At 66.1% G+C, this 112,972-nt stretch carries 101 protein-coding genes, 1 tRNA gene, 1 pseudogene and 1 other annotated feature (2 of these 104 only partly in view); of the genes and pseudogenes, 62 read left to right on the top strand and 41 right to left on the bottom strand.

Going from position 1 to position 112,972, the window contains the following annotated elements:
- The 11 genes from WDB66_RS09510 to glnA form a co-directional block, all read left to right on the top strand.
- Positions 1 to 1,234: the 3' portion of a phospholipase D-like domain-containing protein gene (locus WDB66_RS09510; RefSeq protein WP_339398318.1), read on the top strand. Its footprint begins 719 nt before the window's first position; only the last 1,234 of its 1,953 coding nucleotides appear in the window; its start codon lies beyond the left edge, outside the window; its stop codon occupies positions 1,232 to 1,234.
- A 172-nt stretch (positions 1,235 to 1,406) separates the two neighbouring features.
- On the top strand, positions 1,407 to 2,021 hold the full coding sequence (locus WDB66_RS09505) for a YkvA family protein (protein ID WP_339398317.1): 615 nt from the start codon (positions 1,407 to 1,409) through the stop codon (positions 2,019 to 2,021).
- 2 nt (positions 2,022 to 2,023) lie between these two features.
- Positions 2,024 to 2,455 (top strand): hotdog fold thioesterase, encoded by a 432-nt coding sequence (locus WDB66_RS09500; RefSeq protein ID WP_339398316.1) that lies wholly within the window; start codon positions 2,024 to 2,026, stop codon positions 2,453 to 2,455.
- A gap of 135 nt (positions 2,456 to 2,590) precedes the next feature.
- Complete coding sequence (locus WDB66_RS09495; RefSeq protein WP_339398315.1) at positions 2,591 to 3,376, top strand: lysophospholipid acyltransferase family protein; 786 nt, start codon at positions 2,591 to 2,593, stop codon at positions 3,374 to 3,376.
- Positions 3,373 to 4,374, top strand: a complete 1,002-nt coding sequence (locus WDB66_RS09490; RefSeq protein WP_339398314.1) for a YheT family hydrolase — start codon at positions 3,373 to 3,375, stop codon at positions 4,372 to 4,374. Before WDB66_RS09495 ends, WDB66_RS09490 begins: the two co-directional genes overlap by 4 nt.
- A gap of 97 nt (positions 4,375 to 4,471) precedes the next feature.
- Entirely contained in the window at positions 4,472 to 5,098 is a 627-nt protein-coding gene (locus tag WDB66_RS09485) for a YbhB/YbcL family Raf kinase inhibitor-like protein (RefSeq protein ID WP_339398313.1), read from the top strand.
- Positions 5,099 to 5,359: a hypothetical protein gene (locus tag WDB66_RS09480; RefSeq protein WP_339398312.1), complete on the top strand. Its 261-nt coding sequence runs from the start codon at positions 5,099 to 5,101 to the stop codon at positions 5,357 to 5,359.
- A 6-nt stretch (positions 5,360 to 5,365) separates the two neighbouring features.
- The gene (locus WDB66_RS09475) at positions 5,366 to 6,208 is read left to right on the top strand and encodes an undecaprenyl-diphosphate phosphatase (protein WP_339398311.1); all 843 of its coding nucleotides are present in this window, start codon (positions 5,366 to 5,368) and stop codon (positions 6,206 to 6,208) included.
- Positions 6,209 to 6,418: 210 nt separating this feature from the next.
- Entirely contained in the window at positions 6,419 to 6,865 is a 447-nt protein-coding gene (locus WDB66_RS09470) for a PA2169 family four-helix-bundle protein (protein WP_339398310.1), read from the top strand.
- 150 nt (positions 6,866 to 7,015) lie between these two features.
- A complete protein-coding gene (locus WDB66_RS09465; protein WP_339398309.1) occupies positions 7,016 to 8,965 on the top strand; it encodes a diguanylate cyclase domain-containing protein in 1,950 nt (649 codons plus the stop codon).
- A gap of 231 nt (positions 8,966 to 9,196) precedes the next feature.
- Positions 9,197 to 10,606: a type I glutamate--ammonia ligase gene (gene glnA, locus WDB66_RS09460; protein WP_339398308.1), complete on the top strand. Its 1,410-nt coding sequence runs from the start codon at positions 9,197 to 9,199 to the stop codon at positions 10,604 to 10,606.
- Positions 10,607 to 10,633: 27 nt separating this feature from the next.
- On the opposite strand, the gene WDB66_RS09455 is transcribed toward glnA, so the two are convergent.
- On the bottom strand, positions 10,634 to 11,554 hold the full coding sequence (locus tag WDB66_RS09455; protein WP_339398307.1) for a DMT family transporter: 921 nt from the start codon (positions 11,552 to 11,554) through the stop codon (positions 10,634 to 10,636).
- 287 nt (positions 11,555 to 11,841) lie between these two features.
- Between WDB66_RS09455 and WDB66_RS09450 the strand changes: the two genes are divergently transcribed.
- The gene (locus tag WDB66_RS09450) at positions 11,842 to 12,783 is read left to right on the top strand and encodes a DMT family transporter (protein WP_339398306.1); all 942 of its coding nucleotides are present in this window, start codon (positions 11,842 to 11,844) and stop codon (positions 12,781 to 12,783) included.
- A 32-nt stretch (positions 12,784 to 12,815) separates the two neighbouring features.
- Here WDB66_RS09450 and WDB66_RS09445 read toward each other — a convergent pair whose 3' ends face one another.
- From WDB66_RS09445 to arfB, 3 genes are all read right to left on the bottom strand, one after another.
- Positions 12,816 to 13,418, bottom strand: a complete 603-nt coding sequence (locus WDB66_RS09445) for a hypothetical protein (RefSeq protein ID WP_339398305.1) — start codon at positions 13,416 to 13,418, stop codon at positions 12,816 to 12,818.
- A gap of 71 nt (positions 13,419 to 13,489) precedes the next feature.
- Positions 13,490 to 14,038: a 1-acyl-sn-glycerol-3-phosphate acyltransferase gene (locus WDB66_RS09440; RefSeq protein ID WP_339398304.1), complete on the bottom strand. Its 549-nt coding sequence runs from the start codon at positions 14,036 to 14,038 to the stop codon at positions 13,490 to 13,492.
- 38 nt (positions 14,039 to 14,076) lie between these two features.
- Complete coding sequence (gene arfB, locus WDB66_RS09435; RefSeq protein ID WP_339398303.1) at positions 14,077 to 14,502, bottom strand: alternative ribosome rescue aminoacyl-tRNA hydrolase ArfB; 426 nt, start codon at positions 14,500 to 14,502, stop codon at positions 14,077 to 14,079.
- A gap of 120 nt (positions 14,503 to 14,622) precedes the next feature.
- Between arfB and WDB66_RS09430 the strand changes: the two genes are divergently transcribed.
- The gene (locus WDB66_RS09430; RefSeq protein ID WP_339398302.1) at positions 14,623 to 15,648 is read left to right on the top strand and encodes a two-component system sensor histidine kinase NtrB; all 1,026 of its coding nucleotides are present in this window, start codon (positions 14,623 to 14,625) and stop codon (positions 15,646 to 15,648) included.
- 22 nt (positions 15,649 to 15,670) lie between these two features.
- On the opposite strand, the gene WDB66_RS09425 is transcribed toward WDB66_RS09430, so the two are convergent.
- The 4 genes from WDB66_RS09425 to WDB66_RS09410 all read right to left on the bottom strand — a co-directional run bounded on the left by WDB66_RS09425 (position 15,671) and on the right by WDB66_RS09410 (position 22,263).
- Positions 15,671 to 16,558 (bottom strand): alpha/beta fold hydrolase, encoded by an 888-nt coding sequence (locus WDB66_RS09425; protein WP_339398301.1) that lies wholly within the window; start codon positions 16,556 to 16,558, stop codon positions 15,671 to 15,673.
- 100 nt (positions 16,559 to 16,658) lie between these two features.
- Positions 16,659 to 17,786 carry a polyphosphate kinase 2 gene (gene ppk2, locus WDB66_RS09420; protein ID WP_339398300.1) on the bottom strand — a complete coding sequence of 376 codons (1,128 nt, stop codon included), beginning with the start codon at positions 17,784 to 17,786 and terminating at the stop codon, positions 16,659 to 16,661.
- 513 nt (positions 17,787 to 18,299) lie between these two features.
- Positions 18,300 to 20,315, bottom strand: coding sequence for a serine/threonine-protein kinase (locus WDB66_RS09415; protein ID WP_339398299.1), 2,016 nt, complete (start codon positions 20,313 to 20,315; stop codon positions 18,300 to 18,302).
- A gap of 172 nt (positions 20,316 to 20,487) precedes the next feature.
- Positions 20,488 to 22,263: a patatin-like phospholipase family protein gene (locus WDB66_RS09410; protein WP_339398298.1), complete on the bottom strand. Its 1,776-nt coding sequence runs from the start codon at positions 22,261 to 22,263 to the stop codon at positions 20,488 to 20,490.
- 84 nt (positions 22,264 to 22,347) lie between these two features.
- On the opposite strand from WDB66_RS09410, the gene WDB66_RS09405 reads away from it, so the two are divergent.
- Together WDB66_RS09405 and WDB66_RS09400 are read left to right on the top strand one after the other, a co-directional pair.
- A complete protein-coding gene (locus WDB66_RS09405) occupies positions 22,348 to 24,393 on the top strand; it encodes a M3 family metallopeptidase (protein ID WP_339398297.1) in 2,046 nt (681 codons plus the stop codon).
- 40 nt (positions 24,394 to 24,433) lie between these two features.
- Complete coding sequence (locus tag WDB66_RS09400) at positions 24,434 to 25,888, top strand: DHA2 family efflux MFS transporter permease subunit (protein WP_339398296.1); 1,455 nt, start codon at positions 24,434 to 24,436, stop codon at positions 25,886 to 25,888.
- A 295-nt stretch (positions 25,889 to 26,183) separates the two neighbouring features.
- Here WDB66_RS09400 and WDB66_RS09395 read toward each other — a convergent pair whose 3' ends face one another.
- Positions 26,184 to 26,786 (bottom strand): acyl carrier protein phosphodiesterase, encoded by a 603-nt coding sequence (locus WDB66_RS09395; protein WP_339398295.1) that lies wholly within the window; start codon positions 26,784 to 26,786, stop codon positions 26,184 to 26,186.
- A 241-nt stretch (positions 26,787 to 27,027) separates the two neighbouring features.
- Positions 27,028 to 28,950: pseudogene (gene acs / locus WDB66_RS09390) on the bottom strand (acetate--CoA ligase); the annotation flags it as partial.
- Between the two features lie 639 nt (positions 28,951 to 29,589).
- On the opposite strand from acs, the gene WDB66_RS09385 reads away from it, so the two are divergent.
- Positions 29,590 to 30,942, top strand: coding sequence for a DcaP family trimeric outer membrane transporter (locus WDB66_RS09385; protein ID WP_489670847.1), 1,353 nt, complete (start codon positions 29,590 to 29,592; stop codon positions 30,940 to 30,942).
- Between the two features lie 265 nt (positions 30,943 to 31,207).
- On the opposite strand, the gene WDB66_RS09380 is transcribed toward WDB66_RS09385, so the two are convergent.
- From WDB66_RS09380 to WDB66_RS09355, 6 genes are all read right to left on the bottom strand, one after another.
- Positions 31,208 to 31,573 (bottom strand): MarR family winged helix-turn-helix transcriptional regulator, encoded by a 366-nt coding sequence (locus tag WDB66_RS09380; protein WP_339398293.1) that lies wholly within the window; start codon positions 31,571 to 31,573, stop codon positions 31,208 to 31,210.
- A 173-nt stretch (positions 31,574 to 31,746) separates the two neighbouring features.
- Positions 31,747 to 32,190: a universal stress protein gene (locus WDB66_RS09375; protein ID WP_339398292.1), complete on the bottom strand. Its 444-nt coding sequence runs from the start codon at positions 32,188 to 32,190 to the stop codon at positions 31,747 to 31,749.
- A gap of 67 nt (positions 32,191 to 32,257) precedes the next feature.
- Positions 32,258 to 33,928, bottom strand: a complete 1,671-nt coding sequence (actP, locus tag WDB66_RS09370) for a cation/acetate symporter ActP (protein ID WP_339398291.1) — start codon at positions 33,926 to 33,928, stop codon at positions 32,258 to 32,260.
- The gene (locus tag WDB66_RS09365) at positions 33,925 to 34,242 is read right to left on the bottom strand and encodes a DUF485 domain-containing protein (protein ID WP_339398290.1); all 318 of its coding nucleotides are present in this window, start codon (positions 34,240 to 34,242) and stop codon (positions 33,925 to 33,927) included. The genes actP and WDB66_RS09365 overlap by 4 nt, the downstream gene beginning before the upstream one ends.
- A 340-nt stretch (positions 34,243 to 34,582) precedes the next feature.
- Positions 34,583 to 35,701, bottom strand: a complete 1,119-nt coding sequence (locus tag WDB66_RS09360) for a PLP-dependent cysteine synthase family protein (RefSeq protein ID WP_339398289.1) — start codon at positions 35,699 to 35,701, stop codon at positions 34,583 to 34,585.
- A gap of 62 nt (positions 35,702 to 35,763) precedes the next feature.
- Positions 35,764 to 37,383, bottom strand: coding sequence for a diguanylate cyclase domain-containing protein (locus WDB66_RS09355; RefSeq protein WP_339398288.1), 1,620 nt, complete (start codon positions 37,381 to 37,383; stop codon positions 35,764 to 35,766).
- Positions 37,384 to 37,618: 235 nt separating this feature from the next.
- Between WDB66_RS09355 and WDB66_RS09350 the strand changes: the two genes are divergently transcribed.
- Entirely contained in the window at positions 37,619 to 37,807 is a 189-nt protein-coding gene (locus tag WDB66_RS09350) for a hypothetical protein (protein ID WP_339398287.1), read from the top strand.
- Positions 37,808 to 37,870: 63 nt separating this feature from the next.
- Positions 37,871 to 38,569 carry a DUF4197 domain-containing protein gene (locus WDB66_RS09345; RefSeq protein ID WP_339398286.1) on the top strand — a complete coding sequence of 233 codons (699 nt, stop codon included), beginning with the start codon at positions 37,871 to 37,873 and terminating at the stop codon, positions 38,567 to 38,569.
- A gap of 91 nt (positions 38,570 to 38,660) precedes the next feature.
- Here the strand turns inward: WDB66_RS09345 and WDB66_RS09340 are convergent, their stop codons facing one another.
- Positions 38,661 to 39,947 carry an acetyl-CoA C-acetyltransferase gene (locus WDB66_RS09340; protein ID WP_339398285.1) on the bottom strand — a complete coding sequence of 429 codons (1,287 nt, stop codon included), beginning with the start codon at positions 39,945 to 39,947 and terminating at the stop codon, positions 38,661 to 38,663.
- Between the two features lie 101 nt (positions 39,948 to 40,048).
- A complete protein-coding gene (locus tag WDB66_RS09335; RefSeq protein ID WP_339398284.1) occupies positions 40,049 to 40,966 on the bottom strand; it encodes a hypothetical protein in 918 nt (305 codons plus the stop codon).
- A 72-nt stretch (positions 40,967 to 41,038) separates the two neighbouring features.
- Between WDB66_RS09335 and WDB66_RS09330 the strand changes: the two genes are divergently transcribed.
- From WDB66_RS09330 to WDB66_RS09285, 10 genes are all read left to right on the top strand, one after another.
- Entirely contained in the window at positions 41,039 to 41,905 is an 867-nt protein-coding gene (locus WDB66_RS09330) for a hypothetical protein (protein WP_339398283.1), read from the top strand.
- Between the two features lie 33 nt (positions 41,906 to 41,938).
- On the top strand, positions 41,939 to 43,138 hold the full coding sequence (gene iadA / locus WDB66_RS09325) for a beta-aspartyl-peptidase (protein ID WP_339398282.1): 1,200 nt from the start codon (positions 41,939 to 41,941) through the stop codon (positions 43,136 to 43,138).
- Positions 43,139 to 43,253: 115 nt separating this feature from the next.
- Positions 43,254 to 44,090 (top strand): cyanophycinase, encoded by an 837-nt coding sequence (locus WDB66_RS09320; protein WP_339398281.1) that lies wholly within the window; start codon positions 43,254 to 43,256, stop codon positions 44,088 to 44,090.
- A gap of 98 nt (positions 44,091 to 44,188) precedes the next feature.
- Positions 44,189 to 46,996, top strand: a complete 2,808-nt coding sequence (gene cphA, locus WDB66_RS09315) for a cyanophycin synthetase (protein ID WP_339398280.1) — start codon at positions 44,189 to 44,191, stop codon at positions 46,994 to 46,996.
- 256 nt (positions 46,997 to 47,252) lie between these two features.
- On the top strand, positions 47,253 to 49,001 hold the full coding sequence (locus WDB66_RS09310; protein WP_339398279.1) for a Mur ligase family protein: 1,749 nt from the start codon (positions 47,253 to 47,255) through the stop codon (positions 48,999 to 49,001).
- A 333-nt stretch (positions 49,002 to 49,334) separates the two neighbouring features.
- On the top strand, positions 49,335 to 51,116 hold the full coding sequence (argS, locus tag WDB66_RS09305) for an arginine--tRNA ligase (RefSeq protein WP_339398278.1): 1,782 nt from the start codon (positions 49,335 to 49,337) through the stop codon (positions 51,114 to 51,116).
- Positions 51,116 to 51,718 (top strand): SPOR domain-containing protein, encoded by a 603-nt coding sequence (locus tag WDB66_RS09300; RefSeq protein ID WP_339398277.1) that lies wholly within the window; start codon positions 51,116 to 51,118, stop codon positions 51,716 to 51,718. Before argS ends, WDB66_RS09300 begins: the two co-directional genes overlap by 1 nt.
- 183 nt (positions 51,719 to 51,901) lie before the next feature.
- Positions 51,902 to 51,978 (top strand) — tRNA-Met (locus tag WDB66_RS09295).
- Positions 51,979 to 52,306: 328 nt separating this feature from the next.
- A protein-coding gene (locus tag WDB66_RS09290; RefSeq protein ID WP_339398276.1) for an IS3 family transposase occupies positions 52,307 to 53,532 on the top strand; the annotation gives its coding sequence in 2 pieces (ribosomal slippage) (positions 52,307 to 52,595 and positions 52,595 to 53,532; 1,227 coding nt in all).
- Positions 52,588 to 52,704, top strand: a sequence feature (AL1L pseudoknot). (Overlaps the previous gene by 117 nt.)
- Positions 53,533 to 53,573: 41 nt before the next feature.
- On the top strand, positions 53,574 to 53,813 hold the full coding sequence (locus tag WDB66_RS09285; RefSeq protein WP_339398275.1) for a hypothetical protein: 240 nt from the start codon (positions 53,574 to 53,576) through the stop codon (positions 53,811 to 53,813).
- A gap of 71 nt (positions 53,814 to 53,884) precedes the next feature.
- Here the strand turns inward: WDB66_RS09285 and WDB66_RS09280 are convergent, their stop codons facing one another.
- The 5 genes from WDB66_RS09280 to WDB66_RS09260 form a co-directional block, all read right to left on the bottom strand.
- Positions 53,885 to 57,007, bottom strand: a complete 3,123-nt coding sequence (locus WDB66_RS09280; protein WP_339398274.1) for an error-prone DNA polymerase — start codon at positions 57,005 to 57,007, stop codon at positions 53,885 to 53,887.
- Complete coding sequence (locus WDB66_RS09275; protein ID WP_339398273.1) at positions 57,004 to 58,419, bottom strand: Y-family DNA polymerase; 1,416 nt, start codon at positions 58,417 to 58,419, stop codon at positions 57,004 to 57,006. The genes WDB66_RS09280 and WDB66_RS09275 overlap by 4 nt, the downstream gene beginning before the upstream one ends.
- Before the next feature lie 9 nt (positions 58,420 to 58,428).
- Positions 58,429 to 59,106, bottom strand: coding sequence for a translesion DNA synthesis-associated protein ImuA (gene imuA / locus WDB66_RS09270; protein ID WP_339398272.1), 678 nt, complete (start codon positions 59,104 to 59,106; stop codon positions 58,429 to 58,431).
- 1 nt (position 59,107) lies between these two features.
- Complete coding sequence (gene lexA, locus WDB66_RS09265; protein WP_339398271.1) at positions 59,108 to 59,716, bottom strand: transcriptional repressor LexA; 609 nt, start codon at positions 59,714 to 59,716, stop codon at positions 59,108 to 59,110.
- A gap of 151 nt (positions 59,717 to 59,867) precedes the next feature.
- Positions 59,868 to 64,262: an EAL domain-containing protein gene (locus tag WDB66_RS09260; protein ID WP_339398270.1), complete on the bottom strand. Its 4,395-nt coding sequence runs from the start codon at positions 64,260 to 64,262 to the stop codon at positions 59,868 to 59,870.
- Positions 64,263 to 64,653: 391 nt separating this feature from the next.
- On the opposite strand from WDB66_RS09260, the gene WDB66_RS09255 reads away from it, so the two are divergent.
- Together WDB66_RS09255 and WDB66_RS09250 are read left to right on the top strand one after the other, a co-directional pair.
- Positions 64,654 to 65,928, top strand: a complete 1,275-nt coding sequence (locus WDB66_RS09255) for an ATP-binding protein (RefSeq protein ID WP_339398269.1) — start codon at positions 64,654 to 64,656, stop codon at positions 65,926 to 65,928.
- 1 nt (position 65,929) lies between these two features.
- Positions 65,930 to 66,463 carry a response regulator gene (locus WDB66_RS09250; RefSeq protein ID WP_339398268.1) on the top strand — a complete coding sequence of 178 codons (534 nt, stop codon included), beginning with the start codon at positions 65,930 to 65,932 and terminating at the stop codon, positions 66,461 to 66,463.
- A 66-nt stretch (positions 66,464 to 66,529) separates the two neighbouring features.
- Here the strand turns inward: WDB66_RS09250 and WDB66_RS09245 are convergent, their stop codons facing one another.
- Together WDB66_RS09245 and WDB66_RS09240 are read right to left on the bottom strand one after the other, a co-directional pair.
- The gene (locus WDB66_RS09245) at positions 66,530 to 67,423 is read right to left on the bottom strand and encodes a pirin family protein (protein WP_339398267.1); all 894 of its coding nucleotides are present in this window, start codon (positions 67,421 to 67,423) and stop codon (positions 66,530 to 66,532) included.
- A gap of 271 nt (positions 67,424 to 67,694) precedes the next feature.
- Complete coding sequence (locus WDB66_RS09240; protein WP_339398266.1) at positions 67,695 to 68,264, bottom strand: hypothetical protein; 570 nt, start codon at positions 68,262 to 68,264, stop codon at positions 67,695 to 67,697.
- Positions 68,265 to 68,590: 326 nt separating this feature from the next.
- Between WDB66_RS09240 and WDB66_RS09235 the strand changes: the two genes are divergently transcribed.
- From WDB66_RS09235 to WDB66_RS09225, 3 genes are all read left to right on the top strand, one after another.
- The gene (locus WDB66_RS09235; protein ID WP_339398265.1) at positions 68,591 to 69,163 is read left to right on the top strand and encodes an NADPH-dependent FMN reductase; all 573 of its coding nucleotides are present in this window, start codon (positions 68,591 to 68,593) and stop codon (positions 69,161 to 69,163) included.
- Positions 69,164 to 69,283: 120 nt separating this feature from the next.
- Positions 69,284 to 69,505, top strand: coding sequence for an AbrB/MazE/SpoVT family DNA-binding domain-containing protein (locus WDB66_RS09230; RefSeq protein ID WP_339398264.1), 222 nt, complete (start codon positions 69,284 to 69,286; stop codon positions 69,503 to 69,505).
- 9 nt (positions 69,506 to 69,514) lie between these two features.
- Positions 69,515 to 69,934: a type II toxin-antitoxin system death-on-curing family toxin gene (locus WDB66_RS09225; protein ID WP_339398263.1), complete on the top strand. Its 420-nt coding sequence runs from the start codon at positions 69,515 to 69,517 to the stop codon at positions 69,932 to 69,934.
- An 86-nt stretch (positions 69,935 to 70,020) separates the two neighbouring features.
- Here WDB66_RS09225 and uvrD read toward each other — a convergent pair whose 3' ends face one another.
- On the bottom strand, positions 70,021 to 72,186 hold the full coding sequence (gene uvrD / locus WDB66_RS09220; protein WP_339398262.1) for a DNA helicase II: 2,166 nt from the start codon (positions 72,184 to 72,186) through the stop codon (positions 70,021 to 70,023).
- Between the two features lie 127 nt (positions 72,187 to 72,313).
- Complete coding sequence (locus tag WDB66_RS09215) at positions 72,314 to 72,616, bottom strand: hypothetical protein (protein ID WP_339398261.1); 303 nt, start codon at positions 72,614 to 72,616, stop codon at positions 72,314 to 72,316.
- A gap of 278 nt (positions 72,617 to 72,894) precedes the next feature.
- On the opposite strand from WDB66_RS09215, the gene aceF reads away from it, so the two are divergent.
- The 4 genes from aceF (at position 72,895) to WDB66_RS15235 (ending at position 76,903) form a co-directional block, all read left to right on the top strand.
- On the top strand, positions 72,895 to 74,229 hold the full coding sequence (aceF, locus tag WDB66_RS09210) for a dihydrolipoyllysine-residue acetyltransferase (RefSeq protein ID WP_489670846.1): 1,335 nt from the start codon (positions 72,895 to 72,897) through the stop codon (positions 74,227 to 74,229).
- Positions 74,230 to 74,299: 70 nt separating this feature from the next.
- The gene (gene lpdA / locus WDB66_RS09205; protein WP_339398260.1) at positions 74,300 to 76,105 is read left to right on the top strand and encodes a dihydrolipoyl dehydrogenase; all 1,806 of its coding nucleotides are present in this window, start codon (positions 74,300 to 74,302) and stop codon (positions 76,103 to 76,105) included.
- 29 nt (positions 76,106 to 76,134) lie between these two features.
- A complete protein-coding gene (locus tag WDB66_RS09200; RefSeq protein WP_339398258.1) occupies positions 76,135 to 76,740 on the top strand; it encodes a hypothetical protein in 606 nt (201 codons plus the stop codon).
- The gene (locus WDB66_RS15235) at positions 76,625 to 76,903 is read left to right on the top strand and encodes a GFA family protein (protein ID WP_489670845.1); all 279 of its coding nucleotides are present in this window, start codon (positions 76,625 to 76,627) and stop codon (positions 76,901 to 76,903) included. Before WDB66_RS09200 ends, WDB66_RS15235 begins: the two co-directional genes overlap by 116 nt.
- A 233-nt stretch (positions 76,904 to 77,136) precedes the next feature.
- On the opposite strand, the gene WDB66_RS09195 is transcribed toward WDB66_RS15235, so the two are convergent.
- The 5 genes from WDB66_RS09195 to WDB66_RS09175 all read right to left on the bottom strand — a co-directional run bounded on the left by WDB66_RS09195 (position 77,137) and on the right by WDB66_RS09175 (position 80,056).
- Positions 77,137 to 77,343 carry a DUF2061 domain-containing protein gene (locus tag WDB66_RS09195; protein WP_339398257.1) on the bottom strand — a complete coding sequence of 69 codons (207 nt, stop codon included), beginning with the start codon at positions 77,341 to 77,343 and terminating at the stop codon, positions 77,137 to 77,139.
- Positions 77,344 to 77,600: 257 nt separating this feature from the next.
- Positions 77,601 to 78,140: a pseudouridine synthase gene (locus WDB66_RS09190; protein ID WP_339398256.1), complete on the bottom strand. Its 540-nt coding sequence runs from the start codon at positions 78,138 to 78,140 to the stop codon at positions 77,601 to 77,603.
- 14 nt (positions 78,141 to 78,154) lie between these two features.
- A complete protein-coding gene (locus tag WDB66_RS09185; protein ID WP_339398255.1) occupies positions 78,155 to 78,775 on the bottom strand; it encodes an ECF-type sigma factor in 621 nt (206 codons plus the stop codon).
- Between the two features lie 82 nt (positions 78,776 to 78,857).
- Positions 78,858 to 79,571 (bottom strand): pseudouridine synthase, encoded by a 714-nt coding sequence (locus WDB66_RS09180; protein WP_339398254.1) that lies wholly within the window; start codon positions 79,569 to 79,571, stop codon positions 78,858 to 78,860.
- Positions 79,568 to 80,056 carry an Lrp/AsnC family transcriptional regulator gene (locus WDB66_RS09175; protein ID WP_339398253.1) on the bottom strand — a complete coding sequence of 163 codons (489 nt, stop codon included), beginning with the start codon at positions 80,054 to 80,056 and terminating at the stop codon, positions 79,568 to 79,570. Before WDB66_RS09175 ends, WDB66_RS09180 begins: the two co-directional genes overlap by 4 nt.
- Positions 80,057 to 80,182: 126 nt before the next feature.
- On the opposite strand from WDB66_RS09175, the gene phhA reads away from it, so the two are divergent.
- From phhA to WDB66_RS09135, 8 genes are all read left to right on the top strand, one after another.
- Positions 80,183 to 81,067, top strand: coding sequence for a phenylalanine 4-monooxygenase (gene phhA, locus WDB66_RS09170; protein WP_339398252.1), 885 nt, complete (start codon positions 80,183 to 80,185; stop codon positions 81,065 to 81,067).
- Positions 81,068 to 81,168: 101 nt separating this feature from the next.
- A complete protein-coding gene (locus tag WDB66_RS09165) occupies positions 81,169 to 81,507 on the top strand; it encodes a YegP family protein (RefSeq protein ID WP_339398251.1) in 339 nt (112 codons plus the stop codon).
- Between the two features lie 151 nt (positions 81,508 to 81,658).
- The gene (locus tag WDB66_RS09160; protein ID WP_339398250.1) at positions 81,659 to 82,780 is read left to right on the top strand and encodes an OprO/OprP family phosphate-selective porin; all 1,122 of its coding nucleotides are present in this window, start codon (positions 81,659 to 81,661) and stop codon (positions 82,778 to 82,780) included.
- 117 nt (positions 82,781 to 82,897) lie between these two features.
- The gene (locus WDB66_RS09155; protein WP_339398249.1) at positions 82,898 to 84,310 is read left to right on the top strand and encodes an FAD/NAD(P)-binding protein; all 1,413 of its coding nucleotides are present in this window, start codon (positions 82,898 to 82,900) and stop codon (positions 84,308 to 84,310) included.
- Between the two features lie 48 nt (positions 84,311 to 84,358).
- Positions 84,359 to 84,778 carry a hypothetical protein gene (locus WDB66_RS09150; protein WP_339398248.1) on the top strand — a complete coding sequence of 140 codons (420 nt, stop codon included), beginning with the start codon at positions 84,359 to 84,361 and terminating at the stop codon, positions 84,776 to 84,778.
- Positions 84,687 to 85,691, top strand: a complete 1,005-nt coding sequence (mltB, locus tag WDB66_RS09145; RefSeq protein WP_339398247.1) for a lytic murein transglycosylase B — start codon at positions 84,687 to 84,689, stop codon at positions 85,689 to 85,691. Before WDB66_RS09150 ends, mltB begins: the two co-directional genes overlap by 92 nt.
- The gene (locus WDB66_RS09140; RefSeq protein ID WP_339398246.1) at positions 85,688 to 86,767 is read left to right on the top strand and encodes a septal ring lytic transglycosylase RlpA family protein; all 1,080 of its coding nucleotides are present in this window, start codon (positions 85,688 to 85,690) and stop codon (positions 86,765 to 86,767) included. The genes mltB and WDB66_RS09140 overlap by 4 nt, the downstream gene beginning before the upstream one ends.
- 125 nt (positions 86,768 to 86,892) lie before the next feature.
- Entirely contained in the window at positions 86,893 to 88,104 is a 1,212-nt protein-coding gene (locus WDB66_RS09135) for a D-alanyl-D-alanine carboxypeptidase family protein (protein ID WP_339398245.1), read from the top strand.
- Positions 88,105 to 88,227: 123 nt separating this feature from the next.
- Here the strand turns inward: WDB66_RS09135 and bioD are convergent, their stop codons facing one another.
- The gene (gene bioD, locus WDB66_RS09130) at positions 88,228 to 88,923 is read right to left on the bottom strand and encodes a dethiobiotin synthase (protein WP_339398244.1); all 696 of its coding nucleotides are present in this window, start codon (positions 88,921 to 88,923) and stop codon (positions 88,228 to 88,230) included.
- Positions 88,924 to 89,039: 116 nt separating this feature from the next.
- Between bioD and WDB66_RS09125 the strand changes: the two genes are divergently transcribed.
- Together WDB66_RS09125 and WDB66_RS09120 are read left to right on the top strand one after the other, a co-directional pair.
- Positions 89,040 to 89,522 (top strand): GAF domain-containing protein, encoded by a 483-nt coding sequence (locus WDB66_RS09125; protein WP_339398243.1) that lies wholly within the window; start codon positions 89,040 to 89,042, stop codon positions 89,520 to 89,522.
- Positions 89,519 to 89,905, top strand: coding sequence for a TfoX/Sxy family protein (locus WDB66_RS09120; RefSeq protein WP_339398242.1), 387 nt, complete (start codon positions 89,519 to 89,521; stop codon positions 89,903 to 89,905). Before WDB66_RS09125 ends, WDB66_RS09120 begins: the two co-directional genes overlap by 4 nt.
- A 37-nt stretch (positions 89,906 to 89,942) precedes the next feature.
- Here the strand turns inward: WDB66_RS09120 and WDB66_RS09115 are convergent, their stop codons facing one another.
- Complete coding sequence (locus WDB66_RS09115) at positions 89,943 to 90,530, bottom strand: LOG family protein (protein ID WP_339398241.1); 588 nt, start codon at positions 90,528 to 90,530, stop codon at positions 89,943 to 89,945.
- 170 nt (positions 90,531 to 90,700) lie between these two features.
- Between WDB66_RS09115 and WDB66_RS09110 the strand changes: the two genes are divergently transcribed.
- Positions 90,701 to 91,714: an NAD-dependent epimerase/dehydratase family protein gene (locus WDB66_RS09110; protein WP_339398240.1), complete on the top strand. Its 1,014-nt coding sequence runs from the start codon at positions 90,701 to 90,703 to the stop codon at positions 91,712 to 91,714.
- Between the two features lie 72 nt (positions 91,715 to 91,786).
- Positions 91,787 to 92,422 carry a ubiquinone biosynthesis accessory factor UbiJ gene (locus WDB66_RS09105; RefSeq protein ID WP_339398239.1) on the top strand — a complete coding sequence of 212 codons (636 nt, stop codon included), beginning with the start codon at positions 91,787 to 91,789 and terminating at the stop codon, positions 92,420 to 92,422.
- A 108-nt stretch (positions 92,423 to 92,530) separates the two neighbouring features.
- Here the strand turns inward: WDB66_RS09105 and WDB66_RS09100 are convergent, their stop codons facing one another.
- The 3 genes from WDB66_RS09100 to WDB66_RS09090 all read right to left on the bottom strand — a co-directional run bounded on the left by WDB66_RS09100 (position 92,531) and on the right by WDB66_RS09090 (position 96,417).
- A complete protein-coding gene (locus WDB66_RS09100) occupies positions 92,531 to 92,977 on the bottom strand; it encodes a hypothetical protein (RefSeq protein ID WP_339398238.1) in 447 nt (148 codons plus the stop codon).
- Positions 92,978 to 93,227: 250 nt separating this feature from the next.
- A complete protein-coding gene (locus tag WDB66_RS09095) occupies positions 93,228 to 95,060 on the bottom strand; it encodes a sensor histidine kinase (protein WP_339398237.1) in 1,833 nt (610 codons plus the stop codon).
- Positions 95,050 to 96,417 carry a sigma-54-dependent transcriptional regulator gene (locus WDB66_RS09090; protein ID WP_339398236.1) on the bottom strand — a complete coding sequence of 456 codons (1,368 nt, stop codon included), beginning with the start codon at positions 96,415 to 96,417 and terminating at the stop codon, positions 95,050 to 95,052. The genes WDB66_RS09095 and WDB66_RS09090 overlap by 11 nt, the downstream gene beginning before the upstream one ends.
- A gap of 220 nt (positions 96,418 to 96,637) precedes the next feature.
- Here WDB66_RS09090 and WDB66_RS09085 point away from each other — a divergent pair, with 220 nt between their 5' ends.
- Positions 96,638 to 96,802, top strand: a complete 165-nt coding sequence (locus WDB66_RS09085) for a DUF1328 family protein (RefSeq protein ID WP_339398235.1) — start codon at positions 96,638 to 96,640, stop codon at positions 96,800 to 96,802.
- Between the two features lie 52 nt (positions 96,803 to 96,854).
- Positions 96,855 to 96,998: an entericidin A/B family lipoprotein gene (locus WDB66_RS09080; RefSeq protein WP_487930867.1), complete on the top strand. Its 144-nt coding sequence runs from the start codon at positions 96,855 to 96,857 to the stop codon at positions 96,996 to 96,998.
- 100 nt (positions 96,999 to 97,098) lie between these two features.
- Here WDB66_RS09080 and WDB66_RS09075 read toward each other — a convergent pair whose 3' ends face one another.
- The 3 genes from WDB66_RS09075 to cls form a co-directional block, all read right to left on the bottom strand.
- A complete protein-coding gene (locus tag WDB66_RS09075) occupies positions 97,099 to 97,353 on the bottom strand; it encodes a GlsB/YeaQ/YmgE family stress response membrane protein (RefSeq protein ID WP_339398234.1) in 255 nt (84 codons plus the stop codon).
- Positions 97,354 to 97,364: 11 nt separating this feature from the next.
- Complete coding sequence (locus WDB66_RS09070; protein WP_339398233.1) at positions 97,365 to 97,808, bottom strand: hypothetical protein; 444 nt, start codon at positions 97,806 to 97,808, stop codon at positions 97,365 to 97,367.
- 120 nt (positions 97,809 to 97,928) lie between these two features.
- Complete coding sequence (gene cls / locus WDB66_RS09065; RefSeq protein ID WP_339398232.1) at positions 97,929 to 99,356, bottom strand: cardiolipin synthase; 1,428 nt, start codon at positions 99,354 to 99,356, stop codon at positions 97,929 to 97,931.
- A 327-nt stretch (positions 99,357 to 99,683) separates the two neighbouring features.
- On the opposite strand from cls, the gene WDB66_RS09060 reads away from it, so the two are divergent.
- From WDB66_RS09060 to WDB66_RS09010, 11 genes are all read left to right on the top strand, one after another.
- Positions 99,684 to 100,382, top strand: coding sequence for a TetR/AcrR family transcriptional regulator (locus WDB66_RS09060; RefSeq protein ID WP_339398231.1), 699 nt, complete (start codon positions 99,684 to 99,686; stop codon positions 100,380 to 100,382).
- A 607-nt stretch (positions 100,383 to 100,989) separates the two neighbouring features.
- Positions 100,990 to 103,260, top strand: coding sequence for a TonB-dependent receptor (locus tag WDB66_RS09055; protein WP_339398230.1), 2,271 nt, complete (start codon positions 100,990 to 100,992; stop codon positions 103,258 to 103,260).
- 41 nt (positions 103,261 to 103,301) lie between these two features.
- A complete protein-coding gene (locus WDB66_RS09050; protein WP_339398229.1) occupies positions 103,302 to 104,192 on the top strand; it encodes an enoyl-CoA hydratase/isomerase family protein in 891 nt (296 codons plus the stop codon).
- A gap of 3 nt (positions 104,193 to 104,195) precedes the next feature.
- A complete protein-coding gene (locus tag WDB66_RS09045; RefSeq protein WP_339398228.1) occupies positions 104,196 to 104,636 on the top strand; it encodes a hypothetical protein in 441 nt (146 codons plus the stop codon).
- A complete protein-coding gene (locus WDB66_RS09040; RefSeq protein WP_339398227.1) occupies positions 104,549 to 105,178 on the top strand; it encodes an FAS1-like dehydratase domain-containing protein in 630 nt (209 codons plus the stop codon). The genes WDB66_RS09045 and WDB66_RS09040 overlap by 88 nt, the downstream gene beginning before the upstream one ends.
- A complete protein-coding gene (locus WDB66_RS09035) occupies positions 105,171 to 105,620 on the top strand; it encodes a MaoC family dehydratase (RefSeq protein ID WP_339398226.1) in 450 nt (149 codons plus the stop codon). The genes WDB66_RS09040 and WDB66_RS09035 overlap by 8 nt, the downstream gene beginning before the upstream one ends.
- Positions 105,617 to 106,762: an acyl-CoA dehydrogenase family protein gene (locus WDB66_RS09030; RefSeq protein WP_339398225.1), complete on the top strand. Its 1,146-nt coding sequence runs from the start codon at positions 105,617 to 105,619 to the stop codon at positions 106,760 to 106,762. The genes WDB66_RS09035 and WDB66_RS09030 overlap by 4 nt, the downstream gene beginning before the upstream one ends.
- Positions 106,763 to 106,793: 31 nt before the next feature.
- Complete coding sequence (locus tag WDB66_RS09025) at positions 106,794 to 107,987, top strand: thiolase family protein (RefSeq protein WP_339398224.1); 1,194 nt, start codon at positions 106,794 to 106,796, stop codon at positions 107,985 to 107,987.
- Positions 107,984 to 108,388: a Zn-ribbon domain-containing OB-fold protein gene (locus WDB66_RS09020; RefSeq protein ID WP_339398223.1), complete on the top strand. Its 405-nt coding sequence runs from the start codon at positions 107,984 to 107,986 to the stop codon at positions 108,386 to 108,388. The genes WDB66_RS09025 and WDB66_RS09020 overlap by 4 nt, the downstream gene beginning before the upstream one ends.
- A gap of 7 nt (positions 108,389 to 108,395) precedes the next feature.
- Positions 108,396 to 110,204, top strand: coding sequence for an AMP-dependent synthetase/ligase (locus tag WDB66_RS09015; protein ID WP_339398222.1), 1,809 nt, complete (start codon positions 108,396 to 108,398; stop codon positions 110,202 to 110,204).
- A 52-nt stretch (positions 110,205 to 110,256) separates the two neighbouring features.
- Positions 110,257 to 112,266 (top strand): acetoacetate--CoA ligase, encoded by a 2,010-nt coding sequence (locus WDB66_RS09010; protein ID WP_339398221.1) that lies wholly within the window; start codon positions 110,257 to 110,259, stop codon positions 112,264 to 112,266.
- Between the two features lie 120 nt (positions 112,267 to 112,386).
- Here WDB66_RS09010 and WDB66_RS09005 read toward each other — a convergent pair whose 3' ends face one another.
- Positions 112,387 to 112,972: the 3' portion of a hypothetical protein gene (locus WDB66_RS09005; protein ID WP_339398220.1), read on the bottom strand. The gene runs 5 nt beyond the window's last position; the window shows 586 of its 591 coding nt (coding positions 6-591); the start codon falls outside the window, past its right edge; its stop codon occupies positions 112,387 to 112,389.

The following is a 112,972-nucleotide window of genomic DNA, read 5'->3' as shown; positions in this document are numbered from 1 at the left end:
CTGGGACCCGGCCTTCAACTACCGCGACCGCGACATCGTCGTAGCCGGCCCGGCGGCGGCGCAGATGCAGGAGTCGTTCAACATCTTCTGGCGCCACAAGCGCGCGGTGCCGGTGGGGGCGCTGCGTGATGTACGGCGCCGTCTGGCCAGCAGTGAGGGCGGCACGGCGCTGCCGGATACCGCGCAGCTGGACAATGCCGCGCGTGTCGCATTTGCCTCGGAACAGGCCGACGATCCGCAGGCGGTGGCCGAGCGGCTGGTGCAGCGCGCGCATGTCGTGGGGCCGGTGGATTTTGTTTCGGACCGGCCGAACAAGGCGCTGGAACCGAACCATCCGAGCGAGCCGGACCTTTCCGGCCAGCTGCTCGGGCTGTTCAACAGCGCGCGCGAGCGCATCCTGCTGCAGACCCCGTACCTGGTGTTCTCGCGTACCGCGCAACGCAATTTCCGCGAATTGCAGGAGCGCGAGCATCCACCGCGCATCATCGTCTCGACCAACAGCCTGGCCGCGACCGATGCCTTCCCGGTGTACGCGCTTTCGCACAAGTACAAGCGCCGCTACCTGCGCGATTTCGGCCTGCACATCTACGAGTACAAACCATTCCCGGCGAGCGCACCGATCGATCCGGATCTGGCGCAGGGAATGGTGCCCGGCGGCCCGGCGCCGACCCTGGGCGAACATGCGACCGAATCGCGCCGCGCCTTCGGATCGTCCGGTTCGGCGGCGCGCGGCAGCGGGCTGAGTGGGCGCGTGCCGCTGGCGCGGACCGGCATCCGCATGGGCATGCACGCCAAATCAATCGTCATCGACGATCGCATCGCGCTGGTGGGCACGCACAATTTCGATCCGCGCTCGGACCGGCTCAATACCGAAAGCGCGGTGATCGTCTACGACCCGGATTTCGCCCGCGCACTGGCCAGCGAGATCCTCGCCGACGCCACGCCAGACAACGCCTGGGTGATCGCGCCACGGCCCAAACCGCCGGTGCTGTCCGGGCTCAACTACAGCTTCGGCAAACTGTTCGAAGCGCTGCCGCTGTTCGACATCTGGCCGGTACGCTACGCCACCAGCTGGCAGATGAAACCCGGCTGCGCCCCGGTGCCGCGCGATGACCCGAAGTTCCTCGACTGCTACGAACCGGTCGGCGACTTCCCGGAAGTGGATGTCCCGCTGAAGACCATCTACACCCGCGTCCTGACCGCCTTCGGCGCCGGTCTGGCGCCGATACTTTGAGCGTGGGATTCGGGATTCGGGATTCGGGATTGGCAAGAGCGACACGCTCGCCACCGCCCGCTTCTACGAATCCCCATTCCCGATTCCCCAATCCCCGCCCCTCCGACATTGACGCTCTCGCGCCCGCTTCGCTAGGCTGGCGGCTTCCTCCCGTCGTAAGCAGGACTTCCCCATGCCCTTGAGCATTTCGTTCGAGCTGAGCGATCAGGATCTCGAGCATTTCGTCGCCGCCCAGCGCGGTGCCACCGAGGCCGCCGCCAACAAGAGCCAGGAGGAGATCATCCGGGCTGGCGAAGAGCTGCTGAAGCAGGCCCAGGCCACGCCGGTGCCGGACTTCATTTCCCAGCGCCTGACCAAGCTCGACAACCTGATCGCGATGGTGCGCGATGAGGGCTGGTCGCTGAGCGAGGAAGACCGCAAGCGCGTGCTCGCGGCGCTGGTGTACTTCGCCGATCCGGCCGATGTGATCCCCGATTCGGTGCCGGTGCTGGGCTATCTGGACGACGCGATCATGATCGAGTTGTGCGTGCGCGACCTCAAGCACGAGATCGATGCGTACGACGATTTCTGCGATTTCCGCGAGTCCGAAGCGCGTCGCCTTGGTCTGGATCCGGCCACCGTGGGTTCTGCCGACTGGCTGGAGTCGCGCCGCGTGGAGCTGCAGAACCGCATGCATCAGCGCCGCGAGCGTGATTTCGGCGCCGGTTACGGCGCGTCCAGCGGCTATGCCAGCCGCCGCAACTACGCCGCATCGAGCTGGCGCCCCAGCATCTTCCGGGTGCGCTGACCATGGCGGGTCCGTTCCTGCGGCAGCCATCGCTGGAGGAACTCAACGCCAGCAGCGCCGATTCGCTGGTGAGCCATCTGGGCATCCGTATCACCGCGCAGGGCGAGGACTGGCTGCGCGGCACGATGCCGGTGGATGCGCGCACCCGCCAGCCGTTCGGCCTGCTGCATGGCGGCGCCTCGGTGGCGCTGGCCGAAACCCTGGGCAGCGTGGCCGGCAACCTGTGCCTTGATCCGGAAGTGTCGATGGCGGTCGGGCTGGAGATTTCCGCCAACCACATCCGCGCCGTGACCGAAGGTAGCGTCACCGGCACCGCGCGTGCACTGCACGTGGGGCGCAATACCCAGGTGTGGGATATCCGGATAGAGGACGAGGCCGGGCGCCTGACCTGCGTGTCGCGCCTGACCTTGGCAGTGGTGCCGCGCCGGCGCTGATACCGGACTGATGGCCCCGCTTGCGGCATGCCGCAAGCGCCGGCTGAACCGATCAGCGCTGCCGACAGCGGCGATTGGATGGAATGCTCCAAACCAGCCGGTATCGTATTGCGGTCCTGTCTCTGGTCCACGTTCATGATCGAGGTGCCTGTACCGATGCAACGCGATCCGCTGCGGCCCTTGCGCTACGTCCTGCGCGTGCCGTTGCTGCTGCTGCACATCGTGCTCGGGCTGCCGCCGACGCTGCTGCTGATCAACCGCTTCACCGCGCGCTGGACGCTGGACGGTGAACGGGTCGATCACCGGGTCATCCGGGCCTGGTCCGGTGGCTTGATGCGCATCTTCGGTTTCCGCGTGCGCCGCATCGGCGAGCCGCTGCGCGGCGCGCATCTGCTGGTCGCCAACCATGTCTCGTGGATCGACATCGAACTGGTGCACAGCCAGCGCGTGGTCGGCTTCGTGGCCAAGGCCGAGATTGACCGCTGGCCGCTGATCGGTTGGCTGGCCAGCCGCGCCGGCACCATCTATCACACCCGCGGCAGCAATGCCTCGCTCAACGGGGTGCTGGAAATGATGGTCGGGCGGCTGGATTCGGGCCAGGCGGTGGGCGTGTTCCCGGAAGGCGGCACCACCGGCGGCGATGAGGTCCGCACTTTCCATGCGCGCATCTTCCAGTGCGCGTTCGAGGCCCAGGTGCCGGTGCAGCCGGTGGCGCTGCGCTATGGCGAGGGCGGCAATGCCCAGACCACCGTGGCGTTCGCGCGCGGCGAGAATTTCCTGCAGAACTTCCTGCGCCTGCTGGGCGAGCCCGGGCGCGTGGCCGAAGTGCATTTCCTGCCGCCGGTGATGCCGGGTGAAGAAGGCCGCCGCCGGCTGGCCGAACAGGCGCGCGAACGCATCATCGGGGCGATGGCTTCATGAGCGCGCTGCCCGCCGCGTTCCAGCCGCCGGCCTTGCTGCGCAACCGGCATCTGCAATCGGTGCTGGCCTCCAGCCGCTTGCGCAAATTCGCCGCGCGCCGGGCTGCGCAGCGGCTGGAAGCGCAGGCGCGCGAGCTGATCCTGGATGGCGGCAACGGCGTGCGTTTGCAGGGGTTTCTGACTACGCAGGAGCAGGCCGGCAGCGCACGCGGGTTGGTGGTGCTGCTGCACGGCTGGGAAGGCCGGGTCGATTCGAACTATGTGCTGCACACCGGTGCGCGCCTGCTGGACGCTGGTTTCGATGTGTTTCGGCTGCACTTCCGCGATCACGGCGATACCCATGGTCTGAATCCGGGCCTGTTCCATTCCTGCCTGATCGACGAGGTGGTCGGCGCGATCGGCGATCTGGCGCAGCGCGTGCCGCAGCGGGCGCTGCTGCTGGCCGGCTATTCGCTCGGGGGCAATTTCGCGTTGCGGGTCGCGCTGCAGGCGCCACAGGCCGGGCTGCCACTGCTGCATGCGGCGGCGGTGTGCCCGGTGATCAGCCCGCGTGCCGGGATGCTGGCGATCGAGTCGGCGCCGTGGTTCTACCAGCAGTATTTCATGCTCAAGTGGACCCGCTCGCTACGCCGCAAGCAGGCGCTGTATCCGGACGCCTTCCAGTTTGCGCGCGAGGATTTCCGCGGCGGGGTGCGCGGCCTGACCCGCACCCTGGTCGAGCGCCATACCGATTTCGGCACGGTCGAGAACTATCTGGACGGCTATTCGATCGAAGGCGAGCGGCTGGCGGCGTTGTCGGTGCCGGTCAGCATCCTGACCGCGGCCGATGATCCGATCATTCCGGTTGAGGATTTCCACCGCCTGCGGCTGCCCGCGCATGCGCATCTGGAGATCGCCGGCTGCGGCGGCCACTGCGGTTTCATCCAGAACTACCGGCTGCATGGTTTTGCCGAGGACTGGATCGCCACGCGCCTGATGCAGGCTGTCGACGCGCATTGAGCAGTCATCCGGCGTTGCCGATAGGCTATGCGGCTGCGCCGCCGGGCGGTGCCGAACTTTTCCTGAGACCGATGCCTGCAACAAGGAGATCCGGGCGATGAAAATCCACAGCAACAGTTTCCCCGCGCGCGGCCCGATTCCGGCCGAATTCGCCTTCGGTCGGCCTGGCGATGGCGGCGAGCCGATCGTGCTTTCCGACAACCGCAATCCGCATCTGGCCTGGGATGACGTGCCCGCAGGCACGGCCTCGTTCGTGCTGTTGTGTGTGGATCCAGATGCACCCTCGCGCGCCGATGACGTCAATCAGGCCGGGCGCACGGTGCCGGCCGATCTGCCACGGGTGGAGTTCGTGCACTGGGTGCTGGTCGATGTGCCGGCGGAGGTGCGGCAGATCGAGGCCGGTGCGTATTCGCAGGGCGTGACCGCGCGCGGCAAGCCGGGCGCGGCGGCAGGCGGTGTGCGGCAGGGGCTGAACGATTACACCGGCTGGTTCGCCGGTGATCCGGACATGGAAGGCCGCTATCACGGCTACGACGGCCCGTGCCCGCCGTTCAACGATGCCATCGTGCACCGTTATTTCTTCCGCCTGTTCGCGCTGGATGTGGCGCGTCTGGAGCTGCCGCAGTCCTTCACCGCCGGTCAGGTGATGGCGGCGATGCACGGGCATGTGCTGGGCGAGGCGGTGCTGTACGGCACCTACAGCCTGAACCCGGCGGTGGCCTGAGTGGGCGCGCAAGGCGCGGGCCGTTACCGTTCCGGGCGCTTCATCGCGGCGTTGTTCAGCGTTGTCGGCTGGCTCGGCCTGTGCGTGTCGCTGCCGCTGGCGGTCTGGGCGATGGCGACGTTGAAGCCGGGCGGGGTGCAGGGCCTGTTTCTCGTCGCACTGGCGCTGCTGGCGGTGCTGCTGGGCCAGATCGGGCGGGCGATGTTCGACATCGCCGAACGTGGTGCCGGCGCTGCCGGCGCTGCCGGCCAGCGGGACTGATTCCGCATGGATTTCGTCCACATCCTGATCCTGGCGCTGTTGCAGGCGCTGACCGAGTTCCTGCCGATTTCCAGTTCCGGCCATCTGGTGCTGGCCAGCGAGCTGTTCGGCTGGGAATACCAGGGCCTGAGCTTCGATCTGGCACTGCATTTCGGCACCCTTCTGGCGGTGATGCTGTATTTCCGCCGCGATGTCTGGGAGCTGGTGCGCGAGACTTTGGCCTGGCGGCCGGGCCAGCGCCTGAGCCCGACCCAGCGTCTGGCCTTCGGCATCGCGCTGGCGACGATTCCGGCCGGGCTGGTCGGGCTGGCGCTGGGCGATGCAGGTGCGATGCTGCTGCGGCATCCTGTGACGATCGCGCTGAACCTGATCGTGTTCGGTGTGTTGTTGTGGCTGGCGGACCGCTATTCGCGCCGCCATCCGCCCGCCACGCAGGCGCAGCTGGAAGGGCCGGCCGGCGAACTGTTCACCGGGCTTTCGATGCGGCGCGCGGTGCTGATCGGTTGCGCCCAGGCGCTGGCGCTGATGCCGGGCGTGTCGCGTTCAGGCGCGACGATGACCGCCGGCATGTTCCTCGGGCTGGATCGGGCGCGGGCGGCGCGTTATTCGTTCCTGCTGTCGATTCCGGTCATGGTGCTGGCCACCGCGCACGCGGTCTGGCAGACGCGGCATGCGCTGGATGATGGCATCGGCGACATGCTGCTGGGCGCGGCGATCGCGGCGTTGGCTGGCCTTTTCGTGATCCATTTCTTCCTTGGCGTGATCCGCCGCATCGGCACCGCGCCGTTCGCGATTTACCGCGTGTTGCTGGGTGTCGCGGTGTTGGCCTGGTATTTCCTGCTGCGCTGATGGCTGCGCCGCAACGGCGCGGTGCAGGATGCAGGATGGCGCACTGGTGTGCCCTGCAAGTTGCGCGATCCGGTAAGGGGACAGGTGCAGGAGAAGCGGGCGAAAGCCGCGCTGCACGTGGCTTTCGCACGCTGGCACGGGTCCTGCTGTGGGACAGGGGAGTTTCCGGCACGGCCGGTCTCGCTTCGTCCCATATCCAAGGAGAACGCCATGACCCGCACCACCACCAACCTCAACGAACTGATCGAAGTGCTGAACGACGGTATCGCCTTCTACGATGATGCCGCCAAGAACACCGACAACGCCGGCTACCGGGCGCTGTTCATGCGCATGGCGGCGAGCAAGCGCGCGATCGTCACCGACCTGGGACAGCACGTCGCCCGTCTGGGTGAGACGCCGACCGAAGGCGGAACCGTGATGGGTACGCTGCGCAAGGGCTATGCCGACCTGCGCGCCAGCATGAGTCGCGACCCGGACGCCCGCTACATCGCACAGCTGGAAGAATCCGAGGACCGCATCCTCGAAGCCTTCCGCGATGCACTGGCGGTATCCGAGGATGCGGCACTGCGCGCCATCGCCCAGCAGCACCTGCCGCAGGTGCGCGCGATGCACGACCAGATGCGTGCGCTCAAGCGCGAAGTCGAACGCGCCGCCTGACACGCCTGCGGCCACCGGGATGCCGTTCCGGTGGCCGCTGCGCCCTATCGGCATCAGGATGTGAGCCGGATCACTGTGCCGGCAAGCCGCCTGCGATCACGCGATGAACCCCTTACCATGGTTGGATTGACGGTTTCGGGAGGATGTCGCGTGGCACGCCGCCGTGGACCAGGTATGGCGCTGGTGCTGGCCCTGCTGTGGCTGCCGGCCGCTGCAGTGCACGCTTCCAGCACCGATCCCCGGGTCGGCGAGGCTTGGGCGCAACTGTGGAACGGTGATGCCGCTGCCGCCGGCCGGATCTGGCGTGAGTTGCTGCATGAGGCCGACCAGCGGCAAGACGCTGCCGCCATCGATCAGGCCCGTTCAGCGCTGGCGGCTTTGGCCTTCCAGGAAGGCCGCTACGACACTTTCGAAAGCCTGCAACGCCAGCGCCTGGCCGATGCCGCGCGCGATATGGATCTGCGCATCGCCTCGGATGCGCGGATGGAGCTGGCCCTGCTGGATCGCCGCCGTGGCCTGCTGCCCGAAGCGCAAGAGGGGCTGCAGGAAGCGATCGAAGGGTTCCGCGTGCTGCGCGATCACGATGGCGAAGGCACCGCGCTGACCCATCTGGGCCTGGTGCTGCTCAATCGCGGCCAGTTCGCCCAGGCGATGGGCGCGCTGGACGAGGCCCTGGCATTGCAGCGTGGCGGCGCCGATGTGCCGACCGACCGCACCTATCACTATCTCGGCCTGCTGTATCACCGGATGAACGATCTGCCCGAAGCGCGCGAGCATCTGGAACGCGGTCTGGACAAGGCCCTGACCCTGCCTGATCCGATGCGCGCCGCCGCGCTGCTGGGCAGCCTGGCGCGCGTGGCCAATGACGACGACCGGCACCAGGACGCATTGGATTACACCGCACGTTCGTATGCGCTGGCGGTGCAGAGCGGCAGCGTGCCGGGACTGGCCTACAGCGCACTGGAACGCGGCCGGGCGCTGCTGGGGCTGGAGCGTCTGGACGAAGCACGGCAGATGCTGGAAGAAGCTCATCATCTGAGCCGTTCAATCACCCAGGACCGCACCGCCGCCGACGCGATGTTCTCGCTTGGCCGGGTCGCGCTGCAGCAAGGCGATACCGACGTGGCGCTGGAACGCTTCGCCCAGGCCCTGCCCAATTACGAAGCGGCCAACGATGCACCGCAGATGCTCGATGCCTACCGTCTGGTGATCCCGCTGCTGCGCGAAAGCGGTGATCAGGCCGGCGCGCTGCGTCTGGCCGAAACCGCGCTGGAATTGCAGGACCAGCTCAGCGGGCGCGACATGAACCGGCGCGTGGCCCTGATCGAATACCGCCATCAGGCCGCCGACAACGCGCGCCAGATCGAACTGCTGACGCACGAAAACGAGATCCAGCAGCTGCGGCTGGCGCGCCAGGCCCAGCAGCGCCGTTTCGGATTTGCGCTGAGTTTCGGGCTGGCCTTGGCCACGCTGTTGCTGGCCTGGGGTTTTGGCCGCAGCCGCCGGATCAGCCGCGAACTTGCGATCAGCAACCGCGAACTGAAACGCAACCGGCTGGCGCTGACCCAGGCGCACGAGGCCTTGCAGGCGCGCGTCGATACGCTCGCCGTGGCAGCCAATACCGACACCCTGACCGGGCTGGCCAACCGCCGCCAGGTGCTGGCGATGCTGGCCGGCGAGATCGTCGCGCGCAGGGCGCTGGCGGTGCTGCTGCTGGATGTGGACCGCTTCAAATCGGTCAACGACCAGCACGGCCACGCCACCGGCGACCGCGTGCTGCAACAGGTGGCGCAGGTGCTGGTCACGCAGGTGCCCGAGGGCGGTCTGCTGGCGCGTTACGGCGGCGAGGAATTCCTGCTGGTGCTGCCGGGCCACGATCTGGAGCATGCCCGCCGCTTTGCCGAGCAGGCACGCGCCGCGGTGGAAGCCTGGCGCGCACCGGAACTGCCAGCCGTGACGTTGAGCATCGGCGTCACCGCGCGTCCGGCCGATGACAGCACCACCACGCTGGAAGGCCTGATCGAACAGGCCGACCGGGCGCTGTATCGGGCCAAGGAATCGGGCCGCAACCGGGTTGAAACCAGCTTGCGTGTGGCCTGAGCCGTCACCGCAGTGGTCTGGCCGGTGTTGCGATAAGTGCACCACCATGGTGCAGCAAAACTGAAAAAACGCACCGTAGCAGTGCGTCCCGATTCAAGCCTGATCCCTACCGATGCCCCACAAAGCGCATGAAAACGGCATGTCCAAGCCGTTTTCGGCCCTGGCACGGCTTTGGCACAAGTCTTGCCATGCATCTCCCGACCTTTCCACCCATTTTCAGGAACCGCCTCGATGTCCCATGAAAAGATCCAGCAGCTGATCCACGACAATGCCGTCGAGTTCGTCGATCTGCGCTTTGCCGACATGGCCGGCCGCCAGCACCACCTCACCTACCCGATCCGCGTGGTGGAGCCGGCGCTGTTCGAGGATGGAAAGATGTTCGACGGTTCCTCGATTCCGGGCTGGAAGGGCATCAGCGAATCGGACATGGTGCTGTTGCCTGATCCGGACAGCGCCTATCTGGATCCGTTCACCGTCGATCCCACCCTGGTGCTGGTCTGCGATGTGCTGGAGCCGGCCACGATGCAGGCCTACAGCCGCTGCCCGCGCTCGATCGCGCGCCGCGCCGAGGCCTTCCTGAAATCCAGCGGCATCGCCGATACCGCGTTCTTCGGGCCGGAGCCGGAGTTCTTCGTGTTCGATTCGGTGCGCTGGGCCAACGACATGGGCCACACCTTCTTCCAGATCGAATCCGAGGAAGCGCACTGGAATTCCTCGCGCGACTACGCGCACGGCAACACCGGCTACCGCCCCGGTGTGAAGGGCGGCTACCTGCCGCTGGCGCCGGCCGATTCGCTGCACGATCTGCGCGCGGAAATGGTCAAGGTGCTGGAAAGCATCGGCATCGAAGTGGAAGTGCACCACCACGAAGTGGCCAATGCCGGCCAGTGCGAAATCGGGGTCAAGTACAACTCGCTGGTGAAGAAGGCCGACGAACTGTTGGCGCTCAAGCACGTGGTCAGGAATGTCGCGCACCAGAACGGCAAGACCGCCACCTTCATGCCCAAGCCGCTGGTCGGCGACAACGGTTCCGGCATGCACGTGCACCAGTCGCTGTCGCGCGACGGGCAGAACCTGTTCGCCGGCGAAGGCTACGGCGGACTGAGCCAGATGGCGCTGTGGTACATCGGCGGTATCTTCAAGCATGCGCGCGCGATCAATGCTTTCAGCAATGCCTCCACCAACAGCTACAAGCGCCTGGTGCCCGGTTTCGAGGCACCGGTGATGCTGGCCTATTCGGCCCGCAACCGCTCGGCCTCGTGCCGCATTCCGTGGGTCGCCAGCCCCAAGGCGCGACGTATCGAAATGCGCTTCCCGGACCCGATGCAGTCCGGCTATCTGACCTTCGCTGCGCTGCTGATGGCCGGCCTGGACGGCATCCGCAACCGCATCGATCCAGGCGCGCCCAGCGACAAGGATCTGTACGACCTGCCGCCGGAGGAAGAGAAGAACATCCCGACCGTCTGCCATTCGCTGGACCAGGCGCTGGAAGCGCTGGATACGGACCGCGATTTCCTCAAGGCCGGCGAGGTCTTCAGCGACGACTTCATCGATGCCTACATCGCATTGAAGATGCAGGAGGTCACCCGCTTCCGCGCCGCCACCCACCCGCTCGAATACAGCCTCTACTACGGGCTGTGACCGGTGCCGGATCAGCCAGCGCCGGCGCTATTTGCCGCGCCGCTGGCTGATCGCCACGCTGCCCAGGATCAGGCCACCGGCGATCGCCATCGGCCAGGTCAGCGGTTCGTCCAGCAACAACCAGGCCCAGCCGACGCCGAACAGGGGCACCAGATAGGTGACGGTCGAGGCGCGGCTGGCGCCGACGCGCGCGATCAGCCGGTAATACAGCACGTAGGCCGAACCGGTGCACAGCACGCCCAGCGCCAGCGCCGACCACCACGATACGCCCGGCACCGCTTGCGTCGGCCAGGTGAGCAGGGCGAACGGCAGTGTCACCAACGCCGCAGCGCCGAGCGTGGCCGCCGCCAGTGCCGCGGCCGGCAGTCCGGCCAGATGGCGCCGCACCAGATTGGCACCGACCCCGTACAGCAGCGAGGCCAGCGCACCGGCGGCGGTGGCCCAGCCGATGCTCATGCCGGCGATCTTGCCGCTGGCCAGCACCACCACGCCGATGAAGCCGATCAGCAATGCCAGCGCACGGCGGCCGCCGATCTTCTCGCCGAAGAACATCGCGCCCACCAGCGCAGTGAACAGCACCGTCAAGGCATTGGCGATCGCGCCCACGCCGGCCGGCGCGCGTTGCGCGGCCCAGGCGAACAGCATGAACGGCAGTGCCGAATTGATCACCCCGATCAAGGTCAGCAGCGGCCACAGCCGCAGCGGAAACGCGCCGCGCGCACGCCACAGGAACGGCAACAGCAACAGCGCGCCCAGCGCCAGCCGCAGCAACACCAGCGGCACCGGGCCGAAATCGTCGGCGGCCACCCGCATGAACAGGAACGACGCACCCCAGATCGCGCCCAGCAACGCCAGTTCCAGCGGCGTCAGCCAGCCGGCATGGGGCTGCACTGCGGCATGGGAGGAATTCGCAGGAGCAGCGGCGACGGTGTCGTGGGCGTGGTTCATCGGGGAAGGTTTCGGTGGTGCCGTCGGCGCGCACGGTGCGGGGAATCGGCCATTGTCCGCTTCTTGTGCAGCGCGGCAAGTGCTGTTTTGGCTGCAATACGGACGGGATCAGTCAAAAACCGCACGCTGGCTCCACCCACGCCCCGGAACGCGATACCTTGCACCCCTTGCACAGCCCGGGCTCGACGCATGGCGGCCTGCAACGCAACGCGGCATCCTGCGTTGTTGTTGCGGCGCAGCGCGGCTGCGGGATGGTGCGAAATCCCCGTTTTCCTGTCCGATCACCCATGTCACCCACCGCCAAGGCCCACTGGCAGATCCACCTTTGCGTGCTGCTGTGGGGTTTCACCGCCATCTTCGGAAAACTGATCACGCTGCCGGCGCTGCCGCTGGTGTGGTGGCGCATGCTGCTGGTGGCGGTGGTGTTGCTGCTGCTGCCGCGGGTCTGGCGCGGACTGCGGGCACTGCCCCCGAAGCTGGTGCTGGCCTATGCCGGTGTCGGCGTACTGGTGGCGCTGCACTGGCTGACCTTCTATGGCGCAATCAAGCTGGCCAACGCCTCGGTCGCGGCCACCTGCATGGCGCTGGCGGCGGTGTTCACCGCGCTGATCGAGCCGGTGCTGGCGCGGCGCCCGTTCTCGCGCCGTGAGCTGCTGCTGGGCATCGCGGTGCTGCCGGGTGTGGCGCTGGTGGTGGGCGGGGTGTCGGCCGACATGCGCGTTGGTATCGCGGTGGGCGCGCTGTCGGCGCTGTTCGTGGCGATATTCGGATCGCTCAACAAGCGTCTGGTCGATCACGCCGACCCGCTCACCGTGACCGCGCTGGAACTGGGTGCCGGCACCCTGGCACTGACCGCGTTGGCGCCGCTGATGGTGGTGCTGTTTCCGGTCATGGCCGGCCCGCTGCTGACCTTGCCCTCGCTCAACGACGCCATCCTGCTGCTGCTGCTGGCTGGCGCCTGCACCCTGTTCCCGTTCGTGTTGTCGCTGATGGCGTTGCGCCATATCAGCGCGTTTTCAGCGCAGATGGCGGTGAATCTGGAACCGGTCTACGCGATCATCCTGGCGATGCTGCTGCTGTCCGAACAGCACGAACTGACGCCGATGTTCTACCTGGGCGTGGCGATCATCCTGGCGGCGGTGTTCGTGCAGCCGCTGCTGAAGCCGCAGCGGCGCCTGGATCACCCGGAAGTGCTGGCCACCTCCGAGGCCAAGGGCATGGTCGACTGAACGTCCTGGCCGGCCATGCCCGTGGCGGCTACCTACAGCCCCAGCCAGGCCATCACTGCCGTCTGCGCCAGCAGCTCACGGTGTTGGCTCAGGCGTTGCAGGTTCGGATCGGTACTGACTTTCTCGCCTCCCTGCTTCCGCGCACCGTCCATGCCTTCGCGCAGCAGGGCGCCGTAGACCTGGCTGCGCATCCAACGGTATTCGGCCAGTGACAGGTTCTGCGCATTGACCGCATCGACCTCGGCCTGCTTGGCCTGCCGGATCAGCGAAAACAGATCGCCGTAGGCATTCAACACCTCAGTGGCGCCGGGCTTCTGGCCCTGCTGCTGGAGTTCCTTGTACTTGCCTTCCAGCGTGGCCAGCGCGGGCCCGACCTGATCGCGCACCGACGACTGCACCGCGATGAAACGCTGCAACCCGGCATCGCTGATGACCCCATCGGCCGGTGGCGTGAATGCCGCGCGGTTCTTCACTTGGGTATCGATCTTGGCCAGATCGGCCATCTGCGTGGCCGCACCGATGAACTGGCTCCCCGCATTCCACGCCGGACGCAGCACGAACCACCAGGTCGCGCCACCACCGACCACCAGCAGAAGCAAACCAACGATCAGGCAACCGCCGAGAACCTTCTTCATAGCAACTCCATCCGCAATGGGAAAGTCTGTCGTTACGGCATGGGGTGCCGCAATCGGACATCGACGCTGCGTCACACCGTGCCGCGATTCTTGCCGATGAAGGGCCGGTAGTGTTCGCGGATGGCGGCCATGTCTGCGTCCAGGTCATCGCTCAGTGGCATCACCGGCCCCAGCACCATGGTCTTGTCGGGATAGTGGAAGTGCGCGCACATCAGGGGCGCGTCGGCGTTGCGGGCGATGTGCCAGAAGCCGGATTTCCAGTGTTCCACCCGTTTGCGGGTGCCTTCCGGTGCCAGCAGGAACCAGCAGACCGGCGCGCGCCGTACCTGCGCGGCGGCCTGTTCGACTGCGCCGTGGGCGCGGTTGCGCACCACCGGCATGCCGCCGAGCAGGCGCAGCAGCCAACCCAGCGGGCCGCGAAACAGTTCGGCCTTGGCCATGAAGTTGATCCGCACCCCGAGCGCCAGCATCCCGGCGATGCCCCAGAACGCATCCCAGGCCGAGGAGTGTGGCGCGATGATGATCACCAGATGGCGCACATCCGGAAACTGGCCGTCGATGCGCCAGCCGCCGGCACGCAGGATGCTGCGGCCGAAGGCCCGGCTCAGCAAGTTTCCCATGCGCGGTGCGTTGGGCGGAAGATCAGGCACCACCGGTTTCACGAATCACTGCTCCACTGCGAGCCGCGCCCGCGCTTGATCTGTGCGCGCCCTTTCTTGGCTTCCAGCCGGCGCTCCTTCGAGGCGCGTGTCGGGCGGGTGGCGATGCGCGGCTTGGGCGGCACCAGCACCGCCTGGATCAGCGCCGCCAAGCGTTCGCGCGCATCCTGACGGTTGCGTTCCTGGGTACGGAAGCGTTGTGCGGAAATCACGATCACGCCGTCCGCACCGATGCGCCGGTCGCGTCGTGCCAGCAGCCGTTCGCGCACCGCTTCGGGCAGCGATGGTGACGCGGCCGCGTCGAAACGCAGTTCCACCGCCGTGGCCACCTTGTTGACGTTCTGCCCGCCGGGGCCGGAGGCGCGCACGAAGCGTTCCACCAGTTCCTCGTCGGGGATCGTCAATGTCGGGGAAATCATCAGCATCGGATCGGGCGCAGTTTCGCGGGCAAGCGCCGGATTGTAGCCGCAGCGCGGCGTGCGTCATGGCGCGGCGCAATGCGGCATCATGCGATTCCGTTCCGTGTCGCCCGAAGCTGCCCTGCCATGTCGCGCCTGCCGCCCTTTGCCATCGAACATCTCGCCACGCCGGTGGCCTGGAGCGATGCGCAGGGTGTGCTGCAGGGCTGCAATGCCGCCTTCGCGCGCTGGCTGGATGCCGGTGCCCGGCGTCTGGCCGGGATGCATCTGGCCCATCTGGATGCCGAAGCCCCGCGTCTGGCTGAATTGCTGGCGCGCCTGCCATCGGCCGGTGACGAGCCGGTGGCGGCACGCCGCATGCGGCTGCAACTGCCTTCCGGCATCGAACGTCGGGCCGATCTGTGGTTGACGCGGCAAGCTTCGGGCGTGCTGATCGAAGCCCGTCCGCTGGACGAACAGCACGGCGAGAGCCTGACACGGCTTCCCGATGCGCTGCATGCCGCGCTGCAGGGGCTGGCGCACGAGGTACGCAATCCTCTCGCCGGCCTGCGCGGTGCGGCTCAATTGCTGGCGCGGCGCAACCGCGATGATGCCGATGCACAGCGCTATGTCGAGGTGATGCTGCACGAATGTGATCGCCTGGGTGCGCTGGTGGACCGGCTGCTGAATCCGGCGTCCGGTCAGGCCATGGTGCCGATCAATGTGCATCAAGTGCTGGAACGGGTGCGGCTGCTGGCCGAAGCCGCCGCGCAGCACGAGGGCGGCGCACGCCTGCTGCGCGATTACGACCCCAGCCTGCCCGAACTTGTGGCCGATGCGGATCGCTTGACCCAGGCCGTGTGGAATCTGGTGCGCAACGCGCTGGAGGCTGGCGCGCGACAGGTTCGCCTGCGCACACGCGCCGAACGCAATGTGCTGATCGGCGAACGCGCACACCGGCTGGCGTTGCGGGTGGAAGTGGAGGATGACGGCTGCGGCGTGTCCGATGATCTGGCCGAACGCATCTTCCTGCCGCTGGTGTCGGGCCGCGCCGATGGCACCGGTCTGGGGCTGACCCTGGTGCAACAGGTCGCGCGGGAGCACGGCGGGCAGCTGTCCTGCCGTTCGCGCCCGGGCCACACGCTGTTCACGCTGCTGCTGCCGGTCGACTGATCGCGCGGCGGTGTGCAGTGGCTTAGAGCGGATGCGCGTCGAGGAAGCGGCGCACCTGCGGCACGATCTGCGCGGCCTTGTCTTCCAGCACGTAATGGCCGGCATCGTCGAAGATCAGGCTCTGCGCCTGCGGCAGCTTCTGTTCGAAGCCGCGCAGGAAATGCGCATCGAACACGAAATCGCGCAGGCCCCAGGCCAGCAGTGCCGGCCGGTCGGCGTATTCGTGCAGACGCCGGCCGGATTCTTCGACCAGCGCCCAGGCCTTGTCGCCCGGCGCCAGCGGGATGTCCTGCACGAAGCGCAGCGTGGCGATGCGGTTGGCCCAGGAGTTGTACGGCGCGACATAGGCGGCGCGCACGTCCGGCGGCATCGCGTTGCACACGCCCACGCGCGAGGCGGCGCTGGAAAAGGCGTTGAAGCCACGGATCGCCAGTGCGCCCAGGCGCGAATCGCGGCCCAGTTTCAATTGCCAGGGCATCGGCTTTTCCGCCGGCAGCGGGAAGGCGGCGGTGTTGAGCACCACCAGCCGCGCGATGCGTGAGGGGTCGCGCAGCGCCCAGCCGAAACCGATCATGCCGCCCCAGTCGTGCACCGCCAGCGTCAGCTTGCCGTCGATGCCCAGATGCGCCAGCAGCGTGGCCAGATCGTCGATGCGCGAGGCCAGGGTGTAGTCGTAATCGGCATCGCCGGGCTTGTCCGACAGGCCCATGCCGACGTGATCGGGGACGATGCAGCGATAGCGGTCCGAAAGGCCGGACACCAGCTTGCGCCAGTAGTAGCTCCAGGAAGGATTGCCGTGCAGCATCAGCACGATTTCACCGTCGCGCGGGCCTTCGTCCAGATAGCTCATGGCGATGCCGGGACGCACCTGGAAGCGCTGCGGGGTGAACGGGTAATCCGGATAACTCATGCGGGAATTCCTGGGCCCGGCAAGGCCGGCGGACGGGGCAGCCGGTCACTGTAAAGGCCGGCGCCGGTGGCGACAACCGCCGCCGGGCGGGAACTCCGGTTCAGTCGACCCGGCCGTGCGGACGCTCGCCGCGTTCGTAGACCGCATCGGGGCGGCCCACCAGCAGCGGATCGACCGCACCGACCCGCACCGGATCCTTGTCGTGGTAGGGCAACGACAGCAGCACATGGCGCAGTGCGTTCAGCCGTGCGCGCTTCTTGCAGTCGGATTTGACCACCGTCCAGGGCGCATCGACGGTGTCGGTGTGCGCGAACATGGCTTCCTTGGCATGGGTGTAGTCGTCCCATTTGTCGAGCGAGGCCAGGTCGATGGGCGACAGTTTCCACTGCTTGAGCGGGTGGGTCTGGCGCTCCTTGAAACGGCGCCGCTGTTCCTCGCGGCTGACCGAGAACCAGAACTTCACCAGATGGATGCCACTGCGCACCAGGTTGCGTTCGAACTCCGGCACCTGGCGGAAGAATTCCTCGTACTCGGCATCGGTGCAGAAGCCCATGACCTTTTCGACCCCGGCACGGTTGTACCAGCTGCGGTCGAACATCACGATTTCACCGGCGGTGGGCAGATGCTGCACGTAGCGCTGGAAATACCACTGGCCGCGCTCGACCTCGTTGGGTTTTTCCAGTGCCACCACGCGCGCGCCACGCGGGTTCAGATGCTCCATGAAGCGCTTGATCGTGCCACCCTTGCCGGCGGCGTCGCGGCCTTCGAACACGATCACCACGCGCTGTCCGGTTTCCTTGACCCAGGCCTGGAGCTTCAGCAGTTCGACTTGAAGACGGTACTTCTGGCGTTCGTAATTGCGCCGCAGCATGCGGTGGCGGTAGGGGTAGGCGCCGTCGTGCCAGTTCGGTGCCAGCTCCTCGTCGGGCGAAGGCAGCCCCTGTTCATCGCGCACGATCAGGCGGTCGCGTTCGGCCAGGCTGTTGCGCAGCACGCGGGCATCGTCCGGCGACATGCCGGCGAAGATGTCTTCCAGCACCTTGACCGCGTGATCGATATCCGGGCTGCGCGCGGCACGCAGCATGTCCCGCACCGACGCTTCGGCCACCTCCTGCGCGGCCACTACCGCCTGCTCGACCGCCGCCTGTTCCAGCAGCGATTGCCTCGCGAGCGCGGGGTTGTCAGGCGTGGTGGTGTGGCTGGGCGAGGTGTTTTTCGGCGGGGTCATGCGGGCTCCTTGTCGAGCCTTCCTATATGGCGCCAGTGGCGCAGGCTTGCAAGTTGCCGTTCTGGATCGTCTGTGGGGTCATGCGGCAGTTGATTGTTCCGGCTGTCGATTACAGAAGTGGACTTCTTGACTTTGCCTTCGGAGGAAGGTCGCTCCGAATCGGGAATTGCTGCCCGGCTCGGTCGGCCATCCGTGGCCGAACTCGCCGCCACAGCGCATCCATGCGCTGCTGTCCGCACTTCCCGATCCGGATCGCCCTTGCTGTTTCTTTCTCCCGGCTTCGGGATCAAGGAACCATGATCGAACGTTGTTTTCCGCCCGGGTTGCTGCGAGCTGTGCCCGCAGGGCTGGGGTGAGACACGCAAAACACGGATGTTTCGCACGCGAATCAGGGCAAGGTGCCCTGAGCAGGCGAAAAGCACACCAGCCAATTCCGCTGTCCAGGCCGAGAACAAAAAAACACCCCGCGCGGGGCGGGGTGCAGGGATTCTTGTTGTTTTGATTGTTGCAGGGTCAGCCGCGTCGGCGATAGGGCGACAGCTCGGCCACGAGGCGGTCCAGCTTGCCGCCGGCCAGTGCGCCCTGGGCCTGGGTGTCGGCGTTGAGCGTGGTGAACTGCACCTTTTCGCGCAGGCCGGCACCGATCGGGGCGCGGTCGGCGGTCTTGTAGGCGCGTACCGTCAGGTTGGCGGTGTACATCTCCGACACGCGGCCGTAGTACTGCAATTCCTGCGAACCGACCGGTTCGGCCCGCACCACCACCGCTACGGTGGCCGAGCGGCGCAGTGTATTGAGCGCGCTGGAAAGGTCATCGCCATACACGCCCAGCGCCTCGGCATCGACCAGATCAAACCCGGATGCGGCCAGCTGGCTTTCGATGCGGCTGCGTGCCGGGCCGGTGATGGCCGAATCGCCGATTGCGATCACCGCGATGCGCGGCGGCGGCGGCGGCGTGGCCGGACGCGCAGGTGCGGCCGTGGACGCCACGGTCTGCGACTTGGCGGCAGCGGCGGCCGGTGGGGTGCCGGTGGTGCTGTCCGGTGCGCTGCCGGAGGCCGTAGTCTGGGTGGCGGCGATGGATGCATTCGCGGCGGCAAGGGTACTGGCGGCGGTGTTTTCGGCCTGGGCCACGGTGTTGCCGGTGGCGGCCTCGGGATTTTCCACCGTGATCTGCGCGCCGCTGCCGGCCGGCTGGTCCTGCGCGATCGCGGCCAGCGCTTCGCTGCCCAGGCTGCTGGTCGTAGACGATGCATCTGCGCCGGTGTCAGCAGCCACGGACGGCGCCGCGTTGCCGGTGGAAATCGGGTTACTGGCCTGGCCGGTGGCAAGGCCACTCTCGTAGGCGCGCTCGCTGCTGCGGCCGGCAAAACCGTCACCGAAGCCTTTGACGAAATCCATGATCGGCGCGCGGAACGCGAAGGCGCCACCGGCTACCGACAGCACCAGCACCGCCGCCACGGCCAGCGGCAGCCACAAGGCGCCGCGTTTGGTTGCAGGGCGTTCGAGCACGGAAGGACGGGTGCTCGCGCTGGTCGGCGCGGAATCGGAAGCCGCTGCGGCCGGCGCCGGTTGTGATGCGCCCGAGCGCACCACCGGCGGCGGCGTGACCTTGCGTGCAGTGGACATCGGCGTGGGTGCACCGACCATGGTGGCGGCATCCACCGGTGCGGCCGGCCTGGCCAGTTTGACCGCCGTGCCACCACGCGCCACGGCGGGGTGGGCTTCCAGCGCGGCGACCAGATCGTGGCAGCTCTGGAAACGTTCTTCCGGCTCCTTGGCCAGCATCCGCGCCAGGATCGCGGCGGTCTGCGGATCGACATCGTCGTTGAGTTGCTGGATGTCGGGGATTTCGGCCTTGACCACTTCCAGCATCAGGCCCAGCGGGCTTTCATCGCTGAACGGGGTGTGGCCGGAGAGCATTTCGAACATCACGATGCCGAGCGAGAAGATGTCCGAGCGCTGGTCGATCGGCTTGCCCAGGCACACTTCCGGCGACAGGTAGCCGGGCGTGCCGACAAACTCGCCGGTGGAGGTCAGCTTCTTGGAAATATCCTGGGTGGCCAGCGCGATGCCGAAGTCGGCGATCTTGACCTGCCCGCGATCGCTCAGCATCAGGTTGCCGGGCTTGATGTCGCGGTGGATCACGCCGCGATCGTGCGCGGTGGCCAGGCCCTGCGCAGTCTGGTGCAGGATCTTCAATGCATTCTCGACATCCAGCTTGCCGTCGCGCTTGAGGATGGTGGAGAGCGAATCGCCCTCGACGAACTCCATCGCGAAGAACGGCTGCGAGGTGGCCTCATCGGTGCCGATGTAATGGATCTGGATGATGTGCGGATCGCTCAGCGCCGCCATCGAGCGCGCCTCGCGCAGGAAGCGTTCGACCAGTTGCGGATCGTGCGCCAGCGAGGGCGAGAGTTCCTTGATCGCCACGTGCCGGTTCAGGGCCGGCTCGAAAGCGCGGTAGACCACGCCCATGCCGCCGCGACCGATTTCGGAAACGATCTCGTAATGACCCAGGTGCGTCTTCATGCTCGCCTCGTCTGGCGAAGGGGAACCGGTACGTGTGCTCATCCTAGCATTGCCTTGTTCAGGACGCCGCCCAGCGCGACGTGCGAATAGGGGTACGGCAGCTGGCGTCAAAGCCGGGCAATGGCCGGCCGCAGGATTAAGCGCCCGTTTACCTTGCGCCGAGCGGCGCGGCTCACAAACCCGGCGTGGCGGCGGGCCGGTCCTGCAGGTGGTCGCCCCGCTCCAGCCGCTGCTGCGCGTACTGGTAACCCAGCTCGATCGCGCGTTCGAATTGCTGCCAGCCGAGCAGGTCGATGCCGTCCAGTTGCGGTGCCAGCAGCAGGCTGGACTGGCGCCGCTGGTGTGCCACCGTCGCGGCCGAATTGACCATGCCAGCCCGCCACAGGATGCGGCCGATGCCCGGATAGGTCCGATGCCGCCATTGCAGCAGGATCTGTCGCCACCAGGACGGCAACGAGGTGGCCTCCAGTTCGGTATCGATGCGGTAGTTGCCCCCCACATCCACCGCGATGATGCGGCCGTTCATGCGCTGCCGCATCTCGCTGACCGGCAGGTTGTCGATCACGCCGCCATCCACCAGCACGCGCCGGTCGTGGAAGACCGGCGGCACCATGCCGGGAATCGCGCTGCTGGCACGCAAGGCGATCCAGAGTTTGCCGCGCTCGTGCACATGCAGAGCACCTTCGGTCAGATCGCTGGAAACGCAGAAGAACGGCAGGTGCAGGTCACCGATATCGCGTTCGCCAAACATCCGCCGCAGCAGCTGCGACACCTTGCGCCCGCTGGACATCGCCACCAGCGGAAGGGTGCGGTCGGAAAGCGGGTTGTCATCAACGAACGCGATGCGCAGTGCTTCCACCAGTTGCGCTTCGTCCCAGCCGGCTGCGATGCCGGCCCCGACCACGGCGCCGGCGCTGCAACCACCGACGTAATCGACATCGACGCCGTGCTCGCGCAGCGCGCGCAATACACCGATATGCGCGAATCCGCGCGCGCCACCACCGGACAGCATCAGCGCGGTGGCGCGTCCACCGAGCAGGCGCGCCAGGCGGGCCATGTCCGCGTCATCGCACATATGGTGATGGCTGGCGCAATCGGCGAAGGCTTCCAGCCAGGGCCGGGTTTCACCGGGCTGTGGCGGGTAGCGGCGTTGCAGCACCAGATGCAGCGGTGTGTGCTGCGAACGCGAGGCCGGCGCTGGCAGGGCGTTGGCCGGTTTGTCGTCGGTATCGGCCAGCAGCAGTACGGCATCGCTCTGGCGCACGCAGCGTTCACGCCATTGCGGGTCCGAATCACCGACATAGATCAGGCCGTCGGCCTCCTGTTCCATCCGGCTGAACCAGCCGGCGCCACGATGGCGGGCGGCGTCGGCCTGCACCAGTTCCACCCGGCCCAACCAGTGCAGCGCTCGCGCCAGGCGTTGTGCGAAGGCCACCGCATCGACTCCCGGCGTGCCCGGCAGCACCGCGAAGCAACGCACTTCGGCCGGGCGTTCAACAGTGGCGGCGTAGCGCTTGAGCGCCTCGCGCGTCAGCCCGAGCATTGCCTTGGGATGGTGTGCCAGCAATTGCTCGAAGCTGTCGCGCGACCAGCGCACCAGTTCGCTGTCGCGCAGTGCGAACACTGTGGCGCTGCGGCGCTGGTCCAGGATCAGGCCGACTTCGCCGACATATTCGCCCGGCCCGATCTGGCCCAACCGTCGCGTGTCGCCTTCGCGATTGCGGCGCCAGGCGGCAAGCCGGCCCCAGCGCAGCAGATAGAAGGCGTCGGCGTTTTCGTCCTGCTCGAACAGCGTGGTGCCGCCGGCCAGCGCGATGGCCTCGCCGCGCACCGCCAGTTCGTCCAGCGTGGCCGCCGGCAATTCGGCGAACAGCGCCAAACCCTCCAGATAGCAGCGCAGGCGTGCCTCGGGGGTATCGATGGCGGCAGGTGGCGATGGCCCGGACATGCCGCACACGTTACCTGATCGCCGCCTGATCCCGCAGGCGCGCGCGGCTTGAAATCGGCCCCTTTACCCATCAGCTTTGTGCGGATGGATATCCCGACGAACCCGTTGCTCGCGGCCACCGAGCTTCCCCCGTTTTCCCGCATCCAGCCCGGCCATGTGTTGCCGGCGATGGAGCAGTTGATTGCCGGTTTTCGTACCGAGGTCGAGCGCCTGCTCGGTGATGGCAGCGCACGCAGTTTCCAGAGCCTGATGGCACCGCTGGAGCAGCAGGAAGAATTGCTCAACCGCGCTTTTTCGCCGGTCTCGCATTTGCACGGGGTGCAGGATTCACCCGCCCTGCGCGAAGCCTACGAGGCCGCGATCGAGAAACTGACCGAACACGCCACCTGGCTGGGCCAGAACCGGGCGCTGTACGAAGCCGTGCAGACGCTGCGCGAGGCTCCGGATTTCACCACGCTGGACCGCGCCCGCCAGACCCTGGTGGAGGACAGCCTGCGTGGTTTCCGGCTGTCCGGCGTGGCGCTGGATGACGCCGCGCGTGCCCGCTTCGCGCAGATCCAGAACGAACTTTCGACCCTGACCACACAGTTCGGCAGCGCCGTGCTGGATGCCACCGATGCCTGGCAGCGGCCCGTGTCCGAATCCGAACTGGCCGGCCTGCCCGACACCGCGCGCGCGATGCTGGCGCAGGCCGCGGCCGATGCCGGGCGCGAAGGCTGGCTGGCCACGCTCAAGGGCCCGGTGGTCAGCGCCATCCTCGGTTTTGCCGATGATCGTCAGTTGCGCGCCGAGGTCTACGCCGCGCACAGCACCCGCGCCTCGGATCAGGGCCCTCAGGCTGGCCAATTCGATAACAGCCAGCGCATCGAACAGATCCTCGCGCTGCGGCACGAGGCGGCGCAGTTGCTGGGTTTCGACAGCGCGGTGAACGTGTCGCTGGCCGACAAGATGGCGGCCACGCCGGAGCGCGTGCTCGGTTTTCTCGAAGACCTGGCGGCGCGCGCCAAACCGGTGGCGCAACGCGAACTGGCCGAACTGCGCGACTTCGCGCGCGACACACTGGGTATCGACGAATTGCAACCCTGGGATGTGGGCTACGCCAGCGAAAAACTGCGCCAGCAGCGCTTCGCCTTCAGCGAGGAGGACCTCAAGCCCTACTTCCCGACCGAGGCCGCGATCAATGGCCTGTTCGAAGTCGCCGCGCGGCTGTTCGGCCTGAGCTTCAGGCAGCGCGACGGCGTGGATCTCTGGCACCCGGACGCACGCTTCTACGATGTGTTCGATACCGATGGCAGCCTGCGTGCCGGCTTCTATGTCGACATCTACGCGCGCACCGGCAAGCGTGGTGGCGCGTGGATGGACGTGTGCCGCAACCGCGTGCGTCAGGCCGATCAGTTGCAGGTGCCGGTGGCCTATCTGGTCTGCAATTTCGCGCCGCCGGCCGGTGATGCACCGGCGCTGCTGACGCACGATGACGTGGTCACGCTGTTCCACGAATTCGGCCATGGCCTGCACCACATGCTGACCGAGGTCGATCTGCCATCGGTGGGCGGCATCAGCGGCGTCGAATGGGATGCGGTCGAGCTGCCCAGCCAGTTCATGGAGAACTACGCGTGGAAGCGCGAGGCGCTGGACCTGTTCGCGCGCCACTACAAGACCGGCGAACCGTTGCCGCAGGCGTTGCTGGACAAGATGCTGGCGGCACGCGACTTCCAGGCCGGCATGTTCCTGGTGCGGCAGCTGGAGTTCGCGCTGTTCGATTTCCGCCTGCATCTGGAATACGACCCGGCCCACGGCGCACGCACGATGCAGGTTCTTGAACAGGTGCGTGACGCGGTGGCGGTGATCCGCCCACCCGAATGGGCGCGCTTCCCGCACGCCTTCAGCCACATCTTCGCCGGCGGTTATGCGGCCGGGTACTACAGCTATCTGTGGGCCGAAGTGCTGTCGGCCGATGCGTTCTCGATGTTCGAGGATGCCGGCCTGTTCGATGCCGCCACTGGCGCGCGCTACCGCGAACAGGTGCTGGCGGTAGGCGGTTCGCGTCCGGCGCTGGAAAGCTTCGTCGCCTTCCGCGGGCGCGAACCGGAACCGGCGGCGCTGCTGCGCAGCTATGGGTTGGCGGCCTGATCCGGTGTTTCGCGCGGTCGCCGGCGGTGGCTGAGCGCCGTTGCTGCCGCATGCAGGCGACCTGATGCGGCGTGAGGTGTTGTTGCCGCTGATCGTGGCCTGCGCGCTGTTCGTGGAGAACATGGACTCCACCGTGCTGGCCACCGCGCTGCCGGTGATCGCGCAGGATCTGGGCACCGAACCGATTGCGTTGAAGCTGGCGCTGACCAGCTATCTGCTCGGGCTGGCAGTGTTCATCCCGGTCAGCGGCTGGATCGCGGACCGCTTCGGCGCGCGCCCGACCTTCGTCGCGGCCATCGGTGTCTACCTGTTCGGCTCGTTGTGCTGCGCCGCCGGCGGTTCACTGGGCGAACTGGTCGCCGCACGTCTGGTGCAGGGTGCCGGCGGCGCGATGATGGTGCCGGTCGGGCGCCTGGTGATCCTGCGCAGCGTGCCGAAGGCGCAACTGGTGCAGGCGATGGCCTGGCTGACGATCCCGGCGCTGGTCGGCCCAGTGATGGGACCGCCGCTGGGTGGCCTGATCGCGACCTATGCGCACTGGCGCTGGATCTTCCTGATCAACCTGCCGATTGGACTGATCGGCATCGTGCTGGCCTGGCGTTTCATGCCCGATCTGCGCGATGCACAGCCGCGTCCGCTGGATGTCGCCGGTTTCCTGCTGTCCGGGCTCGGGCTGGGGCTGACGATCTTCGGTTTCTCCAGTTTCGGCGGCCATTTGTGGTCCGACGAGGTGGCGCTGATGGTGCTGCTGACCGGCGTGGCGCTGCTGGCCGGTTATGTCGTGCATGCGCGGCGCCATGCGCATCCGCTGATTGATCTGCGCCTGTTCCGGCTGCCGACCTTCCGCATCGGCGTGGTCGGCGGCAGCCTGTTCCGTATCGGTGTCGGCGCCACGCCGCTGCTGTTGCCGCTGATGCTGCAACTGGGCTTCGGCCTGACGCCGTTGCAGTCGGGCAGCATCACCTTTGTCTCGGCGGTCGGCGCGATGTTCATGAAGACCCTCACCGCGCGCATCTTCCGCCGCTTCGGCTTCCGCAGCACGCTGATCGGTAGCGCGCTGGTGGCGGCGTTGCTGCTGGGATTGCAGGGCTGGTTCCAGCCGGACTGGTCGTATCCGCTGATGCTGTCGATCCTGCTGCTGGGCGGCTGTTTCCGCTCGTTGCAGTTCACAGGCCTGAACGCGTTGTCCTACGACGAGGTGGGCAATGCGCGCATGAGCCAGGCCACCAGCCTGTCGAGCATGATGCAGCAGCTGTCGCTGAGCCTGGGCGTGACCCTGGGCGCGTTCGCGCTCGGCCTCTCGGGTTTCTTCACCGGCACCGACACTACAGAACTGGTCAACTTCCGCTTCGCCTTCATGGCGATGGCCGGCATTGCGCTGCTCTCGATCCTGTTCCTGCTGCGTCTGCCGCTCAACGCCGGCCACGAACTGGCCGGCCGCCCGGCCGTGGAAGCCCAGGTGCGTCCGCAGCAGGAAGCCGCGGGCGCGGGGTAATCGTTTCCCGCATAGTCCGGCCATAGGTTGGTGGTGAGCGAAGCGAACCCCAACGCTGTGACATCCACTCATCCGCTGCTGGTTTCGTGCCGTGGGCTGTTGGGCATCGCTGCGCTCAGCCCAACCTATGCGGGTTGCGGAACGTCAGGTTGGCACAGCAGGGGCACTGATCCACTGCGACACATTTCTTAGGTTGGCGGTGACCCCGGACTTGATCCGGGGAACCCCAACGCCGGAAGAGTCTGCCCACAGGAATGTGATCAGAGTCCTTGCACCACAGGCCATGCCAGGCCGTTCAATCGTCCGCCAGATCCGCTTCCAGTCGGAAATCGACGACCTGCCGACGCAGTTCAGGAAACAGGCGGTGGAATCCGGCCACCAGTTCGGCGTCATATTCGCGCAGATCCTGCGCGCAGGCGGCGAGGCGTTCGCCGTGGCGTGAAAGGCGGCGGCCGATGCCGGCCAACGCGCGTTCCAGTCCTTCGCGTTGCGCATAGGCGCCGAGCCAGTCCTGTTGCGCCATGCGGCTGGCGACATCGCGCGCGCTGGCCGGCATCAGCGCGGCGTGGTGCTCGAACATGCGATAGACCCGACCGGTGAACTCGCCCAGCGTGCCTTCGCCGTACTGTTGCCATTCGCGCGCCAGCACATGGTCAAAAAACACGTCCAGCGCGATGCCGGCAAAGCGCCGGCGTGAAGGTGCAAAGTTTTCGCGCGCCTCCCGCACCACCGGATGGTTGTCGGTGAAGCTGTCCACGCGCCGGTGCACGAGGATGTCCCGCCGGATTTCCGGCTCGAAGGCCTTGTAATCGCGGCCCTTGACGAAATCCCCGAGAAACGCGCCCAGCATCGCCACGTCGCTGTGGCTGGCCAGCAGCAGGTGGGCGAGGTAGTTCATCCGCGCCGCAGCCCGAAGGTTTGGCGGTGGCGTGAAACGCAAACGCCACGGCGGGCGTGGCGTTCATATGGTGCGGGGCGGGTCACGGCAGTGCTTCGAACTTGATTGAGTTGAGTGAAGACTCGCACGCGATCATGGATGTTCAAAGACCAGGTTCCCTCTCCTCCGCTTGCGGGGGAGAGGGAGCCATTACACGCAAACTCAGCTCCACGCAAACTCAGCGGATCAGGCGCTCGTTGACGAGGTTTTCCACCACCGAGGGATCGGCCAGCGTGGAGGTATCGCCAAGCTGGTCCGGCGCATTTTCGGCAATCTTGCGCAGGATGCGGCGCATGATCTTGCCCGAGCGGGTCTTGGGCAGGGCTGGCGCCCACTGGATGTGGTCGGGCGTGGCGATCGGGCCGATTTCCTTGCGCACCCAGGCCACCAGCTCCTTGCGCAGCTCGTCGCTCGGGCTTTCGCCGGCGTTGAGTGTGATGTAGGCGTAGATGCCCTGGCCCTTGATGTCGTGCGCGCAACCGACCACGGCGGCTTCGGCCACCAACGGGTGCGCCACCAGCGCGCTTTCGACCTCGGCCGTGCCCATGCGGTGGCCGGAAACGTTGATCACGTCATCGACGCGGCCGGTGATCCAGTAATAGCCATCGGCATCGCGGCGGCAGCCGTCGCCGCTGAAATAGGTGCCCGGATAGGTCTTGAAATAGGTATCCACGAAGCGCTGGTGGTCGCCCCACAGGCTGCGCATCTGGCCCGGCCAGGAGTCCAGAATGACCAGATTGCCTTCGGCCTCGCCCTCCAGCACCTTGCCTTCGGCATCGACGATGGCCGGCTGCACGCCGAAGAACGGCAGCGTGGCCGAGCCGGGTTTCTGCGGAATCGCGCCGGGCAGCGGCGAGATCAGGATGCCGCCGGTTTCAGTCTGCCACCAGGTATCCACGATAGGGCAGCGCTCCTCGCCGACCACGCGGTGATACCAGTCCCAGGCTTCCGGATTGATCGGCTCGCCGACCGTGCCGAGCAGGCGCAGCGATGTGCGCGAGGTCGATTTCACCGGTTCCTCGCCTTCGCGCATCAGCGCACGGATCGCGGTGGGCGCGGTGTAGAAGATCGTCACCTGGTGCTTGTCCACCACCTGCCAGAAGCGGCTCACGTCCGGATAGTTCGGCACGCCTTCAAACATCAGCGTGGTGGTGCCGTTGGCCAGCGGCCCGTAGACCAGGTAGCTGTGGCCGGTGACCCAGCCGACATCGGCGGTGCACCAGTAGACATCGTCGTCCTTCACGTCGAACACCAGCTCGTGGCTGTAGGCCGCGTACAGCAGGTAACCGCCGGTGGTGTGCAGCACGCCCTTGGGTTTGCCGGTCGAGCCACTCGTATAAAGGATGAACAGCGGATCCTCGGCGCCCATCACTTCCGGCTCGCAGGTATCGGGCTGGCCTTCGACCAGGGTGTCGTACCAGCGGTCGCGCGGCGAATGCATGTTCACCGGGTTGCCGGTGCGGCGCACCACGATCACGGTTTCCACGCAGTTGGTGCCGTCGCGCTGCAAGGCCTGGTCGACATTGGTCTTGAGCGCCACGCTGCGGCCGCCGCGCAGGCCTTCATCGGCGGTAATGATCAGGCGCGCGCCGCAATCGGCGATACGCCCGGCCAGCGAATCGGGCGAGAAACCGCCGAACACGATGCTGTGGGTGGCACCGATGCGGGCACAGGCCAGCATCGCGACCGCGGCCTCGGGAATCATCGGCAGGTAGATCGTCACGCGGTCGCCCTTGCCGATGCCCAGATTGCGCATCGCATTGGCCAGCCGGCACACGCGCGCATGCAGATCGCGATAGGTGATGTGTTCGGACTCGGCCGGGTTGTCGCCTTCCCAGATGATCGCGGTCTTGTCGCCGCGCGTTTCCAGGTGGCGGTCCAGACAGTTGACCGAGAGGTTGAGCTGGCCGTCTTCGAACCAGCGGATATGCAGATCATCGGCGTCGAACGAGACGTCCTTGATCTTGGTCGGGAAGCGGAACCAGTCCAGCCGTTTGGCCACATCGGCCCAGAACACGTCCGGGCTCTCGACCGACTGGCGGTACTTCTGCCGGTACGTATCCGCGTCGATGTTGGCCTGCGCGATGAAGTCCGACGAAGCAGCGAAGATGCGATCCTGGGTCATGGGAACACCTGTAAGTTGAGCGCCAAGAAAAAGCGGCAATGCCGACGGTACACCCTTGTTCTATCACCTGGCGCACAAAAATTCGTCTAGACCTTGGTCGATGCGCGCGGGTGTGCCGTGTGCCCGGACGGGCCAGCACCGCTGGTTCCACGTGGCGGATCAGGTGCTGCCATTGCGGGTGCAGGCAGCAGCGCGTCATTGGTGAAACGGAGGCAACTTCTGCTGGTGGTGTCTGCTGGTGGTTGGGTGGTCGGGCGGTTGCGCATCGACGATGCGACCTGTCGCAGGGAAAAAACACCAGTTTGGATCTGCTTCTGACCAGGATCACCATCAGCAATTCGAGATTTCGATAAACTCCGTCAGCGAGTCGAGTTTTTCAACAATCTTATCGAGGCGCAGATGCCGGCCATTCGGTTGTTGAAAAGCCGGATGTCATTGGAATGACGGATTATTCGTGATTTTCCCGAACAGGCGGCCTGACGATCGCGCATGGATCTTTCGTCAACCCCGGACGGCAGGGGTTGTGAGGCACGGCTTCACGGCATCCGTTGCCGACATCGACCAAAGACGAATGGTCATACGGGGTGCGGGCCGCGCAGACTCGGGGATCAACGCTGACTCTTGAGGGAGGGTATGCAGATGAGCGGGGCAGGAAGGATTGCAAGAACGGCTTTGTTCACCGCCATGTTGGCCGCGTTCGGTGCGCCGCAACTGGCAGTGGCGCAGAGTGAGCGTGAGCTGGCGCTGGAAGCGCGGGTGGCCGAACTGGAAAGGCTGGTCAACAGCCTGCTGGCCGACCAGCAGCAACAGGAAGGCCGCATTGCGGAGGTGGAAACGGTGCAGGCGCAACAGCCTTCGCCGCCACCGCCGGGCAAGGCGCCGATCCAGAACCTGACGCTGACGCCGGCGGCGTTGCCGGGCACCACGGTGAAGCTGGGCGGTTTCATCAAGGCCGATTTCATGCTGACCCGCACCGGCGATGGTCAATTCGCCGATGGTGCGGTCGGGCGTTCGCTGTATCTGCCCGGCCAGACGCCGGTCGGCGGCGCGCCTTCCGGCACCGATTACGATGCGCACGCCAAGTTCTCGCGTTTCAACATCGGCGTGGACAGCGTGACCGAGGCGGGCAACAAGCTGGGCGCGTTCTTCGAAGTGGATTTCTTCGGCAATTCGCTCGGCAACCAGACCGCCACCAATACCTACGGCACCACGGTGCGGCATGCCTACATGTACTGGAACGGCTGGCTCGCCGGACAGACCTGGTCGAACCTGATGGACACTTCGGCCTTGCCGGAAACGGTGGATTTCATCGGCCCGACCGATGGCCTGCTGTTCGTGCGCCAGACCCAGCTGCGCTACACCAACGGTGCTTTCAGCGTGGCGCTGGAAAACCCGGAAACCACCTATGTGCCGTTCGGTGGCGGCGCGACCACCGCGTCTGATCGCGGCGCCTTGCCCGACCTGACGATGCGTTACGGCTGGAAGGGCGACTGGGGTACGTTCGGCGTGGGTGCGATCCTGCGCCAGCTGCGGCTGGACCGCACCGGTGTCGACGACAGCCAGCTCGGCGGCGGCCTGACCCTGGGCGGCAAATGGGTGATGGGCGCCAACGATGATCTGCGTTACCAGTTCACCGTCGGTGACGGCATCAGCCGCTATATCGGCCTGGGCGTGCATGCTGACGCGATGCTGGATGCCGATGGCGATCTGGAGGCGATGGGCGCGGTGGCCGGCTATATCGGCTGGCGTCATGCCTTCAGCCCGAAGCTGCGCAGCAATCTGGTCTACGCCCGCAGCGATTACGACAACGAGGCCGCGCTCACCGGCCTGGGCGTGACCAAATCGGTGCAGAGCCTGCGCGCCAACCTGTTCTATTCACCGCTGCCGAAGATCGATGTCGGCGCCGAGCTGATGTACGGCAAGCGCGAGCTGGAAAGCGGCGCCGACGGCGACATCTCGCGCCTGCAGTTCACCACCAAGTACAGCTTCTGACGGTCTGTCTTGCTGCGGCCTGATCCTTGCCCCGGTTATCCGGGGCAAGCGCTATTGCGAAAAACGAAGAAGGAAACGCAGCCTTATTCCCGCAGGGTTTCGTCTTGCCCGCTGCCGGGCGTAAGGCAGCAGTTGCTCGCCCTGACTTGTTCGCTGTGCGTCGTCATAGATCAATGCCGGTTCCGAAGGATTCGCCGCCCTCAACCGACGCTGCTCGATGTGGGCGGCAATTGGCACGGGCCGTCGACAGCCCACGCCGGGTGATTCATTCCAGGTCGTCGCTGATGCTGTCGCGCGCGCTCTGAAGCAGCGCCAGCAGCTGGTGTTGCTGCGCCGCTGGAACTTCACGCAGCAGGGTGGAAGCAATGCCGTCCTGCAATGCCTGCAACTGTGCGAACAGCCGCCGCCCGCTTGTACTCAGATGCAGGCGTCGGACCCGTCCATCGTCCGGGTCCGGGCGCCGCGTGAGCCAGCCTTGCTGCTGCAACTGCGCCAGCAGGCGCGCGATCTGCGCCTTGTCGGCGTGGCTGTGTTCGACCAGCTCGCGCTGGGTGATGCCGGGATGCCTGCCGGCGTGCATCAGTACCCGCTGGTGTCGCGTCTGGTGGCGATGACGGTCGAGCTGCCGCACTAGCGCAAACACCGGCGCAGGCGGAAAAAATCCCGCGATGCATTCGCGGGATCGGAAAGGCCGGATGAAGGGCCGGCGTCCTGCCGCAGCAGGCACGTTGCATGCCCGCGCCGTGGCCGGTGGCGATCAGGTCGCCACCGGTCTTTTGCAGGGAAGGCCGGCGGAGCGCCGCGTCAGCGCACCACCAGCACCGGGATCGTGCTGTGCGTGATCACCGCGTTGGCCTGGCTGCCGAGCAGCAGCCGGTTCAGGCCACGACGGCCGTGCGTGGCCATCACGATCAGGTCGGCGCCGATGGACTTGGCCGCCTCCAGGATGGCTTCGGCGGCGTAGCTGTCCTTCACGTAACGGGTCTGGTGGCTCACGCCCAGCTCGGTGGCGCGGTGCGCGGCGGCGGCGAGGATCTTCTCGGACGTTTCACGTGCGTGGGTGCGGTATTCCTCCAGCAGCGCGGCCGAGCCGCCCCACACCTGGCCGGCGTCGACCGCCTGCCAGGGCTCGCTGGCGGTGACGATGGTGGCCTTGGCACCGGTGGCGCGGGCCAGTTGCAGGCCCTGCTCCAGGCCCTTGTCGGCCAGTTCGGAGCCATCGGTGGCGATCAGTATCTGCGTGTACATGACTTCACTCCTGTTGCGTCTGGCGCCGGACCGGACCGCGTGCGAGGCGGCCCGGTGGCGCCGAGGATCAGTGGTCGCTGGCGGCGGTGGCGCCGATGCCGGTCTGGCTGCGTACCGTCAGTGCATCGAAGGCGGCACGTTCATTGACCGATGCCGCGCTCTTGTCGGTGATCGAGAACAGCCAGATCGCGACGAAGGCCAGCGGAATGGAGATGATGCCCGGATTCGGGAACGGCGTGATCGGCTCGGCGAAGCCGAACACATCCACCCACACCGTCTTGCTCAGCACCACCCACAGCGTGGCGGTCGCCAGACCGATGAATCCGCCAATCGTGGCACCGCGCGTGGTGCAGCCGCGCCAGGCGATCGACAGCAACAGCACCGGGAAGTTGGAGCTGGCCGCGATGGCGAAGGCCAGGCCCACCATGAAGGCCACGTTCTGGTTCTCGAACACGATGCCAAGCAGGATCGCGATGATGCCCAGGCTCACCGTGGCGATACGCGAAATCCGCATCTGCTGCTTCTCGGTGGCCCGGCCACGGGCGAACACATTGGCGTACAGGTCATGCGAGATCGCCGCTGCACCGGCCAGCGCCAGCCCGGCCACCACCGCCACGATGGTGGCGAAGGTCACTGCGGCCAGGAAGCCCAGCAGCAGGCTGCCGCCAACCGCGTTGGACAGGTGCACCGCGACCATGTTGGTGCCGCCAATCAGGCTGTTGATGATGTCGATCTCGCCGTTGGCGCTGGTGGTGAAGTACTCCGGATGCTTGTACAGGATCGCGATCGCGCCGAAGCCGATGATGAAGGTCAGCAGGTAGAAATAGCCGATGAAGGTGCTGGCGTAGATCACCGATTTGCGCGCCTCGTTGGCATTGGCCACGGTGAAGAAACGCATCAGGATGTGTGGCAGGCCGGCGGTACCGAAAGCCAGTGCCAGGCCCAGCGAAAGCGCGTTGAGCGGATTCGAGCTGACCTGCGCCCCGGGCGCCATGATCGCGTTGCCGGTCGGGTGGATCTTTACCGCTTCGGCCAGCATTACATCCGGATTGAAGTTGAACCCGGCCAGCACCAGCCCGGCGAGCAGCGTCGCACCGAACAGCATCAGCACCGCCTTGATGATCTGCACCCAGGTGGTCGCGGTCATGCCGCCGAAGGCCACGTAGACGATCATCAGCGCCCCGACGATGACCACCGCCAGGTTGTACTTGATGCCGAACAGCAACACGATCAGCTTGCCGGCGCCGACCATCTGCGCGATCAGGTACAGCGCGATGATCAACAGCGAGGCGCTGGCCGCCAGCACCCGCATCTTCGTCTGCCCGAGGCGGAACGAGGTCACGTCGGCGAAGTTGTAACGGCCCAGGTTGCGCAGCCGCTCGGCGATCAGGAACATCACCACCGGCCAGCCGAACAGGAAGCCGATGGCATAGATCATGCCGTCGAAGCCGCTGACGTAGACCATACCGGCAATGCCCAGGAACGACGCCGCCGACAGGTAATCGCCGGCAATCGCCAGACCGTTCTGGAAGCCGGTGATGCCACCGCCGGCGGTGTAGAAATCGGCCGTGGTCTTGGTGCGCCGCGCGGCCCACCAGGTGATGCCCATGGTGGCGGCGATGAACACCAGGAACATCACGATGGCCGGCGTGTTGGCCTGGGCTTCACCATTGCCTTGCGCCAGCGCGACGCCCGGCAGCAGGCCCAGCATGGTCAGGAAAAGCAGGGCGCGGATCATGTCGCGTCCTCCACGATGGCGCGGATCAGCGGATCGAACACCTTGTTGGAGACCTGCACATAGGCCGCGATCATCACCACCGCACTGACCGCCACCAGGGTTGCGGTCAGCACTCCGATACTGGTCGTGAAGCCGGCGCCGATCGGCCGTGCAAACAACTCCGGCACGAAGGCCAGGGTCAGGATGAACCCGGCGTAGACCACCAGCATCACCGCGAAGAACATCAGACTGATCGCATTGCGCTTGCGCACCAGCTGGTGATATTTCGGGTTGGCCAGCACCCGTGCTGTCACATCATCGGTTCGAGAACCCATTGCCTGTCTCCCTCGGAAATTCCCTGTTTCTGGATCGGTGTCCGCGTCCACCCCGGCGGACACGCAGTTCTGGATGGTGTGTGCCGGAATGTACGGAGCATGAAAACCCGATCACAGACGACCTTGGTAGAACGACTTTGGTCGTAGGACACAGCGCGATGCTGCCTTGCAGCACGGCCTCAGGCAGGGAAAAGAAACGGTGCGGATGGATGGCGTCAGGACGCGCGCGGGAGCGGCCTTGGCCGCGATGAAACCTCTTGGTGGGAGCCGGCGATCAGATCGCGGGCAGGCCCGCTTGTACCGGATTCGGCTCGGGAATCGTGCGAGTTGCCGGTGCCGCTCAGGCGCAGCCGGTCATATCTCCGGCCACCGGCACTTCCAGCGCCGCGCCGCGGCCTTCCACCCGTTCCTGGATGCGTGCGTCGCTGGCTTCCGTGTCGATGCCGCGGCTGCGGTACCACTCCGGGCTGTAGTAGCTGTGCGCGTAGCGTTCGCCGCTGTCGCACAGGATCGTGACGATCGAGCCTTCGCGGCCTTGCGCCTGCATCGCCTGCGCGGCGAGCAGCACGCCGACGAAATTGGTGCCGGTGGAACCACCCACGCGGCGGCCGAGGCGGGCGCTGACATGGCGCATTGCAGCAAGGCTCAAGTCATCGGGAATCTTCGCCATTGCGTCCACGCACTGCGGAATGAAGCTGGGTTCCACCCGTGGCCGGCCGATGCCTTCGATGCGCGAGCCGCAATGGTGGGTGCGGCTGCCATCGGCCACGCCGGCGAGCGCGTCGCGGTAGTAGTCGAAGAACACCGAGTGCTCCGGGTCCACGCACAGGATGCGGCTCGGGTGCTCGCGGTAGCGCACATAGCGCCCAAGTGTGGCGCTGGTGCCGCCGGTGCCGGGGCTGCACACGATCCAGTCGGGCACAGGATGTGGTTCCTGCGCCATCTGCTTGAAGATCGATTCGGCGATGTTGTTGTTGGCGCGCCAGTCGGTGGCACGCTCGGCATAGGTGAACTGATCCATGAAATGGCCGCCGCTTTCGCGCGCCAGGCGGGCAGATTCGGCATTGATCGCGGCCGGGTCGTCGACCAGGTGGCAGCGCCCGCCCTGGAATTCGATCGCGGCGATCTTGTCCGGCGAGGTACACGATGGGATCACCGCCAGGAACGGCAGCCCCAGCAGGCGCGCGAAATACGCTTCGGAAACGGCGGTGGAGCCGCTCGACGCCTCGATCACCGGGCTGCCCTCGCGCAGCCAGCCGTTCGCCAGTGCATACAGGAACAGCGAGCGCGCCAGGCGGTGCTTGAGGCTGCCGGTCGGGTGGCTGGATTCGTCCTTGAAGTAGACCTCGATGCCCGGATAGCCGGCCAGTGCCAGCGGGATCAGATGGGTATCGGCGGAGCGGTTGAAATCGGCTTCGATCTTGTGGATGGCCGCAGCCACCCATGCGCGCTGCGACATGGCGGTCGTCCTGAAGGAGATGCACACATGGTAGGACGTCCGCCGCTGCGGTGGGTGCGGCTTCAGCCGGCGGCGGCCACCGCGTTGCGGCCGGTGCGCTTGGCGCGGTAGAGCGCCTGGTCGGCGCTGCGCATCAGGTCCTCGAAATCCGTGGTCTGCGGCGGCGTGCGGCTGGAGATGCCGATGCTGATGGTGATGCGCCCGGCATCCGGATTGCCGCGATGCGCGATGTCCAGCGCGTGGATGCGCTGGCGCAGTGATTCGGCCACGGCGGTGGCGGCGGTTTCGTCCATATGCGGCAGGATCACGGCGAATTCCTCGCCGCCATAGCGTGCCACCAGCGCACCCGGATGGTCGGCCACCGCTGTGGCCAGTTCGCCGGCAACCTGTTGCAGACAGCGGTCGCCGGCCGGGTGACCGTAGAGGTCGTTGTAGGGTTTGAAGTGGTCGATGTCGATCATCAGCAGCGAAACCGGCTCGGCGCTGCGGGTGGCGTCGCGCCAGGCCTGTTCCAGCGCCTCGTCGAAGTGGCGACGGTTGGCGACCAGGGTCAACCCGTCGGTGGCGGAAAGCTCGCGCAGGCGGTCTTCCAGGCGCTTCTGCACCGTGACATCACGGAACACCATGACGTGCTGGCGCGCGTTGGCCTGCTCATCGGAGATCAGATCGATGCTGACCTCCATAGGAAAGCCTTCACCGTTGGCGCGGCGCGCCCAGAGCGTGCCGTCCCAATGGCTGGCGAGCTGCATGCGGCTGTGGATCTGTTGCAGGGTGTCGCCATCGTCATGCCCGAACAGCGGCAATACCCGGCCCTGCACCGCCTCGGCGGCAAAGCCGGTGATGCGGGTGAAGCCGGGATTGGCGCGCTGCACGCGCAGTTCCGGATCCACCACCACGATGGCTTCGCCGGTGTGGCGTACCACCGCATCGGCCAGACGCAGCCCGGCCTGGGCGCGCTGCAATTGCTCCAGCTGGGTCGCCAGCGTCCGGTTCAGCGATGCGAGCCGGCGGCCTGCCTTCTTCTGCTGGTGCAGGCCGAGCAGGAACAGCAGTTCCAGCAGCAGCACCAGTCCGGCGATGGCGATCGCGAACAGGCGGTAGCGGGCCAGCGTCGCGTTCCAGGAGTCGGCGCGGATGTCCATGCCCAGGATCGCCACGATGCCGCCGTCGGCAGTATGCACCGGTGCGATCGCGGTGATCCATTGGCCCCAGTTGTCGGTGTGCACCGGCTGTACCAGCGGCCGGCCGCTGTGCCAGACCTGGAACAGATCGTCGGAGGGGCCGTCATAGACATCGCCGGGGGCTGAATAGTCCGGCGATTCGGGGGCTTCGGCATCGGCCAGGAACAGCATCTTCTGCGGATCCGCAGTTGCCGGCCGCATCAGATAGACGAAACGGAAATCCGGATTCACATCGCGCGCGCGGCGCAGTTGGCCGCGTACCGCATCGAAGCTGGCGCTGCCGATGTCGCTGTCGTCACCGTGCAGGGCGGCGACGGGTTCCGAATCCAGCGTGGCGGTGACGGTGCGCGCCAGTGCCAGCACGCGGTCGTGTTCCAGCCGCTGGCCGAGATGGCCGACGAACTGCACGAACCACAACGACGCCAGCAGCGTCAGTACGAGGATCGCCGCGCCGAGCCAGAGGTGGCCGCGCGGCAGCGGTGCGGAAGGGGAATCGGGCATGGCGGCAGGCTCCGGAGAGCGCGCAGTCTAGCCGGTGCGGCGCGGTTTCGTGATGTTCCGCACGGGTTGGCGCGGCGACGCAGGCCCGGCTGGCCGCTGCATGGATGAGCGGGCATGCTCTTTCGTCATCGTACTTGACGTCGTAGCGCGGCGGGAGGAAAGGCGGCATGTGGCCGGGAATCATCATGACGTCGCTGGTGCTGGTGTTGTACGCGGCGGCGGTGGCCACGGTGCCGTGGCTGGGTTGGCTGTCGCCGCGCGCATCGTCACGCTGGGGATCTCGTTGCTGCTGGCCAATGGCGCACTGTGGTTCGCACGCCAACCGCAGCATTCGGCGCGGCGCCGGTTTGAGCTGACGTTCGCGGCCTGGTTGTGGATGGGGGTGCAGGCCGGCTGCCTGCTGTGGTTCGTGCTGGCTGAATGAGCCGGCGGCGGCGGGCGGCAAGGCGGCAGTAGACTCGCGGTTCCCCTACTGCTGGAGCACGCCATGTCGCGCTTTGTCCTTCTTGTCTGTTGTCTGCTGCTGCCTGCGCTGCCGGTCATGGCGCAGGACACCTCGCCGGCGGTCTCCGGGGTCAAGGAAACCCTCGCGCGCGGGGTGGAGAACGCGATCAACCAGCTGGGTCGGGAAGACGGGTTTCTTGAAGATCCGGCGGTACGCATCGGCCTGCCCGGACAGCTGGATGCGATCGCCCGCACCGCACGCAAGCTCGGCCAGGGCCAGTATGTGGATCAGCTGGAGCTGACGATGAACCGGGCCGCCGAGGCGGCGGTACCGGCCGCGGCCGAAGTGTTCGGCGATGCGATCCGGCAGATGTCGGTACGCGATGCGGCCGGCTTGCTGACCGGCGGCAAGCAATCGGCCACCGACTATTTCCGCGCCAGCAGTGGCGATGCCCTGCGCGAACGCCTGCTGCCGATCGTGGCCCAGGCCACGTCCTCCAGCGGAGCCACCGCGGCCTACAAGCGCCTGATGGACCAGGGCGGCGGGGCACTGGGTGGTGCGCTGGGCCGGCTCGCCGGCAGCCAGGGCGGCGACGCGGCGCAAGCGCTGGATCTGGACGCCTATGTCACCGACCAGGCGCTGGACGGGCTGTTCCACTACATCGGTGTGCAGGAGGAAGCGATCCGCAGCAATCCGGTGGAAAGCGGCAGCCGTCTGCTGGAATCGCTGTTCGGCGGTTGAACCGGAACTTCACCGCGACCGGTGTTGGCGGTCGCGGTGGAGAATCCGAGTGGCAATTGGTGCGGGAATTGCGGACCGCGCAGGGGCCGGATCAGCGTTCCAGGATCGCGGTCACGCCCATGCCGCCGGCGGTGCAGATCGAGATCAGGCCGCGGCCCGAACCCTTTTCCTGCAACAGCTTGGCCAGCGTGGCGACAATGCGGGCGCCAGTGGCGGCAAACGGATGCCCCAAGGCCAGCGAGGAGCCCACGACATTGAGCTTGGCCGGATCGATGCTGCCCAGTGCTCCTTCCAGACCGAGCTTGTCGCGGCAGAAGCTGTCCGATTCCCAAGCCCGCAGCGTGCACAGCACCTGCGCCGCGAAGGCTTCGTGGATCTCGTAGAAATCAAAATCCTGCAAGCTCAATCCGTGGCGCGCCAGCATCTGCGGCACGGCCCAAGCCGGTGCCATCAGCAGCCCTTCGCCATGCACGAAGTCCACCGCCGCGACCTGCGCATCGACGATCCATGCCTGCACTTCCAGCCCGCGTGAACGGGCCCATTCCTCGCTGCCCAGCAGCACCGCCGAGGCGCCATCGGTCAGCGGCGTGGAGTTGCCGGCAGTCAGCGTGCCATGGCCGGAATGGCGGTCGAAGGCGGGCTTGAGCGTGGCCAGCTTTTCCGGCGTGGTGTCCGGGCGCAGGATGTTGTCGCGCGCCACGCCACGGAACGGCACCACCAGGTTTTCGTAGAAACCGCGTTCGTAGGCGGCGGCGGCCTTGCGGTGCGAGTCGTAGGCCAGCTGGTCCTGATCGGCGCGGGCGATATCCCACTCGCGCGCCATCAGTTCGCAGTGTTCGCCCATGCTCTTGCCGGTACGCGGTTCGCCGACGCCGGGGAATTCGGGCTTGAGTTCGGCCGGCGAAAACCCCTTCAGCGCCTTCAGCCGCTGGCCGAAACTGCGCGCCCGGTTGAGATCGAGCAGACGCCGCCGCAACGACTTGTTGACCGCGATCGGCACATCCGAAGTGGTGTCCGAACCGCCGCCGATGCCGGCCTCGATCTGGCCGGTGGCGATCTTGTTGGCGACCGTGATGATGGTGTCCAGGCTGGTGCCGCAGGCGCGCTGCATCGTCAGGCCCGGCGTGGTCGGCGCCAGCCCCGAGGACAGCGTCGCCTCGCGCGCCAGATTCCAGTCCGAGGAGTGCTTCAGCACCGCACCCATCGCCACCTCACCCAGATGCGTGCCATGCAGATCAAAGCGTTCCACCAGCGCGCCCAGGGTGCGGATCGACATGCCCAGATTGCCGACGTCGTAGTAGGCGGTGTTGTTGCGACAGAACGGAATGCGCACCCCGCCGATCACGCCGACGGGATTCAGGGGGCGGGTCTTGCTCATCGTTGCACTCGACGCGTCACGTGGCGGGATTCGGAATCATAACGCAGTGCCCATACGGTGGCGAACGGTGGACGGTGGTGAACGGTGGATGCGCCCGGTGCTTACCCGGGAGCGGCTTGCGCCGCCTGTGTCACCTGCAGCGGTGTATCGAACCACGAGGGCATGAAGGACCACAGCATGAAGCCCCAGGAGCGCTCGCACAGTAGCCGCTGCCAGTGCGAGGCGATGTGCTGCAACAGGCCGGGCGCATCGGCCTCATGCACGCCGAGCACTTCCAGCCTCCGCCGTCCGGTGGCCAGGTCCAGCCCAAGGGTGAACACCACCACCGGAACCTGCGCGCGGCGTGCGATCAGCAACAGACCCTCGGCAAAATGCGCCGGGTGGCCGAACAGTGTCACCGGGCTGCCAAGTGCGGTTTCAGTCGGCGGCACGTCCGGCGTTCCTGCCACCCATCCGCCGCGCGCGATCATTCCCTGGGCCTGGCGCACTGTGCCCGGCGAGAAGATCAGCGGGCCGCCGGAAACCCGCTGCAGCTCGTTCAGGCGCAGCACGCCATACCAGTAGGCCAGACGCGAGCCGCCCATCGAACGTCGGCTGAAATGTCCGGCCAGCACCGAGGTTTCCACGCCTTGTTCACGCAGTGAGCGCATCGCCCACAGTCCCGGGCAAACATGGAAGAACACCCCCACCGCCGGCGTCTCCAGTTGCGGCCAGTCCTGCGCGATGTCCGTGTGGTGGCGCAGCCAGCGGCGCGAGCGGGTGCGGCTGATCCAGAAGTCGGCATGATCCACCAGCCGGCACAACCGGAACTGCCGCGCCCAGAGCGTTTCATCTCCAACGTCGACGAACTGCCGTGCCTGCGCCAGTGCGGCCTGCCATTCGTTGCGGTAGAGGAAGGCGAAGCGGGAGCAGAAGCGCAGCCAGCGGAAGCCGAGCGGCCAAGGCATCAGCGCGGTCAGGCCGGGGATCAGGTACAGCTCCAGCAGGGCACGGAACTCCAGGCGCAGCGCGGCGGGCATCGTGTGGCATCGATCAGGAAAAGGGGAGGCGATGGTACTGTAGCGCCCCGTTCCCCGCCTGCTCTGCTGTTCATGTCCTCTTCTTTGTGCAATTACGGCGCCCTGGCGCTGGAGTGTTCGGCCACGTTGAGCCAGCCCACGCTGGCGCGCGATCAGGCAGCGGAGCTGGCCGGTCATGTCGCTGCCGATCTGGCGCGCCTGCTGCCGGGTGTCGAACAACTGGATCTGGGTGTGGCCGCCGCTGCTTTCGATCCGGCCGAACTGTTGCGTCCGGGCTGGCCGCTGCACGCCACCCTGGCCGAGCTGGTGGAACGCGCGCCCGGGCGTGGCATGGCGCGGGTGCTGGGTTTTGGCAGCCATGAAGGCGAGATGCCGCGTGGCCTGACGCCGGACCCGGTGCTGCGTGAAGGCCCGCTGCGGCTGGTGCCGTTCGTGCTGCAGGGCGAGGCCGATGCAGTGGTCGCGGTCGGGCGGGAAATGGAGGAGGTGCTGCTGGAAACCGGCATGGCCCAGGCTGCGACCGCGCTGTACGCGCAGCAGGCGTTCGGCACGCCGCTGGAGCACGTGCGTTATCTGAGCCTCAACGATCTGCTGGCGATGACCGCGATGCAGTACGAACACGCCGGCATCGGCCCGCTGTGGCCGCTGATCGAAACCGCGCTGCTGACGCCCGAGCGCGAGGAATGGCTGGATGCCCCGCCCGAACCGCTGTTGCACTGGAACCAGGGCGAGGCACGCATCGCCTTGATGGATCTGCCCTTGTGGTCGGAAGCCGGTTTCGCGCCGCGCGGTATCGACGCGGAGCGGATTTCCCAGGCCTACGAACACTTCCAGATGCGCCAGCGCCAGTTCGCCGCCGTGCTGGGCAGCCACGCGATCCCGCTGCGCTTCGACCACTGCGGCAGCGGCCAGGATCCGCGCCGCGCTGTGGCCGACTGATACCTTTCCCGCACTGCAACCGAGGCACCCGCCGTGTCCCTGCCCGTCCTGCCCGATGCCCCGCTGATCGCGCTGCACAATGCCGATCTGCATGCGCCCGATCCACGCGGTCTGTGCCATTTGCTGCTGGGTGGCGGCAAGGTGCTGTGGATCGGTCGTGACCGGGCCGAACTGCCGGCCAGTCTCGGTGCGCAGGTGCTGGATCTGGAAGGCCGGCGCCTGATTCCCGGCCTGATCGACGGCCATGTGCATGTCACCGGCGGTGGCGGTGAAGCCGGTTTCCGCAGCCGGGTGCCGGCGCTGCCACTGTCGCATTACACCCGTGGCGGCATCACCACGGTGATCGGCCTGCTGGGCACCGACGATATCGCGCGCGGCCCGCGCGAACTGCTGGCCACGATCTACGCGCTGCGCGAGGAAGGGCTGTCGGCCTTCGGCCATTGCGGCGGTTACCACCTGCCGCCGGCGACGCTGACCGGCTCGGTGCGCGGCGATCTGGTGTTTCTGGAACCGCTGATCGGCGTCGGTGAGCTGGCGCTGTCGGATCACCGTTCCAGCCAGCCGACCCTGGACGAACTGCTGCGCATCGCCTCCGAGGCGCATGTGGCCGGGCTGATGACCGGCAAGGCCGGTTTGCTGCATCTGCACCTGGGCGATGGCCCGCGCGGCCTGGATCTGGTGCGCCGTGCGCTGGAGCAAAGCGAGCTGCCGCCGCGCGTGTTCCAGCCGACCCACGTCAACCGCCGCCGCGCATTGTTCGACGAGTCGCTGGAACTGGCACGCCGCGGTGTGCCGGTCGATGTCACCGCATTTCCGGTGGAAGAGGGCGAGGACGCCTGGAGCGCGGCCGATGCCTTCATCCGCTACCACGACGAAGGCGCGCCGCCGCAGCGGTTGACGATCAGTTCCGATGCCGGCGGCTGCCTGCCGTGCTTCGACGACGAGGGCAAGGTCTGCGGCATGGATGTCGGCAAACCCGGCGCGCTGCTGGAAACGCTCGGCGAACTGCTTGACCGCGGCGTGCCGCTGGCGCAGGCGCTGCCGGTGTTCACCTCGAACGCGGCCAGTACGCTGCGTCTGGCCGGCAAGGGCCGTATCGCGATCGGCGCCGATGCCGACCTGGTCTGTCTGGATGAACAGCACCGCGCGCTGCACGTGATCGCACGCGGCCGGCTGCACCGGCGCGGTGGAAAAACCTGCCTGCACGGCAGTTTCGAGCGCGCCGCAGACTGAGGCAAAAGCTTGAACCCGGTCCGGTTCCCGCGCCTGCGGAGCTTGGCAATCAGGCAAAACGCGGCAAGAATCACCGGCCGCCACGTCCGGCGGCAGCAGCAGGGGAAGTGCAAGCATGTGTCCGAGCAAGGTCGCCGAGGGCGATGAGCGTGGCTGGATCGTGCCGATCGGCGGAGCCGAGGAAAAGGAACACGATCCGCGCATCCTCAAGCGCTTCGTGCGCCTGTGCGGCGGCCGTGATGCCAATATCGTCGTGATCCCGACCGCCAGCCGGCTGGAAGACACCGGCCCGCGCTATGAGAAGATCTTCACCGACATCGGTGCCGCGCACGTCACTTCGCTGAACTTTTCCACCCGCGCCGACGGCGACAACGAAGGCTGGCTGGAACGCATCGCGCACGCCACCGGGGTGTTCTTCACCGGCGGCAACCAGCTGCGCCTGTCCACCATCCTGGGCGGCACCCGCGCCGCCAAGATGATCCGCCAGGCCAACGCCGCCGGGGTGACCGTCGGCGGCACCAGCGCCGGTGCCAGCATCCTGTCCGAGCACATGATCGCGTTCGGCACAGAGGGCAGTTCGCCGCGCGCCGACAGCGTGCGTCTGGCACCGGGTCTGGGCCTGACCAACCGTTTCATCATCGACCAGCACTTCCGCCAGCGCGACCGCCTCGGCCGTCTGGTCACGGCGCTGGCCTACAACCCGTTCTCGGTCGGCATCGGGCTGGACGAAGACACCGCCGCCTTCATCGGCCCGGACAACACGCTGGATGTCGAAGGCTCCGGCGCGGTCACCGTGGTCGATGCCGAGGGTGCCGAGTTCTCCTCGATGGCGCAGGCCGACGAGAACGACCCGGTCTGCCTGATCGGTCTGCGTGTCCACATTCTGGTGCGCGGCGCCACCTTCAACCTGCATACGCGCAGGGCTTCGGCCGGACTGTTGCAGCCCTCCTGAGCTGCACCGTGCGCGAATCATCCGCGCATGGTTTCCCCGCCCGGCGGTTTTGGGCATCCTGCAATGCTCACGGGGAGTTGAAGCAGAAGGGGTAAACCATGCGCATCGTTGATCGTTCCGTCTATGTCGGGCCGTCGTTGTACGCCCATTTCCCGGTGATCCGGCTGGAGCTGGAACTGGGGGAACTGGAACACTGGCCATCGGCGCGGCTGGGCGAGGGGTTCATCAACGGTCTGCTGGAAGCATTGCCGGGGCTGGCCGAACACGGCTGTTCCTACCGCGAACCCGGCGGCTTCGTGCGCCGCCTGCGCGAGGACCAGGGCACCTGGCTGGGGCATGTGTTCGAGCATGTCGCGATCGAACTGCAGAACATCGCCGGCGAAGACGTCACCTTCGGCAAGACCCGCAGCGTGGACGGCAAGCCCGGCGTCTACACCGTGGTCTACGAATACACCCAGCGCGAGGAAGGCATCGCCGCCGGCGAGCTGGCACTGAAGCTGCTGGGCTCGCTGCTGCCGCCGGAACTGCGCACTCACGTTGCGGTGCCGGAGGGTTTCGACTGGGCCACTGAACGCGACGACTTCATCCGCTACGCCCAGCGCCGCGCGCTCGGGCCTTCGACCGCCTCGCTGGTGCAGGCCGCGCAGGATCGCGGGATTCCGTCGCTGCGCCTGAACCAGTATTCGCTGGTGCAGCTGGGCCACGGCAAATACCAGCAGCGCATCCAGGCCACGGTCACCGGCAAGACCCCGCACATCGCGGTGGAGCTGGCCGGCGACAAGGAGGAAACCAACCGCATCCTGTCCACCCTCGGCCTGCCGGTGCCGCGCCAGGAACTGGTGACGAGCGAGGATGGCGCGATCCGCGCCGCGCGCCGGCTCGGTGGGCCGGTCGTGACCAAGCCGTACAACGGCAACCACGGGCGTGGCATCACCATCGGCATCGAGGGGCCCGAAGCGGTGCGCGAAGGCTACCGCGCCGCACGCGAGCATTCGCGCTCGGTGATCGTGGAAACCTTCCAGTCCGGCGACGACCACCGCCTGCTGGTGGTCAACGGCGGACTGGTCGCCGCCACGCGCCGCACGCCCGGTCATGTCGTGGGCGATGGCAAACACAGCATCGCCGAACTGGTCGAGATCGTGAACGCCGATCCACGCCGCGGCATCGGGCACGAGAAGGTGCTGACCCGCATCGTGCTCGACGCCCAGGCCGAACAGATGATGCAGCGCGTCGGCTACACCGCCGAGTCGGTGCCCGCGCCTGACGAAATCGTCTACCTGCGTTCCACCGCCAACCTGTCCACCGGCGGCACCGCGACCGATGTCACCGACATCATCCACCCGGACAACCGCGACATGGCGGTGCGCGCGGTGCGCGCCATCGGGCTGGACGTGGGCGGCGTCGACTTCATCACGCCCAATATCGCCGAGAGCTACAAGAAGATCGGCGGGGCGATCTGCGAAGTGAATGCCGCGCCCGGCTTCCGCATGCACGTGGCACCCAGCGAAGGCACCCCGCGCGACGCCGCCGGCCCGGTGATCGACATGCTGTTCCCGCCCGGCGCGCCGAGCCGCGTGCCGATTGCCGCCGTCACTGGCACCAACGGCAAGACCACCACCGCGCGGATGCTGGCGCATATCGCCAAGATGGCCGGCTTCACCCCGGGCCTGACCACCACCGATGGCGTTTACATCGACGGCCAGCGCACGGTCGAGGGCGACATGACCGGCCCGGTCTCGGCACGCATGGTGCTGGCCGATCCGCAGATCGATCTGGCGGTGCTGGAAACCGCACGCGGCGGCCTGCTGCGCGCCGGCATGGGTGTATCCGAAGTCAACGTCGGCGCGGTGCTGAACGTGCAGTCCGACCACCTCGGCCTGAAGGGCATCGACACCCTGGAACAACTGGCCCCGGTCAAGCGCATCGTGGTGGAAGTGGCGACCGACTGCGCCGTGCTCAATGCCGATGACCCGCTGGTGCTGAAGATGTCCGGTTACGTGGACGCCAAGACCATCTGCTACGTCAGCACCAACCCTTCGCATCCGCTGGTGCGCGAGCACATCCGCGCCGGTGGCCGCGCCTGCGCGCTGGAGGCCGGCATCAATGGCCAGATGATCACGCTGTACGACAAGGGCAGCCACATCCCGCTGCTGTGGACCCATCTGGTGCCGGCCACGCTCGAAGGCCGCGCTATGCACAACGTGCAGAACGCGATGTTCGCCGCCGCGATGGCGTTCTCGCTGGGCATCAAGCTGGATGCGATCCGCCAGGGCCTGCGCACCTTCGACACCACCTTCTTCCAGGCGCCGGGCCGCATGAACGTGTTCGACGAACACCCGTTCAAGGTGCTGTTCGACTACGGCCACAACGCCCACGCCATCGCCGCGATGGCCGATCTGGCGCAACGTCTGGATGTCACCGGCCGCCGCATCGTGGTGCTGGCCGCGCCCGGTGACCGGCGTGACGAGGACATCTTCGAAATCGCGCGCGCCGCTGCCGGCAAGTTCGACCACTACATCTGCCGGCGTGACGACAATCTGCGCGGCCGCGATGGCGACGAAGTGCCGCGCCTGCTGCTGCGTGGCCTGGTCGAGGCCGGTGTGGATGCCGCCTGCATCGAGGAAATCCAGGACGAACAGCAGGCCATCGATCACGCTCTGCGCATGGCCCAGGCCGGCGACCTGCTGCTGGTGTTCGCCGATGCGCTGACCCGCTCGTGGAAGCAGATCATCAAGTTCCGCCCGGAAGGCGCTGTCGAATCACCCGCCGCCAGCGTGCCGGTGCTGCCGGAAAGCCCGCCGGATGATCCGGCCGCGCTGGCCCGCGAAGCCGAGCTGCGGACGTTGATGGAAGGCATGGTGCGCGACGAACGCGGCATCGTGTTCGCACGCGAGGAAGACGACTAGGCCCAAAGCCTGCTCCCTCTCCCCCGCATGGCGGGGGGGGGGGGCGAGCAGGGCTTTCGAGCGGCGAAGCCGCGAGCCTGTGAGCGCCAGCCGACATGCAAGTCGGCTGGCCGGGCGCGAAGCGGGGTTGGGGTGAGGGGGCTTTTCATGGAGGTCAAAAGCACTCGCGCCTGCGACGCCCGCCCCCTCATGCTGCCTCTCTCCACGCAACGGCTGGGGTGAGGAAATCCGCCATCATCCAATGAGCTGCCATCCCATGCTTCCCTTCGACGATTCCCGCCGCCTGACCGGCCCCAATCCGTATTTCGCAGTCCCCGGCGCGGCGCTGGAAAGCGTCGGCATCGCTGTTGATACGGCGATGCTGGAGCGCTGGCGCGCGAACATCGTCCGGATGCGCGCCGTGCTGGGCTGGCCGGCCGATGAGCCTGTGGTCGCGCGGCCCCATGCCAGCGGCGCCAGTCTGGCTTTCGCCGCTCCGCCTGACCGGTTGTTGTGTGCCACCGAAGTCAACGAATGGGCCTGGGGCGCGGCCTGCGAACGCGATGTCGGTCATGCGCCCGGCCATCCTGCAACCTGGGATATTGAACTGGCGCAGCACACGCTGGCGGCGCTGGCCGCCGACGAGGCCATTCCGGCGCTGAAAGCCTGGCTGGATGCCGCCGCGCGCCATCGTGTCCCGGTGCTGCTGGGCGAGGATCTGTTGAGTCTGGGCAGTGGCGAGGGTGGTATCGATATCCCGCTTTCCGAATTGGCTGCCGCACCGCAACCGGACTGGGACCGACTGCGCAGCGTGCCCACCGCTGTGGTCACCGGCTCCAATGGCAAAACCACCACGGTGCGCCTGATCGCCGCGATGCAGCGTGCCATTGGCCGACGCGTGGGCTACAGCTGCACCGACGGCCTGTTCGTCGAAGGACACAGACTGGACAGCGGCGATTATTCCGGCCCGATCGGCGCGCGCACCGTGCTGCGCCGGCGCGATATCGACGCCGCCGTGCTCGAAACCGCGCGCGGTGGCCTGCTGCGGCGCGGACTGGCGCTGCAGCAAGCCGATGTGGCCGTGGTCACCAACATCAGCGCCGATCATTTCGGCGAATACGGGGTGCACAGCGTCGCTGATCTGGCACGGGTGAAACTGACCGTCGCGCAAGTCGTCCGCGACCGGGGTTCCGACCCGACGCCAACGCCGGGCCTGCTGGTGCTCAACGCCGACGATGCGCAACTGCGCGCCGCTGCCGCCGATGTGGCGGTGCCGGTCGGCTGGTTTTCGCTGGAGGCCGCTGATCCGTTCCTGCACCAACACGCTTCGCACTCACCCGCCTGCGTGCAGCGCGACGGTGCGCTGTGGCTGCATCCGGACGGCGTCGCCGCTGCCGGCATCCATCTGGGCGACGTGGCCGACATGCCGCTCACGTTGCAGGGCGTGGCGCGCTACAACATCGCCAATCTGGCCGGCGCGGCGCTGGCCGGTTTCGCACTCGGCGTGCCGGCGCAGGTCATCGCCGCAGTGCTGGCCGATTTCGGCAACGCCAACCACGACAACCGCGGCCGGCTGGAACGCTGGAACATCGGCGGCGTGCAGGTGCTGCTGGACTATGCACACAACCCCGAAGGCCTGGCCGGCCTGCTCGACGTGGCCGGCGCGCTGCGCGGTGATGGTCGCCTTGGCCTGATCCTCGGCCATGCCGGCAACCGGCTGGATGACGATTTCCGCGCATTGGCGCAGGTGGCGGCGCGGCACCGCCCGGACCGGGTCGTGCTCAAGGACATCGCCGGCTACGAACGCGGCCGCAGCTCCGGCGAGATCGCCGCAATGATGCGCCAGACCCTGCAAGCCGACGGCCTCGCACCCGACGCGATCCACTTCATCGCCGATGAAACCGCCGCCACCGCCCACCTGCTCGACTGGGCCGAATCCGGCGACATCCTGGTCCTGCCGATCCACGGCTTCGCCGCCAAGGACGCGATCATCCCGATGCTCGATGCACTCGCGGCCGGGCGCTGACGCCATTGCGTTGAAAAGCGTCGCTTTGTTGCGGATGCCGGATCCTGCTCGTCACCACCACGCTCCAGGCTACTGATCTTCACGCGTTGGGGTTCGCTGCGCTCACCGCCAACCTATTCGTTCATTCACTCCGCATAGGTCGGGATGAGCCCGGCGAACCCCGACATCAGGCAAGTCACTGACGCCATATCCGTTCCGCCATCACGTCCCCGACTGTCACCGCCGCCGCGACGGGGTATTTCCTGAAATGCCGCCCATCTGAATCGCCGCAGAGCCCATTCGCACGCGTTTCCGGCGCACTGGTACACTACCCGGCTTGTCGAGGAAACCCCGATGTCGTTCAAAGACCATCTCCGCGAGCTGGTGCTGCAGGCCCTGCTCGATCTCAAGCGTGCCGGCACGATCGAACTGGAGGGCGAACCCGCCTTCGTGATCGAGCGTAGCAAGAACCCTGAGCACGGCGACTACGCCACCAACGTGGCCATGCTGCTGGCCAAGCCGCTGCGCCGCAATCCGCGCGAGCTGGCACAGGCCATCGCGGACACCTTCCCAAAGTCGCAGCACATCGAGAAGGTCGACATTGCCGGCCCGGGCTTCATCAACATCAAACTCAATCTGGCCTGCCGCCAGAGTGCGGTGCGGCGCGTGCTGGAGCAGGGCGAACGCTTCGGCCATCAGCCGGAAGGCTCGCGCGAATCGATGACCATCGAGTTTGTTTCGGCCAACCCGAACGGCCCGCTGCATGTGGGTCACGGCCGCGGCGCCGCTTATGGCGCGAGCCTGGCCAACATCAAGGAAGCCGCCGGCCATACCGTCCAGCGCGAGTACTACGTCAACGATGCCGGCCGGCAGATGGACATCCTGGCCGTCAGCGTCTGGGTGCGTTATCTGGAACTGGGCGGCGTCAGCGTGCGCTTCCCGGACAACGGCTACCGGGGTGATTACGTGGTCGAAATCGCCCGTGCCTTGCGCGCGCGCGAAGGCGACCGCCTGCTGCACAAGGCGGTCGATGTGCAGGCCGATCTGCCGCCGGATGAAACCCAGGGCACCGAACAGGCACCCGGCGACAAGGAAGCCCATGTCGATGCGCTGATCGCGCGCGCCCGCAACCTGCTGGGCGAGGCCGACTACCGCATCGTTTTCGAGGCCGGTCTGGACTGGTGCCTGGCCGATATCCGCGACGATCTGGGCCAGTTCCGTGTCAAGCACGACAACTTCTTCTCCGAACGCTCGCTGATGACCGACGGTTACGTCGCGCGCGCCATCGACACCTTGCGCGCCAAGGGCCATCTGTACGAAAAGGGTGGCGCCACCTGGTTCCGCGCCACCGATTTCGGTGACGACAAGGACCGCGTCGTGGTGCGCGAGAACGGCGTCAGCACCTACTTCGCCTCGGATCTGGGCTATCTGTTGAGCAAGTTCGAGCGCGGCTACGAGCGCGCGCTGTACGTGTTCGGTGCCGACCACCACGGCTACATCGCACGCCTGCGTGCCGCCGCCGATGGTCTGGGCCTGGACCAGACGAAGATCGACATCCAGCTGGTGCAGTTCGCGATCCTGTATCGCGGTGCCGAGCGCGTGCAGATGTCGACCCGCGCCGGCAGCTTCGTCACCCTGCGCGAACTGCGCGACGAGGTCGGCACGGATGCCGCGCGCTTCTTCTACGTCATGCGCGGCAACGACCAGCACCTGGATTTCGATCTGGAACTGGCGCGCAAACAGTCCAACGACAACCCGGTCTACTACATCCAGTACGCCCACGCCCGCGTCTGCGCACTGCTGCGGCAGATGGCGGAAAAACAGTGGACCTACACCCGCACCGCGATCGAAGCCGCCCGCACCCGTCTGGTGGAACCGCAGGAGCAGGACCTGCTGATGGAACTGCTGCGCTTCCCGGAAGTGATCGACTCGGCCGCCGCCAACGACGCCCCGCAGCTGATCGCCACCTACCTGCGTGAACTGGCCGGCGAGTTCCACAGCTACTACAACGCCACCGCGATCCTCGTGCCCGAAGAGGAACTGCGCAACGCCCGCATCGGGCTGTGCCTGGCGATCCGCCAGGTGCTGGTGAACGGGCTGGTACTGATCGGGGTATCCGCACCGGAGACGATGTGATGGCTGCTCGACGCAGGAAAACCCAGGCCCGCCGTGGCAACGAACGCCGCATCCCCGTATGGCTGTGGCTGCTGGGTGGCGTGCTGATCGGCCTGGGCCTGTCGGCCGCCGTACTGATCTGGGAACGCGACGGCAAACTGCCCGGCCCGCGCCCGAACCCGGCCGCCACCGCACCGCGCGAATCCGATCCGCCGATCGCCCCGGCCAAGGCGCCGGAAGCCGAACGCCAGAAGCCGCGCTACGACTTCTACACCCTGCTGCGCGAGCGCGAAACCGCCGTGCCCGATACCGAACTGGCGGAAAAGGTCCGCGCCGAAGCCGCCCAACCGGCCAACGCCCCGACCACCACGCAGCCGGCGCGTGAGCGTTACCAGCTCCAGGCCGGCGCCTTCCGCGACATGCGCGATGCCGACGCAATGAAGGCGCGCATCGCGCTGGCCGGCCTCCAGGCCCGGGTCGAACCGGCCGAAGTCAACGGCACCACGATGTACCGCGTGCGCCTTGGCCCCTACGCCACCGCGCGCGAACTGGAAGAAGCCAAGCGCCAGCTGGCCAGCAACGGCGTACCCGACACCCTGGCGGTGCGCGAAGCGATTCCCTGAGGCTCCGCTGTGCTGCCGCCCGGCAGCACGCCAGGGCGGCCTGTGACACCGCCGGCACCGGATTCAGCAGTCATGGTTGTTCCTGGCCGGTAATTTGTTACACTGCGTAGCTTGCCGCGACCCGGCGGTGCCTGTGGACAACCCACACAGGCCAAGGGTCACAGCAACAGATTCCAAGGTTCTGGCTATGTAGCTCAGCCGGTTAGAGCACAGCACTCATAATGCTGGGGTCGGTGGTTCGAGTCCACCCATAGCCACCAAAATCAACAATAAAATCAGTATGTTGTAAGACTAAAGCCCGCCAGAGAAGCGGGCTTTTTTGTGCCTGATCCACTGTCACAGCATTGCTGGATACTTTCGGGTGCGTCTTCCTGGGAGGTCAGCTACGAATGCCGAATCAGGCCTGTGACAGGTTCTGTGACAGTTGGACGTGTCACAGGCCCGAACAAGGCGCTGAATTTGACCCTCACACTCGATTGGTTGCATCCGGTTCCGCAGTTTCCCGCACGCAGTCTTCAGAGCGCACTTTCCATGGATGTGAACCGCCCCGGGTTCTTCGGAGGCTCCAACCTTTGAGAGGATGGAGCCATGAAGACGACAGCAACACGTTACTCCCCGGAGCTGCGCGAGCGTGCGGTGCGGATGGTGCTGGAGCACCAGGGCGATCACGGATCGCAGTGGGCGGCGATTGCCTGGATCGCCGGCAAGGTGGGCTGCACGCCCGAGTCGCTGCGCCGCTGGGTGCGCCAGGCCGAGCGTGACCGCGGTCTGCGCGCCGGCGCAACCACCGACGAGCGTGAGCGGATAAAGGCGCTTGAGCGGGAGAACCGCGAGCTGCGGCAGGCCAACGAGATCCTGCGCAAGGCGTCGGCGTATTTTGCCCAGGCGGAGCTCGACCGCCGGTTCAAGCCATGACGGCGTTCATCGACGAACACCGCGACACGTACGGAGTCGAGCCGATCTGCAGGGTGCTGCCGATCGCTCCGTCGACCTACTACACGCATGTGGCCCGGCGGGCCGATCCGGAACGCCAGCCGATGCGGCAGCGTCGCGATACAGACCTGTGCGAGCAGATCCGCCGCGTCTGGGAAGAGAACTTCCAGGTGTATGGCGTGCGCAAGGTCTGGCGGCAGTTGCTGCGTGAGGGCGTGCAGGTCGGCCGCTGCACGGTGGAGCGACTGATGCGGCAGATGGGGCTGCGTGGCGTGGTCCGTGGCAAGCCGGTGCGCACCACCGTCGCCGACCCGGCGCGGCCGTGTCCGCTGGACCGGGTGAACCGGCAGTTCCGCGCCGACCGACCCGATGCGCTGTGGGTGTCGGACTTCACCTACGTCTCGACCTGGCAGGGCTTTGCCTACGTCGCCTTCGTCATCGACGTGTTCGCCCGGCGCATCGTCGGCTGGAAGGTGGCGGCCACCGCGCACACGGACTTCGTCCTGGATGCGCTGGAACAGGCGCTGCACGCCCGTCGTGGCCCCGCCAGCCGCTCCCTGATCCATCATTCAGACCGCGGCAGCCAATACGTTTCGATCCGCTACACGGAACGTCTGGCCGATGCCGGCATCGAACCGTCGGTAGGCAGCGTGGGCGACTCCTACGACAACGCGTTGGCCGAGACGATCAACGGACTGTACAAGGCCGAGGTCATCCACCGTCGCTTCTGGAAGAGCCGGGAGGCCGTCGAACTGGCCACGCTGGAATGGGTGGATTGGTTCAATCATCGACGTCTGCTGGAGCCGATCGGCAACATCCCGCCGGCCGAGGCAGAAGCCGCGTACTATCGCGACAACCCCGAGTACGCCATGGCGGCGTGACTCACAACAATGAGCCTCCGGAATTCCCGGGGAGGTTCAAGATGCTCTTCACCGTGTATTCGCGATACGTACCCAATCTGACACGCCAGGACAGATTGGCCATTACCGGATTGCTGACACGCGCAAAGGCGGCGGATCCAGAAGCGCCCACGGCCAAGAATGTGCCGGGCGAACAGGGTCGCGTACTGCGAAACGAGGAGGGCGCTTGGACGCCGGTTACATGCCTGCCCACCAAAAAGTCCAGCTTCGACCAGTGGATGGATGATCTTGTCGAAATTTAGGAACACCGAACTGTGGTGCACGAAGGGATGAAGCTGCTCTAAGAGGCTGACTGGAAGTGGCTCAATCCAGCTCAGTGAAAATCCCGGCTGCGCACAGCCAGTGATGCAAGCCACGGGCTGAGATCATGCAGGTGGCGGGCGATCAGGTGACACACGCCGTCTTTGATCTCCAGTTCACCATCGACCTGCAACAGACGTGATTCCAGCAATGCGCGACGTTGCCGCTGGGCCAGCTGCTGCCAGACCACGACATTGACCAGGCCGAACTCGTCTTCCAGGGTGACAAAGGTGACGCCTCCGGCGGTCTGCGGGCGTTGGCGGCCGATGACGAGGCCGGCGGCACGGACCGCACGATCGGCATTGAAACCGGCAAGTTCGCGCGAGCTTTTGCAGCGTTGTCTGCTCAGTCGGGCGCGTAGCAGTGCGAGCGGATGCCGGCCCAGTGTGGTGCCAGTGGTGGCGTAATCGGACAGCAGTTCCTCACCGATACCCGGCAACGGCAAACTGATGGCCACATCCGGCGTGGCGATGCCTTCAAGCAACGGGCGTTGTGGTTCCAGCCCGGCCACGGCCCAGCGCGCACGGTGGCGATGGCCGGCGATGCCACGCAAGGCACCTGCATCGGCCAGACGCGCAAGTGGGGATTTTTCATTGCTGTGGGTGCCACCTGCGCTGCCGGACAGATCCAGACAGGCGCGTTGGGCAAGGTCGGATACATCGGTGAAGGGACGGTGCGCGCGTGCCGCGACGATGCGTTGCGCGGCGCCCTCGGCCAACCCGCGGACCATGCGCAAACCCAGACGGATGGCGAAGGCACCGCGCTTGTCCTGTTCCAGCGAGCAATCCCAATCGCTGTAACGCACATCCACCGGATACACCGCCACGCCGTGGCGGCGGGCATCCTGCAGAATCTGGTCCGGGCTGTAGAAACCCATCGGCTGACTGTTGATGATGGCGCAGGCAAACGCCGCCGGATGGTGGCATTTGAGCCAGCAACTGGCCCAGGTCAGCAACGCAAAACTGGCCGAATGGGATTCAGGAAATCCGTATTCGCCAAAGCCCTTGATCTGCCCGAAGATGCGCTCGGTGAAGGCCTCGTCGTAACCGCGTTCGAGCATGCCACCGATGAGTTTTTGCCGATGCGGCTCCAGCCCACCGTGGCGTTTCCACGCCGCCATCGCGCGACGCAGCTGATCCGCTTCTCCCGGCGTGTAGCCGGCGGCAACCACGGCCAGTTCCATCACCTGCTCCTGGAACAGCGGCACGCCCAAGGTGCGTTCGAATACTTTCTTCAGCGCCTCGGACGGATAGCTGACCGGCTCCTCGCCGCGTCGCCTGCGCAGGTAGGGATGCACCATGTCGCCCTGGATCGGGCCGGGGCGGACGATGGCGACCTGGATCACCAGGTCGTAGAACTCTTTCGGCTTCAGGCGAGGCAGCATCGCCATCTGCGCGCGTGATTCAATCTGGAAGGTGCCGATGGTGTCGGCCCGGCTGATCATGTCCCAGGTGGGTGTGTCGTCGGCCGGGATCGTCGCCAGCGTCAGGTCCGGTCCATCGTGCCGGCGCAGCAGATCCAGACAACGGCGCAGCGCGCTCAACATACCCAGCGCCAGCACGTCGACCTTCATCAGGCCCACGGCATCCAGATCGTCCTTGTCCCACTGCACCACGGTGCGCCCTTCCATCGCGGCGTTTTCCACCGGCACCAGCGTGTGCAGCGGATGCTCGGAAATGACGAAGCCGCCCGGATGCTGCGACAGGTGTCGGGGGAAACCGACCAGTTCACCGGCCAACACCAGAATGCGATGGATCAGCGGGCTGTCCGGATCGAAACCGTGCTCGCGCAGGATGGCCGCATCGGGCAGCGCATCACTCCAGTGCCCGACGCAATCGGCCAGCGCGTTGACGCTGTCCGGCGGCAAACCGAGGGCACGCGCCACATCACGCAGCGCGCCGGTGGCGCGGTAGCTGCTGGCCACGGCGGTGAGTGCGGCGCGGTCGCGGCCATAGCGGGCGAACACGTACTGGATGACTTCCTCGCGCCGCTCGTGCTCGAAATCCACGTCGATATCCGGCGGCTCGTTGCGCTCGCGCGAGATGAAGCGCTCGAACAGCATGCCGATGCGTTCCGGATCGATCTCTGTGATGCCCAGCGCGTAGCAGACCGCCGAGTTCGCCGCCGAGCCACGGCCCTGGCACAGAATGCCGCGTGAGCGTGCGAAGCGGACCAGATCGTGCACGGTGAGGAAATAACTCTCGTAGCCCAGTTCGGCGATCAGTGTCAGTTCCTTGTCGATCAACCGGTGCGCCTTGTCCGGCACGCCCTGCGGCCAGCGCCAACGCATGCCTTCCTCGACGCACTGGCGCAGCCAAGCCGTGGCGCTGAAACCGGGCGGCACCACTTCGTGTGGGTACTGGTAACGCAACTGCGAAAAATCGAACGTGCAGCGCCGCGCAATGCGTACCGATTCGGTCAGCAGTTCCGCCGGATACAGGCCAGCCAGGGCCGCGCGCGATCGCAGATGCCGCTCCCCATTCGGGAACAGCCGGTACCCGGCTTCGGTCACCGTGACGTGATGGCGGATCGCGGTCAGCGTGTCCTGCAAAGCACGACGACCACGCGCATGCATATGCACATCGCCAGCAGCGACCAGCGGCAGCGCCAGTGTTTCACCCAGCGCCTGGAGTTGGGCAAGGCGCGCGGCGTCATCGGGGCCGCGATGCAGTTCCACCGCGATCCACAGCCGTTCGGGAAAACATGCGCGCAACCAGTGGCCGTCGCCGACAGCCGGAGCATCGCCGGGCAGCCACAGCGCGAGCAGGCCATCGGTGTCGTTGTCCAGATCCTCGCGCAACAGCCGGTAGCTGCCTTTTTCCGCACGGCGGCGGGCGGCGGTGACCATGCGGCACAGGCTCTGGTAGCCGGCGAGGTTTTCCGCCAACAGCACCAGTTTCGGGCCGTCTTCGATCTGCATTTCGCAGCCGACGATGAAGGCGATGCCGGCTTCCTTCGCCGCCTGCCAGGCACGCACTGCACCGGCCAGCGTGCATTCGTCAGTGATCGCCAGCGCTGCGTAGCCGTGGTGTTTCGCGCGCTGGAACAACTCACGGGCGCTGGAAGCGCCGCGCTGGAAACTGAAGTTCGACAGGCAATGCAATTCGGCATAGTCCGGGAGCGCGGCCGTGCTCATGCGAACCAGCCATGCAGCAGCAGCCGGCCATCGCCGTCGTGCGGATGGAAAGCCCAGGCGTACTGGCTGCTGCGGGTGCGCACGCGGTAGTAGTCGCGGCGGATGTCGCCCCCATCCCACCAGCCGGTTTCAATGCGTTCCGGGCCAGCCAGCACCTGCGGCAGCGCATCAGGCAGACGGCGCGGCTCGTGCAGCAACCAGGCCGGGCGCGGCAGTGCCGGACCGGCAGGCGCGGCAGCGGATTCAAGCAGGCACTGCGTGGCCTTTTCAGGACGATGGTCGGTCGGTGCGGCCAGGGTCTGCACTGCGTCTTCACCCAGGCGCGCGCGCAGGCGTTCACGCAGGGCCTGCCACGGCGTGGATTGCTGCGGACGTGGATCGAACAGTTCACGCCGTTCCGGCACGAACGGCGGCAGTTCTTCCGCACGCAGCGTCATGCCACGCACCGGCGCCGGCAGATGCGCGCGCTCCAGCCGGCCGCGCGCCAGTTCAAACAGACGGGCCGCATCGCGCTCGGGCGCCAGCAGGCCGACAGGTACAGGCGTAGCTGGATGACCTTCGTGTTCCAGCAGCAGCTCGAAGTGCTGCACACCGCCATCGCGGGCGACCAGATACAGCGCCAGATCGGCGGTCAGGCGGCGCAGCGGAAACAGCAGGGCCTGCGAGGATTCGACCTCAAAACCCAGCTCGACCTGCGCCTGGAAACGATCCGGCGGGCGATACAGTGTCAGCGCCATGTCGCGCTCACCGAGCAAGGCATCCAGATGTGCCAGCAGCTTCGGTGAAAAGCGCCGCGCCAGACTGCTGCGCGGCATGGCCTGCACCTGTGCCAGTGTGCGCAGGCCCATGCGTGCGAGGGAATCGGCCATGCCGGCCGGCAGGCCAATGCGATCCACCGGCACATGCTGAAAGCGTGCACGCAGCGTCTGCGGGTCTTCGCATGCTGCGCCATCCTCGATCCCGGTCAGCACGCGTGCGGCCAGCGGCCACGGCGCCAACGCGAGGCGATGGCGGAAGCCCATCGCGTCCAGTTCCTCGCGCCAGCGCGCCTGCAAGGTCTGCCAGTGCCCGAACAGCCCCTGGCTGCCGGCCACTTCCACCACCAGCGCGCGACGCCCCAGCACCGCGACCTGCGAGCTGAAACCGTAAGCCCAGGCCGCGAGCAGATCCAGTTGACGGGTTTCCTCGCGCGGGTCGTGGATCAACATGCGCAACTGCCCGGCCAGCGCCTGCGCGGTGGTCAGTGACTGACCCGGCCGCAGGCCCAGCGCACGGGCGCGTTCGCAGACATCGCGCAGCACGCGGCGCTGCAGCGGACCATCGATCAGCACCGTGGGCAGAGGACTTTCCGGCGCACGGCGGAGACAGCCATCAAGCGCCAGATGCGGCAGCAACAGACAGGCCCAGTGCATCGCCCGGACTCAGTGCGCGTTGAACGGAATCGACTGCGGCGGCGCCATTCCGCCGCGACACTTGAGCACGCGCAGCGCCGATGCAGCCGCATCAATGGCGATGCGCAACGCCGCCGGCGAAGGGTTGCGCGCAGCCTGCAACGGACGCCAGGCCAGCGCCAGGGTCTGGCCGGTTTCAGCCGCCACCTGGAGCCGGCGCAGGGCGCGGTCATCGGCCAGCTGTGGCCAGCACAACACCGCGCCGCAACTGCCCGAACGCAGGCATTGCTCGGCCGCCCACAAGGCATCCTTCGGGCTTTCCGCATTCACCAGATGCAGGCGCTCCAGCGCGATACCAGCGCTCTGCCAGGCCGGCGCGAAAGGCCGATGCGGTGGCGCCACCAGCACGATGCGCTCACCCGCCTGCGACAGGCGCGCCAGCGCCGGCCAGGCCAGACGGATTTCACCCACGCCTTCGGCCGCATGAAGGATTTCGCTCAGCGCCGAACCCGGCCAACCGCCTGCCGGCAGCACTGCGTCCAGTGCCGCGTGGCCGGTGGCATGGACTGAAGGCGCGGCCGGGAAACTGCCGCCTTTCCACAGCCGACGACCGTCCAGCAGGTCCTCAAGCCCGGCATCCGGCGCAGGGGTGCCCACGGCGGCATCGTTGGCGGCCAGCGGCTGCGGCCAGGCAAGCACGGCACCCATATCAGCCGCGCCGCACCAGGCCGCAGTAGATGCCTTCGATGGCGAACTCCTGACCAGCCTTCACTTCGATCGGTGCATAGGCCGGATTGCGCGACAGCAAGCGCACCTGGCCCTGTTGCAGCGACAGACGCTTGATCGTGATCTCGCCATCGAGCCGGGCCACGACCACCTGACCGTCGCGTGCCTCGGAACTGCGATGCACGCCGACCAGATCGCCATCCAGGATGCCGTCCCCGTTCATCGAGTCACCCTGTACCCGCAGCAGGTAGTCGGGCCGCTGCGAGAACAGGCGCGCATCCAGCGACAGCGTATCGACCAGTTCGGCATCGGCCTCGATCGGCACGCCGGCCGCCACCCGGCCGAGGATCGGCACCGGCAACGTGGTGGATTTAAGCCCCGCACCAGCAGGCCGGATGCCACGCGCCTGTCCCGGGGTCAGCTCGACCAGTCCGGCCTCCGCCAGCGCCAGCACCTGCTTGCGCGCCGCCCCGCGTGAAGCCAATCCGCAGGCAGCGGCGATCTCGGCCAGCGAGGGAGGCTGGCCGTGGATGAGGGCGCGTTCCTGAATGAAGGTCAGGATGGCCTGGCGGCGGGGGTTGAGGGGAATCATGGAGTACATTTGTACCCCATTGATGCAGCGCCTGCCAACCTCGATCAGATGAGGACGTGGATTCTACGGGCACGGAGGCACGCCACCTGGGGCCCCGGTAGTTGTCAACGAAGTTGTCCGCTCGATCATGCGGCCAACCCGCCGGCGCGGCTCAGCTCTGATCCGAGTAATAGTGGACAAAGGCGTCGCGGATCTGGCTGCGCAGCTGTCCGTCATCCCACGGCTTGGTCAGGAATCGGAAAACCGCACCCTGGTTGACCGCTTCCGTGACCACGCTGAGATCGGTATAGCCGGACAGGATGATGCGCACCGTGTTGGGATAAAGGCTCTTCACCTTGCCCAGCAATTCGGTGCCCGACATGCCCGGCATGCGCTGGTCGGACAGGATCACCTGGATCGGATGCAGTGCCAGCAGGTCCAGTGCTTCGGCACCGCTGCGGGCAATGAGGATGTTGTAGCCGTCCCGCCGCAGCAGACGGGTCAGTGCATTGCAGATTCCGATCTCGTCGTCCACCACCAGCAGGTTGCGGTGATCGGACGGCTCCGCACCGGGGATGGCGAGCTTGCGCCTGCTCATGATGCTGGCGACAAAGGCGTCGGCCTCTATCGGTGGGCTGAAGAGGTTGCCCTGCATCTCGTCGCAATCGTGCTTGGTCAGGAACTTGAGCTGTGCGTGTGTCTCGACGCCCTCGCCAACCGCCTTGAGGCGCAAGCTGCGCGCGATCCGGATGATCGCCAGCGCGATCGCGGCATCCTCGACGCTGCGGGTGACATCGACAATGAAGCTGCGATCAATCTTGACCCGGTGGAACGGCAGCTGTTTGAGGTGCGAGAGCGAGGAATACCCTGTGCCGAAATCATCGAGCGCCAGCCCGACACCGAGCCCGCGCAGCTGTTTGAGTACGAGTGCCGACGTGGCCATGTCCTGCAGCACGGCACTTTCGGTCAATTCCAGTTCGATCAGGTCGGGCGTCAGCCGGTGCCGGGCAAGGGTTTCCGTCATGATCCTGAACAGGTCGCCACGGTTGATCTGGATAGCCGAGATGTTGGCGCTGATCTGCACGAGCGGCACGCCTGCAGCCCGCCACTGGGCTTGCTGCCAGCACACCTTGTCGAGTACCCAGTTGCCAATCTGGTAAATTAGCCCGCTGCGTTCGGCGGCACCGATGAACTCGCCGGGCATGATCAGACCACGTTCCGGATGGTGCCAGCGCAGCAGTGCCTCCGCCCCCACGATTTCACCGCTTACCAGGTCCACCCGTGGCTGATAGACGAGCCGGAACTGCTCCTGGTTGAGCGCTTCATGCAACTGCGTTTCCAGTGATTGGGCACTGCCGTGCTGGCCGCTGCGCGAATACCTGCTGAATCGTTCGCCACCCGCCTTGGCCAGGTGCAGGGCGGCTCCGGCCCGCTCCAGGTCAGGCAGGTCGTCCGCGTCATCCGCAGCGGCCGAATAATGGGCGGCGCCGAATCGTGCCTTCAGCTGAATGTCCTCGTCGCCCACTCTGAACATGCGTTCGAAGACCAGCGTCAGCCGGCGCCGCATTTCTTCGCAGACATCGCTTTCGACGGTGGCGGGCGCGGGTTCGGCGACGGCGAACGTGTCACCGCCGACGCGCGCGATCAGCGCGGGACTCTGGAACGATTCGCTCAGGCGGGAGCCCACTTCCTGCAGCAAATGGTCTCCCGCGGCGCGCCCATACTGTCGGTTGGTCTGGGCGAACTTCTCCAGATCCAGCATGACGACACCCAGTTGTCCGCCCTGGGTGTGCACCTCGTTTGCCAGCACCTCCACGTGTTCGTGGAACGACTGGGCGTTCATCAGGCCGGTGAGCGGATCGAAGTGGATCAGGTGGTGCAGCTGGCTGGCGGTCTCGATATGTTCCAGGGCATAGGAGAGGTCGCGTGCGACCCACTCCAACAGCTCGATCTCCGCTTCGTCGAAGAACCCGGGCTCCGATGCCATAAACACCAGCGCACAATCCACTTTCCCTGCGACCAATAGCGGGAATGCGGCCCCCGAGTGCCCTCTCGGCGACTCGATGCAACAGGCAAGTTCAGGAGATGCAATGTCCGAATCGGCGAGCGTATCGGTGACAACCGAGCGGGCGCTGTGCAGGGCGCGAATGCCCAGGGTCTCCTTGTGGTGGCTCGGGTCGAGCATCAGGTCATCGGATGAAAGATCCTCGCTGTTGCACGCCGCGCTGCCCGCAGGACGCCGCAACATGCCCGTCGCCGAGTCGATTTCCTCCACCCACGCCATGGCGAAATCACCATCCTGCACCGCGATGCGGCAGGCCTCGCGCAGCAGCGAGGCGCGGTCCTTGCGCCGCAGCATGGCTGAGTGGATCGCGCCGATCATGCGTCGCAACCGGTTCAGGCGTGCGAGTCGGTGCTCCTGCAGCTTGCGCTCCGTGACATCGTTCATCAGGAGCAGGAAGGTGCCATCGGGCATGCCTGTGAGGGTGACACGAACGATGACGCCCTTGTCCGGGCCGTGGGGCAAGCGCCACTCTTCATGAACCCGCCCGCCGTCGGCAAAGCGCGCCAATCCGGCGGGAGCAGGCGGAAAGTTGTCCCCACCGGTGAGTTCAGACAGGTGTTTGCCGAGGATTGCAGATCGTTTCCGGCCTAATATTCGGCATGCGGCCGGGTTGACGTCGACGCAGATCCCATGGGCGTCGCCAACCAGAACGCCTGCCGGCGCGTGCTCGAACAGCAGGCCGTAGCGTTCCTGACTTTGTCGACGCAGCTCCTCGGCTTCGACCCGCGCGGATATGTCTATGCCCACGCCGACCAAACAGTCGGCCCCATCAAGTTGCACGCGTCGCCCGCTGAGTAAATGCGGCCGGACGCGCCCCCCGTGCAAACGTATGCCCGCTTCAACGGCCGCATCGCCGTGTGCAAATGCCCTTTCAATCGCGGCCTTGAGTCGATCACGATCCGACTCTGCAACGAAATCGGCTGAGCTCATGTCGCGAATCTGCTCTGGACGAAGCCCGGTGAGGCGCTCGAAGTTCCGGTTCCAGCGCAGAAGGCGGCCTTCCCTGTCGTACAGGTACAAGATGCCCGGCATGCTCTCGATCATGGCATCGGTCAGGCGCTGCGCGCGTTCGGCCTGCTGCTGCGTTTGCCGCATTGCCTCGGTACGCGCCAGAACTTCCAGCCCGAATCCGATGCCGTTGGCAAATCGCTCCAACAGCGAAATTTCCTGCTCGCGGAAGTACCCGCGCTCGCGCGAGTAGACATTGAGGGTGCCGGCAATCGTTCCCTTGTCCCGGATCGGGATGGCGGCTGCCGCGCGCAGCGCGCAATCGCGTATCGCGTGCTGCCATGGTGCCTGGCGGGCGTCGTTTTCCAGGTCGTTGCTGACGCAATACCTGCCGGTGCGAAACGCCGTGCCGATGACACCGCGCCCCTCGGCACGGTCGTCTGCGAAGACGGCGATGCGGGAAAGTTGCGCCCAGGCTTCCCCGGCAAATGCCACGGGCAGGATCCGCTGCGTCGCAGGTTCGTGCCAGCCGACCCAGGCGGTGGAAAACCCGGCATCCTCGACCAGACACGTGCAGGCGGTCTGGAACAGCTTGTCGCGCGGCGGCTCACCGGCGACGACCTGGACAAGCCGGGTCAGCGCCGCATAAAGCCGGGAGAGCCGCACGGCCTCATTTTCCCGCACGAGCAACGCGCGGATGTCACGAATCTGTTCGACCACACCCGTGACGCGGCCATCGACGCCGCGCACTGGCGTGCAATGGACCAGCACGCAGACCCTGTCGCCATTGCGGTGCAGCCGGGAGGTTTCAAGCGGCTCGGTCCGGCCGGCCTCGCGACATCTGCGGAGCAGGCGCGCATGCTCTTCCTGTTCGTATTCCGGAACGATGCGGCTGATCGGCGTGCTGAGCATTTCTTCGGCGCGGTACCCGAAGATGCGTTCGGCACCCAGATTCCAGCCGGTGACATGACCGGCTTCGTCGCTGCTGATGACGGCATCCAGTCCGCCATCCGGGGTCACCGGAAGTTCTCCGCACTCCGCCCAGGATGGCTCCTGCGTGCTGCCGTCCGCCAGTTTCTGCGATGTGCAGTTCCGGATGCGGCGGGCCAGCTGCGAGGCGACCAGGCGCAGACCCGCATGGCGCCGTGCGTCCCAGGCCACCGGTTCCGGGGCAAGCACGCACAGACTGCCAAGGACCTTACCATCCTCGCCGAGCAGCGGCACGCCGACGAGAAACACCGGTACCGGTGCACCCGCCGTTCTGGTGATCGATGGCAGTGCGGATCCTTTCGACGGATCGAACATGGTTCCGTCGACCGCTCCGGTCGCGACGCCCAGGCATGCTGGTGCCAGGGCATCCATTTGGGCTGCATCCAGCCCGGTGGCCATGCACGGCGTCTGGAACTCATCGGAGCCGAGTGAGAGCAGGGCGATCGGAAGCTCACAGATGTGCGCCGCCAGCGCCAAGGCATCCTCGCCCCCAGCCATCATCGCCAACGCGTGGAGCCACCGCGTCGAAGCTGCCTCAGATCCTGCGCTGCCGGAATGTTCCATCGCGATCGATCCTGCAGTTCAAGGTGGCGTGAGCCTGGCATCAGCCGGCGGGCGGTCCGCAGCCCGGATATCGGGCACACAGCCCCGGCTCGCACGAAGACGTGCGGCGGAACTGGAAACCGGTGTCGTACGATTGCACCGCCCGCGGGCATTTCCTATCATCGTTGCGACTGATTCGCAAGTTCTGTCGGATACTCCGGTCGCGCGCGACATGCCTGTCGATCAGGTCGTCTTCGGATGAAATCATGGAGCGCGGAATGCACCCATCGCGGCACCCGATTCGTCTCCCAAACGCCTCCTGGTCCGTTGAGGACGATGTTGCCGGGCCTTCTGCCGGGATCGGCCGGCGTGATCTGACGCGCCGCGCGCGGTACCCGCTCCGAGGGCCTTGATGGACGCCGAACGCCCCGCTTCGTCAGCATCAAGCACGGTGGTCGGACCGGTCAGCCGACCAGATGAGCCGGAGCGGGTCAATTTGCATGTCCTGAAATTGGTCGAGTACATGCCGGCCGCCGTGCTGTTGCTGGAAGCCGATCAATCCATCCTCTACAGCAATCGCGCCGCGAAACTTCTGGCCCAGGTGCTCTCGCCGGTTCAGGGCGGTGCTCCGCGCATCCACGTGCAGGATTGGCATCCGCAGCTGGTGCCGCCGGACGCGCTGGAGTTGTGCCGTTTGCGTGGCACGTGGTCTGGCAATGTGACGCTGGATCTGCCGCATCGCTCGTCGCGCGTGCTCCAGGTCAAGATCAACGCGCTCGGAGAGCGCGGCGGTGCGCCGTACGGTTTATCGTTGCGCGACGTCACCCTGGAGCACTGCCGCCAATTGGAGCTCAATCTGCGCAACAGCGAGCTCGAAGTGGCGCTGGCCAGGCTCAGCAATGTTCAGGAAGCCGTGTTGAAGACCGAGAAGCTTGCTTCGATCGGCCAGCTGGCGGCCGGTGTGGCGCACGAAATCAACAATCCGATGGCTTACGTCAAGTCCAATCTGAACGCGCTGCGGCACGATATCTTTCAGCTGCTGTCCGAAACCCGCGCCCGCCTGGATGGCCAGCCCCTGAGCGAGGATGAAGGAATTGATATTGAGGAGGTTGCGAGCGAGATCCGGGATCTGATCGCCGAATCGTGCGAAGGTGTGGATCGCGTCGTCAAGATCGTCCGTGACCTCAAGGACTTTTCCCATGTGGATCGGATCGACAACTGGGTATTGGCCGACCTTCATGCCGGGCTCGAATCGACCCTGAACATCGTCCGGAACGAACTTAAATACAAGGCCCATATCGTCAAGACGTTCGGGGAGCTGCCACTGATCGAATGCCTGTCCTCGGAACTCAACCAGGTTTTCATGAACATATTGATGAATGCGGGACAGGCACTGGACAATTACGGTGTCATCACCGTCACCACCGAGCGTTATGGCGACAAGGTGCGTGTCTCGATAGGCGATGACGGCAAGGGCATACCCGAGGACGTGCTGCCGCGGATTTTCGACCCCTTCTACACCACCAAGATCGTGGGCGAAGGCACTGGGCTGGGACTCGCGATTTCCTATGGCATCGTGGCCAAACACCACGGCACGATCGAGGTCACCAGCGTGCCGGGGCAGGGCACGCTGTTTTTGATCGAATTGCCGATCGAGCAGCCTCGTTCGCGGGGCATGGAGTCATGAAATGTATCGAGTATTGTTGCTGGACGACGAACCCAACATTCTGCGCGCGCTGCGGCGATGCCTGACCGCCATCAGCCCTCAGCGCCTGGATGGTGATCCGTTGGAAATTGATGCCTTCAGTTCTCCCACGGACGCGCTGCGCAGCTGTGAGGAAGCCACATTTGACCTGATCCTCACCGACTACCGGATGCCGCGCATGGACGGCGTGGAGTTCCTGACGCGGGTGATTCCGCTCCAGCCTGATGCTCCGCGGGTGATCATTTCCGGCTTCGCCGATCGCGACGCCATCATCGCGGCGATCAACGACGCGCAACTGACCCGCTTCATCGAAAAGCCGTGGGACGATGGGGCACTGCAGGAGGCCGTGGTAACCATCCTGACACGCGGCAAGGTACAGGCCGTGCAGGCCTTCGCGCGTTCCGCAGCGTCCGAACGCGAGAGGCAGCGCCTGGAGGAGGAGTGTCCGGGCATCACCACGATTGACCGCGACCCGGATGGCGGCATCTGGCTTGACCTAGATGAGGTCAAGGACTGACACGGCGGCGGATTGTTTCATCGTCTTGAATGATCCGGGAGAACTCGGGGCGATTGATGTCGCCTGTCATCGTCGGGCCTCCGGCTCCTTGCCGAAGCGCGGCGGGGCCGGGGTGAATTCCCGGTTGTCCAGATCCGGCAGTTTCATGCGGCCGGCGGCCCAGTCGGCGCGGGCCTGGTCGATGCGTTCCTTCGAGGAGGAGACGAAGTTCCAGTCGATGTAGCGCGGGCCGAGCGGTTCGCCGCCCAGTGCCATGACCACGGCGTCGCCGATGGCGGTGATGGTGACGGGTTTGCCGGACACCAGCACCGCCATGCTGCCCGGCTCGATGCGTTGGCCGTCCAGTTCGACCTCGCCGCTGGCGACATAGACGGCGCGTTCGGGGTATTCGGCTGGCAGCGAGATGCGGGTGCCGGCGCGCAGTTGCCAGTGCACGTAGAACTGCGGCGAGTCGGTTTCCACCGGCGATTGCAGGCCGGCGAGGTGGCCGGCGATCAGGCGGCCATGGATGCCGCTGTCGCGCCACTCCGGCAGCGCATCGGCGCGGTGATGCCAGAAGCCGGGCTCGCGTTCCTCCTTTTCTTCCGGCAACGCCACCCAGGCCTGCACGCCGTCGAGCGGGCCGCCGTGGCTGCGCAGGTGTTCGAACCGTTCCGAATGGGTGATGCCGCGCCCGGCGGTCATCCAGTTCACCTCGCCCGGCTGGATCGCCTGCTCGAAGCCGAGGCTGTCACGGTGCGTAATGTGGCCGTCGAACAGATAGGTGATCGTGGACAGACCGATGTGCGGATGCGGACGGATATCGGCTTCGCGGGGCAGACCGGCGGCAATCTGTTTGGGCCCCATGCGGTCGAAAAAGATATAAGGGCCGACCATGCGCCGCTGCGCCGAGGGCAGGACGCGGCCAACCACGAAGGCGCCCAGATCGCGTTGGCGCTGGTTGATGACATGTTCGATCACGATGGTTTCCTGCTTTGATGTGGGTTGATCAGCCTCATTGCGCATTTCCTTCTCCCTTCGGAGTGAGGAGTGCTTTCGAGCAGCAACGCTGCAAGCGCGCAGGCCGGTGTACGGGTTCGGACGGCGCGTTGTGGATAGACCAGCAAAACATCACGGCGGCCGAACCCTCATCCGGCCGTGCGGGCCACCTTCTCCGGGGGAGAAGGAAAGCACCAGCTGCACAGCCGAGCCGCGCTGGGCGGCGCAGCCGATCTCCGCGCCGGCTGCACGCTTACAGTTTCCGCAGCGCGCCCTGGGCCAGTTCGATCGCCTTCTGCCGGTTGGTTTCCGGGTCCGAATCGGCTTTCACGTTGATGTGCACCAGGTTGCTGCCGGAAAGGAAGGTCAGCTGCGACATCGCCGTACCCCAACGTGCCTGTTCGCCGATGCCGGGAATATCCTGCGCGTCTTTGTAGACCGAGGTGCTGGCCTTGAATGCTTCCGGCCCGACGCCGCGTGCCACCACCAGCATCAGCTTGGCCGGATCGCGCACCTGGATCTCCTGCCCGCCGACGTGGATGGTGCGCACCACCAGATCGGTGCCCCATTCGTAGGAGCAGTTCGGGAAGGCGCCGCCGCCTTCGTCCACCTTCAGTTCGGTTGCCGTGTCGATGCCGAAGTGGGCGCGGATGTCATCGTTGCTGAAGATCTGGCAGGCGCTGGAAAGCGCGCGTGCATTCTCTTTGGCTGCTGCTTTCGGCGCCGCATTTGGTGTGGCGTCGGCCGCCGGGGTGTCGGCGGTGTTGCAGGCGGCCAGCAGGCCGCAGGACAGAAGCAGGGGCAGGAACAGGGCAGTACGCATGGGTGATCGACCTCGGGCAGATGGAAAAGACGGATTCGTATGCCGGAACACGACGGCGCGGATACGGCTTGTGCAAAGCGCTGCCCGAGTGTGGTCAGCCCGGCGCGCCACTGCAAGCCGCTGAAGTGTCTGCGTGGAAAGCCGGCCGGGTGTGGCGTGAAGGCGCGTTCGACGCGTATTTCGCCTGCCTGGGTGATCGTGATCGGGGCGGATTTGGGATTCCGGCGTAACACGCGGCAAACATTCGCGACACCTGTTCCGCCGTACCATGGCATCGCAGCCGTACATGCCGTGCGGGCGCCTTTTCAACCTGGCGGGAGAAGAAGATGAAAACCTACAACGTTGGTTACCTGGTCGGCAGCCTTGCCAAGGATTCGATCAACCGCAAGCTCGCCCATGCGCTGATCAAGCTGGCGCCCGAGCAGTTGAAGTTCACCGAAATCCCGTTCGCCGAGCTGCCGCTCTACAGCTACGACTACGACGCCGATTACCCGGAAGCTGGCCGCAACTTCAAGAAGGCGATCGAGTCCTCCGATGCGATCCTGATCATCACGCCGGAGTACAACCGTTCCATTCCCGGCAGCCTGAAGAACGCCATCGACTGGGCCAGCCGGCCATGGGGCACCAACTCCTTCGCGCATATCCCGTCGGCGGTGATCGGCACTTCGCCCGGTGCGATCGGCACCGCCGTGGGCCAGCAGCATCTGCGCAGCATCCTGGGTTTCCTGAACTCGCCGCAGATGAGTTCGCCGGAGGGCTACATCCAGTTCAAGGACGGCTTCCTCAACGATGCCGGCGAAGTGGCCGATGCTGGTACCGCGAAGTTCCTGGCCAGCTATCTGGAAGAGTTCCACCAGCACATCGCACGGGTGCTGACGGTGCTGCCGCGCGGCGCCTGAAACCTGCCTGATCCGTGGCCTGCCCGTGTCACTGCGGGCGGGCCATTGGCGCTGTGGCCGGCGCTGGTGTTGTCGCCGGGAGTGGTATAACGTCAGTTATAACTACCACGGAGCACGACGATGAAGCTCAAGATCACCACCATCGGCAATTCGGCCGGCGTCATCCTGCCCAAGGAACTGCTGGCCCGCCTGCGGTTGCAGAAGGGCGATGAACTGTTCGCACTGGAAACCCCGGACGGCATCCGTCTGACGGTGTTCGATCCGACCCTGGCCGAGCAGTTGGAAGTGGCCGAACGAATCATGCGCGAAGATCGCGCCGTGCTGCACAAGCTCGCGCAGTAGGGGTGAGCCATGATCGTCTGGATCGAAAAGCCTTTTGCCCTGGCCATCCACGACCGCCAGTTGGCCGAGCATGGCGGCAGCAGCGGCGTGCGCGATGAAGCCCTGCTGGATTCGGCATTGGCGCGTCCGCAGCAGTTGTATGCGCATGGTCAGCCGCCGCCGGATCTGGCCGATCTTGCCGCCAGCCTGGCCTTTGGTCTGGCGCGTAACCATCCGTTCGTGGATGGCAACAAACGCACCGTACACGTCTGCTACCGCGCATTTTTGGCGTTGAACGGCAGTACGTTGCTGGCCAGCGACGAGGAGAAATACACCGCAATGCTCGCCCTGGCCGAAGGCAGCCTGCCCGAAGCAGAGTTCGCCGCCTGGCTGCGCGAACGCATCCGCCGGGATGATGACCGCGTGCATGAATCGAAACCGGCGTATTGATTGAGCTAGCCTGCCGGGTTTATGCCACGGGAGTGGTTTCCCGTGATTTCTTCCCGGGTGCGCTGCGCTTACCCGGACTACGGGGCTTACACCGCTTCCAGTTGCGCGAAGGCCAGCACCAGCCATTTCGGGCCGGCATTTTCGAAGTTGACCTGTACCCGTGCGTGGCTGCCGGCGCCTTCGGCGTCCATGATCGTGCCGTCGCCGAAATGCGGGTGACGGACCGATTGGCCGAGACGGAAGGCGCTGGCCGATTCCTCCATCCGCATCCGCGCGCCGCCGCCGAGCATCGTGGCCGGGCGGCTGATGCTGATGCGCGGGCGCACTTCGCGGATCACGTCGGCCGGGATCTCGCGCAGGAAGCGTGACGGCACGCCGAGCGTATCGACGCCGTGGATGCGGCGTGATTCGGCATAGGACAGCACCAGCCGTTCGCGCGCGCGGGTGATGCCGACGTAGGCCAGGCGGCGTTCCTCTTCCAGCCGACCGGGTTCGTCGAGCGAGCGCTGCGCCGGGAACAGGCCTTCCTCCATGCCGCCCAGGAACACCAGCGGGAACTCCAGCCCCTTGGCCGAATGCAGCGTCATCAGCTGCACCCCGTCTTCCCATTGCTGGGCCTGGCCTTCGCCGGCTTCCAGCGCGGCATAGGCGAGGAAGGCGATCAGCTCGGGCAGATCGTCGACGTTGTCGCCGGGGGTGAAGCGGCTGGCGACGGTGACCAGTTCGTCAAGGTTGTCGGTGCGGGCATCGAGCAGGCCGCGCGATTCATTGGCGTAATGCGCGCGCAGGCCGGATTGTGTCAGCACGTGTTCGATCTGTTCGGGCAGGGTCATGCCGTCCAGCGCGGCGGCGAGGTTTTCGATCAGTTCAACGAAGCCGCGCAGCGCGTTGCGCGCGCGGGCCGCGAGCGTGGTGCCGGTGATTTCGGCCAGCACCGCTTCCCACAGCGGCGCGTTCTCGTCGCGTGCGCGCAGCCGAACCTGTTCCATGGTGCGCCCGCCGATGCCGCGCGTGGGCGTGTTCACCGCGCGCTCGAAGGCGGCGTCATCGGCGCGGTTGGCGACCAGGCGCAGATAGGCCAGCGTGTCCTTGATTTCGGCCCGCTCGAAGAAGCGCACGCCGCCGTAGACGCGGTACGGCAGCCCGGCCTGCATCAGGGCTTCCTCGAATGCGCGCGACTGGGCGTTGGAGCGGTAGAGGATGGCGCAGTCCTGCGCCCGGCCGCCGCCATCGATCCATTCGCGGATGCGGGTCACGGCGTAGCGCGCCTCGTCGTTTTCATCGTGCGCGGCGAACAGATCCAGCGGCTCGCCTTCGCCATCCTCGGTCCACAGGCGCTTGCCGAGGCGGTCGGGATTGTTCGCGATCACCGCGTTGGCGGCGGTCAGGATGTTGGAGGTGGAGCGGTAGTTCTGCTCCAGCCGGATGGTCTGCGCGCCGGGGAAATCGTGCAGGAAATGCTGCACGTGTTCGACCCGCGCGCCGCGCCAGCCGTAGATGGACTGGTCATCATCGCCGACTACCAGCACATTGCCGGTATCGCCGGCCAGCACCCGCATGAAGGCGTACTGGATGGCGTTGGTATCCTGGAATTCGTCGATCAGGATCTGCCCGAAACGCTGCCGATAGTGCGCCAGCAGCGCCGGGTTCTTCAGCAGCAGCTCGTGCGTGCGCAGCAGCAGTTCAGCGAAATCCACCAGCCCGGCGCGCTGGCAGACTTCTTCGTAGGCGGCATAGATGCGCAGCAGCGGATCGGTCGCGGCGTGGCCGCCCTGGATCGCGCCGGCGCGTTTGCCCTCGTCCTTGTGCGCATTGATGAACCAGACCGCCTGGCGCGGCGGATAGCGGCTGTCATCCAGTTCCAGATCGGCGATGACGCGCTTGACCAGGCGCAGCTGGTCGTCCGCATCCAGCACCTGGAAGCTCTCCGGCAGCCCGGCCTCCTGCCAGTGCAGCCGCAGCAGCCGGTGCGCGATGCCGTGGAAGGTGCCGATCCACATGCCGCGGGTGCCGTCGGGCATCAACGCTTCGCAGCGCTGCCGCATTTCGCGCGCGGCCTTGTTGGTGAAGGTCACCGCCAGCACGCCCCACGGCGGCACGCCCATCACCTGGGTCAGCCAGGCGATGCGGTGCACCAGAACGCGCGTCTTGCCGGAACCTGCACCGGCGAGGATCAGGAGCGGGCCGGCCGGCGCGGTGACGGCCTCGCGCTGGGCCGGGTTGAGCCCATCGAGCAAATGCGAAACATCCATCCCGCCATTGTAGCGGTGCGGCGATGCTGCGCCGGCAATGGTGCGGGGGTAACGGTGCGAGGAGCAGGTCCGGCTGGAAAAAACGGCCGCCAGCAAAGAGGCCGGCGGCGGGAAAGGAGAGAAGGTATCAGGCGCCGGAAATCCGGCCCAGCGGGCGCGACAGCGCCGGCAGCGTCAGCGACCAGCGGATGCGGGTCGCGGCGCGTGCGCGGTGTTCCTCGGCTTGGCGGATATCGGCGCTGGTGTCGCCGGATGCGGCGGCATCGCTGCCGGCCAGCTGCGTGGACGCCGGTTCGCACAGGTTCGCCAACGCGGTGTTGGCCGGTTCCTGCAGGGGTTCGCCCGCCAGGGCCAGGGCTGCCAGCGCGATCACCGGAACGGCCAGGCGCAGCGGGCGTCGAAGAGCGAGGCGTCGGGTCGAATGGGTCATGGTGGCATCTCCTTGTTGTTGTCGTGGTGAAGCTTCTCCGCACATCGGGTAAAGCAATATTCGAGCCAAACAACCATATCATACAAATCAATAACTTACAATTGGTCGCTGATTGCATGCTTGTGTCCGGCAAGCGCGCCGGATGTCCGCCGGCGGACACGGCGGCGGCGGCGGACGGCGCGCGTACAGACAGGGACAGGGCGATTCCGCCGATGTGACAGTGGCGCCCCCCGGACCAGTGCAGTCAGAATGTCGGTCTGGCAGCACGAGGGAAGGACATGAGCCTGAAAGAAGCACGGGTTCCCGATATCGGGGGCTACGCCGACGTTCCTGTGATCGAAGTCCTGGTTTCGCCCGGCGATACCGTGAGCAAGGACCAGGGCCTGGTCACGCTGGAATCGGACAAGGCCACGATGGAAGTACCGGCGCCGTTTGCCGGCGTGGTACGCGAGATCAAGGTCAAGCTGGGTGATGAGGTGGCCGAAGGCAGCGTCGTGGCGCTGATCGAGGAGGCCGCATCCGGCACCGCCGAGGCTGCGCCCGCAGCAGCGGCCAAGGAGGAAAAAGCCCCGGCCGCTGCGGCTGCGGCCCCGCCACCGAAGAAGGAAGCGCCTGCTGCACCCGCCGCTGCGCCTGCCGCACCGGACGCCGACAGCGCCGGCCCGCGCACGCCGCCGGTGGTGTTCGATGCCGACGCGGTGATGCCGGACAAGGTGCCCTATGCCACCCCGGCGATCCGCCTGTTCGCGCGCGAGCTGGGTGTCGATCTGATGCAGGTGCGCGGCAGTGGCCGCGATGGCCGCATCCTGCGCGAGGACGTGCAGAACTTCGTCAAATCCGCGCTGAGCGGCGGCATCACCAGCAGCGCTCCGGCAGCCGGCGGCGGCCTGAACCTGCTGCCCTGGCCAAAGGTGGATTTCGCCAAGTTCGGTGAAGTGGAAAGCGTTGCGCTGTCGCGTATCAAGAAGATTTCCGGTGCCAACCTGGCGCGCAACTGGGCGATGATCCCGCACGTCACCCAGTTCGAGCAGGCCGACATCACCGAGATGGAAGCCTTCCGCAAGCAGCTGGGTGCCGAGAACAAGGATCTGAAGATCACCCCGCTGGTGTTCCAGATCAAGGCCGTGGTCAGCGCGCTGAAGGAATTCCCGCGTTTCAACGCCTCGCTCGATGGCGACAACCTGGTGCTGAAGAAGTACTTCCACATCGGCATCGCGGTGGACACGCCCAACGGCCTGGTGGTGCCGGTGCTGCGCGATTGCGATCAGAAGGGTTTTTTGCAGCTCGCTGCCGAGCTGGGCGAAATCAGCAAGAAGGCGCGCGAAGGCAAGCTCGGCCCTGCCGACATGAGCGGTGGCTGCATGTCGATTTCCTCGCTCGGGGGCATTGGCGGCACCAGCTTCACGCCGATCATCAATGCGCCGGAAGTGGCGATCCTGGGCGTCTCCAAGGCCGCGATGCAGCCGGTGTGGAATGGCGAAAAGTTCAAGCCGCGCCTGATGCTGCCGCTGTCGCTGTCCTACGACCACCGCGTCATCGACGGTGCCGAAGCGGCCCGCTTCACCAGCTATCTGGCGCGCCAGCTGGGCGACATCCGCCGCCTGCTGCTCTGACAGCGCCCAGGGTGCGCGCCGCGACCGCGCGCCCTTCCTTCACGATATACAACGCCTGCGGGAGGACTCCATGGCACGCATCGACATCACGGTTCCGGATATCGGCGGCTTTGCCGATGTGCCGGTGATCGAACTGCTGGTCGCCGTCGGCGACACGGTGGGCAAGGACCAAGGGCTGGTCACGCTGGAATCGGACAAGGCCACGATGGAAGTGCCGGCACCCGAGGCCGGCACGCTGGTCGAACTGAAGGTGAAACTCGGCGATACCGTGTCCGAAGGTGCCGTCATCGCGGTGCTGGAAACCGCCGCAGCCAGCGCCGACAGTGCCGCTGCCGCGCCTGCCGCATCGGCTCCGGCCCCGGCTGCAAAACCGCCGGTGTCGCCCTCGCATCGCGCCCCGGCCGAACCATCCGCGCCCAAACCGGCGCTGGGCAGCGGCAAGCCGGCCGATATCGAATGCCGCCTGGTCGTGCTCGGTTCCGGCCCCGGTGGCTATACCGCCGCCTTCCGCGCCGCCGATCTGGGGCTGGATGTGGTGCTGGTGGAACGCTACGCCACCCTCGGCGGCGTTTGCCTCAATGTCGGCTGCATTCCATCCAAGGCGCTGCTGCATGCTGCCGCCGTGGTCGATGAAGCCGCGCACGCGGCCGATTTCGGCATCCATTTCGGTGCGCCGAAAATCGAACTGGACGCACTGCGCAGTTACAAGGAAAAAGTCGTCGGCCAGCTCACCAAGGGCCTGGCCGGCATGGCCAAGCAGCGCAAGGTGCGCGTGGTGCAGGGCAGCGGCCGCTTCGTCTCGCCGCACGAACTGGAAATCACCAGCGACGATGGCAAGACGCAGTTGCTGCGCTTCGAACAGGCGATCATCGCGGCCGGCTCGCAGGCGGTGAAGCTGCCGAACTTCCCGTGGGACGACCCGCGCATCATGGATTCCACCGATGCGCTGCAACTGGCCGAAGTGCCCAAATCCCTGCTGGTGGTCGGCGGCGGCATCATCGGGCTGGAAATGGCCACCGTGTACCGCGCGCTGGGTAGTGAAGTCACCGTGGTCGAGTTCATGGACCAGTTGATGCCCGGCGCCGACAAGGATCTGGTCAGACCGCTGGCCGATCGCCTGAAGAAGCAGGGCGTCACGGTGCATCTGAAGACCAAGGCGGCTACGGTCAAGGCGAGCAAGAAAGCCATCACCGTCGGCTTTGAAAGCGCCGTGGAAGGTCAGAAACCTGCGATTGAAAGCGGCAACTACGACCGCGTGCTGGTCGCCGTCGGCCGCGCGCCGAACGGTGCCAAGCTCGGTGCCGACAGCGCCGGTGTCAACGTCAACGAGCGCGGCTTCATCCCGGTCGATGCGCAGATGCGCACCAACGTGCCGCACATCTTCGCCATCGGCGACATCGTCGGAAACCCGATGCTGGCGCACAAGGCCACGCACGAAGCCAAGCTCGCCGCCGAAGTGGCCGCCGGCGAAAAACGCGAATGGGTGGCGCGGGTGATCCCCTCGGTGGCCTATACCGATCCGGAAATCGCCTGGGTCGGCGTCACGGAAACCGAGGCCAAGGCCAAGGGCCTGAAGATCGGCACCGCCAAGTTCCCGTGGGCCGCATCGGGCCGCGCCATCGGCATCGGCCGCACCGAAGGTTTCACCAAACTGCTGTTCGACGAAGCCACGCACCGCGTCATCGGCGGCGGCATCGTCGGCCCGCACGCCGGCGACCTCATCGCCGAAGTCGCCCTCGCCATCGAAATGGGCGCCGAAGCCGCCGACATCGGCGCCACCATCCACCCGCACCCGACCCTGAGCGAATCGGTGGCGATGGCGGCCGAGATCTACGAAGGCACGATTACGGATCTCTATATTCCCAAGCGCAAATAACCCGGCAACTACCGGCCAGAGGTGATGTCATGAAGCGCGTTTTCCTGACGATTTCAGCGATGGGACTTCTCCTCGTTGGTGCAGGAGCGAGCGCCTGTTCCTGCGTCAACAGGACATTGGCCGAGCAACTCGATTCGTCGGAGTTCGTTGCCTTGGTGCGGGTCGGGAGCGTCCACCTGAATCCCGCGTTCATGGAGTCGAGAACCTTCTACTGGGACAACCCGCCGTTGCTGGCGGAGTTCGAAGTGTTGGAGTCGTACAAGGGAGAGCCGGACGGGATCAAGCATCTGGCATCCGGGGTGGGTGGGGGCGATTGTGGCCTTCCCTTGGTACCTGGAAGTGACTTTCTCGTTGCTGGCACGCCACACGGTGAGCTGCTTGGAGTATTCCGGTGTTCGGCTTCGCGTCCTCTCGGCTTCCGCTCCATTTTATCTGGCGTGAGTAAAGTCCGCCGTATAGGGCAGTGGGAGGCGTACATCGCGGCCGTGGAAGGCCACCTGCGCAGAGAGGAGCCGATCCATGACTGTATCGAGCAGCCTTCAGCAGGGTATGCACCTTGGGATGACAGCGCAGAAGCACAAGCCGGCCGCGCAGAGTGCCGGGCTTATTACGAGACATTTGAATCCGACGACTGAGGCCAAGCGCATGAAAGGCACCTGCTTGTGCAGCGCAATCGAGGTCGTCGCACTGGAGCGCGGCGACGTTGGGCTGTGCCATTGCTCGATGTGTCGGCGCTGGTCCGGTGGCCTGATGCTCGCCATGCATTGCGGCCAGCCCAGTAGCCCGGGTAAGGCGTAGCCGCACCCGGGACCGGAACCACCGAAAAACCTGCCGGCGACGGCAGCAATTCCCCGCCAGAAAGCGGTGGTCAGGCGATGTGCGGGATCAGCCGCACAGCTGGCGCGTTGCAGCACAACGCCGCACAAGTCGGAGGTGTGGGCGTGTTCCCTCAGCGCCCGGTCGTGATGGGTGAATCCGCAGCAAGGGTGCGTGGGTGATCCGTGCCGGGCAGGTGGGTGTCTGCCAGGGCCTCACACCGCCACCACGGTATCGGGCGCTTCGCGGCGCCGCTGTTCGATCTTCTTCCACACCTTTTCGTGGAAATGGAACACCACGGTGTTGCAGGCCGGTTCGACCAGCGCCAGTGCGCCGCCGACCAGCCAGCTGCCGGTGAACAGCCAGCCGATCATGAAGGCGACGCCGGAATGCAGGATGGCAAAGCTCAGGGTCTTGGTCATGGTCATGGTTCTTTATGAGAATGAATCTCATTATCTATGGCATGGCGAAGGCGTCCAACGGATGTTTCCTATCGGTTCGATAGATGGTGTGTCCGGGTGTGTGGGCGGTCGGGTGAGGTGGCATCGCAGGGCGGCCAGGTGGTGGATGCGGTCGAAGGGGTGGAATCGCCGGGTGGATCGGTGCGGCGAGTAGTTTTCTGGGCCGTTGATCGCGCACCCGCAGCGGGCGCGATATCACCCACCGGATGCCGCACACCTCAATCCGCTTCGCGCCATTGCCCGGGCATCAATCCATCGAGCCGATGCGCGCCGATCGCCAACCGCACCAGACGCAGCGTGGGATGACCGACGGCGGCGGTCATGCGTCGTACCTGGCGGTTGCGGCCTTCGGTGATGGTCAATTCGATGAAGCTGTCCGGCACCGATTTGCGCACCCGGATCGGCGGGTCGCGCGGCCAGAGCCAGTCGGGCGGGTCAACACAGCGGGCGCGGGCCGGAAGCGTTGGTCCGTCCTTCAGCGTGACGCCACGGCGCAATGCCTCCAGCGCGGCGTCATCGGGTTCGCCTTCGATCTGCACCAGATAGGTCTTGTGCTGCCTATGGCGCGGGTCGGTGAGGCGGTGCGCGAGGCGGCCGTCGTCGGTCAGCAGCAGCAAACCTTCCGAATCGAAATCCAGCCGCCCGGCGGCATAGACCTGCGGCGGCAGGCCGAATCCGGCCAGGGTCGGGCGCGGCGGCACGCTGCGGTCGGTGAACTGGCACAGCACGCCATACGGCTTGTTGAAGGCGATCAGCATCGAAGCGCGATGGATCAGGCGTCCGGATCGGACGGTGCTGTCCCGCTGCCGTTGCGGTCCAGCGCCATCAGCAGCCAGGCGCGGGCCTTGTGCCAGTCGCGGGTGACGGTGCGCACGTGTACATCGAGCAGATCGGCGGTTTCCTGCGGGCTGTAGCCGGCGAAGTAGCGGTACAGCACCACCTGGGCCAGGCGCGGGGAATGTTCTTCCAGCTTGTCCAGGGCCGAGTCCACTTCCAGCAGCCGTGCCAGATCGGCGGCGTTCTCGAACGGGCGGGCGTTGAGATCACGTTCGACCTCGCGCATGCGGCGGTGTTCGGCCAGGCGCGAGCGCGCGTGGTCGATCAGGATCTGACGCATCGCGCGCGCCACCAGCGAGAAGAAATGTGCGCGCCCTTCCAGGCCGGGATAGTCGGCGCGGCGCAGTTTCAGATAGGCCTCGTTGACCAGCGCGGTGGTGGACAGGGTTTCGCCCGAGGCCATCTGGCGCCGCTGCGCCCGCGCCAGGCGGCGCAGGTCCTGATGCACCAGCGGCATCAGCGCATCCAGCGGATTGGCCTCGCCGGCCGCCGCCAGAATCTGCGTGATGCGGCCCAGCGCGTCGTCGGCTTCGGGTATCGGGGGACCGGAGTTCACGATGGATCGTCCTGTCTGCACGCGTTGGAAATGGCCCGGCCTGCCAACGCCGGACCGCCTGATTGTGACTGATCCGGGCCGATCATTCCGGCAGGTGCCAGTCGAACAGCGCCAGCGCGCGATTGAACGCCGCATCCGGTGGCGCCAGCGGGCTCAGGCGCTCGCCACTGAACGGGTGATCGAAGTCCAGCCGCCAGGCGTGCAGCAGCATACGGTGGATGCCGCGCATCCGGAACGTCAGATTGCGGCGCCCGTCGCCGTGGCTGGTATCGCCGATCAGGTGGTGGTCGATGTGCTTGAGATGACGCCGGATCTGGCGGAAGCGGCCGGTTTCCGGGCGGCATTGCAGCAAGGCGTAGCGCGAGGTGGGGAAGCCGGCGGCCGGTTCGTCCAGTTCGCCGCGCGCCAGCACCTGCACATGGGTCAGCGCGGGCTTTTTCTCCGGTTTGCCGGGGCCGCCATCGAGCGGATGGTCGATGCTGAAGGCGTCGGCTTCCGGCCAGCCGCGGCAGACCGCCAGATAGTGTTTTTCCACATCGCGCGACATGAACTGCTTGCCCAGCGCCGAGGCGCTCTCGCGCGAGAACGCCAGCAGCAGGCAGCCGCTGGTGGCGCGGTCCAGCCGGTGCACCAGATGGATCGGACGGCCGAACTGCTCCCGCAGCCGGTCGGCGGCGAAATCGCGTTCGCCGCGCGCCAGCTTGCTGTCGTGCACCATCAGCCCGGCCGGCTTGTTGACCACGGCCAGGTGTTCGTCGTGGAACAGCACCTCCAGCGATTCCGGAATCGCGCTCATCCGCGCGCCGCCGGCAGCGGCAGGGCGTGGCCGGCCTTGACCACACGCAGCACGAAGCTGGAATTCACATCGGCCACGATGCCGGCGTGCAGCAGGCGATCAAGCAGGAAGCGGGAAAAATGTTCCAGATCGGCCACCGCGATATGCAGCAGGTAATCCATGTCGCCGGTCAGCGCGTGGCAGGACACCACTTCGTCCCAGTCCTGCACCAGCTCGGAGAAACGCTCCACCTGGGCGCGGTCGCGGTGTTCCAGTTGCAGCCGCACGAAGGCCTGCAAACCCAGCCCGATGCGCTGCGGCTCAAGCCGTGCGCCGTAGCCGGCGATCACGCCGTCGCGTTCCAGCCGCTGCACCCGGCGCAGGCAGGCCGAGGGCGACAGGTTCACGCGTTCGGCCAGCTCGGCATTGGTGAGCCGGCCTTCAGTCTGGAGCAGCGCAAGGATGGCCAGGTCGGTGCGGTCGAACTCGGCGGTGGTCTGGTTCATTCTTCGGTGTCTCCCCTATTCTTCGCAAATTATTGCGAATGTCGGGCTATTTTACGCAACAAAGCAATCCTGTTGCGCGGCTTCAGCGGTACATTGACGTCAACACGAATACGGAGGGGTCCGCCGATGGTTGCGCAGCGTCTGGAACACAAGGTCACCGACAAGGGCTACGTGCCGGTTTACGCCACCGGCGTGGTGGAGCAGCCGTGGAGCGATTACAGCAGCACCGATCACGCGGTCTGGGCGCAGCTGTATGCGCGCCAGCGTGAAGTGCTGCCCGGTCGCGCCTGCGATGAATTCCTCGCCGCGATGGCGGCGATGCAGATGGATTCCGGGAAGATCCCGCGCTTCGACGAACTCAACGAACATCTGTGGCGCGCCACGCGCTGGCGTCTGGTGGCGGTGGAAGGGCTGCTGCCGGAGGAAACCTTCTTCGGCCATCTGGCGGCGCGCGAGTTTCCCGTCACCTGGTGGATCCGTTCGCCGGAACAGCTGGATTATCTGAGCGAGCCGGACCTGTTCCACGATCTGTTCGGCCATGTGCCGCTGCTGATGAATCCGGTGTTCGCCGAATACATGCGCGCCTACGGTCTGGGCGGGCTGAAGGCCGTGGGCCAGGGCGAGGCGGCGTTGCAGCATCTGGCGCGGCTGTACTGGTACACGGTGGAGTTCGGCCTGATCCGCAGTGCGCAGGGGCTGCGCATCTACGGCTCGGGCATCCTCAGCAGCGCCGGCGAGAGCCGTTTCTGCCTGGAATCGGAGGTGCCCAACCGGATCGAATTCAATATGGAGCGGGTGATGCGCACGCGCTACCGGATCGACAGCTTCCAGCGCAGCTATTTCGTCATCGACAGCTTCGAGCAGCTGTTCGAGGCCACGCGCCCGGATTTCACCCCGATCTACCAGCGCCTGCGCCAGTGCGAGGATCTGCCGGCCGGCGCGACCGTGCCCGGCGATGTGGTGATCCAGCACGGCAGCGGTGAAGGCTGGGATGCGGGCGGTGATGTCTGAGCAATGACGTCTGAGCGGGGCGCGGGCCGTGGTGGCTTGCAGCTCGCGCGGCGGGTATCGTTCCAACGGCGCACTGTCGCGCTGATATTGCGGAGATGAAGATGGCGGGTTGGTATGAGCTGAGCAAGGCGAAAGACGGGCAGTTCCGTTTCGTGCTGAAGGCCGGGAACGGCGAAACCATTCTCACCAGCGAGCTGTACCAGGCCCGGGCATCGGCCGAGAACGGCATCGCCTCGGTGCAGACCAACAGCCCGGACGAGGCGCGCTACGAGTTGAAGGAAGCCTCCAACGGCAAGTTCTACTTCAACCTCAAGGCGGCCAATCATCAGGTGATCGGCACCAGCCAGATGTACGCCTCGGCTGCGTCGCGCGCCACCGGTATCGCCTCGGTCCGCAACAACGGTCCGACCACCACGGTGAAGGATCTCACCGCCGGTTGATCGCCGCAGCGCGCGGCAAGGAAACGACAACCCTTCCCTGCGTGGAAGCCGGTTGCAAACGAAAAACGGGGCGCCATCACGGCACCCCGTGGTTTTGCCGCCCGGGCGTTGGCCGCAGGCGGTTCACGCAGTGAGGACGCCGATGCACGGCATGTTTAACGCAATGGTGGTGCTGGCGCTGGCCGTGTTGCCGCTGCGGGCCATCGCCGCGCCGCTCGCATGGGAGCTGGATCAGCACACCGTGCTGACGCCCAAACTCAATCTGGCGCTGGACCGGGCGTGGTTTTCCGGCGAACCGCGCCTTGATGACGGGCAGGGTGTGCGCCGTGCCGAGATCGGTCTGGCGCTGGAACATCGCGATGTTTTCGAGCTGACTGCGGTCTACGACGTGGATGCCGGCAACTGGGCCGATGTGTTCCTGCAACTGGACAGCCGCGCCTGGAAGGCCGGCGCCGGTCGCCTGCGTCTGGGCCAGATCAAGGTGCCGTTCGGGCTGGAAGGGTTGGGTTCGTCCAGCGCCACATCGTTTCTGGAAACGGCGCTGGCCACGCAACTGGTGTTTCCCGGCCGGCGCGTCGGGCTGGAATGGAGCAATAGCTGGCAGGCGACCACGCTGCGCGCGGCCTATTTTTCCGGCAACGATCTGGATGGCGGCAACCCCGGCTCGATGGCGGCCGCGCGCGCGGTCTGGGCGCCGCGTGCAGAGCCGGCTGATGTGTTGCATCTGGGCCTCTCGGCCGCACAGGAATCCCCGCACGATACGGCCACGGTGCGGCTGCGGGCGCGGCCCGAATCCAATCTGGCCGAACACTTCCTGCTTGATGGTGGCGCGTTGACGCAGGTCGACCGGATCCGACGCGGCGCCATCGACGGGTTGTGGATCAAGGGCGGGTTCTCGTTGCAGGGCGAACTGTTGCAGGCGCGTCTGGCACGCGATGCCGGCCAGCCGGATGTCCGTGCGCGCGGTCATTACCTCACCGCCAGCTGGGTGCCGGGCGGGGCCTCGCGCAGCTATGCCGATGGCAGTGTCGGCAACGTCAAGCCCGGCAGCGGCGCGGCCAGCGCCTTCGAATTCCTGTTGCGCTACAGCGATGCGCAACTGGAGACCGGCGCCGCACCCGAACATCGCGCCCACAGCTGGACCCTGGGCAGCAACTGGTATCTGGGCCAGTACCTGAAATTCCAGCTCAATCTGGTGCAGGTGCGCAGCGCGCAGCCGGCGCTGCTGGACGATCACCGCAGCCTCCAGGCGCGGATGCAGCTTGCGTTCTGAGCTGCGTCACCCCATCTGCGCACGTCATCCGAACGCGGCGCTAACCGATTTCTAATGCGTGCTGCGCTTGTATGGCGTCCCGTCATCGCAGCCGTTGCCACACAGGAGTTCAAGGATATGGATATCGCGATCATCGGCGCCGGCTTCAGTGGCGTGGCGCTGGCACGCGGGCTGGTGCAGCGTGCCGCGCCCGGCAGCCGCATCGTGCTGCTCGGCCATGCCGAGAGCCATGGCCGCGGCGTGGCCTACGGCACACCGTACAAGGAGCACTGCCTGAACGTGCGCGCCTGCGATCTGGGTATCGACCCGGCCGCACCGGCGGCATTCGCCGACTGGCTGGAACTGGAAAGCCCCACGCGCGAAGGTTTCCTGCCGCGCATGCTGTATGGCGATTACCTGGCCGAACAGCTCGATGCCGCCATCACCTGGGGCGAGAGCCGCAACGTGCAGCTGCAATGCCTGCATGCCGACGTGGTGTCGCTGGAACGGGTGACGGATGGCTTCCGCATCTACCTGGCCGATGGTGGCAGTTTCATCGCTGCGCGCGTGGTGCTGGCGCCCGGCGCATTGCCGCCGCAGCCGATGTCCGGGCTGGACGCCGATCTGGTCGCCAGCCCGAACTACATCGCCACCCCGTTCAGCGGTGGCGCGCTGGAACGCATCCGGCCGCAGGCCCGCGTGCTGGTGGTCGGCACCGGCCTGACTTTTGCCGATGTGGCGATCAGCCTGCGGCGGCGTGGTCATCGTGGCCGTATCGACGCGCTGTCGCGCCATGGCCTGGCACCGCTGCCGCACGCGCTGCACCCCAGTGCCCCGGTAACGCTGCCGCCGAAGCTGCAACGCGCCTGGCAGGAAGGCGATCTGCACCGGGTCTTGCGCGGGCTGCGCGAGGTCGCGCGCGTGGTCGACGACTGGCGCCGCCTGATCGATGCGCTGCGGCCGGATATCCAGGGCTTCTGGCAGCGCCTGGACACGACGCAGCGGCGCCGCTTCCTGCGCCATCTGCGCAGCTACTGGGATGTGCACCGCCACCGCATCGCGCCGCAACTGCATGAAGAACTCCAGGCGATGCGCGACAGCGGCCAATTGCAGATCCATGCCGGCCGCCTGCTGCATGCCGGGCTGGATCGCGGCAAGGTGGTCAGCGTGCTGCGCGATCGCGGCGCCAGCACCACGCGCGCGGTCACGCACGATGTGCTGCTGCGCGCCACCGGGCTGGAAGTGGATGTGAACCGCACCCGGCACGCCTTGCTGGTGCACCTGCGCGAAGCCGGTCTGGTACGGCCCGATGCACTGGGCCTGGGGCTGGAAACCGATGCCGACGGCACCGTGCTGGACCGTCAGGGCCGGGTGGTGCCGGGCCTGCACCTGCTCGGCCCGCTGCAGTGCGGACAGCTGTGGGAAATCATCGCGATCCCGGAACTGCGCCGTGCTGCGGTCGCGCTGGCGGCACATCTGACCGGCGAGCCGACGCCTGTGGCTGGCGAGGATGCTGCTGCGGACCTGTCGCGGCCGCGTCTCAGCGCGTGAGACACGGGCGGTGCAGGCTGCACTCCGGACCTCATCCCGGAGAAAGACATGCGCTGTTCCGAGCCTGCTTCGCGCCGCCTGCCACCGCAGGTCGGCCTGTTCGATGCGCTGCTGCTGCACTGGCTGGTGGTGGGCGCGCTGGTGTTGATGCTGGCACCGGCCTGGCAACACGCCTGGCTGGGCTGGCTGCCGTACTGGCTGGTACTGGTGCCCGCCGCGCTGCTGGGTTGGCGCTGGATGGCTGCAAAACGCCGTGCCGGGCAGCTGGTTCCGGCATTGCCCGAGACTGAACCCCGCCGCGTGCGTTTCGCCCTGCGGCGTGGTCTGGCGGCGCAGCCGTGTACACTGCGCGCCACCCTTGAAATCCCGTCACGCCATGCCTTTCATCCCGCGTCCCATCGCCCTCGTTCTCGCCCTGGCCCTGGGCGCCCCGGCCTTCGTCGCCGGCGCCAACAGCGGCAGGATTGATGCGCAGCAGCGCCAGGATTTCCTCGCCGAAGTCGAGCACAAGCACGGCATCGCGCCGGAAGTGGTCGCGCCGCTGCTGGACGCGGCCAAATACCAGCAGAGCATCATCGATGCGATCACGCGCCCGGCCGAAGCCAAGCCGTGGAAGGACTATCGTCCGATCTTCCTCACTGCGGACCGCATCAACAAGGGCCGTGCCTTCCTTGAAACCCACCGCGACGCGCTGACCGCGGTGGAGGCGCGCACCGGCGTGCCGGCCTCAATCATCGTCGCGATCCTGGGCGTGGAAACCAGCTACGGCGCCAACACCGGGCGCTACAAGGTGCTGGATGCGCTGTACACGCTGGGCTTCTTCCACGAGCCACGCGCCACCTTCTTCCGCAGCGAGCTGGTGCACGCCTTCGCGCTGGCGCAGGAAGAGGAACTGGATCTGGCCACGATCACCGGCAGCTACGCCGGCGCGATGGGCTGGGGCCAGTTCATCCCGTCCAGCTACCGCGCCTATTCGGCTGATGGTGATGGCGATGGCCGCCGCGATCTGTGGAATTCGTTGCCTGACGTGTTCGCCTCGGTCGCCAATTATTTCGCCGAACACAAATGGCAGCCGGGTGAACCGGTCGCGTTGCCGGCGATCCGGGCCGAGGGTGCGGAGGACTTCAAGCCCGGCTCGATGGAAGCCACCTTCACGCTGCTCGAACTGGCTGAAAAAGGCTATCGCCCATCCGAGGCCATCGGCCACGCCGCACCGGCCACGCTGCTGACGCTGGAAGGCGCCAACGGCACCGAACACTGGATCACGTTCAACAACTTCTACGTGATCTCGCGCTACAACCGCTCGCCGCTGTACTCGATGGCCGTGTTCCAGCTGGCCCAGGCCATCGCCGGCACCGACAGCGCCACGCTGGAGCCGTGAGCCGGCCTGCCCGACCCCACGGCCCGGACTGCCACGGGCGCCGTGCCGTATCCGCAGCACGCATCCGGCAGGGTCTGCGCCTGGTGCCGGTGTTGCTGCTGATCGCGCTGCTGGCCGCCTGCGCTGGCAAGGCGGTCAAGCCGGACAGCGATGCACGCGGATCATCCGGCGCTTCCGGTAGCACGTCGCCGTACCCGTCGCGTGTCACCGAATCGCGCCCGGATCAGCCCGGCGAATACACCGCCGGCGGTCTCTACAAACCCGGCGTGGCCGATGGCGGCCCGGCGATTCCACCCGATGTCAGTCATCTGGTGGAACCGGTGCCGACCGATGAACCGCGCGCGCGCTACGGCAACCGCTCGCCGTACACGGTGCTGGGCAAGAGCTATCACGTGATGGACAACGCCGAGGGCTACGTCGAGCGCGGCATTGCATCGTGGTACGGCAGCAAGTTCCACGGCCGCGCCACATCCAGCCTCGAACCCTACGACATGTACCAGTTCAGCGCCGCGCACAAATCGCTGCCGCTGCCCACCCATGCGCGCGTCACCAATCTGGAAAACGGCCGCAGCGTGGTGGTGCGGGTCAATGATCGCGGGCCGTTCCATGAAGGCCGCATCATCGATCTGTCCTACGCCGCCGCAGTCAAACTCGGCGTGCACGTCAACGGCACCGCCCCGGTGGAAGTGCGCGCGCTCAAGCCCGGCGTCGCGCCGCCGCCACCGCCTGCGGCAATGCCGCCGGAACAGGCCTGGGCCGCAGCCCGCGCCGGCGCGGTGCCGGCCACGACCACCAGCACCCGCGCTTCCGCCAGCAGCACCCGGGCGCGTGAAGACAGCAGCGGACCGGTCTGGTTGCAGGTTGCCAGCTTCGGCGAAAAGGACAATGCGCGGCGATTGCTGGAGCGGCTGCGCGCCGAGAAGATTTCCGACGCCGACATCGCGCGCGCCCGGGTCGGCGGACGTACCGTCTACCGGGTGCGGGTCGGGCCGTTCGCCTCGCCGCAGCGCAGCCAGGCCATCTCCGACCGCCTGCATGGCCTGGGGCTGGGTGTGCCGACGCTGATCCGCGAGTGAACCGCCGGCGCTGACAACATGCGCGCGCACCGCGCCGCATCGATAATTCGAACCTTTCCGGCCCGCGCGCGTCCATATACCGCGATGGAACTGGCCCGAACACGACAATGGAGTGTGTTTCCGCGATGAAATTTTCCCTGACGCTTGCCACCGGCCTGCTTGGCGCGCTGCTGGTGCTGCCCGCTGCCGCCCAGGACCACCCGGTGCCGCAGCCGCTGCCACGCCCGACCCCCAACGCCACCCCGGTGGTGACGCCGCAGCCACCTTCGGTGACCGGCACCGCGTGGATCCTGATCGACGATGCCACCGGCCAGGTGCTGGCCGGGCACAACGAGGAAGAGCGCGTCGAACCGGCCAGCATCACCAAGATCATGACCTCCTACGTGGTCTCGGCCGAGCTGGCCGCCGGCAACATCTCGGTCGATGACGAGGTGCCGATCAGCGAAAACGCCTGGCGCGGCGGCGGTGGCGGCACCGACGGCTCGACCAGCTTCCTGCCGGTCAATTCCAAGGTGAAACTGGGCGATCTGCTGCACGGCATGATCATCCAGTCCGGCAACGACGCCTCGATCGCGCTGGCCGAATACGTGGCCGGCAGCGAAGCCGCGTTCGCCGATCTGATGAACGCCTACGCGAAAAAGCTCGGTCTCAACGACACCCACTACGTCAACTCGCACGGCCTCTCGGCGCCGGACCACTACACCACCGCGCACGACATCGCGCGCCTCTCGCACCATCTGATCAACGACTACCCCGAAGACTACGCCCACTACGCGGTCAAGGAATTCACCTTCAACGGCATCCGCCAGTTCAACCGCAACTCGCTGCTGTGGAAGGACAGCGCCGTGGATGGCATCAAGACCGGCCACCACTCCGGAGCCGGCTTCTGCCTGGCGGCCTCGGCCAAGCGCGGCGAACAGCGCCTGATCAGCGTGGTGATGGGTTCGCCGAGCGAGAAACAGCGCGCCGAGGACAGCTATGCCCTGCTGAACTGGGGCTTCCGTTTCTTTGAAACCCACAAGCTCTACGACGCCGCCCAGCCGGTCAGCGAGCCGAAGCTGTGGAAGGGTGACACCGCAACCTTGGCGTTGGGCCTGGAACAGCCGCTGCTGCTGACCGTGCCGCGCGGCCGCTATGAGGCGGTCAAGGCGGAAATGGACCTGCCACGCCAGCTGGTGGCGCCGTTCACCAAGGGCCAGCAGGTTGGCGTGCTGCGCCTGTCACTGGACGACAAGCCACTGGTCGAACGCCCGCTGGTGGCGCTGGCCGACGCACCGGAAGCCGGCTTCTTCAAACGCATCAGCGACGGATTCTGGCTCTGGTGGGAATCGGACTGATACCCGGCCCGCCTCAACCGGATCCCGCCACCACGCAGCCCGGGCACGTAGCCCGGTAAGCAAAGCGCACCCGGGACCAGAAGCCCGAGAGAACACTCAACCGGCCATTTCACCTTGGCCGGCCTACCCAGCTGAAACCGGCCCACCCAACAGCAGCTCCAACCGCAGACAGCTATCAGCCGCCACATCCCCACCTGACATCTGCGGCAACACACCCAGACACGGCGCCGGCAGATGGCCGGCCAACACCGCCAGATTGCCTTCCGGATGTGCCGGCTCCGGCAACAACCGATTGCCGATCCAGCCGGCCAGGGTGCAGCCATCGGCCACGATCGCCCGCGCGCTCAGACGGGCATGGCTGATCCCGCCCAGGCGCAGACCGCAGACCAGGATCACCGGAATGCCCAGCGCCCGCACCAGCGCGGACTGGTCAAGCATCGCCGCCCACGGCGACAGCCAGCCGCCCGCACCTTCGATCACCACCACATCGGCGCGCGCGGCCAGTTGTTCGTAGGCGGCCAGCAGCGCCTCCAGCCGGATCGGTTCGGCGGCCAGGCTGGCGGCCAGCTGCGGCGTGGTCGCTTCCGGCAGGCAGGCCGGATTGACCAGCGCATAGTCCGGATGGCCGGCACTGGCCTGCTGCAGAGCCAATGCATCGTCGTTGCGCCAGCCCTGCGCATCCTGCTCCGCACCGGCGGCGACCGGCTTCATTCCGACCGCATCCAGCCCGCGCGCCCGCAAGGCGTGGATCAGCGCCAGGCTGGCCACGGTCTTGCCGATGCCGGTATCGGTGCCGGTGATGAAGAAGGCGCGGGTCATGGCCGCAGCATGCCGCAGCGCGGCGTGCGGGGAAACAGCGGCGTTCCGGCCACGGCTCGGGCTGCCGCGCGCGCGGCGGTACACTTGCCAGTTCCCGTTGCTGATCCGGTGCCCCCATGTTTGCCGCCACCACCCTTTCCGGAACCAAGCCCGAGCAGTACCGCCAGCTGGCCGATCAGGCCCGCGCCCTGCTGCATGGCGAGCGTGACCGCATCGCCAACGCCGCCAATCTTTCCGCGCTGGTCTACCACGCGCTGCCGGCGCTGAACTGGGTCGGGTTCTATTTTTACGATGGCAAGGAACTGGTCGTCGGCCCGTTCCAGGGCCAGCCGGCCTGCGTGCGCATCGCACTCGGGCGTGGGGTCTGCGGCACCGCGGCGCAGAGCGGAAAAATCCAGCGGGTGGACGATGTGAATGCCTTTGCCGATCACATCGCCTGCGATGCGGCGTCGCGTTCGGAGCTGGTGGTGCCGCTGTTCCTGGGCGACCAGCTGCTGGGTGTGTTCGATCTGGACAGCCCCGAACCGGCACGTTTCGATGCGGACGACGAGGCCGGCCTGGCCGCGCTCGCCGCGCTGTATCTGGAGTCGATTGGATGAGTACACCATTGAAAGTCGGTCCCAAGGCCGTCGCCTGGCTGCGCCAGGTGGGCGTGCGCACGCATGAGGACCTGGTCGAAGTGGGCGCCGTGGCGGCCTATGTGAAATGCAAACGCGCCGGCTTCCGGCCCAGCCTGAACATGCTGTACGCGCTGGAAGGCGCGCTGCTGGGCTGCCACTGGCAGAAGGTGCCGGAGGAGCGTCGCGCCGAGCTTCAGGCCCTGGCCGAAGCGCAGATCGCCAACATTCCGCCGCCGCGCGGCCGGGTGGCGGCGCTGACGGTGTCGGAAGTGCGCGATGTCGTCGTCGATGGCGAGGATGTGCCGGCGGAAGCGATGGATTTCACCGAAGACGATGACGACAGCCGGGAGCGCGAGGACTGAACCTGGCCCGCGCCTGAAACGATGCGGCGGGTGCGGATCAGTTGCCGCGCACCGCCGCGAAATCACGCGCGTTCTCGCTCCAGCGCGGCACTGCGGCGATGGTCGGAAGCACGTCTTCCGGGGTCTGTGCCAGCGACCAGATGTCGCGGTGTTCGGGGTTCATGAAGTGCTCGTCGATGACCTGTTCCTGCATGAAGCGCAGCAGCGGCGGCCAGTAGTCGCGCGTGTTCATCAAGATGATCGGGTTCAGGTACAGGCCCAGGCGCTTGAGCGTGATCGCCTCGAACAGTTCCTCCAGCGTGCCGCAGCCGCCCGGCAACGCGACCACCGCGTCCGAACCGGTCAGCAGCCGGTGCTTGCGTTCGCGCATGTCCTCGACCAGTTCCAGCCGGGTCAGGCCGGGATGGCCCCATTCCAGATCGGCCATGAAGCGCGGCAGGATGCCGATCACCTGGCCGCCGGCCGCCAGCGCGCCATTGGCGACCGCGCCCATCGAGCCGCGCGAGCCGCCGCCGTAAACCAGTTCGCAGCCGGCGTGCGCCAGCAGCATGCCGAGGCGGTACGCCTGGGCGGTGTATTCGGGATTGGCATGGTCGCTGGAAGCGGCGTAAACGCAGACGCGCATGGCGGTGATCCTCTGGAAAAGACCGCGATTGTGCCACCGTGCGCGGCGGCCGCGTGGCCGGCAAAGCATGGGCGGCATCACGGAAACCCGGCCGCTTTGCGCCGCATGGTTGCGCCGGCAACGGGGCAAACCTACATTGGGCGGTCAGGCGGCAAACAGGGTGGAAGGCAATGAAGGTGCTGGTGACCGGAGGCGGTGGCTTCCTCGGCAAGGCGGTCTGCACCGGGCTGGTGGCGCGCGGCCACGAGGTGCTGTCGTATTCACGCAGCCGTCATGCCGGGCTGGATGCGCTGGGTGTGCGCCAGATCCAGGGCGATCTGGCCAGTTTCGAGGATGTCAGCCGCGCCTTCCACGAAGTCGACGCGGTGTTCCACGTCGCCGCCAAGGCTGGCGCCTGGGGCAGCTTCCACGACTACTTCGATGCCAATGTGCGTGGCACCTGGAATGTCATCGCGGCCTGCCGCATGAACCGCGTGCGCACCCTGGTCTACACCTCCACCCCGAGCGTCGCGCATCGCGGCCGGCGCGCGGTGCTGGGTGGCAATGAACAGGACGCGCCGCCGGCCGAGCACTTCAAGGCCTGGTATCCGGCCACCAAGCGCGTCGCCGAAGAGCATGTGCTGGCCGCCAACGGCAATGCGCTTTCCACCGTCGCGCTGCGCCCGCGCCTGATCTGGGGACCGGGCGACAACCACCTGCTGCCGCGTCTGGTCGAACGTGCGCGCGCCGGCAAGCTGAAGTTCGTCGGCGACGGCATGAACCAGATCGACACCACCTATATCGACAACGCCGCGCAGGCGCATCTGGACGCCTTCGACGCACTGCACGAAAAGCCCGACGCGGCCTGCGCCGGCAAGGCCTATTTCATTTCCAACGGCGAACCGCGTTCGATCGCCGACATCGTCAACAGCCTGCTGCGCGCCACCGGCACGCCGGGTGTCACGCAGCTGCTGCCATTCCGCGTGGCCTATGCCGCCGGCGCCGCGATGGAGCTGGCGTATTCGCTGCTGCCGCTGAAGGGCGAGCCGCTGATGACGCGCTTCCTCGCCGAGCAGCTGTCCACCCCGCACTACTACGACATCTCCGCCGCGCGGCAGGATTTCGGCTACCAGCCGCGCGTCAGCCTGATCGAGGGGTTACGCCAGCTCGGCATCTGGTGGCGCGAGCAGAAACCTGCGGGATGAGATGACCGGGGTCACGATATCGACGTCGCGAATGGCTACACTGCACGTTTTCCCGCTGTGGCGGATGCTGCGATGAATGCCGAACCGGTTGCCCTTCCATCCCTTGTGAAATCCACGCTCGGACGCCTGCTCGGCGGCGTGCTGGATCGCATCGTACGGCTGGATCCGGGCTTCGCTGAACAGCTCGCGCCGCTGCAGGGACGTCGGCTGGAGTTCCATTTGACCGCACCGCCGCTGGCGTTCGCCGCCACCTGGCAGGACGGCCGCTTCCAGATCGGCCCGGTGCCGCAAAGCGGCGAAGGCGACCTCAGCCTCAGCGCCTCGCTCGGCGCCCTGCTGTCGCAACTGCTGCCCGGGCGGGAAACCACCGCCACGGTCGGCCGCATGCGCATCAGCGGCGATGCCGAACTGGCGCGGCGCCTGCAACAACTGGTGCAACGCTACGATCCGGATGTCGAAGGCCTGTTCGTTTCCACCTTCGGCGAAGTGCTCGGCGTGCAACTGGCGCAGGGCCTGAAGCAGGCGCTCGGCGGGCTGCGCAATGCCGGCAAGGCCGCCGCCCGCGATGGCGCCCAGTTCCTCACCGAAGAAAGCCGCGACCTGGTCGCCCGCGCCGAACTGGAAGCCTTTTGCGACGACGTCGACGATCTGCGCGACGCGGTCGAGCGGCTGGAACGGAAGATCCAGCGCCGCAGCGGCAGCGTCTGAGCCCACACATTCTGCGGAGTGGTTGAACGAACAAGCCCGGCAACGCGGGTTGCCGGGCTTGGGTTGCGTGACGGGTCTCTGCGCCGCTGATCGGCGCAGGACGCGGGCTTACTGCTCGTGCCGGTCGGCGGAATTGTGGGCCTGGCTCAGACGGGATTTGGCGGCCGCCTTGGCTGATTCGAGATTGGCATCGGCAGCCTCTTCACAGGCGCTGCGCGCGTTGGCTTCCAACACCCGGCACTTCTCGGTTTCCACGCGGTGCTTGGCTTCGGCCTCGGCCACGGCTACATCGTGTCGGGCTTGGGCGGACTCGCGCACGGCTTCGGCTTGCACCGGGCGCAGTTCATCGCGTGCCTCATGCTCGGCCTGCTGCACGTCGCGGCGCGCCTCGGCCTCGGCGCGGCTGGCCTCCTGACGGGCTTCAGCCACGTCGCGCTGGGCTTCCTGGCGGGCTTCGGCAACGCGTTCCCGGTTCTCCTGTGGCGTGTCCGGCTGGTTGCAGGCAGCCAGCATCAACGCACTGGCGATGGCGGTGGTGATCAGGGCAACTCGCATGGCGTTCTCCTTGGGTTGAAGACAACGGCGACCAGGCGCCGGCAGTCTTCATCAGCAAGCAGCGTGCCATGTGTGGAAGGGCGAAAATTCCACATGAAAACAGTCGGATAAAGAAAACCCCCGTTGTCCGTCCGCGCTGCGGCCGTGCAGATTGCGCTACCACAGGCGGCCAGTCTGCATCCTGCACGGTGCGTGCGGATGCAGGGTTGGCGCGGTTGCGGATGCAGTGGCGGACGCGGTGTTGCCCTGCTCAGGCTGGAAGGCGCAGCACGAAACGTGCGCCCTGGCCGGGAGTGGACGTCAGCCGGATGCGGCCGCCGTGCCGGTGCAGGATTTCCCGGCACAGCGCCAGCCCCAGACCGGAGCTTCCGACCCGGCCACTGCCCTGGGTGAAAGGTTCGAACACGCGGCCCTGTTCGGCCGGGGCGATGCCTTCGCCGCTGTCGGCCACCCACAGCGTCAGCATGCCGCCGTGGCGCGCGCCCAGTTCCACCCGGCCGCCGCGCGGGGTGTGGCGCAATGCATTGCTGAGCAGGTTGTCCAGCACTTGGTCGATCGCGGCGGCATCCAGCGGCACCGGCGGCAGCGGCGGTTCCAGTCGAAGCTCCAGTTCGATGCCGGCAGCGGCGGCACGCGGTGCGAAGCGTTGTTGCGCGCGCGTCATCAGCTCGTCCGGGGCCACCGGTTCGCGCACCAGCGGGAAGCTGTCGGCATACAGCCGCGAGAGGTCCAGCAGCGAGTTGATCAGCGCCACGGTGCGGTCCATTTCCTCGCCCAGCGTCTGCATCAGCGCCTGTTCGCGCGAATCGGGCGGGAACACCGCACGCTCGCGCAGCAGCGCCAATGCCATGTGCATGCCGGTCACTGGGGTGCGCAACTCGTGCGAGGCGCGCAGCACGAATTCGGTCCGCATCCGTTCGAAGCGGCGCTGCTCGGTGACATCACGCAGCACCAGCACCAGCCCGCGCCGCGCCGCCGCCGAGAACGGCAGCAGCGAGTAGGACAGGGTGCGCTGTTCCGGTTCGGATTTGACCAGCAGATCGCTGTGGCCGCTGACGGTTTCGCCCGGCGTCTGCGACAGCCGTTCGACATCGCCGGCCAGCGCCGGAATATCGGTGATGTCCTGCACCGTGCGCCCGAGTGCATGGTCGGCATCCAGCCCCAGTTGCAGCGCCGCGACATGGTTGATGCGCTCGATCACGCCGTTCTCGTCGAAGATCACCAGGCCGTCGTCGATCTGTTCGATCACCTGTTCCAGCCGGCTGCGCTCGGCCAGGATGCGGTCCAGATTCAGCGCGTGGAAGCGTTGCAGCGCGGCGACCATTTCATCGAACCGCTCGGCCAGCTGATCGCCTTCGATCAGTCCGGTGCGGCCCAGGCGCACGCTGAAATCGCCGCTGGCCACGCGCGACGCGGCTTCGGCCATGCCTTCCAGCGGCGCGGCCAGACGCCGGGCCAGATGCAGCGAAACGAAGATGCCGCCGACCAGCGTGAACGCGGCCAGCAGCGCCAGCGCAATCTCCAGCCGGCGCGCCTGAAGATGGATGCTGTTGCCGCGATCGATCATGCGCTGGTGCAGCGTCTGGTAATCGTCGTAGGCGGCCATGCGCAATGCATCGAAGCTGCGGGTCACGCGCGCTTCGACGCTGGCATCCTGCAGGCCCAGCCGGAACAGTTGCGAAGCCTCGTCCACGGCGTTTTCGATCTCGTCCAGCGAGAGCCGAATCAGGGTGATCGACGCCAGCGGCTCGTGGCCGGATTCCAGCATGACGATGCCGGCCAGCAGTTCGTCCATGCTGGCGCGGAAGGCCGGCATCAGCTCGCTGGGATCCTGGTCATTGCGAATCAGCCGGTGGGTGATGGTGATCTGGTGCGCGGCGGCGGCGCGGCGCAGGTCGGAGATGCGCTGCAGGGTGGGGAAGTCGTGCTCGGCCATGGTCTGGGCTGTCGTTTCCAGCGCCCGCACGGTCAGCAGCCCCAGCCCCAGGCCCAGCACCGAGAGTGCCAGCACCGCGCCGTAGCCCAGCACCAGCCATGTGCGCAGCCGCCGCGGATGCAGCGGAATCGCGGTTTCAGAGCCCATATTGCTTGCGCTTGCGGTAGAGCGTGGAGGCGTCGATGCCGAGCGTGGCGGCGGCCATGTCCAGCGTCGGGCTGTTGGCGATCACGGCCACGATATGGGCGCGTTCGAGTTCCGCCAGCGACACCGCCGCGCCCACCCGGGCCGCACCGATGGCGGCCGATTCGGGCGCGACAAAGGACAGGCAGTCCACGCCGATCTCCGGCGTCGGGCACAGGATCACCGCGCGTTCGATCACATTGCGCAGTTCGCGCACATTGCCGGGCCATTCGTAGCTGCGGATTGCGTGTTCGGCCTCGCTGTCGAAGCCGCGCGCCGGGCGGCCGTAGGCGTGCGCGAACTCCTGCAGGCAGCGCTGCGCGATCGGCAGGATGTCCTGCGGTCTTTCGTGCAGCGCCGGCAGCCGCAGCGCGATCACGTTGAGCCGGTACAGCAGGTCCTGGCGGAACGTGCCTTCGGCCACCATCGCGTCCAGATCCCGGTTGGTCGCGGCCACGATCCGCACATCGGCGCGGCGGGTGGCGGCATCACCAACGCGTTCGTATTCCTTGTCCTGCAAAAAGCGCAGCAGCTTGGGCTGCAATGCGAGCGGGAAATCCCCGATCTCGTCCATGAACAGGGTGCCGCCATCGGCCTGCGCCACCCGCCCCTGGGTGCTTTCGCTGGCGCCGGTGAAGGCGCCACGGGTATGGCCAAAAAGCTCGCTTTCGAGCAACTCGGCCGACAGCGATGGACAGTTGATCGTCACGAACGGGCCGCCGGCGCGGTGGCTCCAGGTGTGGATCGCGCGCGCCAGCACACCTTTGCCGGTGCCGCTGTCGCCCAGGATCAGCACCGAGGCATCGGTATCGGCCACACGGCGGGCTTCGTCCAGCACCTGCGCCATCGCCGGCGCGCTGGAGGAAAGATCGGTCGGCGAGCCGCGTGGCTGATCGCGCTCCAGCGCCTCGATGCGCGCTTCCAGCCGCCGCGCTTCAATCTGCTTGGCGGCGGCGAAGCGCAACTGGTCCGGGGTGCAGGGCTTGACCAGATAGTCCACCGCGCCGGCGCGCATCGCATTGACCGCCAGATCGACCGAGGCATGTGCGGTGGCCACCACCACCCGCATCCACGGCGCCGCCGATCTCAATCCGGGCAGCAGATCGAGGCCGGATTCGCTGCCCAGCCCGATATCGAGGAAACACACGTCGAACACGTCATGGTGCAGCGCCTGCATCGCCGCTTCGCCGTTCTGCGCGGTGCTGACGCGGTGACCGGCATCCTCCAGACAGAAACGGAAGGTGCGCAGGATCGCGGTTTCGTCATCGATCAGCAGAATGCGGGCCGGCGTAGTGCCGGGCGCGGGCGTGTCCTGGGTCATCACGGGCCTCCTGGGCAGATGGACAAGGAATGCAAAATGCAAGGCCGAACCTGAATCAGGGATGCATCCTGCATATTGCCAGCCGCCGATGTCGCGCCAAGTGATTGATATTCCTGTATCCGGCGGCGAATGGACAGCTGGCACGGGAGTTGTAATGCAAGCACCGGGCCGAGTGCCGAGCCCGTCCATTCCAAAGGCACGCCATAAAAGGAGCAGTCCCATGCTGCATTACGCCCTGGTATTCCTCGTGGTCGCGATCATCGCGGCGGTGCTCGGCTTCGGCGGCATCGCGGGTGCGGCGGCCGGCATCGCGAAGATCCTGTTCTTCGTGTTTCTCGTGCTGTTCGTGATCTCGCTGTTCGTTGGCCGCCGGCCACGCGTCTGACCCGGATCTTTCCGGTTGATGCCCTGATCAACTCCGACAACAGAGGTGCCACATGAATATTTCCACCATCAAGAAGACCCTGGCCCTGAGCGCGCTGCTGCTGAGCCTGACGGCACTGGCGGCATGCAACACCATGCAGGGTGCCGGCAAGGACATCCAGAAGGCCGGCGAGACGATTGAGGAAAGCGCGAAGTAATCGTCGCCCCGCCACTGTTTGCCCGGCACAACGCAACAGGGCGCGGAATTGCTTCCGCGCCCTGTTGCGTTGCAGCCGTGTGTTTTCGGACCTGACCGGGTCAGGCACGTTTTATCAGGCCGATCAGGAACAGCAGGATCACCGCACCGATGAAGGCGTTGATGATCGCGGCCAGGATGCTGCCACCGATCGCGACCCCGACCAGGCCGAGCACGAAGTTGCCGATGAAGGCCCCGACAATGCCGACCACGATGTTGCCCAGGATGCCGAATCCACGGCCCTTCATCAGCAGACCGGCGAGCCAGCCGGCAATGCCGCCCACCAGCAGCAGGATGACCAGACTTTCAAGTGTCATTGCGTATCCCCTCAAACATCGCCGCCCGCATTGTCGGCGCCGGATGCATCATCCGCCGCCGGACCGGGCGGGGAGGCGGCGTCCCGACCAGCCGTTTCCGCTGCAATCATGGCCGCAGCGGTCGCGGCGCCCACGATACCGGCATCCGGCGTGGTGCGGGGGCCGGCAGGTGCGGTTCCGTTCCCGGCTGCGTTTGCGGCCGGCACCTGGTCCTGACCCTGGGCGGCGGCCTTGCGCCGTTCTTCGGCTTCGCGCATGTGGCGGATTTCCTCCGGCCCGATGATGCGCCCGACATCGCCCCGGCTGCTCTCGATGCGCTGCGCCGCCACTGCCAGCGTGCCCACGATCATGAATACCAGTGCCCCGAGCAGGCACAGCAAGGCCAGCCCCACCGACGTGGTCTTGAACACCACGACAAAACAGACCAGCGACCCTACGAACCACAACCAGCGCATGCCTGATCTCCGTGCGCATTCGACCGGCGGCTAGTGTATCCGCCAACCTGCCGCCGGCCGCAATGCCGCTGTCCGTCCGTCGCCGCGCTGCAACCGCCGGTGCATCTGCAGCCGATGCATCTACAGCAGCGGTGACACCAGCCGCGCCATCGCATCGCCCATGCGGCGCAGGCGCGGAGCGGGCGGATCGTCGACGAGGATTTCGACTGCGCGGGTGGTGTAGTCGTGCCAGGCCGCTTCCATGTCGGACGCCAGCCCGGCGTCATCGACCAGCACCGAGAGTTCGAAATTGACCCGGAAGCTGCGGTAATCGAAGTTGGCACTGCCGATCAGCACATGGTGCTGGTCCACCAGCATCGCCTTGGCGTGCAGCATGTTGTGCTGGTATTCGAAGATGCGCACGCCGGCGACCAGCAGTTCGTTGTAATACGAGCGCGCCGCCGCGCTGACCAGGGCCGAATCCGAGCGTTTGGGCAGCATCACCCGCACATCCACGCCGCACAGCGCGGCGTTGGTCAGCGCCATGCGCGCGGCCTCGCTCGGCACGAAATACGGCGTCACCAGCCAGACCCGTTCGGTCGCATCGTGGATGGCTTCGACACTGACGCGGTGGAAGGCTTCCCAATGGCTGTCCGGCCCGGACGGAATCACCAGCGCCGGTGCGCCGCCGCAGGCCGGGCGCGGCCACAGCGCGGCATCGCGCAGCGCGGTGCCGGTGGCGTAGACCCAGTCTTCGACAAAGGCCAGTTGCAGCGCCTGCACCGCCGAGCCGGTGAAACGCAGATGCAGATCGCAATGCGCATCCTCGCGCCGGCGCCGGTCCTGCGTATCGGAAATATTGACCCCGCCGGTGAAGCCGGTTTCCCCGTCCACGATCAGGATCTTGCGGTGGCTGCGCTGGTTCAGCGTGGGCCGGCGCAGCGGGCGGAAGCGCATCGGATGGAACCAGGCCACCTCACCGCCGGCGGCCAGCAGATCGGTGAAGAACCGCATCCGCAGCCGGGCGCAACCGACGCTGTCCAGCAGCAACCGCACCTTCACCCCTTCGCGCGCACGCGCCAGCAGCGCATCGCGGAACATCGTGCCGCTGTGGTCCGGATCGAAGATGTAGCTGGCCATGTGGATGTGGTGGCGGGCGCCGGCGATCGCTTCCAGCATCGCGTCGTAGGTGCCTTCGCCGTTGTGCAGCAGCACCGGATCGAGCATATGCACCGGCGGCAACCCGGTGGTGCGCTGCGCCAAGTTGGCGATCTGCTGGTGATAGGGATCGCCCTCGTCATCCGGCGCGCGCGCCACCAGCGCGGCGCGTGCGCGCAGGCGCTTGAGCCGCTGCCGCTTGATCCGGCGCGGACCGAACAGGTGATAGATCAGGAAGCCCACCACCGGCAACGCCGCCAGCGCCAGCAACCAGCCCAGCGTGGCCTCCGGTTCGCGCTTCTCCCAGATGATCCACAGGCCGATCACGACGATATAGATCGTCCAGCCCACCGCCAACGGCACCCCGACACCGGGAATCGCAGCCAACCACAGCCAGAACGGCTCAAGCATGGGGGCACCCTGATTTTATCCGGGCGCCATCATCCCTGCGCCCGCCCGCTGGCGGCAAGTGCGGTTCTAGGGCCGCACGCGCAACATTCAATGCGTCCGCTAAAGAGCGTGCCGGTGCAAGTCGGCTACACTCTGCGCCAGCAGGGGGATGCTGGTGGGCCAGCAATGCCGGCATCCGGGCAAGCCGATCTACGGTAAGCCTTGTCCTAAAAATCGAGCGGGTGCGCTGTTGCCAGCCCGACATGTCGGGTACCTGCCGGCCGTGCCGTGTGGGCGTCGGGCAATGGATACCTCAGGAAGGCTGCCGAAGAGAGGCGAGCAACAGCGATGGAAACCGGGAACGAAGAGGGCCAGGCATTCGCGACCAGTCGCGAAGCCATCCTGCATTCCGCGCAGCAGGCATTTGCACGGCATGGTTATGAGGGCGCCTCGCTGGCGAGGATTGCCGCTGCCGCCAACACGAACCACTCGCTGGTTATCTATCACTTCAAGAACAAGGAAGCACTATGGCGTGAGGTGATCCAGCACATCTTCGGCAACATGAAGGAGCGGCTGGCCGTGGTGGAGTCACTCACCCGGGATGTTGATTCGTTGTCAGCGTTGAAGATCTTCATCCGGGCGTTTGTCGAATTCAGTGCCAAGTACCCGGACCGGACCGCGCTGGTGTTGAACGAGATCCGCGGTGATACAAAGCGCCTGGACTGGGTGCTGGAAAACCACGTTCGACCATTGCATGCGACGCTGGATCGATTTCTGGCCCGCGCCGTCGATGATGGTGTGATCAAGCCGATTCCGCCTGCCCATATGGCCCATATGGTGATCGGCACCGCGTCCACGTTCTTTGTGTCTCGGCCCATGATCCAGAAGCTATACGGCGTGGACGCCTGGAGTCCGGATGTGATCCGCGCGCATGCGGACTGGGTGCTGGAGGCATTGTTCGGAGGTCTGGCTACCTCTCCCGGAGCCTTCGAGCCATCCCGGAGGGCGTCCGCACACGGAGATCCGGCGGTGGCTTCTACCCAATGAGAGGAGTGAGCCTCCTGAAAAGCCTTCTCCGATGCGGATGAATTGGCCCGGGACGCACGGTTGTGCGACTCCTGCGGCCGTCCATCGCGTTGCCTATGAGCGAGGCACAGGCAGACACCGTTGCGCCGCCTCTTCCCTGGGGTGGAAAGCATCACTGATACCGAAGTGACCCGGGTGACAACACCCGCTGTAGTCCCTTGATCGTGTGCGGTCAGACCTGAGGCTGGGTGGCATGCCATGACCGACAGCCGGGATGCTTCCGGCTTTTGCCCACATCCTTTCCACCATCTGTCTCCGAACGGCGCGACGGCTCCATCGCGCTTGACCCGTCGTCAGCCTTCTCGTGGTTGGGAACGCGCCCCGGTGCTGCCAGTGGATCGCGTCCCCTCCGCACCTGATCCGGCTCCCCACCCATGCGGACAACGGGTTGGCCGCCTCCCTTCAGTTCCGACTCGGCCGTGCAAAACAGGTGGCAGGCACAGTGTCGGAAAACAGCTTCGACGCACCGAGAGTCGCGGCAGAACAGGATGTCTGTGGATAGTTGACACTTTAGTTAGTCCCACTGTATATCTCTGTCTACTCGAGGTACGGCAATGGGAGGTGGGAAATGCAATACGAAATGCACCAGTCGACCCAACCCATCAGGGGGGGCTGCAGGCTTCTGGCTGTCGCAGTAGCGCTGGCACTGTCCTCATGGGCACTTGAAGCCCGGGCGGACCAATCAAATCGGGACATCGCATCGGAACAGGAGTCGGAGCATGGGGCGCGCCCGGCAGCCTTGGACGAAGTTGTGGTGACGGCCCGGTTCCGGGAAGAGTCGCTGCAGGATGCACCGGCCGCGATCAGCGCGCTGGGCGCAACCCAGGTGGAGCGCGCGGGGGTGCGCAACATTGACGATATCGCCACGCTGACCCCGGGCCTGACATATGTCTCGCTTCAGGGCAGCAACTATGCGCTGCCGGTGATGAGGGGATTGTCCACCAACGTCGGCGAGTCCAACGTCGGACTGTTTCTGGATGGGGTGTACCAAGGCTCGCGCTCTGGTATGGACCGGATGATGACCGATGTGGAGCGCATCGAGGTGATCAAGGGCCCTCAGGCCGCTCTCTACGGACGCAACACCTTTGGTGGCGCGATCAACATCATCTCCAAACAGCCGACCAACCAGCCCGAGGGCAGCCTCAGCCTGGCTTACGGCTCGCGCAATCTTTCAGAGGGCATCGCCACCTTCTCTACGCCGGTCGCCAATGACCAGATCCACATGCGCTTCGGTGTGGCCCAACGGCAGCGTGACGGCCACTACAGGAATGAGCTGAGCGGTGACGACCTGGATCACCGCAAGGACCAGAGCCTGAGCTCGTTCTTTCGCTGGTACGCCAGCGACAACCTGGTGATGGACCTGCGGGCATCGTTCGACCGCGCCGACCACGGCGACAACCCTGGCTACTTCGTACTCAACAACTCCGAGCCTCTGTTCAACGGCCGCTCGCAGATCCTGTTAGGCGAAGTGCCGTCCCGGACTTCCGGGTTCGCGGTGACGCCGGGCGGGTTCGAGCGCGATGCCGATCTGTTCTCGCTCAAGGCCGATTGGCAGGTCAACGATGATTTGTCGTTCACCTCGATCACGACCTATTCCGACCTTGAGAGCGAGTTCCGGGCCGATATCGACTACGGCCCGACCGACATCAGCTACCAGACCCAGAACACCGATGTGGACGAGATCTCGCAGGAGTTCCGTCTCGCCGGGCAGGGTGGTGACCTCAGCTGGATTGGCGGATTGTTCTACCTGCGAAGCAACCAGCGGACGCTGGATCAGGATCTGGCGAACGAGGCCTACGAGCCGCTGCTGCCGGCTTCACTGAAGAGCACGCTGATCGACAACCGCGAAAAACATCAGAACATCGCCCTGTTCGGCTCGCTCAGCTGGCAGCTCGCCGATGACTGGACGCTGGATCTGGCGGGGCGGGTGTTCCGTGAGAAGCGCAGCATCGACCCCTTCCAGAGCAATCCGATCACCGGCCAGGTCCTGGACCCGAACCCGCCGCTGGAGATGTCGGAGACCTTCATCACTCCGAGTCTGGGGTTGCGACGTCGGCTCAACGATCAGTGGATGGGATATGCCTCCATCAGTCGCGGGGTGAAGTCCGGTGGTTTCAACGCGATGGCCAATGTCACTGCGGACGAGCGCACCTTCGACGCCGAGAAGAGCATCAATTACGAAATCGGGGCGAAGTTCAACTCCCTGGACGGCCGGATCACCTTCAATACCGCGCTGTTCCATATCGACTGGGAAGACCAGATCGTGCGGGCGCTGGGCGTGCAGAACGCAACCTTAAACGCCAACGCCGGCAAGACCACCTCGCAGGGTGCTGAATTTGATCTGCGTGTGATGCCGCTTCCCGGCCTCGCGCTCGGCGCCAGCTACGCCTATACCGATGCCACATTCGACGAGTATGTGTTCGAGGCCCTGAGGCTGTCGTTCGGGCTGGAATCGGATCTGGCCGGAAAAGAACTCCAGTACGTGTCAAGACATGTGGGAACCCTGTCCTTCGATTACCAGAAGGCGCTTTCCGCCGACACCGCCTTCTATATGCGGGGTGACTGGGGCTACCGCTCGCGCCAATACGGCTCCACGACCAACCTGTTCTGGGTCGGCAGCCGGTCGCTGCTCAACATGGCGTTGGGCTACCAGATCAGGAACTACGACCTGGAGTTCTGGGGCCGCAACCTCCTGAACGACAAGACCCCGACGGTTTCAATTTCCAGCCGGGATCGCGGCTCCCTGATCCTGCCGCCCGCAGGCCAGGGCGCATTCAAGACCCTGGCATTCGCACCCGAGCTCAGAAGCTACGGTGTCCGGCTCCGCGTCAAGTTCTGAGTGGAAAGACGCGCTCCCTTCAATCCAGAAACGAGGTACTCATGGCCCTTACAAAGATGGTCCCCACTCCAGTATTCGAGGAGTACAAGGAGCTTTTCGCAGAGCATTTTTTCCTGAGCCGCGAGAACGGCATCCTGACGGTGCAGATGCACACGCTTGGCGGGCCGGTTCAATGGAGCCTGGAGCTGCATCGCGCCATCTGGCAGCTGTTCCGCACGGTCGGTTCGGATCCTGAAAACGAGGTGATGATCTTCACTGCCACCGGCAACGTGTGGGTTGCGGCTTTCGACGATGAAAGCTTCGCTAGGGTGGAAGCGGATCCGGCAAAAAACAGTTACGACTACGGCATCTTCGATGGCCGCCATATGCTGATGAGCCTGATCAACGATGTGGAGATCCCGACCATCGGCGTGCTCAACGGGCCCGGTGCGCACACAGAGCTGGCGATGATGTGCGATCTGACGATCTGCTCGGACAACACGGTGATCATGGACCCGCACTTCTCCTTGGGCATGGTGCCAGGTGACGGCATCCACAGCGCCCTGATCGAACTGCTTGGCATCAAGCGTGCCGCCTACGCGATGGTGATGAACGAGCAGATTCCGGCACAAAAGGCGTTGGAGTACGGCTTGGTGAACGAAGTGGTTCCGCGTGACAGGCTGATGGATCGCGCCATGGAAATAGCCAAAACGATCATGGCCAAGCCGCGTGTGGTGCGCCGCATGACCGGGCAGATCCTGCGCCGTCCGTGGAAGCAGCGCATCGTCGACGACCTTGACTGCGGCTTTGCGATGGAGATGTACGCATACATGTGTTCAGGTGAAAAGCATGTCGATTCCAAGCTCGACGAAATCGCCGAGCGCGAAGGTATCGAGTCGTTGCGTAATCGCCGCGAGGGGATGGACGAAGCCGCAAAAGGACAGGGAGCCTGACCAATGAAAAGGCTCAACACCGCGATCACGCTCAACACCCTGGTGGCGCTGGTCTGTCTGGTGATCGGGATCAACTACCTGTTCCGATCCACCGTGACCACCTATCACCTGACCGCCATCGGAGTGGACTGGGAAACCCTGGCCGAAGGCGTGCAGTTGCTGCTGGTGATCCTGATGAAGGGCACCGGTGATGCGTTGGTGGTGATGGCTGTCAGCATCCTGATCCTGACCTGGATTCCACTGCGGCAACGGCAGAACTGGGCGCCGCTGGCCATCCTGGTGATCGGAGCCGCCTGTCTGGTGCCGATGCTGGTGGGCGCCATCATCGTCGCCTCCCGCACCGGTGCGGCATCGCCATGGTGGTTGAACGCGCTGTTGCTCTCGATGCTGGCCGTCTCCGCCGCACTTACCTGGCGCCGCCCCGGAACCTTGCCTGCGCCCTGACCGCGGCTCGTGACGGGCGCGCCCTCACGCCTTACGCAGCAGGCGCGCCCGTTTTCTGGAAATCACAGGAAGCAAACATGAATGAGCAAGCTGCCGGACACGTCCTGGCGAGATTCGAGTTCCCGGTGGAAGCGGGAAAGGTCGCCGAATTCGCTGCCGCAGGCCGGACACCGCATCCACTTTTCACCAATCGTGAGGCCGCGTTGGGTGCGGGGCTGCGTGCTTGCATCGCTCCGGTCACCTATCCGTCCACCTTCGTGTTCCACATTGGTGCGGATGCGGCGGTACTGGAGCTGATGAAGCAACTGAAGATGAATCCGGCCCGCAGTGTGCACGGGGAAGTCCAGTTCCACAGCCATCAGCCGATCCATGTCGGTGAGCAGCTCCAGGCCACGCTGGTGGTCGCTTCGGACGAAGTTCGGACCAGCGCCAATGGCGTCACTCGCCGCTTCGTCGGGCTGAACCTGCTGCTGCACAACCAGGACGGTGTGCTGGTGTCCACCACGGAAAACACCTTCATCGAGACCCTGAGCCATGACTGACACCTCGATCCAGCCCTGCGATGAGCTTGCCGTGGGCGGACTCTTGCCGATGTTCCGGCATGTGGTTACGCGCACCGATATCGTACGGTATGCCGGCGCGGGCGGCGACTTCAATCCGATCCACCACGACGACGACTATGCGCGGCACGCCGGCTTTCCGTCGGTGTTTGCAATGGGCCTGATGCACGCCAGTTTCCTGAGCCGCGTGCTGTACGACGCCTGCGGCCCGCTGGCGGTCAAGCGCTACCGCATCCGTTTCACCCATCCGGTCTTCCCCGGCGACCAGCTCACCGGTGGCGGAGTGGTGGAAGAGCGCCGACAGACCGATTCCGGAGTCCTGCTGGTCTGTCGTCTGTTCATGAAAAACCAGAACGACCGGGACGTGCTCGCCGGCGACGCCGATCTGATGCTCACCCCTGCCGGAACAGGAGCCACGCCATGAGCGGTTCGCAGGAAGAGCGCGACGCGCTGCTGGCCACGGTCACGCGTTTTGCGCGCGAGGTGATCGCGCCCGGCGTCCGCGAGCGGGAGGAACGCGGCGAGTTCTGTCATGACACTTGGCGGCGCATCTGCGACTTGGGTCTGCCGGGTCTGTTGCTGGAGCCGGCTTACGGCGGCTCCGGCTTGAAGGCCTCGGACGTGGTGCCGGCGATCATCGGGTTCGCCTCCGAAAGCCGCGACTTCGGCATCACCGGCGCCTGGCTCACCCATATGCTGCTGGCCGCAATGCCGATCAGCGTGCTCGGCAATGAGGAGCAGAAGCAGCGCTACCTGCCGGCTATGGCCGAAGGCGCGAAGATCGGCGCGTTGTGCCTGACCGAGCCGGGCGCCGGTTCGGACCTGACCGGTCTCAAGACCACGGCCAGGCCGCATCCGGGCGGCTATGTGCTTAATGGCAGCAAGACCTTCATCTCCAACGCCCCGATTGCGGATGTTTTCGTGGTGCTGGCTTCGACCGCGCCGGAATTGGGGGCCAAGGGCCTGACCATGTTCGTGGTTGAGCGTGGCGCCGCCGGCCTCACCACCGGCCAGCCGTTGCGCAAGCGGGAATGCCATAGCTGGCCGACCGGCGAAGTGTTCTTCGATGACTGCGTGGTGCCGGCTGGCAACCGCCTCGGCGAGGAGGGCAAGGGCATGACCTACATGCTGCAGTCACTGATGTGGGAACGGCTGGCGTTCGTGCCCTATGTCGGCCTGATCGAATCCAATCTGCGCGACAGTCTCGAATACGCCACCCAGCGGCGCCAGTTCGGCCAGCGCATCGCCGACTTCGGTGCGGTGCAGACGATGCTCGCGGACATGAAAATCGATCTGGATATCTCCCGCATGCTGGCCGTCGACCTGGCCCGGCGCATGGACCAGGGCGAAGACATATCGATGACCGCCGCTGTCGCCAAGACCTTCATCACCGAGGCGGCCGAGCGCGCCGCCTACCGTGCGGTCCAGATCTTTGGCGGCAACGGCTGCATGGACGAGTACGACATCGGTCGCAGTCTCTGGATTTCCAAGATGGGAACCATTGGCGGCGGCACCTCGCAGATCCAGCGCGGTGTCATCGCGCGACTGCTCGCGCGCGGCCTGTAAGCCGACTCCACCCACTATCCAGGAAACCATGATGGTTAAACAGCTCAGAGGAAAATCGGCGATTGTTGGAATCGGTGAACTGCCGACCGGCCACTTTCCGGATCGTTCCCTGACCCGCTCCGCAGTGGATGTCGCGGTGATGGCGATTCGGGATTCGGGCCTGGACAAGAGCGAGATCGACACGGTCATCCCGCTCGGCACGATCGCGAATGGCTTGGACAACACCAACTTCGTCTGCTCTTACCTGGTGGAAGAGCTGGGGCTGGGCATATCCGCGCGGGCCAACTTCCAGGTCATGTCCGGGGGTTCCAGCTCGTCCAACGCGCTGAAGGTGGCCAGTGCGCTGGTCGCCACCGGCCTGTCGCGTGGCGTGCTAGTGGTGCATTCGGACCGTCTCGGCACCGGACTGGATCCGCAGGTGGCGGTGGACATGTTCTCCAAGGCGTCGGTGAACCAGGAGTACGAGATCCCCTACGGCTGGAGCCAGCTTGGGCTTGGTGCACTGATCCAGCAGCGCTACATGTTCGATTCAGGCGCGTCCGAGCGGCAGGTCGCCGCTGTCATCGAATCGCTGCGCAAATGGGCTGCGCTGAATCCCAATGCGATGATCCGCTCGCCACGCAGCGCCGAGGAAGTGTTGGCCTCCGAAGTCATTTCCTCGCCAGTGCGCAAGCGCATGATGAACGTGCTGGCCGACGGTGCCGCCGCCTTCGTGTTGACCTCGGCCGAACGCGCTGCGGACGCGACTGCCACGCCGGCCTATGTGTTGGGCATGGGTTCGCGCTGCACCAACTTCTCCACAACCCAGCAGCCGGACGACCTCATTTCGGCATGGAGGCCGGCTGCGCTCGATGCCTACACGATGGCGGGCATTGGGCCGGGTGACGTGGATGTGGCCCAGATCTACGACGCGTTCCCGTCGTTCGTGTTGATGACGATGGAAATGCTCGGCCTGTGCGAACCCGGCCAGGCCGGTGCCTTCGTCGAAGCCGGCCACACCTCGCCGGGCGGAAAGCTCCCGGTGACCACCAATGGCGGAATGCTGGCACAGGGGCACACCGGCACCGGCGGCGGCATGGCGGTATTGGTCGAAGCGGCCCGCCAGGTGATGGGCAAGGCCGGCGAGCGTCAGGTGCCCAACGTCGATTTCGCGGTCGAAACCGCATCAGGAGGAGTGGGTATGGACTTGCATGTGGCCGTCCTTGGCCGGGAGCTGGGCCAATGAGCGCGGTATTGCCGGTGCTGTCGGAAACCAGCCGCCCGTTCTATGACGGTTGCAGGCAGGGCAGGTTGCTGTACCAACGCTGCGAGGACTGCGATGCGATCGTGTTCTTCCCTAGGAAGTATTGCCCGGGCTGCCTCGGTGAGAACCTCGCGTGGCAGCGCTCGTCGGGCAAAGGGACGATCCATTCGTTCACCGTCACGCGCATGTTCGCGCCGACCGAGTTCAGCCGCATGACGCCGTACGTGCTGGCGGTGGTGAAGCTCGAAGAGGGCTTCAAGATGATGACCAACATCATCCGCACGCCGATCGAGGAGCTGCGCTGTGGACTGCCGGTGCAGGTGGTGTTCGATCCGGTCGGCGACGAACTCGTCCTGCCGCGGTTTGAACTGGCCAAGGGGTAGATGCGAGATGGCCGGAACCGTGCAGACTCTGACCTCGGCCTTCCAGCACCGCTGCCGGATGTGGCCGGATGCCACCGCACTCCACTATCGCGCCGGACCCGAGTGGGTTCCGGTCACCTGGGCCGGCTACGGGCGCGACGTCGATCGCCTGGCCAGGGCGCTGTTCGGCGCCGGTCTGGGCTTTGGTGACCGCGTTGCGCTGATCGGACGCAATACCTACGACTGGTTCGTGGTGGACATGGCCGCGATGACGTCGGGGCTGGTGTCGGTGCCGGTCTACATCACCAGCAGTTTGCCGCAGATCATCCGTCAGCTGCAGCATTCCGGGGCGCGGGTGATCGTGACCGAGCGCCTGGAGCTGCTCGGCGGGCTGGAACATCGCCGCAACGATGTGCCCGAGCTGGACTACATCATCGTCACCCAAGGCGCGGTGCCGGAAGATGTGGCCGGAGTCATCGGCATGGGCGCTTTCCGCGCCGCCCACGCCGACACGATGGATGATCGGCTCGAGCGGGCCCGGGCACAGGTGGAGCCGGACAGTCTGGCCACGCTGATCTACACCTCCGGCACCACTGGCGAACCCAAGGGCGTGATGCTGACCCATCGCAACAGCGTTACCACCGGGCTGAACGTGGCCGAGGCGCTGGTGCCGGAATGGGGCGACGGTGAGAAGCTCTCCTGCTGCTATCTGCCGCTTTCGCATGTCGGCGAGCGCGTGGTCAGCATCCTGGCGCCGCTGTTCGAGTTGCGCGAAGTCTTTATCTGCTCCGATCTGGAGCGCGTCATGGATGACGTCAAAAGCGTCCGCCCGACTATCTTTCTGGGCGTGCCGAGGGTCTGGGAGAAGATCTTCGACGGCTTCCAGGCCAACGTTGCAAACATGTCTCCTCTCGCCCGACGCCTGATCGGCTGGGGCCTACGGACCGCACTCGAACATGAGCACGCGCTACAGCAGTGCAAGGCGTCGGAGCGCGACGTGGCGGGATTGAAGTACCGCATCGCGCAGCGCCTGGTAACTGGCAGGATCTTGCGGTCGCTCGGCTTGGACCGGGTGCGCATCTCAATCACAGGCGGCGCTCCCGGCAATCCGGACGCGGGTGACTTCTTCAACGCGCTGGGACTGTGGATGCAGGAGGTGTACGGGCAGACCGAGGGCTACGGCACCACCAGCCTGTCGCTGCGCAGCGACTACCGCCCACGTTCCTGTGGCCGTCCCTTCCCGCGCACCGAAGTCAGGATCGCCGATGACGGAGAAATCCTGCTGCGTGGCGACACGATCTCTCCCGGCTACTACAAGGAACCGGAGGCCAGCGCGGAAACCTTCGTCGATGGCTGGCTGCATTCAGGCGACCTCGGCCACTTGGACGCGGACGGCTACCTGTGGGTCACGGGCCGCAAGAAGGACATCATCATCACCTCCGGTGGCAAGAACATCGCTCCGCAGACGATCGAGTCGGCATTCAACGGCGTGCCCGGCATCAACGGGGCGGTGGTCGCCGGCGACATGCGCCATTACCTGATCGCGGTGGTCGACGTGGACAGCGCGGTGCTGCGCCAGAGCCTGCCACCGGACACCACGCTGGAAGCACACGCCGCAGCGCTCGTCAGCAATCGCTTGGCGGAGATCAACACGCGCTTTTCGCGCGCTGAGCAGATCAAGAAATGCCTGGTGGTGTTTGATCGTTTCACCCAGCAGGAGGGTCTGGTCACACCCACGATGAAGGTGCGCCGGGCGCTGGTGCTGCAGCGCTACGCCGATGCGATCAGCGGTCTGTATGAATCGGACGGAACCGTCTTCACCGAACAGGGCCGGTGAGGTCGCACCCTGCGGCCCGGACGACGCACCCATGCACGAGCAGGAAACGACGATGAGCCGGATACAGGTTGAGGAAGGGCAGCTGCTGTGGACGCCGCCCCCGGAAAAGGTCCAGGCCAGCGCCATGCAGGCCTTCATCGACTGGCTCGGGGAGACGGAGGGTCTGCGGATAGAGGGTTACGCCGCCCTGTGGCAGTGGTCGGTGGATGCGCCCGAGGCGTTCTGGGCCGCAGTCTGGGATTACTGTCAGGTCCGCGCCAGCCGGCTATATGACCGGATCATGCAGGTGCCGGACCGTGACATGGTGGGCACCCGCTGGTTCTGCGGCGCGCACCTGAATTATGCCGAGAACGTGCTACGCGCCAATGGTGATCCGCCCGCCCCGGCGGTTCTGCATCTGACCGAGATCCGCGAGCTTTCCACACTTTCCCATGGCGAGCTGTTCCGCCAGGTGCGGGTGCTCGCCACCCAGCTGCGCGCGTTGGGAATCCAGCCTGGCGACCGGGTCGTATCCTATCTTCCCAACCTCGCGGAGACGGTGGTGGCGATGCTCGCCACGATGGCGGTGGGTGCGGTCTGGGCCGCCGCCGCACCGGAGTTCGGAGTCAATACCGTCATCGACCGCTTCGCCCAGATCGAGCCGGTGCTGCTGCTCGTGGCCGATGGTTATGCCTTCGGCGGGAAGCGGTTTGAGCGTGCGGAGGAGGCGCGTCAGATCGTCGCGGCGCTGCCCACGGTGCGCCATGTGGTGGGTGTGGCCTACTTGCAACCGGAAGTGCCATTCCAGCCGCAGGTACCCGAGGGCGTCACCGTGCATGCCTGGGACGTTTTGCTGGCTGGCCCCGATGTGGGCGCCGAACAGTTCCACTTTGCGCAGGTGGAATCATCCCATCCGCTGTGGATCCTGTTTTCCTCCGGCACCACCGGCCTGCCGAAAGCGATCCTGCATGGTCATGGCGGTATGTTGTTGGAGCACCTCAAGCTGTTCCGCCTGCACTTTGGCACCGGCCCCCAATCGATCTGGTTTTTCCACACCACGGCCGGTTGGATGATGTGGAACACGCTGGTGGCGAGCCTGCTCGGAGGCGGCGCGGCGGTGTTCTATGACGGCAGCCCGGTCTGGCCCGGTCCTGATCGGCTCTGGCAGATCGCCGCCGACACCGGTGCCACGATCTTCGGCGCCAGTCCTACCTTCGTTCAGATCATGGAGAAGACCGGCCTGGTACCGGCGCAGCGCTTTGACCTGGAAGCATTGGAAATGATCGTGGTGACCGGCGCTCCGTGCCAGCCGGAAACCTTCGAGTGGTTCTATCGCTGTGTGAAGCCGGAGCTGTGGGTGACCTCCCAGTCGGGTGGTACCGAGATCGCCAGCGGCTTCGTCGGCTGCTCGCCGTTCCTGCCGGTCCATGCCGGTGAAATCCAGTGCCGGATGCTTGGCATGAACGTACAGTCCTGGTCCGATGAGGGCACCGTGCTGCACGACGAAGTGGGCGAGCTGGTGGTCACCGCGCCATTTCCCTCGATGCCGCTCCAGTTCTGGGATGACCCCGGAAGCCAGCGTTACCGCGACACCTATTTCGATACCTTCCCCGGCGTCTGGCGTCATGGGGACTTCATCCGCATCAACGCCCGCGGCGGCTGCTACATCTACGGCCGCTCGGATGCCACGCTGAACCGCCATGGCGTGCGCATCGGCAGTGCCGAGATCTACCGCACCGTGGAAAAGATCGAAGGCGTGCTTGACAGCCTCGTTGTGTGCCTGGAGCTGCCCGACGGCGGCTTCTACATGCCGCTGTTCGTGCAGCTGCGCGCCGGTGTCGAACTGGACGCCGCGTTGCGGCGGGAAATCGAACAGCGCCTTCGGCTTGATGCCAGCCCACGCCACGTGCCCGACAGCATCGATGCGGTGCCGGCGATTCCGTACACCTTGACCGGCAAGAAGATGGAAGTGCCGGTGCGGCGGCTGCTGCTGGGGGCGCAGCTGGCGGAAGTCGCCAAGCCCGATGCCATGACCAACCCGGACGCAATGGACTGGTATGTGGAGTTCGCGCGCCGGATCTGAGTGCCGCCCAGCGCTCATCACGCGCGGCGATGCGCCACCTGGCTGATAATTACGGCTAGTGACGCACTACCGCCGCAGTCGAAGCCCTCAGTCCCGATGGAGCTGCTCTACCCTCCCGCTTCAGCTGCGCGACAGCGCCGTCACATACACCAACTCGCAGGCGCCGGCGCCGCTGTCCTGGCGTGTCATCGAACTGCGCCAGAACCAGCCGTCCGCGCGCCGCGCCTCAATCAGATAGCCCTCGATCCGCACCACATCGCCGCGCCGCACGCGCTTGAGTTGCCGTGCGATCAGCGCATCGGCCGGCACCAGATGCATATTGGCGCTGGAGACCACCATTTCCTGCGGCGGCAGTGGCGGCTCGCCGCGCCAGCGGTAGCTGTAGAAACGTACGCTCTGGCGGATATCGAGCTGATCCAGTACCGCGCTGTCGCTCATCCGCCCCCAGCCCAGCGCCAGATCCATCGGCGACAGCGCCGCCTCGGCATCGAAGCGGTAATCCTCGCGTCCCAGCACCCGTGCCTCGATGCTGAAATGCGCCAGCGGCGTGAGCCGGAAATCGCCGTGTTCGATCACCTGTGCATCGTGCAGATCCTGCTGCACCGGCAGCTGCGGCGCGAGCACGCCCGGCGCACGGTCGCGCCCCATCGGCGGCGCCATCCACCAGCCGATCAACACCAGTACGAGTGCTGCAACTACCCAGCGC

The sequence above is a fragment of the Denitratimonas organivorans genome (assembly GCF_037478135.1).
Classification (GTDB): domain Bacteria; phylum Pseudomonadota; class Gammaproteobacteria; order Xanthomonadales; family Xanthomonadaceae; genus Denitratimonas.
This window is presented reverse-complemented; position numbering and strand designations above follow the sequence as displayed.

Excerpts from the sequence above, each read along its gene's own strand:
- WDB66_RS09075 (WP_339398234.1), bottom strand. The coding sequence starts at position 97,353 with ATGACACTTGAAAGTCTGGTCATCCTGCTGCTGGTGGGCGGCATTGCC.
- WDB66_RS09495 (WP_339398315.1), top strand. The coding sequence starts at position 2,591 with ATGATCGAGGTGCCTGTACCGATGCAACGCGATCCGCTGCGGCCCTTG.
- WDB66_RS09055 (WP_339398230.1), top strand. The coding sequence starts at position 100,990 with ATGCAATACGAAATGCACCAGTCGACCCAACCCATCAGGGGGGGCTGC.
- WDB66_RS09115 (WP_339398241.1), bottom strand. The coding sequence starts at position 90,530 with ATGCGCGTCTGCGTTTACGCCGCTTCCAGCGACCATGCCAATCCCGAA.
- WDB66_RS09165 (WP_339398251.1), top strand. The coding sequence starts at position 81,169 with ATGGCGGGTTGGTATGAGCTGAGCAAGGCGAAAGACGGGCAGTTCCGT.
- WDB66_RS09120 (WP_339398242.1), top strand. The coding sequence starts at position 89,519 with ATGAGTACACCATTGAAAGTCGGTCCCAAGGCCGTCGCCTGGCTGCGC.
- WDB66_RS09125 (WP_339398243.1), top strand. The coding sequence starts at position 89,040 with ATGTTTGCCGCCACCACCCTTTCCGGAACCAAGCCCGAGCAGTACCGC.
- WDB66_RS09365 (WP_339398290.1), bottom strand. The coding sequence starts at position 34,242 with ATGGGTTCTCGAACCGATGATGTGACAGCACGGGTGCTGGCCAACCCG.
- WDB66_RS09015 (WP_339398222.1), top strand. The coding sequence starts at position 108,396 with ATGGCCGGAACCGTGCAGACTCTGACCTCGGCCTTCCAGCACCGCTGC.
- ppk2 (WP_339398300.1), bottom strand. The coding sequence starts at position 17,786 with ATGACCCCGCCGAAAAACACCTCGCCCAGCCACACCACCACGCCTGAC.
- WDB66_RS09255 (WP_339398269.1), top strand. The coding sequence starts at position 64,654 with ATGGACGCCGAACGCCCCGCTTCGTCAGCATCAAGCACGGTGGTCGGA.
- WDB66_RS09040 (WP_339398227.1), top strand. The coding sequence starts at position 104,549 with ATGGTGGTTGAACGCGCTGTTGCTCTCGATGCTGGCCGTCTCCGCCGC.
- imuA (WP_339398272.1), bottom strand. The coding sequence starts at position 59,106 with ATGGGTGCCGTGCTTGCCTGGCCGCAGCCGCTGGCCGCCAACGATGCC.
- WDB66_RS09335 (WP_339398284.1), bottom strand. The coding sequence starts at position 40,966 with ATGCCCGCCGCGCTGCGCCTGGAGTTCCGTGCCCTGCTGGAGCTGTAC.
- WDB66_RS09425 (WP_339398301.1), bottom strand. The coding sequence starts at position 16,558 with ATGAGTTATCCGGATTACCCGTTCACCCCGCAGCGCTTCCAGGTGCGT.
- WDB66_RS09450 (WP_339398306.1), top strand. The coding sequence starts at position 11,842 with ATGTCACCCACCGCCAAGGCCCACTGGCAGATCCACCTTTGCGTGCTG.
- WDB66_RS09505 (WP_339398317.1), top strand. The coding sequence starts at position 1,407 with ATGCCCTTGAGCATTTCGTTCGAGCTGAGCGATCAGGATCTCGAGCAT.
- WDB66_RS09095 (WP_339398237.1), bottom strand. The coding sequence starts at position 95,060 with ATGGGCTCTGAAACCGCGATTCCGCTGCATCCGCGGCGGCTGCGCACA.
- WDB66_RS09035 (WP_339398226.1), top strand. The coding sequence starts at position 105,171 with ATGACTGACACCTCGATCCAGCCCTGCGATGAGCTTGCCGTGGGCGGA.
- WDB66_RS09230 (WP_339398264.1), top strand. The coding sequence starts at position 69,284 with ATGAAGCTCAAGATCACCACCATCGGCAATTCGGCCGGCGTCATCCTG.
- WDB66_RS09310 (WP_339398279.1), top strand. The coding sequence starts at position 47,253 with ATGCTTCCCTTCGACGATTCCCGCCGCCTGACCGGCCCCAATCCGTAT.
- WDB66_RS09190 (WP_339398256.1), bottom strand. The coding sequence starts at position 78,140 with ATGCTGATCGCCTTCAACAAGCCGTATGGCGTGCTGTGCCAGTTCACC.
- WDB66_RS09330 (WP_339398283.1), top strand. The coding sequence starts at position 41,039 with ATGTCCTCTTCTTTGTGCAATTACGGCGCCCTGGCGCTGGAGTGTTCG.
- WDB66_RS09470 (WP_339398310.1), top strand. The coding sequence starts at position 6,419 with ATGACCCGCACCACCACCAACCTCAACGAACTGATCGAAGTGCTGAAC.
- WDB66_RS09025 (WP_339398224.1), top strand. The coding sequence starts at position 106,794 with ATGGTTAAACAGCTCAGAGGAAAATCGGCGATTGTTGGAATCGGTGAA.
- WDB66_RS09045 (WP_339398228.1), top strand. The coding sequence starts at position 104,196 with ATGAAAAGGCTCAACACCGCGATCACGCTCAACACCCTGGTGGCGCTG.
- glnA (WP_339398308.1), top strand. The coding sequence starts at position 9,197 with ATGTCCCATGAAAAGATCCAGCAGCTGATCCACGACAATGCCGTCGAG.
- WDB66_RS09225 (WP_339398263.1), top strand. The coding sequence starts at position 69,515 with ATGATCGTCTGGATCGAAAAGCCTTTTGCCCTGGCCATCCACGACCGC.
- uvrD (WP_339398262.1), bottom strand. The coding sequence starts at position 72,186 with ATGGATGTTTCGCATTTGCTCGATGGGCTCAACCCGGCCCAGCGCGAG.
- WDB66_RS09050 (WP_339398229.1), top strand. The coding sequence starts at position 103,302 with ATGGCCCTTACAAAGATGGTCCCCACTCCAGTATTCGAGGAGTACAAG.
- WDB66_RS09110 (WP_339398240.1), top strand. The coding sequence starts at position 90,701 with ATGAAGGTGCTGGTGACCGGAGGCGGTGGCTTCCTCGGCAAGGCGGTC.
- WDB66_RS09180 (WP_339398254.1), bottom strand. The coding sequence starts at position 79,571 with ATGAGCGCGATTCCGGAATCGCTGGAGGTGCTGTTCCACGACGAACAC.
- WDB66_RS09485 (WP_339398313.1), top strand. The coding sequence starts at position 4,472 with ATGAAAATCCACAGCAACAGTTTCCCCGCGCGCGGCCCGATTCCGGCC.
- WDB66_RS09405 (WP_339398297.1), top strand. The coding sequence starts at position 22,348 with ATGGATATCCCGACGAACCCGTTGCTCGCGGCCACCGAGCTTCCCCCG.
- lexA (WP_339398271.1), bottom strand. The coding sequence starts at position 59,716 with ATGATTCCCCTCAACCCCCGCCGCCAGGCCATCCTGACCTTCATTCAG.
- WDB66_RS09100 (WP_339398238.1), bottom strand. The coding sequence starts at position 92,977 with ATGCGAGTTGCCCTGATCACCACCGCCATCGCCAGTGCGTTGATGCTG.
- WDB66_RS09445 (WP_339398305.1), bottom strand. The coding sequence starts at position 13,418 with ATGAAGAAGGTTCTCGGCGGTTGCCTGATCGTTGGTTTGCTTCTGCTG.
- WDB66_RS09135 (WP_339398245.1), top strand. The coding sequence starts at position 86,893 with ATGAAATTTTCCCTGACGCTTGCCACCGGCCTGCTTGGCGCGCTGCTG.
- WDB66_RS09200 (WP_339398258.1), top strand. The coding sequence starts at position 76,135 with ATGAAGCGCGTTTTCCTGACGATTTCAGCGATGGGACTTCTCCTCGTT.
- WDB66_RS09500 (WP_339398316.1), top strand. The coding sequence starts at position 2,024 with ATGGCGGGTCCGTTCCTGCGGCAGCCATCGCTGGAGGAACTCAACGCC.
- phhA (WP_339398252.1), top strand. The coding sequence starts at position 80,183 with ATGGTTGCGCAGCGTCTGGAACACAAGGTCACCGACAAGGGCTACGTG.
- WDB66_RS09175 (WP_339398253.1), bottom strand. The coding sequence starts at position 80,056 with ATGAACCAGACCACCGCCGAGTTCGACCGCACCGACCTGGCCATCCTT.
- WDB66_RS09340 (WP_339398285.1), bottom strand. The coding sequence starts at position 39,947 with ATGAGCAAGACCCGCCCCCTGAATCCCGTCGGCGTGATCGGCGGGGTG.
- WDB66_RS09155 (WP_339398249.1), top strand. The coding sequence starts at position 82,898 with ATGGATATCGCGATCATCGGCGCCGGCTTCAGTGGCGTGGCGCTGGCA.
- cphA (WP_339398280.1), top strand. The coding sequence starts at position 44,189 with ATGCGCATCGTTGATCGTTCCGTCTATGTCGGGCCGTCGTTGTACGCC.
- WDB66_RS09375 (WP_339398292.1), bottom strand. The coding sequence starts at position 32,190 with ATGTACACGCAGATACTGATCGCCACCGATGGCTCCGAACTGGCCGAC.
- WDB66_RS09385 (WP_489670847.1), top strand. The coding sequence starts at position 29,590 with ATGAGCGGGGCAGGAAGGATTGCAAGAACGGCTTTGTTCACCGCCATG.
- WDB66_RS09090 (WP_339398236.1), bottom strand. The coding sequence starts at position 96,417 with ATGACCCAGGACACGCCCGCGCCCGGCACTACGCCGGCCCGCATTCTG.
- aceF (WP_489670846.1), top strand. The coding sequence starts at position 72,895 with ATGAGCCTGAAAGAAGCACGGGTTCCCGATATCGGGGGCTACGCCGAC.
- WDB66_RS09360 (WP_339398289.1), bottom strand. The coding sequence starts at position 35,701 with ATGTCGCAGCGCGCATGGGTGGCTGCGGCCATCCACAAGATCGAAGCC.
- WDB66_RS09300 (WP_339398277.1), top strand. The coding sequence starts at position 51,116 with ATGGCTGCTCGACGCAGGAAAACCCAGGCCCGCCGTGGCAACGAACGC.
- WDB66_RS09160 (WP_339398250.1), top strand. The coding sequence starts at position 81,659 with ATGTTTAACGCAATGGTGGTGCTGGCGCTGGCCGTGTTGCCGCTGCGG.
- WDB66_RS09215 (WP_339398261.1), bottom strand. The coding sequence starts at position 72,616 with ATGACCCATTCGACCCGACGCCTCGCTCTTCGACGCCCGCTGCGCCTG.
- WDB66_RS09490 (WP_339398314.1), top strand. The coding sequence starts at position 3,373 with ATGAGCGCGCTGCCCGCCGCGTTCCAGCCGCCGGCCTTGCTGCGCAAC.
- WDB66_RS09410 (WP_339398298.1), bottom strand. The coding sequence starts at position 22,263 with ATGTCCGGGCCATCGCCACCTGCCGCCATCGATACCCCCGAGGCACGC.
- actP (WP_339398291.1), bottom strand. The coding sequence starts at position 33,928 with ATGATCCGCGCCCTGCTTTTCCTGACCATGCTGGGCCTGCTGCCGGGC.
- lpdA (WP_339398260.1), top strand. The coding sequence starts at position 74,300 with ATGGCACGCATCGACATCACGGTTCCGGATATCGGCGGCTTTGCCGAT.
- WDB66_RS09320 (WP_339398281.1), top strand. The coding sequence starts at position 43,254 with ATGTGTCCGAGCAAGGTCGCCGAGGGCGATGAGCGTGGCTGGATCGTG.
- WDB66_RS09345 (WP_339398286.1), top strand. The coding sequence starts at position 37,871 with ATGTCGCGCTTTGTCCTTCTTGTCTGTTGTCTGCTGCTGCCTGCGCTG.
- WDB66_RS09285 (WP_339398275.1), top strand. The coding sequence starts at position 53,574 with ATGCTCTTCACCGTGTATTCGCGATACGTACCCAATCTGACACGCCAG.
- WDB66_RS09275 (WP_339398273.1), bottom strand. The coding sequence starts at position 58,419 with ATGCACTGGGCCTGTCTGTTGCTGCCGCATCTGGCGCTTGATGGCTGT.
- WDB66_RS09080 (WP_487930867.1), top strand. The coding sequence starts at position 96,855 with ATGAATATTTCCACCATCAAGAAGACCCTGGCCCTGAGCGCGCTGCTG.
- WDB66_RS09085 (WP_339398235.1), top strand. The coding sequence starts at position 96,638 with ATGCTGCATTACGCCCTGGTATTCCTCGTGGTCGCGATCATCGCGGCG.
- WDB66_RS09260 (WP_339398270.1), bottom strand. The coding sequence starts at position 64,262 with ATGGAACATTCCGGCAGCGCAGGATCTGAGGCAGCTTCGACGCGGTGG.
- WDB66_RS09280 (WP_339398274.1), bottom strand. The coding sequence starts at position 57,007 with ATGAGCACGGCCGCGCTCCCGGACTATGCCGAATTGCATTGCCTGTCG.
- WDB66_RS09440 (WP_339398304.1), bottom strand. The coding sequence starts at position 14,038 with ATGGGAAACTTGCTGAGCCGGGCCTTCGGCCGCAGCATCCTGCGTGCC.
- WDB66_RS09060 (WP_339398231.1), top strand. The coding sequence starts at position 99,684 with ATGGAAACCGGGAACGAAGAGGGCCAGGCATTCGCGACCAGTCGCGAA.
- WDB66_RS09020 (WP_339398223.1), top strand. The coding sequence starts at position 107,984 with ATGAGCGCGGTATTGCCGGTGCTGTCGGAAACCAGCCGCCCGTTCTAT.
- WDB66_RS09475 (WP_339398311.1), top strand. The coding sequence starts at position 5,366 with ATGGATTTCGTCCACATCCTGATCCTGGCGCTGTTGCAGGCGCTGACC.
- WDB66_RS09235 (WP_339398265.1), top strand. The coding sequence starts at position 68,591 with ATGAAAACCTACAACGTTGGTTACCTGGTCGGCAGCCTTGCCAAGGAT.
- WDB66_RS09105 (WP_339398239.1), top strand. The coding sequence starts at position 91,787 with ATGAATGCCGAACCGGTTGCCCTTCCATCCCTTGTGAAATCCACGCTC.
- WDB66_RS09455 (WP_339398307.1), bottom strand. The coding sequence starts at position 11,554 with ATGAACCACGCCCACGACACCGTCGCCGCTGCTCCTGCGAATTCCTCC.
- WDB66_RS15235 (WP_489670845.1), top strand. The coding sequence starts at position 76,625 with ATGACTGTATCGAGCAGCCTTCAGCAGGGTATGCACCTTGGGATGACA.
- WDB66_RS09240 (WP_339398266.1), bottom strand. The coding sequence starts at position 68,264 with ATGCGTACTGCCCTGTTCCTGCCCCTGCTTCTGTCCTGCGGCCTGCTG.
- WDB66_RS09010 (WP_339398221.1), top strand. The coding sequence starts at position 110,257 with ATGAGCCGGATACAGGTTGAGGAAGGGCAGCTGCTGTGGACGCCGCCC.
- argS (WP_339398278.1), top strand. The coding sequence starts at position 49,335 with ATGTCGTTCAAAGACCATCTCCGCGAGCTGGTGCTGCAGGCCCTGCTC.
- WDB66_RS09150 (WP_339398248.1), top strand. The coding sequence starts at position 84,359 with ATGCGCTGTTCCGAGCCTGCTTCGCGCCGCCTGCCACCGCAGGTCGGC.
- mltB (WP_339398247.1), top strand. The coding sequence starts at position 84,687 with ATGCCTTTCATCCCGCGTCCCATCGCCCTCGTTCTCGCCCTGGCCCTG.
- WDB66_RS09430 (WP_339398302.1), top strand. The coding sequence starts at position 14,623 with ATGTCGCGCCTGCCGCCCTTTGCCATCGAACATCTCGCCACGCCGGTG.
- WDB66_RS09395 (WP_339398295.1), bottom strand. The coding sequence starts at position 26,786 with ATGAACTACCTCGCCCACCTGCTGCTGGCCAGCCACAGCGACGTGGCG.
- bioD (WP_339398244.1), bottom strand. The coding sequence starts at position 88,923 with ATGACCCGCGCCTTCTTCATCACCGGCACCGATACCGGCATCGGCAAG.
- WDB66_RS09195 (WP_339398257.1), bottom strand. The coding sequence starts at position 77,343 with ATGACCAAGACCCTGAGCTTTGCCATCCTGCATTCCGGCGTCGCCTTC.
- WDB66_RS09355 (WP_339398288.1), bottom strand. The coding sequence starts at position 37,383 with ATGCCCGATTCCCCTTCCGCACCGCTGCCGCGCGGCCACCTCTGGCTC.
- WDB66_RS09415 (WP_339398299.1), bottom strand. The coding sequence starts at position 20,315 with ATGAAGACGCACCTGGGTCATTACGAGATCGTTTCCGAAATCGGTCGC.
- arfB (WP_339398303.1), bottom strand. The coding sequence starts at position 14,502 with ATGCTGATGATTTCCCCGACATTGACGATCCCCGACGAGGAACTGGTG.
- cls (WP_339398232.1), bottom strand. The coding sequence starts at position 99,356 with ATGCTTGAGCCGTTCTGGCTGTGGTTGGCTGCGATTCCCGGTGTCGGG.
- WDB66_RS09030 (WP_339398225.1), top strand. The coding sequence starts at position 105,617 with ATGAGCGGTTCGCAGGAAGAGCGCGACGCGCTGCTGGCCACGGTCACG.
- WDB66_RS09250 (WP_339398268.1), top strand. The coding sequence starts at position 65,930 with ATGTATCGAGTATTGTTGCTGGACGACGAACCCAACATTCTGCGCGCG.
- WDB66_RS09070 (WP_339398233.1), bottom strand. The coding sequence starts at position 97,808 with ATGCGCTGGTTGTGGTTCGTAGGGTCGCTGGTCTGTTTTGTCGTGGTG.